Origin of the sequence: Pseudobacteroides cellulosolvens ATCC 35603 = DSM 2933 (assembly GCF_001262605.1) — a bacterium.
GTDB classification, from domain to species: Bacteria; Bacillota; Clostridia; order Acetivibrionales; family DSM-2933; genus Pseudobacteroides; species Pseudobacteroides cellulosolvens.
In genome coordinates, this window is sequence record NZ_LGTC01000001.1 from 2,865,001 (window position 1) to 2,980,343 (window position 115,343).

79 protein-coding genes, 4 tRNA genes and 1 other annotated feature (1 of these 84 running past the window's edge) are annotated in these 115,343 nt (G+C 36.0%); of the genes, 21 read left to right on the forward strand and 62 right to left on the reverse strand.

What is annotated here, in order from left to right; translation table 11 throughout:
• The 9 genes from Bccel_RS11575 to Bccel_RS11615 all read right to left on the reverse strand — a co-directional run.
• On the reverse strand, positions 1 to 388 hold the 5' portion of the coding sequence (locus Bccel_RS11575; RefSeq protein WP_476748357.1) for a SigB/SigF/SigG family RNA polymerase sigma factor. The gene continues 377 nt to the left of window position 1, outside the view; only the first 388 of its 765 coding nucleotides appear in the window; the start codon lies at positions 386 to 388; the stop codon falls past the left edge of the window.
• Position 389: 1 nt separating this feature from the next.
• Positions 390 to 776, reverse strand: a complete 387-nt coding sequence (locus Bccel_RS11580) for an ATP-binding protein (RefSeq protein WP_036945662.1) — start codon at positions 774 to 776, stop codon at positions 390 to 392.
• Positions 777 to 780: 4 nt separating this feature from the next.
• Positions 781 to 1,098, reverse strand: a complete 318-nt coding sequence (locus tag Bccel_RS11585) for an STAS domain-containing protein (RefSeq protein ID WP_036945663.1) — start codon at positions 1,096 to 1,098, stop codon at positions 781 to 783.
• 70 nt (positions 1,099 to 1,168) lie between these two features.
• Positions 1,169 to 2,035 carry a J domain-containing protein gene (locus tag Bccel_RS11590; protein ID WP_036945664.1) on the reverse strand — a complete coding sequence of 289 codons (867 nt, stop codon included), beginning with the start codon at positions 2,033 to 2,035 and terminating at the stop codon, positions 1,169 to 1,171.
• Positions 2,036 to 2,067: 32 nt separating this feature from the next.
• On the reverse strand, positions 2,068 to 3,561 hold the full coding sequence (lysS, locus tag Bccel_RS11595; RefSeq protein ID WP_036945665.1) for a lysine--tRNA ligase: 1,494 nt from the start codon (positions 3,559 to 3,561) through the stop codon (positions 2,068 to 2,070).
• A gap of 139 nt (positions 3,562 to 3,700) precedes the next feature.
• On the reverse strand, positions 3,701 to 4,177 hold the full coding sequence (greA, locus tag Bccel_RS11600; protein WP_036945667.1) for a transcription elongation factor GreA: 477 nt from the start codon (positions 4,175 to 4,177) through the stop codon (positions 3,701 to 3,703).
• A gap of 334 nt (positions 4,178 to 4,511) precedes the next feature.
• Complete coding sequence (locus Bccel_RS11605; protein WP_036945669.1) at positions 4,512 to 5,450, reverse strand: hypothetical protein; 939 nt, start codon at positions 5,448 to 5,450, stop codon at positions 4,512 to 4,514.
• A gap of 31 nt (positions 5,451 to 5,481) precedes the next feature.
• Positions 5,482 to 5,982 (reverse strand): spore maturation protein, encoded by a 501-nt coding sequence (locus Bccel_RS11610; protein ID WP_242853212.1) that lies wholly within the window; start codon positions 5,980 to 5,982, stop codon positions 5,482 to 5,484.
• A 57-nt stretch (positions 5,983 to 6,039) separates the two neighbouring features.
• Entirely contained in the window at positions 6,040 to 6,648 is a 609-nt protein-coding gene (locus tag Bccel_RS11615) for a nucleoside recognition domain-containing protein (protein WP_036945673.1), read from the reverse strand.
• Positions 6,649 to 7,107: 459 nt separating this feature from the next.
• On the opposite strand from Bccel_RS11615, the gene Bccel_RS11620 reads away from it, so the two are divergent.
• Entirely contained in the window at positions 7,108 to 7,347 is a 240-nt protein-coding gene (locus tag Bccel_RS11620; RefSeq protein WP_036945675.1) for an AbrB/MazE/SpoVT family DNA-binding domain-containing protein, read from the forward strand.
• Between the two features lie 81 nt (positions 7,348 to 7,428).
• On the opposite strand, the gene rsmI is transcribed toward Bccel_RS11620, so the two are convergent.
• Positions 7,429 to 8,277: a 16S rRNA (cytidine(1402)-2'-O)-methyltransferase gene (gene rsmI, locus Bccel_RS11625; RefSeq protein WP_036945676.1), complete on the reverse strand. Its 849-nt coding sequence runs from the start codon at positions 8,275 to 8,277 to the stop codon at positions 7,429 to 7,431.
• A gap of 4 nt (positions 8,278 to 8,281) precedes the next feature.
• On the reverse strand, positions 8,282 to 8,647 hold the full coding sequence (locus Bccel_RS11630; RefSeq protein ID WP_050753398.1) for a tRNA1(Val) (adenine(37)-N6)-methyltransferase: 366 nt from the start codon (positions 8,645 to 8,647) through the stop codon (positions 8,282 to 8,284).
• Positions 8,648 to 8,729: 82 nt separating this feature from the next.
• On the opposite strand from Bccel_RS11630, the gene Bccel_RS11635 reads away from it, so the two are divergent.
• Positions 8,730 to 10,127, forward strand: coding sequence for an IS1182 family transposase (locus Bccel_RS11635; RefSeq protein ID WP_036936122.1), 1,398 nt, complete (start codon positions 8,730 to 8,732; stop codon positions 10,125 to 10,127).
• 66 nt (positions 10,128 to 10,193) lie between these two features.
• Here Bccel_RS11635 and Bccel_RS11640 read toward each other — a convergent pair whose 3' ends face one another.
• From Bccel_RS11640 to glgA, 8 genes are all read right to left on the reverse strand, one after another.
• On the reverse strand, positions 10,194 to 10,631 hold the full coding sequence (locus Bccel_RS11640) for a tRNA1(Val) (adenine(37)-N6)-methyltransferase (RefSeq protein WP_081927127.1): 438 nt from the start codon (positions 10,629 to 10,631) through the stop codon (positions 10,194 to 10,196).
• A gap of 87 nt (positions 10,632 to 10,718) precedes the next feature.
• Positions 10,719 to 10,889, reverse strand: a complete 171-nt coding sequence (locus Bccel_RS11645; RefSeq protein WP_036944466.1) for a DUF362 domain-containing protein — start codon at positions 10,887 to 10,889, stop codon at positions 10,719 to 10,721.
• Positions 10,890 to 11,001: 112 nt separating this feature from the next.
• On the reverse strand, positions 11,002 to 11,871 hold the full coding sequence (locus tag Bccel_RS11650) for a PSP1 domain-containing protein (protein WP_036944468.1): 870 nt from the start codon (positions 11,869 to 11,871) through the stop codon (positions 11,002 to 11,004).
• A 5-nt stretch (positions 11,872 to 11,876) separates the two neighbouring features.
• On the reverse strand, positions 11,877 to 12,854 hold the full coding sequence (locus Bccel_RS11655; RefSeq protein WP_036944469.1) for a DNA polymerase III subunit: 978 nt from the start codon (positions 12,852 to 12,854) through the stop codon (positions 11,877 to 11,879).
• A 13-nt stretch (positions 12,855 to 12,867) separates the two neighbouring features.
• Positions 12,868 to 13,320 carry a YaaR family protein gene (locus Bccel_RS11660; RefSeq protein WP_036944470.1) on the reverse strand — a complete coding sequence of 151 codons (453 nt, stop codon included), beginning with the start codon at positions 13,318 to 13,320 and terminating at the stop codon, positions 12,868 to 12,870.
• A gap of 70 nt (positions 13,321 to 13,390) precedes the next feature.
• On the reverse strand, positions 13,391 to 14,017 hold the full coding sequence (gene tmk / locus Bccel_RS11665) for a dTMP kinase (protein WP_036944471.1): 627 nt from the start codon (positions 14,015 to 14,017) through the stop codon (positions 13,391 to 13,393).
• Positions 14,018 to 14,071: 54 nt separating this feature from the next.
• Positions 14,072 to 15,511, reverse strand: a complete 1,440-nt coding sequence (locus Bccel_RS11670; protein ID WP_242853171.1) for an aminotransferase class I/II-fold pyridoxal phosphate-dependent enzyme — start codon at positions 15,509 to 15,511, stop codon at positions 14,072 to 14,074.
• 21 nt (positions 15,512 to 15,532) lie between these two features.
• Positions 15,533 to 16,975 carry a glycogen synthase GlgA gene (gene glgA / locus Bccel_RS11675; protein ID WP_036944472.1) on the reverse strand — a complete coding sequence of 481 codons (1,443 nt, stop codon included), beginning with the start codon at positions 16,973 to 16,975 and terminating at the stop codon, positions 15,533 to 15,535.
• 375 nt (positions 16,976 to 17,350) lie between these two features.
• Between glgA and Bccel_RS11680 the strand changes: the two genes are divergently transcribed.
• Positions 17,351 to 18,586, forward strand: a complete 1,236-nt coding sequence (locus tag Bccel_RS11680; RefSeq protein ID WP_050753399.1) for an AAA family ATPase — start codon at positions 17,351 to 17,353, stop codon at positions 18,584 to 18,586.
• A gap of 117 nt (positions 18,587 to 18,703) precedes the next feature.
• Here the strand turns inward: Bccel_RS11680 and gmk are convergent, their stop codons facing one another.
• From gmk to Bccel_RS11720, 8 genes are all read right to left on the reverse strand, one after another.
• A complete protein-coding gene (gene gmk, locus Bccel_RS11685) occupies positions 18,704 to 19,255 on the reverse strand; it encodes a guanylate kinase (RefSeq protein WP_036944474.1) in 552 nt (183 codons plus the stop codon).
• A 261-nt stretch (positions 19,256 to 19,516) separates the two neighbouring features.
• Entirely contained in the window at positions 19,517 to 20,302 is a 786-nt protein-coding gene (locus Bccel_RS11690) for a YdcF family protein (RefSeq protein WP_036944475.1), read from the reverse strand.
• Between the two features lie 244 nt (positions 20,303 to 20,546).
• Positions 20,547 to 21,722 (reverse strand): serpin family protein, encoded by a 1,176-nt coding sequence (locus tag Bccel_RS11695; protein WP_036944476.1) that lies wholly within the window; start codon positions 21,720 to 21,722, stop codon positions 20,547 to 20,549.
• Positions 21,723 to 21,925: 203 nt separating this feature from the next.
• Entirely contained in the window at positions 21,926 to 22,579 is a 654-nt protein-coding gene (locus Bccel_RS11700; RefSeq protein ID WP_036944477.1) for an HAD family hydrolase, read from the reverse strand.
• A 115-nt stretch (positions 22,580 to 22,694) separates the two neighbouring features.
• Positions 22,695 to 23,321, reverse strand: coding sequence for a class I SAM-dependent methyltransferase (locus Bccel_RS11705; protein ID WP_050753400.1), 627 nt, complete (start codon positions 23,319 to 23,321; stop codon positions 22,695 to 22,697).
• 63 nt (positions 23,322 to 23,384) lie between these two features.
• Positions 23,385 to 23,624 (reverse strand): hypothetical protein, encoded by a 240-nt coding sequence (locus tag Bccel_RS11710; protein ID WP_036944478.1) that lies wholly within the window; start codon positions 23,622 to 23,624, stop codon positions 23,385 to 23,387.
• A 369-nt stretch (positions 23,625 to 23,993) separates the two neighbouring features.
• Positions 23,994 to 24,542, reverse strand: coding sequence for a GNAT family N-acetyltransferase (locus Bccel_RS11715; RefSeq protein ID WP_201781955.1), 549 nt, complete (start codon positions 24,540 to 24,542; stop codon positions 23,994 to 23,996).
• A gap of 165 nt (positions 24,543 to 24,707) precedes the next feature.
• Entirely contained in the window at positions 24,708 to 25,247 is a 540-nt protein-coding gene (locus Bccel_RS11720; protein ID WP_036944479.1) for a hypothetical protein, read from the reverse strand.
• Between the two features lie 508 nt (positions 25,248 to 25,755).
• Between Bccel_RS11720 and Bccel_RS11725 the strand changes: the two genes are divergently transcribed.
• The gene (locus tag Bccel_RS11725) at positions 25,756 to 26,475 is read left to right on the forward strand and encodes a YetF domain-containing protein (RefSeq protein ID WP_036944480.1); all 720 of its coding nucleotides are present in this window, start codon (positions 25,756 to 25,758) and stop codon (positions 26,473 to 26,475) included.
• 112 nt (positions 26,476 to 26,587) lie between these two features.
• Here the strand turns inward: Bccel_RS11725 and Bccel_RS11730 are convergent.
• The 10 genes from Bccel_RS11730 to Bccel_RS11775 all read right to left on the reverse strand — a co-directional run bounded on the left by Bccel_RS11730 (position 26,588) and on the right by Bccel_RS11775 (position 37,414).
• A tRNA-Arg gene (locus Bccel_RS11730) sits at positions 26,588 to 26,659 on the reverse strand.
• Positions 26,660 to 26,767: 108 nt separating this feature from the next.
• Positions 26,768 to 27,385, reverse strand: coding sequence for a hypothetical protein (locus tag Bccel_RS11735; protein WP_036944481.1), 618 nt, complete (start codon positions 27,383 to 27,385; stop codon positions 26,768 to 26,770).
• 186 nt (positions 27,386 to 27,571) lie between these two features.
• Positions 27,572 to 27,916: a hypothetical protein gene (locus Bccel_RS11740; RefSeq protein WP_036944483.1), complete on the reverse strand. Its 345-nt coding sequence runs from the start codon at positions 27,914 to 27,916 to the stop codon at positions 27,572 to 27,574.
• Between the two features lie 139 nt (positions 27,917 to 28,055).
• Positions 28,056 to 30,449, reverse strand: coding sequence for a stage II sporulation protein E (gene spoIIE / locus Bccel_RS11745; RefSeq protein ID WP_036944484.1), 2,394 nt, complete (start codon positions 30,447 to 30,449; stop codon positions 28,056 to 28,058).
• 349 nt (positions 30,450 to 30,798) lie between these two features.
• Positions 30,799 to 30,874: transfer RNA gene (locus Bccel_RS11750), tRNA-Val, on the reverse strand.
• Positions 30,875 to 30,877: 3 nt separating this feature from the next.
• Positions 30,878 to 30,949 (reverse strand) — tRNA-Glu (locus Bccel_RS11755).
• 5 nt (positions 30,950 to 30,954) lie between these two features.
• Positions 30,955 to 31,028 (reverse strand) — tRNA-Met (locus Bccel_RS11760).
• Between the two features lie 205 nt (positions 31,029 to 31,233).
• Positions 31,234 to 32,730: a S41 family peptidase gene (locus Bccel_RS11765; protein ID WP_036944485.1), complete on the reverse strand. Its 1,497-nt coding sequence runs from the start codon at positions 32,728 to 32,730 to the stop codon at positions 31,234 to 31,236.
• Between the two features lie 106 nt (positions 32,731 to 32,836).
• The gene (locus Bccel_RS11770) at positions 32,837 to 34,378 is read right to left on the reverse strand and encodes an S-layer homology domain-containing protein (RefSeq protein ID WP_036944487.1); all 1,542 of its coding nucleotides are present in this window, start codon (positions 34,376 to 34,378) and stop codon (positions 32,837 to 32,839) included.
• A gap of 39 nt (positions 34,379 to 34,417) precedes the next feature.
• Entirely contained in the window at positions 34,418 to 37,414 is a 2,997-nt protein-coding gene (locus Bccel_RS11775) for an S-layer homology domain-containing protein (protein WP_036944488.1), read from the reverse strand.
• A 209-nt stretch (positions 37,415 to 37,623) separates the two neighbouring features.
• On the opposite strand from Bccel_RS11775, the gene cooS reads away from it, so the two are divergent.
• Positions 37,624 to 39,756: an anaerobic carbon-monoxide dehydrogenase catalytic subunit gene (gene cooS, locus Bccel_RS11780; protein ID WP_036944489.1), complete on the forward strand. Its 2,133-nt coding sequence runs from the start codon at positions 37,624 to 37,626 to the stop codon at positions 39,754 to 39,756.
• A 156-nt stretch (positions 39,757 to 39,912) separates the two neighbouring features.
• On the opposite strand, the gene Bccel_RS11785 is transcribed toward cooS, so the two are convergent.
• Positions 39,913 to 41,703 (reverse strand): glycosyl hydrolase family 18 protein, encoded by a 1,791-nt coding sequence (locus Bccel_RS11785; protein ID WP_081927119.1) that lies wholly within the window; start codon positions 41,701 to 41,703, stop codon positions 39,913 to 39,915.
• Between the two features lie 209 nt (positions 41,704 to 41,912).
• Here Bccel_RS11785 and Bccel_RS11790 point away from each other — a divergent pair, with 209 nt between their 5' ends.
• Entirely contained in the window at positions 41,913 to 42,767 is an 855-nt protein-coding gene (locus Bccel_RS11790) for an AraC family transcriptional regulator (RefSeq protein WP_036944491.1), read from the forward strand.
• A gap of 134 nt (positions 42,768 to 42,901) precedes the next feature.
• Here Bccel_RS11790 and Bccel_RS11795 read toward each other — a convergent pair whose 3' ends face one another.
• Genes Bccel_RS11795 through Bccel_RS11805 form a run of 3 tightly spaced genes read right to left on the reverse strand, consistent with a single transcriptional unit; the run spans position 42,902 to position 45,516 of the window.
• A complete protein-coding gene (locus Bccel_RS11795) occupies positions 42,902 to 43,699 on the reverse strand; it encodes an ABC transporter permease (RefSeq protein ID WP_036944492.1) in 798 nt (265 codons plus the stop codon).
• A 6-nt stretch (positions 43,700 to 43,705) separates the two neighbouring features.
• Positions 43,706 to 44,500: an ABC transporter permease gene (locus Bccel_RS11800; RefSeq protein ID WP_036944493.1), complete on the reverse strand. Its 795-nt coding sequence runs from the start codon at positions 44,498 to 44,500 to the stop codon at positions 43,706 to 43,708.
• Entirely contained in the window at positions 44,497 to 45,516 is a 1,020-nt protein-coding gene (locus Bccel_RS11805) for an ABC transporter ATP-binding protein (RefSeq protein WP_322787010.1), read from the reverse strand. The genes Bccel_RS11800 and Bccel_RS11805 overlap by 4 nt, the downstream gene beginning before the upstream one ends.
• Positions 45,517 to 45,874: 358 nt before the next feature.
• Between Bccel_RS11805 and Bccel_RS11810 the strand changes: the two genes are divergently transcribed.
• The 4 genes from Bccel_RS11810 to Bccel_RS11825 all read left to right on the forward strand — a co-directional run bounded on the left by Bccel_RS11810 (position 45,875) and on the right by Bccel_RS11825 (position 51,304).
• Positions 45,875 to 47,365, forward strand: coding sequence for a spore germination protein (locus tag Bccel_RS11810; protein ID WP_050753402.1), 1,491 nt, complete (start codon positions 45,875 to 45,877; stop codon positions 47,363 to 47,365).
• Positions 47,352 to 48,434, forward strand: coding sequence for a GerAB/ArcD/ProY family transporter (locus Bccel_RS11815; protein WP_036944496.1), 1,083 nt, complete (start codon positions 47,352 to 47,354; stop codon positions 48,432 to 48,434). The genes Bccel_RS11810 and Bccel_RS11815 overlap by 14 nt, the downstream gene beginning before the upstream one ends.
• Positions 48,431 to 49,555, forward strand: a complete 1,125-nt coding sequence (locus Bccel_RS11820) for a Ger(x)C family spore germination protein (protein ID WP_050753403.1) — start codon at positions 48,431 to 48,433, stop codon at positions 49,553 to 49,555. Before Bccel_RS11815 ends, Bccel_RS11820 begins: the two co-directional genes overlap by 4 nt.
• A gap of 150 nt (positions 49,556 to 49,705) precedes the next feature.
• Positions 49,706 to 51,304, forward strand: coding sequence for an SGNH/GDSL hydrolase family protein (locus Bccel_RS11825; protein ID WP_081927123.1), 1,599 nt, complete (start codon positions 49,706 to 49,708; stop codon positions 51,302 to 51,304).
• Positions 51,305 to 51,395: 91 nt separating this feature from the next.
• On the opposite strand, the gene Bccel_RS11830 is transcribed toward Bccel_RS11825, so the two are convergent.
• Positions 51,396 to 52,322, reverse strand: coding sequence for a DUF2935 domain-containing protein (locus tag Bccel_RS11830; RefSeq protein ID WP_036944497.1), 927 nt, complete (start codon positions 52,320 to 52,322; stop codon positions 51,396 to 51,398).
• Between the two features lie 237 nt (positions 52,323 to 52,559).
• Between Bccel_RS11830 and Bccel_RS32080 the strand changes: the two genes are divergently transcribed.
• The 3 genes from Bccel_RS32080 to Bccel_RS11835 are packed head-to-tail and all read left to right on the forward strand — an operon-like array spanning position 52,560 to position 53,524.
• Positions 52,560 to 52,694 carry a hypothetical protein gene (locus tag Bccel_RS32080; RefSeq protein ID WP_276326165.1) on the forward strand — a complete coding sequence of 45 codons (135 nt, stop codon included), beginning with the start codon at positions 52,560 to 52,562 and terminating at the stop codon, positions 52,692 to 52,694.
• Between the two features lie 36 nt (positions 52,695 to 52,730).
• A complete protein-coding gene (locus Bccel_RS30735; RefSeq protein WP_162838931.1) occupies positions 52,731 to 52,886 on the forward strand; it encodes a hypothetical protein in 156 nt (51 codons plus the stop codon).
• A complete protein-coding gene (locus Bccel_RS11835) occupies positions 52,883 to 53,524 on the forward strand; it encodes an HDIG domain-containing metalloprotein (protein ID WP_036944499.1) in 642 nt (213 codons plus the stop codon). Before Bccel_RS30735 ends, Bccel_RS11835 begins: the two co-directional genes overlap by 4 nt.
• 82 nt (positions 53,525 to 53,606) lie before the next feature.
• On the opposite strand, the gene secA2 is transcribed toward Bccel_RS11835, so the two are convergent.
• The 3 genes from secA2 to xrtK all read right to left on the reverse strand — a co-directional run bounded on the left by secA2 (position 53,607) and on the right by xrtK (position 59,995).
• Positions 53,607 to 56,024: an accessory Sec system translocase SecA2 gene (gene secA2, locus Bccel_RS11840; protein ID WP_036944500.1), complete on the reverse strand. Its 2,418-nt coding sequence runs from the start codon at positions 56,022 to 56,024 to the stop codon at positions 53,607 to 53,609.
• A 565-nt stretch (positions 56,025 to 56,589) separates the two neighbouring features.
• Positions 56,590 to 59,427 carry an MSEP-CTERM sorting domain-containing protein gene (locus Bccel_RS11850; RefSeq protein WP_036944503.1) on the reverse strand — a complete coding sequence of 946 codons (2,838 nt, stop codon included), beginning with the start codon at positions 59,425 to 59,427 and terminating at the stop codon, positions 56,590 to 56,592.
• A complete protein-coding gene (gene xrtK, locus Bccel_RS11855; RefSeq protein WP_036944504.1) occupies positions 59,411 to 59,995 on the reverse strand; it encodes an exosortase K in 585 nt (194 codons plus the stop codon). The genes Bccel_RS11850 and xrtK overlap by 17 nt, the downstream gene beginning before the upstream one ends.
• Positions 59,996 to 60,248: 253 nt before the next feature.
• On the opposite strand from xrtK, the gene Bccel_RS11860 reads away from it, so the two are divergent.
• Positions 60,249 to 61,457: a dockerin type I domain-containing protein gene (locus Bccel_RS11860; protein WP_036944505.1), complete on the forward strand. Its 1,209-nt coding sequence runs from the start codon at positions 60,249 to 60,251 to the stop codon at positions 61,455 to 61,457.
• Between the two features lie 158 nt (positions 61,458 to 61,615).
• Here the strand turns inward: Bccel_RS11860 and Bccel_RS11865 are convergent, their stop codons facing one another.
• The 3 genes from Bccel_RS11865 to ahcY all read right to left on the reverse strand — a co-directional run bounded on the left by Bccel_RS11865 (position 61,616) and on the right by ahcY (position 64,578).
• Positions 61,616 to 62,629: an HAAS signaling domain-containing protein gene (locus Bccel_RS11865; RefSeq protein ID WP_050753405.1), complete on the reverse strand. Its 1,014-nt coding sequence runs from the start codon at positions 62,627 to 62,629 to the stop codon at positions 61,616 to 61,618.
• Between the two features lie 13 nt (positions 62,630 to 62,642).
• Positions 62,643 to 62,984, reverse strand: coding sequence for a PadR family transcriptional regulator (locus Bccel_RS11870; protein ID WP_036944507.1), 342 nt, complete (start codon positions 62,982 to 62,984; stop codon positions 62,643 to 62,645).
• A gap of 190 nt (positions 62,985 to 63,174) precedes the next feature.
• Entirely contained in the window at positions 63,175 to 64,578 is a 1,404-nt protein-coding gene (ahcY, locus tag Bccel_RS11875; protein WP_036944508.1) for an adenosylhomocysteinase, read from the reverse strand.
• Positions 64,579 to 64,942: 364 nt separating this feature from the next.
• Here ahcY and Bccel_RS11880 point away from each other — a divergent pair, with 364 nt between their 5' ends.
• Positions 64,943 to 65,617: a DUF2461 domain-containing protein gene (locus Bccel_RS11880; protein WP_036944509.1), complete on the forward strand. Its 675-nt coding sequence runs from the start codon at positions 64,943 to 64,945 to the stop codon at positions 65,615 to 65,617.
• Between the two features lie 119 nt (positions 65,618 to 65,736).
• Here Bccel_RS11880 and Bccel_RS11885 read toward each other — a convergent pair whose 3' ends face one another.
• From Bccel_RS11885 to Bccel_RS11900, 4 genes are all read right to left on the reverse strand, one after another.
• A complete protein-coding gene (locus Bccel_RS11885) occupies positions 65,737 to 67,014 on the reverse strand; it encodes an ArsB/NhaD family transporter (protein WP_409372131.1) in 1,278 nt (425 codons plus the stop codon).
• 151 nt (positions 67,015 to 67,165) lie between these two features.
• Positions 67,166 to 67,215 (reverse strand) — a sequence feature (sodium ion sensor (DUF1646 type); this cis-regulatory element may regulate processes involved in with the transportation of sodium ions).
• A 145-nt stretch (positions 67,216 to 67,360) separates the two neighbouring features.
• Entirely contained in the window at positions 67,361 to 77,956 is a 10,596-nt protein-coding gene (locus tag Bccel_RS11890) for a cellulose binding domain-containing protein (RefSeq protein WP_036944512.1), read from the reverse strand.
• On the reverse strand, positions 77,953 to 79,665 hold the full coding sequence (locus Bccel_RS11895) for a hypothetical protein (protein WP_036944513.1): 1,713 nt from the start codon (positions 79,663 to 79,665) through the stop codon (positions 77,953 to 77,955). The genes Bccel_RS11890 and Bccel_RS11895 overlap by 4 nt, the downstream gene beginning before the upstream one ends.
• A 552-nt stretch (positions 79,666 to 80,217) precedes the next feature.
• Complete coding sequence (locus Bccel_RS11900; protein WP_036944515.1) at positions 80,218 to 81,873, reverse strand: dockerin type I domain-containing protein; 1,656 nt, start codon at positions 81,871 to 81,873, stop codon at positions 80,218 to 80,220.
• A gap of 334 nt (positions 81,874 to 82,207) precedes the next feature.
• Between Bccel_RS11900 and Bccel_RS11905 the strand changes: the two genes are divergently transcribed.
• The 4 genes from Bccel_RS11905 to Bccel_RS11920 all read left to right on the forward strand — a co-directional run bounded on the left by Bccel_RS11905 (position 82,208) and on the right by Bccel_RS11920 (position 88,927).
• Positions 82,208 to 82,867: a response regulator transcription factor gene (locus tag Bccel_RS11905; protein ID WP_036944516.1), complete on the forward strand. Its 660-nt coding sequence runs from the start codon at positions 82,208 to 82,210 to the stop codon at positions 82,865 to 82,867.
• Positions 82,868 to 83,100: 233 nt separating this feature from the next.
• On the forward strand, positions 83,101 to 84,921 hold the full coding sequence (locus Bccel_RS11910) for a sensor histidine kinase (RefSeq protein ID WP_242853172.1): 1,821 nt from the start codon (positions 83,101 to 83,103) through the stop codon (positions 84,919 to 84,921).
• Positions 84,918 to 86,774: a sensor histidine kinase gene (locus Bccel_RS11915; RefSeq protein ID WP_036944519.1), complete on the forward strand. Its 1,857-nt coding sequence runs from the start codon at positions 84,918 to 84,920 to the stop codon at positions 86,772 to 86,774. The genes Bccel_RS11910 and Bccel_RS11915 overlap by 4 nt, the downstream gene beginning before the upstream one ends.
• A gap of 170 nt (positions 86,775 to 86,944) precedes the next feature.
• Positions 86,945 to 88,927 carry a discoidin domain-containing protein gene (locus Bccel_RS11920; RefSeq protein WP_036944520.1) on the forward strand — a complete coding sequence of 661 codons (1,983 nt, stop codon included), beginning with the start codon at positions 86,945 to 86,947 and terminating at the stop codon, positions 88,925 to 88,927.
• 40 nt (positions 88,928 to 88,967) lie between these two features.
• On the opposite strand, the gene Bccel_RS32555 is transcribed toward Bccel_RS11920, so the two are convergent.
• The 3 genes from Bccel_RS32555 to Bccel_RS11930 are packed head-to-tail and all read right to left on the reverse strand — an operon-like array spanning position 88,968 to position 90,308.
• Complete coding sequence (locus Bccel_RS32555) at positions 88,968 to 89,036, reverse strand: hypothetical protein (protein WP_409372132.1); 69 nt, start codon at positions 89,034 to 89,036, stop codon at positions 88,968 to 88,970.
• A gap of 8 nt (positions 89,037 to 89,044) precedes the next feature.
• The gene (locus Bccel_RS11925; protein ID WP_036944522.1) at positions 89,045 to 89,953 is read right to left on the reverse strand and encodes an ADP-ribosylglycohydrolase family protein; all 909 of its coding nucleotides are present in this window, start codon (positions 89,951 to 89,953) and stop codon (positions 89,045 to 89,047) included.
• 16 nt (positions 89,954 to 89,969) lie between these two features.
• Complete coding sequence (locus Bccel_RS11930; RefSeq protein ID WP_276326166.1) at positions 89,970 to 90,308, reverse strand: ATP-grasp domain-containing protein; 339 nt, start codon at positions 90,306 to 90,308, stop codon at positions 89,970 to 89,972.
• A gap of 86 nt (positions 90,309 to 90,394) precedes the next feature.
• On the opposite strand from Bccel_RS11930, the gene Bccel_RS11935 reads away from it, so the two are divergent.
• Complete coding sequence (locus Bccel_RS11935; protein ID WP_050753035.1) at positions 90,395 to 92,017, forward strand: IS1182 family transposase; 1,623 nt, start codon at positions 90,395 to 90,397, stop codon at positions 92,015 to 92,017.
• 91 nt (positions 92,018 to 92,108) lie between these two features.
• On the opposite strand, the gene Bccel_RS11940 is transcribed toward Bccel_RS11935, so the two are convergent.
• The 4 genes from Bccel_RS11940 to Bccel_RS31455 form a co-directional block, all read right to left on the reverse strand.
• Positions 92,109 to 92,633, reverse strand: a complete 525-nt coding sequence (locus tag Bccel_RS11940; RefSeq protein ID WP_036945511.1) for a hypothetical protein — start codon at positions 92,631 to 92,633, stop codon at positions 92,109 to 92,111.
• Positions 92,634 to 93,228: 595 nt separating this feature from the next.
• Complete coding sequence (locus Bccel_RS11945) at positions 93,229 to 95,559, reverse strand: vitamin B12-dependent ribonucleotide reductase (RefSeq protein ID WP_036945509.1); 2,331 nt, start codon at positions 95,557 to 95,559, stop codon at positions 93,229 to 93,231.
• A 272-nt stretch (positions 95,560 to 95,831) separates the two neighbouring features.
• Positions 95,832 to 97,061 (reverse strand): cellulase family glycosylhydrolase, encoded by a 1,230-nt coding sequence (locus Bccel_RS11950; protein ID WP_036945506.1) that lies wholly within the window; start codon positions 97,059 to 97,061, stop codon positions 95,832 to 95,834.
• A 58-nt stretch (positions 97,062 to 97,119) separates the two neighbouring features.
• On the reverse strand, positions 97,120 to 99,777 hold the full coding sequence (locus Bccel_RS31455; protein ID WP_242853208.1) for a cellulase family glycosylhydrolase: 2,658 nt from the start codon (positions 99,775 to 99,777) through the stop codon (positions 97,120 to 97,122).
• Between the two features lie 680 nt (positions 99,778 to 100,457).
• Here Bccel_RS31455 and Bccel_RS11960 point away from each other — a divergent pair.
• Positions 100,458 to 103,400: a CotH kinase family protein gene (locus tag Bccel_RS11960; protein WP_050753406.1), complete on the forward strand. Its 2,943-nt coding sequence runs from the start codon at positions 100,458 to 100,460 to the stop codon at positions 103,398 to 103,400.
• Positions 103,401 to 103,551: 151 nt separating this feature from the next.
• On the opposite strand, the gene Bccel_RS11965 is transcribed toward Bccel_RS11960, so the two are convergent.
• The 3 genes from Bccel_RS11965 to Bccel_RS11975 all read right to left on the reverse strand — a co-directional run bounded on the left by Bccel_RS11965 (position 103,552) and on the right by Bccel_RS11975 (position 115,328).
• Positions 103,552 to 111,708 (reverse strand): hemoblobin-interacting domain-containing protein, encoded by an 8,157-nt coding sequence (locus Bccel_RS11965; protein WP_050753407.1) that lies wholly within the window; start codon positions 111,706 to 111,708, stop codon positions 103,552 to 103,554.
• Positions 111,709 to 112,311: 603 nt separating this feature from the next.
• Positions 112,312 to 113,433, reverse strand: coding sequence for an aldo/keto reductase (locus Bccel_RS11970; protein WP_036945037.1), 1,122 nt, complete (start codon positions 113,431 to 113,433; stop codon positions 112,312 to 112,314).
• 128 nt (positions 113,434 to 113,561) lie between these two features.
• On the reverse strand, positions 113,562 to 115,328 hold the full coding sequence (locus tag Bccel_RS11975) for a WG repeat-containing protein (protein ID WP_036945039.1): 1,767 nt from the start codon (positions 115,326 to 115,328) through the stop codon (positions 113,562 to 113,564).
• Between the last annotated feature and the right edge of the window lie 15 nt (positions 115,329 to 115,343).

Here is a 115,343-nt window from a genome sequence, read left to right on the forward strand (position 1 = left end):
CCTGAGTTAACATATCTCTGGCCTGATTCACCTTTTGATATACCTCATATATTCTTCTCGGAATCCTAATAACCGAACCCTTGTCTCTGAAATACCTCTTTATTTCACCAATAATTGTAGGAGTCGCAAAACTCACAAATTTAACACCTTTGTCAGGACTGAAGCGTTCGACAGCCTTAATAAGTGCGATACATCCTACTTGATAAATATCCTCATAATCAACGCCTCTATTGACGAATTTTTTCGATATTATCTCAGCAAGGTATATAAACCGGTTTACGATGGCATTCCGGTTGGAAACACTGGGATTATCCCTATATATTAAAAATATCTCATCATTATCTGCCTGATTTAGAGAAATATCTATATTATCATTCATATCGATCATTTTAACTTTTCCCTTCGATCACTTTTGATATCGACAATATATAACTATCTGAGCATAACTCTACTTCATCCATTAATGCATTAATAATTGAAAGACCAAATTCATTATCGCTTCCACTAAATATACATTTAAGTGATTCATCTTCAGAATCAAAGATAACCGTAAGTTTATCCTTTGAAATCCTGAAAATTATCTTAACAAAATCCTCTGTTGCACTTCCAACAGTAATAAGCTTGTTGCAAACCTCTGCTATGGCAACCTTTATATCTTCAATAGAGTCAATATCAAAACCAATCCTATTTGATATGCCTGATGCTGTCAATCTTACAATACTAACATACTCAGCCTTTAAAGGAAGCTTCAGCTCTATCACATCAAAATTATCCATTTCTTCACTCCTCTATAATAAATACCTTATCAAGTCCTGTTATTATAAATAATTTTTTTAGATTATCCTTAAGATTAATAAGAATTATATTTTTGTTTTTTCCCTTAACTCTTTTAAGTGCTCCTACAAAAATACCCAGTCCAGTACTATCTATGTATCTTAGGTTATCACAGTGTATTTTTAAGTCAACATCAGTAGTATCAGCTGTATTGTACAGTTTCTCCTTAAACCCTTCAGACGAATATATGTCCAATTCACCTGCAAGGTATATGTCTACAGAACCTCCTGTATGTTCTTCCCTATAACCTAACTCCTCTGCCATATTCATTCCTCCCGGATAATTTTTTCAACCTTGATATCTTTATGCTGTCGTAAGAAGTATTCCTATATTATTACTTCAATATTAAATCCACAAGCTTGGCTGTATTTTCATCATTTTTTCCATCCATGCCAACGGAAAGTATAATTTTGAACTTTTCCAATCCTGTTCCTTTGAATATGCTTCTACTTTCAACTTCAATACCATATATATGCTCTTCATTTTCATTTTTCAATTTCTTCTTTAATAGATTATTATCATCAATCTTATTTCTATATTTCTTAACAATATCATCTAATTGCTGTACTCTGTTCGTCATGTTCATAAGCTTATCAAATCGTTCTCTGTCGAGAAGATAAGCATCCACATGTCCAGTCCCCGATAATGTAAACAATTTCATATCCATCGAAGACTCTATGGTAGGACTATTTTTGTCCCAAAAAATGATAGGGTCTATTTCTACTTTTTTGAGGCCAGCTATGTTACCCACTATTTGATTTTCCAACTTTTCAACGCTGGTGTTAGGATAAATCCCTACCAGCTTGACTTTCAAATCCGGCTCCACACGGGTTACTATAGATTTTACAGTAAAAAATAAGCCTACTAAAACTATAATACCTATAATCATGGGCACTTTATAGTAATGTATAAAATTACCCAACTTCTTTTCGTCAATATTTAATTTTTTCAACAGGCGATTAGGAGGTCTTTGGGCCTCCTCCAGTAGTTTGCCTTCCGCTAATGAATTAAGGTCATAACCCATAAGGACATTATATGCTTCATCAATCTCCCTGATCTGAGCTTTTATGCCTTCAACATCTTCAATGCTTTTATTACTCTTATACTTCTTCATTAGAAGGTTATATCTTTTTAATATATCGTCTTTGCTTGCATCCTTTTTTAATCCCAATATTTCATAAGGATCCTTTTGCTCACCCATCTGCTTATCCTCCAGCCTTACATTCAATAATACTAATCACGAGGCTTCATTGTAGGGAACAACAGTATATCTCTTATTGAGTAAGAATCGGTAAGAAGCATAATAAGCCTGTCTATACCTATACCAAGGCCACCTGTAGGAGGCATACCGTATTCCAAGGCTGTGAGGAAATCCTCGTCCATCATGTTTGCTTCCTCATCTCCTGCTTCCCTTTTTTTCATTTGATTTACGAATCTTTCTCTTTGGTCAAGGGGATCATTTAACTCTGAATATGCATTTGCCATCTCCCTGCTTGTTATGAACAGCTCAAACCTCTCTGTCAATTCAGGCCTGTCAGGCTTTCTTTTTGTGAGAGGTGAAACCTCCACAGGGTAGTCCATTATAAATGTTGGCTGTATAAGATGCTCTTCTACAAACTCTTCAAACATCAAATTCAATATCTCGCCTTTTGTTAAATCACCATTGAGATGAACCTTTTTCTCCTTAGCAATTTGTCTTGCTTCCTCATCGCTTTTAACCTCATCAAAATCTATACCGGTATGCTTTTTCACCGCTTCAACCATAGTCATTCTATTCCATGGTGGTGTCAAATCAACTTCCTGTCCCTGGTAATTAATCTTTGTAGTGCCAAGAACTTTTTCCGCTACAGAAGAAATGAGGTTTTCGGTCAATTCCATCATACCTTTATAGTCATTATATGCTTCATAAACCTCCATTAAAGTAAACTCAGGGTTATGTTTTATGGACATACCTTCGTTCCTGAACATTCTGCCCATCTCATATACCTTTTCAAGACCGCCTACTATAAGCCTTTTTAAATAGAGCTCCGGTGCAATTCTTAAATATAAGTCGATATCAAGAGTGTTGTGGTGTGTTATAAACGGTTTTGCAGCAGCCCCTCCTGGTATTGTGTTTAAAAGCGGTGTATCAACTTCTAAAAATCCTCTATTATCAAGAAACTCTCTAACTGCTTTAATGATCTTACTTCTTATTATAAAAGTGCTCCTAACCTCTGGATTTACTATTAAGTCAACGTACCTTTGTCTGTATCTCAAATCCATATCTTTAAGTCCATGCCATTTCTCAGGCAACGGCTGCAGTGATTTGGTCAGAAGCGTTATTTCCTTTACCTTTATGGAAACCTCACCTGAGTGAGTTCTGAATACTTCACCGCTCACTCCAACTATATCTCCAATATCATATTTCTTGAACTCACTATAGCAATCAGCACCGATTTCATCAACGCGAACATAAAGCTGAATTTTTCCGTCCCTGTCCTGGAGATTGCAGAAACCTGCCTTACCCATGCCTCTTTTTGACATGATCCTTCCGGCTATAGAAACAAGCTTGCCTTCCATTTCATCAAAATTATCCACTATATGTTTAGCTGAAGAATTAACATCAAATTTAACTATTTTAAAGGGGTCCTTATCGTTGTTCTGCAGCTCTGAAAGTTTAGCCCTTCTAACCTTAAGCAATTCGTTTAAATCCTGCAATTCATTATTTTGTTCAATATTTTCAGACATCTTTCTCCTCCTATAAAGCAACTCATTTGTATATTTGAAAAAATATTCGTAGGCACAAATTTTTCAACAAAATAACAGCTTACACGATATGTAAACTGTTATTTTATCTATTATATATAAATTTATGCATAATTACAAGTTATTTGTGAATCTCAAGAATTTTAAAGTTTATAACTCCGTCAGGTACGGCTACATCAACCGCTTCGCCAGTTTTCTTTCCTATCAGTGCACTACCTACAGGAGACTCATTTGATATTTTAAACTTGGATGGATCTGCTTCAGTAGATCCAACTATATAATACTCAACTTCTTCGTTGAATTCAACATCAAGAAGCCTGACCTTGGATCCCAAACTTACAACATCTGTACTAACTTCATCCTCGTCAATCACCTTGGCATGCTTCAACATCGTTTCTATCTGAACAATTCTACCTTCAATATGGGCTTGCTCGTTTTTAGCTTCATCATACTCAGAGTTTTCAGAAATATCCCCAAAAGAAAGTGCCTGCTTTATTCTTTCAGCAATTTCTCTTCTTTTAACACCTTTCAAATATTCCAATTCTTCCTCTAACTTTTTTAACCCTTCATAAGTCAAAACAACTTCTTTGCTGGTCATTTGAAGTTCTCCTTTTATTAAAATTTGTGTTGATAATATATGCAATTCTAACTAATTTATTCTTACGCACCTATATTAAGAAACAATAAGTCTCGTTCAGTGCCAATTCCAATACATTTGCGTCAACACTTGTCTTAAGGCTCTTAAATCAACAAAAAGTGACCGATTAGAATAAAATGACAAATTAAACGGCATGTACTAAAATAAATAAAAAGCCGTATAATACTTTTATTTTTCACCATTATAAAATACAAACCATCTTATTGTCAAGAATTACAGTCACATTATAAGCATTATTAATCCAGGCATTTATTAATGCAAAACACAATCTTTTTTACTCGAAACCCTCCAACTCATAACCATCATTATCAAATATCGCAGCTACTTTGGCAATAAAATCCAAATCACATCTGTATCCTTCGTCTATAATTGGATAACCCGCTTTATGCATAACAAGTATTTCTGCAATCTCGTTTACCTTATATAGCTTAAGTAAGCTGTCATCCAACATAAAGGCAACATTCAAAGGCAATTCCACTTTTATATCGTTAATAACCCAAACCTTCTTATAAAAATCTGCTGCCTTTCCGTAATTGAGCACTACAACTTTCTCTTTTATAAAACATTTGAATTCTTCTGCATCCCCTAAATTGATAATTATATCTGCCCGCTTCAGCGTATTGCTATAATCTCCCGATATCCCTATTGAAGTGCCTGTTTCATAAAAAATTTCTTCTACTTCCTTATTTATACACATATCTTTTGTAATTATCGTAACAAATTTTATAAAACTTGATAGCAATTTTACAATTTGTAATAATTCTGCTTTATCATTACCACTAATTATTGAAATTTCAATAGAATTTATGTCTAAATCTTTGATGTAACATATTTTATTTATTATATTTGCTAAAAGCACCCTGTATAGAATTTTTCCATTAAAACATTTTTTATAGAACCCTTCCGATTCAATGTCCTCTTGAATTTTAAAAGGCAGAATGCAGTGTTTCACACCTTTTGCACGGCAAATTTCCATTGCATCCCTTAGAACCATCTCTCTTTTTTTGTCGTTAAGCTCCCTATATTCTTCCATAGTGTATGGCATCCTTATTAAATTGATGATTAATTCACTAGTGATCTCTAACGTTTCAAACCAGTCGGTTTTGTCCATCTCCTTAAATCTTAATAATATTTGTTGAAAGAAATTTTTAATACAGCTTTTTTGTCCCGGTAAGTCATTATTTTTAAAAACTGCAATACAATAATTATCCATATGCACTCCTGTTTTATTATAATAATTTGGGCTATGTACCAAACATATACGCACATACCCATACTGAAACCAATACACTGATAAACTCAGCTATCAACGCTGCCACAAGAGTATGTCTTATGTTTTTTATTCCTACCGACCCGTAATACACGGTCAAAGTATAAAATATTGTTTCTGTTGATCCCATCATTGTAGAAACTACCCTCCCAACATATGAATCAGGTCCGAAATTCTTCATTATATCTGATACCAAGGCTAGAGAAGCACTTCCTGAAATCGGCCTTAAAAAAGCAAGAGGCAAAGCCTCTGATGGAATTCCCAGCAAAGATGCGAACGGCTTTGCAGCATAAATTATGATATCAAGGGCCCCTGATGCCCTAAAAACCCCTATTGCCACCATAAGTCCTATAAGGGAAGGAATAATCTTTACTATGGTACTTATACCTTCCTTGGCGTTCTCAACAAACACATCATAAACTTTTACATTTTTTATAGCACCCGCTATTAATATAACCGCAAATATCAGCGGCACAGTTAAATTTGAAATATCTTTAAGTATAACTAACCAACTCCCGAATAATTATTGCTTTTAATTTTTTGATTTTATTCTTCTTTTCTGATTCTTTGTCACCCTTCCCAATATCTTGACAGCAATAATTCCAGTTGCTGCGGCACAAGCTGACGCTACCCATATGGGAACAATAACCTCCGCTGGATTTGTTGATCCTGCCGAGGACCTAAGAGCAATGATTGTGGCAGGCACCAACTGAATAGCCGAAGCATTAAGTATAAGGAACATAATCATCGAATCAGATGCTGTATCTTTCACATTATTATGATTTTGAAGCTCTTTCATTGCTTTTAATCCAAGTGGTGTGGCAGCATTTCCAAGTCCAAAAAAATTAGCTGCCATATTCATTACTATTGCCCCAATAGCCGGACTTTTTTTAGGGATTTGCGGAAAAAGCACCCTTATAAGAGGAGAAACCAGATAAGCCAGCTTGTTTAATAAACCGCTTTTTTCTGCCACTCCCATTAATCCGGTCCACAGGCACAGAATACCAAGAAGCCCTATTGATAGTTCCACAGCGGATTTCGATGAATTAAATGCCGCCTGGGTCACAGTCTCAAGCCTGCCGTTTAATCCTCCAATTATAAAACCAATTAGCAGCATACCCATCCAAATATAATTGAGCATTACTCCACCTATATGTTTTCAGTTATCATTTTATTTATATGACAGGTTATCTACATATATGTTTTTAAGAATAGTGAAAATGTCTAAAAGTGGTTACGATGAAGCATCATTGTATTGCGTGCTTTACAATTATAACAAATATTTGCAGGTTTTTTTCTTGAAACAATGTCGAATTCTTTGTCGAATATTGTCGTTCCAAATTCTTTAAACTTACCAGTTAATTATTTCTTTTTTTAGAAGCTAATTGTACTTTGTTTTAATACAAAAAATATATTCCAGTTAACCAGCAAAATAATAAGTTGATATAGCTGCATTCTGAGTTTCTGGCATTAATTAACTAAATTTTTAGAAAACATTTTTTAGAATTTTTTTAAATTTATTGTTGACGTTAGCTGGAATTTATGCTACTATAAAAATGCAAAGTTTGTCGAATACTGTAATTTTAGAGGAGGAAAAAAAATGAAATCTACTGGAATTGTTAGAAAAGTTGACGAATTAGGAAGGGTTGTACTTCCAATCGAATTAAGAAGAACACTTGACATCGCAGAAAAGGATGCTTTAGAAATATACGTAGATGGTCAGACAATTATACTCAAGAAATACGAGCCAGCTTGCATATTCTGCGGAAATGCTAAAGATGTTTCAGTATACAAGGGAAAGAATATCTGCCCAGATTGCATGAGAGAACTTAAGAAATAATTTAACACATAAGAAAAGGGCTGTTTTATGACAGTCCTTTTTTGTTGTCCAGGAAACTATTATGTATACCATACATTGATTTTACTTTTTCATATAGCTGTTATATACATCTCTTTTGCTCAGCCCACGGTCGGCAGCTACCTTGGAAATAGACTCCTTTTTGGTCATACCCTCATCTAGGTATATTTTAATATGCTCCCCCAAAGTAATATTGCTCCATTTGCAAGTCCGCTCTTCTTCTATTTCCTCTTCGCTGGCTCCCTCTACCATAAGCACAAATTCACCTTTAGGTGCTTTCTCGGTATAAAAATCCAGTGCCTCCTTTAAACTGAACCTTAAGTACTCCTCAAACCTTTTGGTAAGTTCTCTTGCCAGTACAATCCTGCGGTCTCCAAGGATTTCATATAAATCTTTCAATGTATATATCAATTTGTGAGGAGCTTCATAGAATACTATAGTACGGATTTCACCTTTGAGCTGGCTCAGCCTGTCCTTCCTTACCTTCTTATTCATGGGCAGGAAACCTTCAAATACGAACCTCCCACACTGAAGACCTGATGCAGTTATCCCCGCTATAGCAGCCACCGGGCCAGGGATGGAGGTTATTTGGATGCCGTTCTCAATAGCAAGCTTAACCAGATCTTCACCAGGATCTGATATTGCAGGCGTTCCAGCATCAGAAACCAGAGCAATCTCCTTGCCTTCTAAAAGCTGCTCAATAAGATAATTGCCCTTACTTATTTTATTGTGTTCATAATAACTGACTAAAGGCTTTTTTATTTCAAGGTGGTTAAGAAGCTTTATAGTCTGTCGGGTATCTTCGGCAGCAATAATATCAACCTGCTTTAAAACTTTTATGGCCCTTAACGTTATATCTTCCAAATTGCCTATAGGAGTTGCAACCAGATACAGAATTCCTTTATCACTCAATTTACTATTCTCCTCTTTGATATATATCATCTATATCCTTTGAATACCTGCCATTCTCATCATAGACATAAAGGGGCTCCATCATTTTAAGTTCGGGATTGCCACCCCTAAAGCCTTTAACAAGAACAAGATTTGCACGTTTATAAGGAGACGGATGAACAAACCTTAAAAACTTCGGCTCTATTTTATACTGCCTCATTAGAAACAATATATCAACCAAGCGTTGAGGCCTGTGAACCATTGCAAACTGCCCCCCTGGAACGAGAAGTCTTGAGCTTACCCTTATTATGTCCTCCAAAGTACATAAAATCTCATGCCTTGCTATCGATTTTGTATCGGAAGGATTGACAAGCCCTCTTCCAACGCTCATATACAGGCTGTCCGAAAATCATGCATTATATTAACATATATGATATAATATAACAAATAATAATTTTGAGGTTTATAAAATTATGAATTATGTAAAAGGCATTAGTAGAAAACAGGTTGAGCTAAGTAGCCTAGAAGACCATATAGATGAAGAAAGTGAAGTTAGGGCAATTGATGCATTAATTGAATCAATGGATATTAAAGATCTGGGATTTAAAGAAGGGAATAATGAGAATTCTGGAAGATCAATGTATTCACCAATGGATTTAATTAAACTGTATGTATATGGATATTTCAATGGTATAAGAAGTTCTAGAAAGCTAGAAAAACAAGCAAAAATAAATTTGGAAGTTAAATGGTTATTGAAAGGAGTACAACCAAAACATTCAGTAATATCTGATTTTCGTAAAGAACATATTGACTGTTTTGATAATCTATTTAAAAACCTTATTAATATATGTAATGATTTTAACCTAATAGGAAAAGAATTAATTGCTATAGATGGGACTAAAATAAGAGCAGATGCGGCCAAGAGTAAATATTATACTTTAAAGAAACTTAAATTCATGGAAGAGTTGACAGAGGAAAAGTTAAAGGAATATTTAAAAGCATTGGAAGAAAATGATTGTAAAGAAGCAACAAAAGAAATTAGCGATAGAATTAAAGTCCTTGAAGAAAAGAAAGAGCTCTACAATGAACTTAAAGAAGTGCTTAACGATACCTCAGGAATAAGCTTAACTGATCCTGATGCAAAAAGAATGAAAACTGGTAATACAAAAGGAACAATAATTGGCTACAATGTACAAACAGCAGTAGATGAGAAAAACAAATTAATAATAGATTATGAAGTGAGAAATGATGCAGTTGATCAAGGGTTGTTATATGATGTAGCTAAAAATGCAAAGGAGAAATTGGGAGTTGACAGTATAGAAGTATTAGCAGATAAAGCATATTTTAAAAGTGAAGATATTATAAAGTGTGAAGAAAACGGAATTGTGCCATATGTTCCAAAACAAAAAGTAGTAACACCAAATATCGATTCTGGATATATAAAAGAAAAGTTTATATATGACAAGGATAATGACATGTACATTTGCCCGGCTGGGAAAAAATTATATATGCGTTCAAAAAGTGAAGATGTAAAGATGAAAATTTATTATAATTATGAAGAGTGCCAAAATTGCCCATATCGGGATAAATGCACAACATCAAAATATGGTCGTCACATTGAACGCAACCCAAAGGAAGAGATAGTTGAAAATGCTATAGAACGATTTAATGCTAATGGTGCTAAGTACAAAAAAAGACAAATGATTGTGGAACATCCATTTGGAACACTAAAAAGAGTTATGAATTTTGAATATTTCTTACTTCGTGGCAAAAAGCTTGTTTCAGGCGAAACAGGCCTAGCTTTCTTTTGTTATAATATGAAAAGGTTAATAAACATCAAAGGAACAAAGGAAATAGTCGCTTCAATTTAAGATGATTTAGGTGAATGTAGGGTAATTTAATAAGTGTTATTTTTCAAACTTTCCAGATTCCAATCATTATTCTATATTTAAAATTGCATAATGTTGTAAAATATCTAAAAATTTAATTTTCGGACAGCCTGTATAAGGCGGGTTGGTTACTACTATGTTAAATTTAGAACTGCCAAAATGCTCAACACTTTCCTTTATATCACCACATACAATCTCAACCCTCTCACCAAGAGAGTTAAGATTAACGCTTCTATTTGCCATTTCCGCCATATCAGGCTGTATTTCAAGGCCTATTACTGATTTAGCCTGAGTCTTGCCTGCCACCAAAATAGGTATTATGCCTGTTCCCGTTCCCAAATCAATAACTTCATCATTCTTTTTCACATCAAGGAAATTGCTTAATATAACTGCATCTATACCAAACTTAAATCCATCCTTCTTTTGAATAATCTTAAGACCTTTATATTGGAGGTCATCAATAGCCTCATTCTCATTTAAAATCATATCCACTTTATATCCATACCTTATCCAGACATTAATAAAGTCGGGCAAAGATACCGATGATCTCTGCCCGACCCTATTTAAAATTAATTATTGTTCCTTTGGTGCATTCACTGGACAAACATTTGCACAAGCACCGCATGAGATACATGCATCTGCGTCAATCACATATGCTTTATCCCCAGCAGTTATACAGGAAACAGGGCATTCTGATTCACAAGCTCCACAGCTAATACATGAGTCTTCAATAAAATATGCCATCAACAACACCTCCTTGATAATTTACATATACGCAAATACTAATACTATATATTATCGACTTTACTATTTTACCACCAATGCTCATTAAAGGAAACTCTTTTTTTTATTTTTTCTAATCTTCCAAACTCTTTAACTCTTCAATGTTAATGTCGGTATCATCCTCTTTTGCAACATCTTTTATTACCTTTACTTCATCGGACTTGTAGATCTGCAAGTCTGTTTCATTGCCTTTATCCAATTTTACCTTAACCAATTCCTTAAGAAGACTTATTTCCATAACAGTTCCCTGGCCGCCTGGGGTACTTACAATAGCACCGACCCTCGGAACCCTTGAAAGTATTTCTTCATAAGCATCCTGTTCGTACTTCAAACAGCACATCAGCCTTCCACATGTTCCTGATATCTTTGTAGGATTTAATGATAGGCATTGTTCCTTTGCCATTTTTATAGACACAGGCTGAAACTCACCCAAATAGGAATTACAGCATAAAACCCTTCCGCAAACGCCTATACCTCCAAGCATTTTAGCTTCATCCCTGACTCCTATCTGCCTTAGTTCAATCCTTGTTTTGAAAACAGATGCAAGGTCTTTTACCAGTTCTCTAAAATCCACCCTTCCGTCAGCAGTGAAATAGAACAATACCTTATTGTTATCAAATGTATATTCAACATCAATTAATTTCATATCTAAATTGTGGTCTTTTATTTTTTTCAAGCATATGTTAAATGCTTCTTCTTCCTTCTTTTTGTTATCATCTGCGTGTTTCTTGTCGTCTTCTGTTGCAATCCTTATTACCGGCTTTAATGGGGCTACTATCTCCTCCTCAGCCACTTCCCTGATAGGAATAACAACAAGTCCAAACTCCACACCTCTAGCTGTTTCCACAATAACATTTGTGTCAACTTCAATTTCCAAATCGCCGGGATCAAAGAAATAAATCTTCCCTGCACTTTTAAACCTAACCCCAACCACCTTTACCATTTATATTACTCCTCCTGAAGCTTCATAAGCATTACTTCCATTGAAAGTTGAAAATTAGCGTTCTGCTGTAAAATCCGCCTAGTATTTTCAATCAGCTCAATATTTTCGCCAAGCTTCTTTACAGTGAATTTATCAACATTATTTAATATGATACCCTTTTTATCAGAATTAATCAACATTTTTTCATCCCTGGTTTTTTTGTATATAATTAAGTCCCTGAAAAATGTTAGCATAATGTCCAATACAATTTCAACAACACTTTTATTATCTTCCATAAATTTTATGGCACTGAAGATTTCATCAGCTTTTTTATTCAAGCTTAAAATCATTTGAATGGTATCCTCTCGTAACCGGACAAATTCTTCTGATCCGGCAATATCCAAAGCATTGCCTGCTATACCGTCAGAGAAGGAAAGGACAAAATCAATATTATTAACAGGCTTGTCCATGGTTCTGTCGATAATAGCCTTTAATTCTCCATTGCTGTACTTATTAAAAGAGAGCCGTAAAACCCTTGAACGAATGGTTTCCATTAGTGCTTCATAGTTGGAAGCAGTCAAAATAATAACCGCATACGGCGGTGGTTCCTCAAGTGTCTTCAAGAGGCAATTTTGTGCCTGAACAGTCATTTTGTCCGCCTCAAAGATAAGATAAACCTTCCTTGCAGAATATAATGGCTTTATAATAACATCACTTTGTATATTTCTTATATCATCTACGCCAATGCTGCCTTCACCTGCATCAATTATTTTGAAATCGGGATTTGTATTGTTATCAAAGGTTTTACATGCGAAGCATTGGCCGCACCTTGTATCTTCTGATAGTTCCTGGCATAACAGCAAGCCTGAGAAAATCTTTGCAAAAGTCTTTTTGCCTATTCCCTTTGGTCCTGTAAAAACATAAGCGTGGGATATCTTACTGCTCTTTATAGAATTTTCAAGCGTTTCTTTAACCTCTGCCTGCCCAACAACACTGTTAAATATGGCTGCACACCCCTTACATTATTATATCTAAAATCAATCCCCGTATATCATCCAACCTCTGCAGAATCTGAATGTTATCCTTTTCACCATTAAGAAATTCTTTGGCAAGAAGGTCAAGCTCCTCATTAATTCTCTTAATAACAGCATAAACCTTATACCTTCCACGCCTGTCAAGAAAGCTCTTTTTGGAAAACTTGTGTGAATTGTTGACTATTTCATCAAGGAATTCAGAAATCATTGCCTTGTAAATTTTAAATTCCCTGATATCTATCTTCTTCGCCAGCTTATCGCCCTGTTCAGCAATTTTGTTAAACATATTCCTTACACGCTCATCAAAATTACTTACTTCAGCCTGTGCAAGCTTTGTATGAAAATTGCTGTTCCTTGTTTCGGAAATTTTCCTTTCCTCACGGCCACGGGTCTCAGTGATATTGGCAGTATTATCTCCCAAATTTCCAACCTTCATTTAGAATCACTCCACACATTCCTTTATAGTAAAGAAATAGATTTTCTAATATAGATTTTTTTGCAATTCCCTAAAAATCCATGAGCTCATTAAGGCAAACTTTAACATCACCGAATATTTCTTCAATACTTCTGCTGCTGTCTATGCAAGTAATTCTGTCCGAATATAGCATTGCCAATTTTTTATACCCGTTATACACCCTTTTATGAAAGTCCATTTTTTCTTTTTCAATTCTGTCCAGCCCTGTTGCATTGCTTCTCCTTCTCAAAGCATCAACAGGATCTATATCAAAAAACAAAGTAATATCGGGCACCAATCCATCAAGTGCTATTCTGTTGACATCTGTAATTACCTTAAGGTCAATACCTCTTCCAAATCCCTGATAAACATAGCTGGAATCAACAAACCTATCGCAAATGACAACTTTACCTTCCTTTATTGCAGGCCTTATAACTTCCGACACCAGTTGGGATCTGGCAGAAGCATATAAAAGCATCTCAGTGGTTATTCCCATTTCAGAATTCTGTGAATCCAGCAATATATCTCTTATTTTTTCGCTTATTTGGGTTCCACCAGGCTCCCTGGTCAGCACCACCGATTTATTCTTACTTTTCAAATACTCTTCGATCAATTTTATCTGGGTTGTCTTTCCAGACCCATCAGTACCTTCAACTGTAATAAAATATCCCCTGCCCATGGTTACCTCCGACCACATACTTTACTTAAGGAATGACTAATCTCTAATCACCAATCATAAATAATCAATAACCTCTATCTCATCATGCTTTCCAATACCGTTAACATTTCCTCCCTGCTTTAATAAAGCAGACAGGGAATCAACTATATCCTTGCTGATTCGCTCTCCAGGACAAACAACAGGTATACCTGGAGGATAAGGAGTAATGGTGCCTTTTGCAATCATACCTGCAGCATATTGAAGCTGAACCTTTTTTGACCGTGAATTAAATGCATCCCCTAGTGACACCACTTGCTCAGGTACTCCCATGCTGCAATTATACTTATATAAATTAATATCGGCTGTTTTCTCTTCTTTAACAACCCTGGTCCTGATGTCTGCAAGTGCAAGAAAAAGCCTTTCAAAATCCTCCCTTGCATCGGATACGGTAGCAATGCAAACAATGTTACCTGGATCTGACATCTCAACCTGTATATTATAATCAAATCTTAATATCCTTTCAACCTCAAATCCTGTAAGTCCTATTCTATTAACGTTTATAACCAGTCTGGTCCTATCAGTAAGGAAATTCCCCATGCTATTGACAGACAAAACTGAAAACTCATTAATTGCCTTCAATGAATTTATAAACCAATCAATATTTTTGATGAGACTTTCCAGAAGATCCTCTCCTTCATTTTCCATCAGTGCCCTTGAATAGTCCAAGGATGACATGACTACATATGAAGGACTGGTTGTTTGCAACATTCCAAGAATACTTTTAAGCCTTTCCACATCAATTTTCCCTGACTTTACATGGAGGTATGACCCTTGTGTAAATGCTGGAAGAGTTTTATGGGCACTTTGAATACATACATCTGCACCAAGCTCCATAGCACACTTAGGCAGTGCATTATTAAACTTTAGATGTGCACCATGGGCCTCATCAACGGCAAGAATCTTTCCATATGATGAGGCTATAGATGCAATAGACTCTAAATCCGAGCAAATTCCATAATAGTTTGGCCTTGTCAATAATATGCCTTTACAATCATGATTCTTTTCAAAAGCCTCACGGACTTTTTGAGGGGATATCACGGTAGGGATGCCAAAGCCTACATCAAAATCGGGATTAATATAATAAGGTTCCACACCCCATAGCATCATTCCGTTAATTACCGATTTATGGCAGTCACGTCCTACCAACAACTTCTCACCCGGCTTGCAAATTGACTTAATTATTGCATGTATTCCACAGGTAGAGCCATTAACAAGAAAAAAAGTATGTTCAGCACCAAAAGCCCTGGCTGCCAAGTCTTGTGCTTCCTTTATCACCCCATCGGGGTAATGCAGGTTATCAAGCCTTGGAATTTCTGTCAAATCCATTGCTGCAATCCGGTCAAAATACCCTTTTTTAAACCCTTTTCCCATCTTATGCCCCGGCATATGAAAAGGAAGCGGATTGGATGATATATACCTCTCAATCTCTTCTAAAACAGGTGTTTTATATTCCACACTCAGTCACCTTAAACATATTTATTCTTTCTCCATCGCTCTACGATACAATTCAACATATTCACTTGCTGACTTCTCCCACCTGAAGTCTTCTTTCATTACTCTCTTAACGAGCATCTCCCATATGGGCTTGTTTTGATAGATTTCAACAGCTCTTCTTATCGTATACAGCATATCATGTGCATTATAATTGGCAAATGTAAACCCGTTTCCTTCACCCGTAAACTCGTTATACGGCCTCACAGTATCATTAAGGCCTCCGGTTTCTCTTACGAGGGGTATTGTGCCGTACCTCATACTGAACATCTGGCTTAATCCACAGGGCTCAAATAGGGATGGCATCAGAAATATGTCAGAACTTGCATAAATCCTTTGTGCCAATACATCATCATATTTAATGTTTGCAGACACCTTCTCAGGATAAACCTCACTAGCCCACCTGAACATATTCTCATACTTATATTCGCCCGTTCCCAAGACAACTAGCTGCAAATCCATCTGGAGTATCTCCATAATTACACAGTCTATGAGATCAAACCCCTTCTGATCTACAAGCCTTGAAATTATTCCTACCATCGGAACATCTTTTACAGGAAGCTTTAATTCTTCCTGAAGCATTTTCTTATTTTCATATTTTCCATTTATACTTCTGGAACTGTAATTGACATATAATCTTTTATCTGTTGAAGGGTTGTTATGATCGTAATCTATTCCGTTCAATATACCGTATACATCTCCTGCACGTCTGTTTATTATTCCATTTAGCCCTTCTCCAAAGAAGTCGTGCTTTATCTCGTCTGCATATGTTTTACTTACTGTATTTACAATACTGGAATAAGCTATACCAGCCTTCATGAAATTGACCTGATCATTGTGTTCCAAACCGTTCAGGTGAAAATATTCCCAACTTAAACCAAGCACGCTGTCCATTATCTCCTTTGGAAATATTCCTTGATACTTGATATTATGTATGGTGAACAATGACTTCATATCCTTATAATACTTAAGTTCTTTATAATCAGACTCCAATAGCAGGCTTCCTATTCCTGTCTGCCAATCGTTAAAATGTACTACATCAGGTTGAAAACCTATATGAGGCAGCATTTCCAAAAGAGCTCTGTTAAAAAATGTAAACTGTTCTGCCTGGTCGAAATAGCCATAAAGTCCGTCTCTATTGAAATAAAAGTCATTCTCTATAAAATAATAATCAACATTATCCTTCACAAGCTTATAAACTCCACAGAGCTGTCTGCGCCAGACTATGTTAACATAAAAACTGCTAATAAGCTCCATCTTGTCGGTATATTTTTTATCAATGCATTTATACTTCGGCATAACTACTCTGATATCTGTGCCCATAGCTTTTATTGCTTTTGGCAGCGAACCTGCTACATCTGCAAGACCTCCGGTTTTTGCAAAAGGTACTACTTCGGAAGAAGCAAATAAAATTTTAAGATTTTCCATATTACCCTCCTGATGTATTTTTCCTGTGTTTCACCGCTTTGTATACAACACTTTTATTTTATCTTACATTTTGCAAACCAAAATATCAAGCTTTAAGGACTATATTAAAAGTGATAAATCTTTTAATACAATAATATATATCTTCGGACAACAAAATAAATTATATAACATAAATTTATTTTCCGAAAGTTTTAGGAGCCTATTTCCCAATAAGCAAACTTTAGTAATAATCAATATTTGCATTGAATAAAAATAATATGTATTTAATATTTTTTATGGTACAATTGACATTAATTATACCATAATATAAAATTAGTATAACATTAAGAAATCATCATGAGATATATTTCTATCTACAAGATAAAGAGAGGTATTATGGATAATATCAAATTTTTACCCGGACAAATTGTTGAGATAACTACAAATTCAGGTAATGTTTGTGACATCTATGAAAGCAAACTCCTGTCAATGGATCAGAACTACCTTGAAATTGCCCAACCTAATAAGAACGGAGTGTTTTCTCCCATACCAACTGGATATGATTTAAGTCTCAAAGCAAATACTCCATATGGGCTATTACAATTTAATTCAAGGGTTGTTGGTAAAAATCCCGAAAAACAGTCTCTCTTTATTAGCCTTCCCCAAGACTTGACAAGTGCCATTGATACAGCTATAGGCTCTGATACCGTGATGAAAAAGGCATGCAAGTTTGTGACTATAACGAGCGGAAAAGGCGGTGCAGGAAAATCTTGCTTTACCATCAACTATGCAATAGCACTTGCTAAGAGAAATAAAAAGGTAGTAATACTTGATGCAGATTTAGGAATGGCTAATATTGATGTTCTGCTTAAGTTATCACCAGTTTATAACCTCACGGATGTTATAAAGGGTACAAAAAACCTTGAGGAAATTATAATTGATGGTCCCGGTGATATAAAGGTGATACCTGGAGGTAACGGTCTTTTTGAGCTTTCCAGCTTAAATCCTCATCAAATTGAAAAAATTACCGCAGGTCTCTCGGCTCTTGAAAATAGCTTTGATTATGTTTTGATAGACACGAGTGCTGGTCTTTCAAGAATTTTAAACGATCTGGTTATGTGTACCCATGAAACAATACTTGTTACAACACCTGAGCCCCATGCTATATCAGATACCTTTTCCATTCTCAAGGTTCTGTTATCCAAACATCGCTGCTTAAATCTTAAGCTTATAGTAAACAAATGTGAAGATGCTAAAGAAGGCGAATCTGTTATAAAGAGAATTTCCGGCGTTGTAAGCAGATTTCCGAATTGCACATTCTCCCCGTTAGGATACATACCGGAAAGTATTTTTGTCAGCAAATCGGTTAAGCAGCAATCATCATTTTTGCTTTCATATCCGGACACAGATGTTTCAGAATCTTTAGAATCAATAGTTGATGTTGAGCTGGGTGTACCTCGTAAATTAAAGGTTGTAGTGAAAGACAAGGAACAGGAGCAGGAAGATGAAAATGTTCTTTCAAAAGTATTTGGAGTTGAGAAGCATAACCCTCTAAAACCTTTCCTTCCTATTCGCGAAGGCTCAGGATCAACATTCGTCAGCAAGCTAAAGGATTTGTTTAATAAAAACTGATTTTGGCTTTTTGTTAGCTAATTTATAAATAAATTATAAAGCACTGAATATTATTAATCATCCAGTGCTTTTATTATCTCTTTTAATCATATTAAAATTAATTGATTTTTATACTTTTCATATAGAACACTCATCATATTCTTTAATGATTATATCCTTAATTTTTTCAACAGTTTCTTCCAACTGATCATTTACCAAAACATACTTGTATGTATCCGCCATAGCCTCTTCATGCTCGAAACGGGCAAGCCGTACTTCAATCCGCTCCTCGCCTCTGCCTTTAAGCCTTTCAATAAGCTGCTCCTTGGATTTTGGCTTTAAGTAAATAGTAACTACATTATTAATTCTCTTAACAAGATTCTGTGTACCATCTACATCTATATCCTTAATGAGAATCTTGTTGCCCTTAAATTTTTCATTTACTATCTTTTTAGGAGTTCCATAATAAAATCCATGGACTATTTGATGCTCAACAAGTTCATCCTCTTCAATCATTCGCTCAAATTCTTCCTTGGAGACAAAAATATAAGGCTTTCCTGTCTCCTCCCCTGGTCTCTTTTCCCTTGTTGTCATTGTCGGCATAAGCTCAACATTATTCATATCCCCTAAAATCCTATTTATAATGGTATTTTTACCTACCCCGGAACTTCCTGATAATATAACCAACATCACTACACACCCTCACTTTAGCTTTAAATTAATAAAAAACACATCTTTAATACAACAAAAGCCTCAAAGGATAACTTTAAAGCTCTAATCTATTATATTTTAGAATGCCTAAAAACACAAGGTTTGATGCTTTTTAATTTTAAGTAAAGTATTTACGCATTTATTAATTTTTTATCCAGCAGTTGGCAATCCGTATACTATTCGACAAATTTTATCTCCGTTAATTTTCAAAACTATAATTTTTTCAGTCTGTCAAAACTATCATCCTAAAAACAAGCATTTTATAATTGCAAAATATTCTCTTACATGATGATTAGGAATAATATAAATTGGTGTTGCAGCTGCTAATCCGGTTAGATTCAGCCCTATCCTATCAGCAATTAATTTGGCTCTGAACACATGAAAATCATTACTTACTAAAGCAATTTTTCTATCGGAATTTTTATCAATATTATCAATAATTCCAGTAGCATATTTTATGTTTTCGTATGTAGTAGACGATTTCTCTTCTTTTATAAGTATTTTCCTATCTATTCCATTACTTAATAGATATTTTTCCATTACATATGCTTCTGTAAATTTCTCATCTGTTCCTTTTCCGCCACATAACACAATTTTTTTTACATCTTTGTTTTTATTTATGTATTCAATAGTTTTATCCAACCTATATTTTAGTTCCAAAGAGGGTCTGTCTTCAATAATACCTGCACCAAGAATATAGATATAATCCACATGTTTGGTATTATTAAAGATTGCCGCATAACTAATTGTTACTTCCATAACAACAATAAAAATTAATGCTGCCAATATTCCCATATTTACGATCTTATTAATGAAACTTCTGATGTAATTGTACATATTAATTCTTAATACACCATGGGCCAGTAGCATTACTCCAAAAATCAAAATGATTTTTAACCCGAAATAAAAACCCCAGCCTAATGAAAAACCAAATATTACATAAGAAATACCTAACAAGCCTGCAAAAACCAACAGATAATTGTAAAGTATTGTTTTTGAATACTTTTCTTTAGCTTTAGTTCCCATATTGAGACCCCTTTTTAATAATTCATTGGCTCTCCTCAAGCCTTTGTATTTCTACATTGTAATATTCACATGTTACTTACGTTAAACAATAATGTAACAAATATGTAAATTATAATTTTAAACATTAGATTGATGAAGCCCACCTTTTATAAAACTCAACTCTATCTTTATTCACTCTGCCATATGATGTACAGATCTCAACAGTATTATTCATACCTAAATAACCTCAAATTCAATTAATTTATTATTTCTCTAACTCCATCGATTCTGTATTTTCAACCCATATTGCAAAGTAAGGTTCTTTATCTTGCTTCTCACCAAGAATAATAAGAAATGGTTTATCGAAAACAAGTGTTTTTGGATTTTCAACATGTGATGAGGATTTGGCCATTTCTACAGCAGCTTCCGACTTAAGCAAAGCACCGCTTTTACTAAGCTTAAACATAATATCCTGTTTAGCTTCTCTAATGTAGTAATCCCTAAACCCACCATTTTTTAAATATTTATTTAAAAGTTGATTATATGAATGTTCAATATTAATATTAATATCCGGTATACTTAAATAATCACCAAGCCGAAACGCCTCTCTCTTACCTGTTTTTATTCTTTTTAGAGCATCTTGCATTGTATCTGATAACTTCTCTTTCGGTTTAACTTTAGCAATATATATATAATCATCTGATTTGCTTTTTAATGAAATGATAAAGTCATCATCACTTAAATAATCTATTATTTCAACTTGCTTAATAATATCTTTACGGTGCTTATAAGTAGATGTATTCTTAATGCCAAAGGATTTTACCTTCTGAGTACTATTTTTTGAATTGAATGTTAGATATGTATCCTCAAAATCCTTATCAAAAATTATTTTTTTATAAAGGTACGCATATGCTAAAACAGCTGTAGGATCATCTTCAACATCATCAAATTCTCTAGAAATATCAAACTTTTCTTTAAGTCCTTGATTTATTTTATTTATTATTCCATTTTTAACAAATCCCGCTTCTGCAACGTAATTCTTTTCTCCTATATTTCTTCTATCAAAGGAATTTGAATTAAGAGAATTCGCAATCAAAGGCTGGTTGTCAAGCTCAACAGCTCCCTTTAGCACATCTTGTTTTAATCTATCCCAGGCCATTTGAAAGGAAGAACAATACACAACATTTTTTCCTTCTACAATTTTTTCATCAATTGTCGCTGCTATATTAGTTTGACCCAATTTCTCAGAACTGACCCTTTCAATCTGTTCATTCCGGCTGCAAGAACATTGGATCATAATACAAATTACCATTAAAATCAAAATTATTGACCTTTTCATAACCCCTCCAAAGATTTCAGAAATATCATACGCAATAATTCGAAGTTTTGTACCATCTATCAAAGTTACAATACCCCTACATATATAACTAATTTTACTCACTATAACCCCCAGTTTTTGTCACTTAAAAATTATCACTTTTTCTATAAATGGCAAAGCACCTCCTTTATAGTAATATATTTATCGATCTCGCTATGTTCTTTCCATGCATCAATTTCTTCTCTACTCATTTTAATTGAACCAGTCATTATCCTTATTAACATATTCAACGAAATAGCAATAATATCAAAAAACAAATCTCCAAACTACATAATACTTATCATAAAATCATAGTTAATCTCGCAAATACTATTAACTATTGTAGAAGCACTAGATAAATCTTGTAAGCCGGAATTTAAATTAGCATATCCAATACATCTCATTCCTGCAGACAAAGCAGCTTTTACTCCGTTTGTAGAATCCTCAATAACTATACATTCTTGTGGATTAACTTTTAACATTTCTGCAGTTATTAAAAAAATATCAGGGTAAGGTTTTCCTCTTTGAACTTCTTCACAACTTAATATTACATTAAAACATTCTCTTATTTTTATCGTTTCTAATATAGTTTCAATAAAAAATCTTGGTGAAGAAGATGCTACTGCTAAAATAATATTGTTCTGCTTTAGTTCATTCAGTAATCCTTTAACTCCATCTATTGCTTCTATTTTTGTTTCTTTTAAAAATTCAATTTTAAATTCAGACTGCAACTTCAACAATTCTTCCACACTCGGAACTAAATTGTATTTCTCTTTTAAATCCTTCCACATTTCTGGGTTTGGAATTCCAACATAAGAATTTAAAATTTCATCGTTAACATTAAGATTACATTTTTTCAGAACCTTTTTATCCACCTCAAAATGAATAGGTTCACTATCTACTATAACACCATCCATATCAAAAATAACAGCTTTTAACATCTAATTCCCCCTAAAAAGCAAATTTCTTGATGGTCGCCGTTTTACTTAACTTTTTTTAATAAACCCATTATTTCAAAAGTTCTTTGGATAACAACCCACGTGTGTGTTTCTTACATTATTTGGATCTATATAATAGACACTTCCATCCAAATGAAGCTTGTTCTTCGCTTAGCTGCATATCGTCAAAATACTCAAAACCTATATTATCTGCAACTTCATTTAATCTCATTTTACTATGCAAATAGAAAGGCCTGTTATACTGAACTCCCTCTCTTTCGATTTTACTACGCTCTTCACATATCCCCAATCCTTCTATTACAACAATCATAACAAGTCCTTCATGTTTAATGACTTTTTTCATATTACAAAAAACCAGTTCTAATTCTTCATCTCTAATATGTATAATAGATGCTATCGCAACAATTCCATCAAAAACGCCAAGTGATTCGTCTAACTTCCTAAAATCCGCTACTTGAAATTTGCATTGAGGATTCCTCTCTCTGGCTATTCTAATAGGTTCATCTGAGAAATCAATACCAGTAACTCTTGCTCCCAACTTATACAAACGCATGCTTTCGTAGCCAGCACCACATCCCATGTCTAGCACTCTTGGGTTTGGATTTAATAAATCTATAAATCTTTTCAAAGTAGGCAACAAATCTTCATTTGCATACCATTCATCCGCAAACTGCTGTGCAATATCGTTATAAAATTTCTGAATTTCCGAATCAGTATTTTCCATGTCAGCTCCTTTTAAAATAAATCTTTCCTGTAAAAACCTGAAAAACTTCTTTGGCTATATTTATCATTCATTTAATTCATATTTATACAAAACACCGTCTGAAAACAAACCCCTGTCTTCACCTTTTATTCCATAGAAATCTCCATAATAGCTAATATCTATTTCTTTTGTTCTTCCATCTTTATAATGTAATACCCCATCATATGAACCTTTCCAAACTGCCGGTTCAATAATTTCTATCTTCTTAATATAATGTTTTTCGCCTTTTGACGGTATTTCAATATAATCTACTTCTGAAGTCAATTTCATACCTTTTACAGTTCTATCAACGTATTTAACAACAAATGGACTTATACAAATAACTAATATTGTTACAAAAATCGCTATTAAAGCTTTCTTTTTCCTTATGATAATTCCCCCTTGTAAGAACTAATTTCACTTTCATTATAGTCACCTTTGTTACATTAATTTGTGTTAATATGCATCTAATGTATGGTTCAACACACTTCTAAAATAATACGGATAAGGATACAGTGGCCTTAATTAATCCTTACCTTAACAAATACATTTCTTATCTACAATAATTCTTTAATCTTCTTAATTCTTTTTGCTTCATTCAATACTTTGGGACTCCAGTCATTATCATCTTTTGATATTATCAATACATTGATTCTATAGATTTCTGCTAATCCACTCTTCTGCCAGCATCGCATACTGGTAAGCATCATGCCAAATAGGTTCTCCATCTTCTCTTCTTCTAAAGAAAGCCTTCTTTTTATGATGGCCCTCTAGACGCATTGACAAACGTTCTAGTAATTTCCATGAGGCTGTATTTTCAGGATTACACATACCAATAATTCGATGTGCATTCAACTCTTCAAAACCAAATTGCAAAATCCTTTGAGATGCTTCAGTAGCATATCCTTTTCCATAGTATTTGGGATTAAAAATGTATCCTATCTCCCATGTTAAGAAATCCACTGGACCAGTTTGGTTAAAATATATATGTCCAATCATCTTATTACTATCCTTAAGGCATACCGCCCAAAAAATATTACTCTGAGAACGTTCTATAGCCTTCTTCTTACATTCTTCTTCATCACTTTCGTTTTCAGGCTCATATTTCAATACGTCTTTTTGCGACAGGTATTCATATAAATCTTCCCAGTCATCTACCCTAAAGTTTCTAATAATAAGTCTTTCTGTTTCCATTATTATCATTTTTCATTACCTCTCAAAGTTTCGACCATGTACGCAACTAAATAATTGATCAAAGTCTCAAAAGCCATGCCTGCTATATGAAGTGCATGGTTATGCATCCTTTTCTGCGTATGCCACAAAAAATCCGCTACATTCCTTAATAAATCCTTTTCTTTAATCCAATAATCACATATTTATATAATCTATTTTCCACTCGTTATTTTTAAGCCAGTTATAAAGCTTGTTTGCTTTTATATAGACATGCTTATTATTGCTAGAAACATCAACTACATCGTCAATATATTTAACATTAATTGAATTATTTTGAACTGTAACATAATATGCAGGAGAAACAATTATTGAACTTTTATTTGTATCCAAAACACAAAGCTGTGATGGTCCTATGTTTGCAGCAAATATTAAACCTTCCTGAGATTTTGGAATTTCACTTGTATACATTGTAGCATGCTCCAAATATGTCACTAACTTCGATGCAATTTCTATCTGCCTTTCATAGTTCTCAGGAACCCAAGCATGAGCAGGAGGGCTGTCATCAGCTATATTTATAGACTTTACTAAAGATGGATTTTTTAAAGTTTTTATTAACAAATTTATAGTCTCATTATCCAAACTTGTTTGTTTTTGATAAATGGAGTTAAAAGCAAAATACCCTCCTACTCCTAGTAATAGGATTAGTATAATATAAACACTTATTCTTTTAATCAAAATTATCCCCCCATAACAATACAGTGACATGAAACTTTGTATTTATTTCATGTATACTTTCTGCTATAATTTTCAGGCAAAATTTTTGTATATAATTATATTATAAATTATTTAAGTGGTAACTATCAATAAACTATGCAAAATCCCCCAAAAACTCCAAAAAATCGGCATACTTAATCAATAGTAGTACAAGTTTTACATCTCCTTGGATTGAAGTGATATGCTTATCGTTGGACATAGTATTCAGCCAACTACCCAAAATCCGAATTACCTTTGGGGCCTGTCGAGTTTGAGGACTGAAAAAAGAACTGGTATTTGGCGAGTATAGACAATAACCAGGCTGACAGTACAACAAAAAACATTATTGTACCTTTACACTCTATATAGGGATAAGGTTTTAATCAAAATCATAACAATATATGTTAATGACTAAGAATTATTCATGTGCAAATAATAAATATGCTTATTTTAAAAAAAAATTCACAACTTTTAGGGAGATGGTGGCATTATGTTTCAGGAAGTTCTATATACAAGTGCAAGAATTTTTGTTGCATACTTTTTACTATTATCACTTACTCGGATTATGGGTAGGAAGATGATTTCACAAATCACGTTTTTCGATTTTGTTGTGGGAGTAATCGTCGGATCTGTAGCCGCTAATATATCAGTAAGCCAACAAAACCCTGTTTTGTCTGGTGTTACTGTATTAGTCGTTCTTGCACTAATAACGGTGACAATAGATTCTTCAAATATAAAAAGCATTTTCACAAGAAAGTTAACTAATTCAGAACCTGTGACGGTAGTAGAGAACGGAAAGATTATAGCAGAAAATCTAAAAAGAACCCGTCTGCCGCTAGACAATCTTATGATGCTTTTAAGAGAAAAAAACACGTTTAACATAGCGGATGTGGAATTTGCAATATTTGAAACAGATGGGAAATTATCTGTTCTAAAGAAATCCCAAAAGCAGCCCATAACACCTTCCGATTTAAATATTTCAACTGCATATGCCGGGTTAACCAAAGATATTATTATAGATGGAAAAGTAATGGACGAAAATTTGAAGGATGCAAATTTAGATAGAGAATGGCTCATACAAAAACTCAGGTACAGTAACTTCAATAGTATAGAGGAGGTGTTCTATGCCGGTTTGGATACATCAGGCAATCTTTATATATCATCCAAAAATAGAACAAAAGAAAAAGAGGGACAGCACGGAATAGAATAACCAACTTTACAAATCAACTAAAATCTTAGTCAGGATACCCTAAATCTAAAGGAGAAGTTTTGGAAAATAGAAACACCAGCATCCGAAAGAACACTGATGTTTCTGAATATGATGCCCCGGATAGGAATCGAACCCATATCAGTGGAACCGGAATCCACTGTCTTATCCATTAGACTACCGGGACATTATCCGTATTTACCTTTATATTTCCAAAATCCACTTTAATTATATTACCATACATGTTTTTTTAGCACAAGTGGATTATATAAGAAACATTTACAACTAGTTTTATCTAAACCAATACCAAGCCCATCAACTTTTCCATAACAAAGTTCAGTGCCATACCTACAATATAATACCAGAAAAATACTATTGGAAATATAAGAGGTTTGAATCTCTGCCCAATCTCGAAAGCAGATTTTATTCCTCTGGTTATGATAGCACACAGCCATATTTGAATTATCAGATACACATACATAATTATTATCGATAATTCAATATTCTTTTCCGGATCAACTCCGTTTGATAGATATGTTAATACCAATGTGGGAATAAAAATGATACAATTTGCCAGTATCTGGACTTTCATTATTTTTATTTGCGAGCTTTTTTCTGAGTTTGTATCTTTATCGGATTTAAGTCTTTTAATAATATCAGAAACAGGAAAGGAGAAAAAGACTACATCACCTATTCCAAAAATAACGATAACAACTAATGAATAAAAAATGTTTTTGCTTAAATCCACAGAAGTCTTATCAACAAAGAAACTATGAAGCTTTTCACTGATAGAAAATATGTAATCGATTATACCTAAGGCAAATACACCGATAATTAGTGTAATAATTCTGTCAGTAAACTTCTTGTAAAACTTCTCCGGCAGCAAAATCAGGTTAAAAAAATTCTTGAACATAACATTTCTCCTTGAAATAATTCCAGTTAACCCCAGTTTAATATGATTACCATATAAAATTAATATTAACCTAACATTTGTAACGACTTTTGTAAAGCAAACCGCATAGGCCAATATATCATTACATATTATAATATAGCTTAACCGGAATAAAATCAATGGAAATGGAGAAAAGGTGCCGCTTATCTAAAAGAAATTAGCCACAGCATAAATAAGCAACACCAAGGTGCCCGCAAGAGCCAGATTTATTATCATATTCCTAAAAATTTTTGACTTTGACATATTTACTTCTTTGAAATTCAAATCAATTCCTGAAGCAATTTTATATTTATTCTCCTTTATGAAGTTATTAATAACACTCTCTGCCTCGTTTAAAAGATAACCATTATCCTTGTTATTCTTTATAATAGATGTTGGGTCATTAACCTTGCTCAATCCGGAATCACTCTTCAAAATCAATATGGCTTCTTCAATGAGGTTTGAGTGTATATCCTTTATTATTACAATTCTTTTTGTATTACCGAGTACCATTTTTTATCCCTCCAAGATATACTAAGATATATTTGAAGGTAGTTTATGATAATTTTTAATTATTTATACATTTTTGTATTATCAAAATGTAAACCAATTAATTAGCTTAATCATTTACTAAGTAATGCCTTAGAAATAACTAGCTTACCTTTTTCCACACTTTTGCAACAACAGCCAGCATATCGTCACAAGGCTTGCTGTCACACTTCTTATAAGCTTCGTTCAATATAGCATCAGCTATCTCTTGAGGATTCTTTGTACTGATCTCATTTATAAACTTTATAAAACTCTCATCATTATTTCCGTTTTCTTTTTTAAACGCATCCAGTACACCATCTGTAACATGAATAAGGAATTCCCCTGAGTCAATACTTCTTTTTAGTATTTCTGTCTCAATATTGCTTAGTATTCCTGCCGGTAAAGAAATCGATCTTACTACATCAACCTTATGTTCTCTCTTTATAAATGTAGATACTGCTCCCGTCTTTACAAACTCAACATCTCCATTGTATAAATCGATTACAGACATATCTATGGTAGAAAAGGCTTCGTCTTCTGATTTTAGAACAAGCACCGAATTTATAAGTTTAACGGACATATCCTTGTCAAAGCCCGATTCCATGAATTGTTCCAGCATACTTATGGTAGCCCTGCTGTGAACAGCAGCTTTATAGCCGCTTCCCATTCCGTCGCTTAAAGCTACAATATATTTTCCATTTCCAGTATTTAAGAAAGTATAATTATCACCAGAGACTAAACTGTTATATTTTGACAGTTTGGAAACACCTGTAGTAACACTGTATATTTCCTCTTCAATCAGTTTTACAGTACAGTGGCTATCCTTTATACCCCTTTGGCAATCGACTGTCTCCTTTGTCATTTTTCTTCCCAATACCTCTGTAGCAATTTTTTCAATTGTATTAACACACAGACGTTTTCCTCCACATCCTTTGTGTGTTATACAAACCTCATATTTGCCCCAGACTGTTTCAAGCACCTTTACATCCCTCACCCTGATACCTGCTCTGTCAAGACTCTGAAGCAAACTGTTCTCAAGGTCAATTTTGAAGTTTACCTCAGTGTCTATTTCACAGGCAAGCTTTGAAACAACCTTTGACAGTCCTTCTAATTGTTGGGAGACCAATTCCCTGCTCTCACAAATTCTGCTTTTCCATACCCTGTCCACTTTGAAGAGTTCATAAACGTTATTAACAGAAATAACAAAATCATTTATTCTCTCACATCTATCCATAAAATACTTGGGTATATCACTTCGTTCGATTCTTCCCTTATCTTCTAAAGTCTCAACAATCTTAAACATGACCTGATATGTATTATAGAAATTTCTATCCCAGCAGTGAAGACATAGGCAGCAATCCTTACAAACTCTATCCGCTACCCTGTCAAAAAGTATCGATATGTCCTGCTTGTCCGCCATAGACTTTGTATCTGAAATCTCACAAAATGTTTTTGACAGTTCTCTGAATGTTTTAGAAAAGCTATTTAGTCTGTCAACAGTCATATCTTTTATTCTACTTGTGTAATGTACACTTCTACTGCTTATATCAAAGCCCGCACCCACAAGATTTGTTACAAAATCTGTAACTTTATTTGGTATGATTATAAAAACCAGTACCGCTGCAATGATTTCCTTCATATAAGAAAAGGAATCACCTGGTATGTTCATATATAACATAAATATTCCGCTTCCTAATACAAATCCCAGACTTGAGCCTACCTTTCCCAGTTTTCTGAGCGTTCCTGTAATAAGTCCCGATATGGCATATGAACCAATTATAAAAGGAGCAGTTGGTGAATACAAACTTGCAAAAAGCCCCATAGTAACTCCCGCAGCCGCTCCAACGCCAGCACCGCATCTGTAGCCGCTTACTAAAATAATTACTATGCTCAATAAATTTTTAAGGACAACTCCCATAACCTGAATATCTGCAAGGCCAGCAATTCCTACAGCCGTTAATATTGTAACGCTTATAATCTCTTCATTATTTAAAGCTGCCTTTTTTTGAATTCCTGACAAAGCATTTCTATAAATATATACCAGAAGAAAAATTAACAACCCATGAAATAACGCCTTCAAAACATCAAAAAGCAAAAATCCCTGCATATAAACTATTACAAATTCAGGAACAAGGGTACTAAACAATGCAAAAACAGCAACTTTAGAAGTTGTATAGCTCTTATTAAAATTTACCATTGTGCTAAGCACACTAAAAAGAAACATGGCAGCTATTGTCACATATATTTGCTCTGGAGCTCCTCTGGTTATCATTCCTATAATAACAGATAATCCTATTAAATACCTGTTACACTCCATTCCGGCCGCTGAAGCAAATAGAGCCATTCCAAAAGGCAAAATACCACCTGCAATGGAAGCCCTGCCGATTAAAAATGATACCGGAAGCAAAATAAGGTTACTTGCTGTTAATAAGTTGATAAAACTTCCAAATTTGATCTTCCCATAGGTTTTTGCCGTATTATTGAACCTTTGATACGGTAAATATCCCAATTTCATCTTTTGTTACCTCCTACAATATTTTTGAACCACAGGGAAGATTATAAATTAAACATCCGGTAAAACATGTCACTTTTCGTTGTCTTACAGAAATTTATTTTTGACACATATCATCAAAACATCAAGTCAAAATACAAAACAATAGGTGTTATCTAACAAAATCATTAGTAATGTTTATGTTTGATTTAACATGGAAAAGTAGATTATTGAATTAATTTGTCACAAAAATATCATTTGTATTGTAATGAACACTCTATTTTCTATTCTATATTTAGATGTAGAAGACATCATAATTTCCAAGAAATAAAAACAAGAGATCCAAGGTACATAATACCTTGGATCTCTTGTTTGGTGGGCACTATAGGGCTCGAACCTATGACCCTCTGCTTGTAAGGCAGATGCTCTCCCAGCTGAGCTAAGCGCCCGTATGACCCATAGGGGACTCGAACCCCTGTTATCGCCGTGAAAGGGCGGTGTCTTAACCACTTGACCAATGGGCCGTAAGTAGCGGCGGTCGGATTTGAACCAACGACACTGCGGGTATGAACCGCATGCTCTGGCCAACTGAGCTACGCCGCCAAGCGTTTATTGCTGTTTATTACTTCATGACCAGCACGCTAGGATATTATAACAGGTATTTTATTAACATGTCAATAGATTATTTAAATTTATTTAAATTTATTTTTATTTATTTTTTTAAAACTATGATATTCCTTTTAAGCCCTGATGTTGTTAGAAATTGTGGTGCAAAACGCTCTAATTTCTCATGGTATTAAATATTATTTTAATTCTTTAATACCTCCAAAGCCTTTAAATACTGCTTGTCAGACTCTATGGCAAGTTTTTGGTATGTATTATTTAATGTCTTTTGTGTTATAAAGTCAAGAATACCGCTAGGATATAGACCGCTTTTCTTCTGAAACTTCTTTAGCTCATCACAGGTTTTATTATCAAGCTTTAGGCTGTTTAAATCATCTATCTTATAGCCGGAAATTTTCAAAATCCTTTTAGCATTCAAAACATCAATGCTTTCAGAATTCAACTGTGGTTTTATTTTCACCCTCAAATCGCTGATTGAACTTAAATCCACTCCATTTATAGTGCTGCTGCTTGTTACATTATAATCAGGCATAATACCTTTTAAATCAATCATTCTTCCTTTAGGAGTATAGTATAATCCTGTAGTTATTTTAATCCAGCCAATCATTTCATCATCAGTTGGTTCTATGCTGTATTTTCTTTCAAGGTCATCTCCAATAACCAGCTTAACCCCAAGCTGCTCTTCATATTTTTTATAAGCATCCAAGGATAAGATGGGATAAATACTCTGCACTTTTGCTTTGCCATAAGTTTTTGATCCTATAATAGTTCCTGCACCTGTGTCCTGCACCGCACCTGCCAGTATTTCAGATGCACTTGCACTGTTTTCATTAACAAGTACTGCAAGCTTATATTTTTTCTCTTTCAATGGAGACATGTATTCCAAATCGGTAATATTTTCCGATTTAAAATCAAGCTTTGTTATTAATCCCTCAGGAACAAAACTTTTTGCAATTTCAACTACCTCATTTACATCGCCTCCCGGATTATCCCTTAAATCCAGTATTATTTTCTTTATCTTTTTGTCATCCATTTCTTTCAATGCTTTTTTAATCTCATCAGCAGAATTGTTATTAAATATAGTCAGATTAATATATCCTACATCACCTCTGATACTTGTAGTAACAGGGTTAATTCTAATGTCATCTCTGGTTACAGTAACATTTATTGCATTTTTCTCTCCATCTCTAATGACTCTTATTACTACTTTTGTACCTTTTTTACCTGTAATCAATTCTACCGCTTCACTTGAACTTTTACCTTCCAAGTTTTGACCATCAACTTCCACCAACCGGTCTCCCACACTTATACCGGCCTTCTGTGCAGGTGAATCCTTATAAACCTCACGGACTATAAACCTGCCGTTAATTTCATCAAAACCCATTCCAACTCCGCTGTATTCTCCATCAATAGTGTTAAAAAATGATTCTGCTTCTTCCTTTGTATAGAACTCGGTATACTTGTCCATGGAACTGAAAATACCTTTCAGAACACCTTCCATCAGTTTATTTTGATCAATATCTCCCCTGTACTTGTCATCTACCATATCCATAATACTTTTTATGTAGTCTGCATTTACTTCTAACTTAGAGCTATCTGCCCATAAAAAAGCACAGTTTGTTAAAATAATAGCTGCTATAAGGCTTAGTGCAAATAATGTCCTGATCTTTTGTTTGTTCATTTCTATCATCCCGCTCTCATAAAATAATTTAGGTATAAACAAATAATTAAATTTATTAAAAATCAATTGATTTTAATTTTATCATACTTTATAATCAACTGGTCAATTAAAAACCTAAATATTTGTCTCTGTAATCCTTCCTGATTCCATCCCGCATATAAACTATAAACCTGTTAAGCAATGCTGCTGCTTTAGCATTTGTAAGCTTTGCATTTGGGTTTAAATACCCTTTTTCATCACCTCTGACAAGACCGATTTGCTCAGCCACCCTCACTGCGTTTTTAGCGTATGCCGGAATCATGTCATTATCCTTGAAGGTAGTGACAGCACCAAACTTTGGTGCCATAGCCTCAAGCCCCAAGCCTCTTACAAAAACCGCCACCGCTTCTGCAAGAGTCAGATAATCGTCAGGCTTGAAGTTACCAGCCCCTTTCCCATTTAAAAAGCCCCGTTTAAATGAGCTTTCTATTTGATTAAAATAGGAATGGTCCTCTGGAACATCATTAAAGGTTGCGATGACTTGTGTCTTTTTCGTAGAAGTCCTGGCAGTTGTTTTGGGTGTTAACGCTGGGTCAACAGGAACTTCCTTGCCTGCAAGTATAATGGCACTGGCAAATTCCGACCTTTTCATATACTGTTCCGGGTTAAATGTGCTTTCGTTGCCTGACAGGATCTCAAGGCTGTAAAGCGTGCTTACATCCTCCTCCGCCCAATGGCCTTTTAGCTGGCTTAGATCGGGAACCTTCAGCCTTGTCTGTACCGGAAAAGTCTCAATCTTTAGACTGTCCTTTGAGGTTATCATATTGTCGGATGGTACGCCTCCTGAAGTGAAAGAAGGCAGGTTTGAGCTGTACTCTAAGATACTGCTGTTACTTTGTGTTTGAACATATCCTCCAACAAAGCTTATTTCACTGGGTTTATTTTCAACATATCTGATCTGTTTAGTAGTTGTAGTGGAAAATGTTACATCTGCAGTTCCCCCCCATTTTTCAACCTTTGTCCCGTTCATTTTTTCACTTTGTATTATATAATTTATTTCTTCAACCTCGGTTGTCCCCCAGTATTGATCATATCCGTAGAACTTTCCTGTTACATCGACTGTTATAGTACCTTTGCCTTGAGAAGCTGTTCCTGATGAAGAGGTACCTATAGAATACACCTTTCTTCCTGATATATTGCCGGCATAATAATTGACAGCAGGCTTTAAATCCGTCAGGTTGGTCCTGGAAAAATCATATCCATTCAATGTATATGTATTGTTGCCGATTTTCACCGTTTCAATCGGCTTTCCGCTAATACTTGTCTCTTCAATGCTTTGACCGTTGTCCTTTTTGCTTATCTTTGTATTATAAATCAAAGTCCGCTTTAAGGTAGCACTTTTATCTACATTAGATAGATCATAAGTATATGTAGAAGTTATCGCTTCTCCCTTAAAGGACTTCCTTATAGTAAGATTTCCTTTTAAGACCACAGGCTGGCCGCTCAAAAAATTTACCTCCTGATATTCATATGTGGTTTTACCTGCAACCTCTCCCGATGATATTCCACCCTCATATCCGCTATATCCCTCAACAGCACTAGCTGCCACCGGTTTTATGATTATTGCAACAAATACAAAAATCAGTATCTTACAAAGGTTTGTTTTCATAATGTATCCGACTCCTTTTAAGAAAAAACTAAAATATTGCTAATCCTCTACAAAAACTATATATCCATCACCTGTTTCAGTTTTACCTTTTTTGTAAACTCTGAGATTATCATTAACTTGGATCTGGGATGGGTTGATTTCTTTTTTATCCTTTATGATTACTGTGTTTTTAAGGAGGCTCAGTGTTATATCCTTGCTATCTGCCCAAACATGATTTGTCATATCGTATACCTTTGAATTTTTTATAACTATTCCTGTTGGTTCTGTAAGATATTTGCCGTCAGAGCCCGTACTTCCACCTGACAACTCAAACACACTGCCCTTCGCAAAAGCACCGTCCGGCCCATAAGGGGCTGTACTGACCAGAAGTGCATTTATATTGTCAGATACTACATACACACTTCTTCCCAAATATGTGTCAACCCCATATCCGGTAAATTCTCTCTGTGGTATGAGACCTTCATCATCAAGTATTTTTGTATCATATGTAATCTTAAATGTTTTGGGCGTATTTACAAATTCCCAGTTCTGGCCTTTTAGCTGGGAAAAAGACTCAAGCTCAAAATTCTTATTATCAGCTAAAGCTTTTATCCTTCCCCTATATACTGTCAAGGCATTTGGGTCAATCCTGTCATTGAGCTGAATAACGCCTGCAAAATAATCTCCAGTGTCATTATCCCTGTTAGCCACTATATAAGCCGCATCATCTATCGTAATGCTGTTTCCGGTGACAAGCTTCCCATCCTTTACAATAATTGTTGATGGACCATAGTTCATGCTGTTACTGCTTTTATTGAGTTCAAACTGCCCTGCTGCTGTTTCTGTACGTGCAATTATGTCATCTGCAAGTGTTTCCAGACTGCCTTTATCTCTGAATGTAACCTGGACTGCTCTTTCCCCCCCGCCGTAGTCTCCTTCTGCCGCAATATAAGCTTCCTGGTTTCTTAGTATGTTGTTGACCATTTTATCATCAATGGCCTTATCCCCAGAATAGAGCTTATAATAATCACCCAAATTGATCTTGCTTATGCCTATATTCTGAGAACGCTCCCATTGGCCTTTCGACAGTCTTTCCATGTTTTGCAGCACTAAATCCTTCGTTGTCTCATTTAGCTGCACAAGGCTACCCTTGTATATATTCCTGATAATTTTTTGGCTGTCATTGATGGTAATTCCTTTAACAACTATATCCTTTTTGGTCTGATTCAATATAAGCTTTATCCTGTCTCCGTCTTTTAGTTGATCAACTCCGGCTACTGTGTTATTTACAACAACAGGTACAGCACCATCAACAGGCAGCACCTGCTGTGAACCATTGTCATACTCCACTAAAATGGCAGAAGGCTTTTGGGCTATTATCCTTGCATACCTTGAAATATAATTGTCAACACCGCTTATATCATAGACATTCATCTTTTCATCAAGCTTCATAAAAACCGAATCCCCAGGTTCTATATCATCAATACCAACCTTTTTGCTGTTCTTGTTCACATTAATATTATTTGGGTTTACATAGCTAAATGTCCTTAATGCACTTGTACCCGACGGATTTGTACCCTGACCGTTCTCTCCGTATAGGGTTATATAGCCTAACTGGGGATTATTTTCCTCCACAATCCCTTTTACTATCCTTAAATCTCCATCTAGTGTAAGGTTTACACTTTTAATACCCGTCACCATATCATCCCTTAATGTCAGAATATATATGGAGTCCGGCTTAACCGTTTCCATAGCAGCCGGTATACCTTCGTTATAAATTTTCACACTATTGCTGTACCTGTATGTGGAATCTACAAGTCCGCTGCTGCCATTTGCAATTGTTTTTTTGCCATCCTTACTCACATCAGGATATTCAAGGTCCATAAGCCTTGTTACGTTAATGGTTAGGTTTTGGGAATCTATGGAATTGACCTGTGCAGCCATATATTTGGTATCATTTACACTGGAAATAACATTCACAAACCTGACAGATTTATCTTCCCCAATGATATATTCTACCCTGTCTCCAGATTCCAAAAGATCACTTTTCCCAATTTTTCCATACTTATAAACTATAAAATCCTTCTCCGTCCCCGGCAAAGGCGTCCCAATCTGCTCATTTTTGTTCTTATCCACTGCATCGGTCAAAAACTGGGCATCCACCTTGTGAAGCTTGCCGTTAACATTTCTTATATTGAAGGTATTGGTTGTTATTCTTTCACCAAGGCTTGAATCAGTGGATTCTTTTATTCCTTCTATGGTCCCTAGTGTTTTATTTAGTTTCAAAATTGGAAGAATCAGCTTTTCCCCATTCTTAATTATCTGTGCAACCTGAGCCCTTGTAAGTGTACCTGTAGGGTCAAACCTTCCATTTCCGGTACCATTCATTATATTATTTTTTATCAGTCCTTCCAGATATGGAATCCTAATGGGGTCTGCTGCTGACCAGTCCATAAAGGAGTTGAAAATTTTATCCTGACCGTATACAGGTTCAATTTTCATCGTTTTTGCCAGCCAATCTCCAAATTCCTGTCTTTGGGCATAGTTTGCCCTGTAAAAGCTGGTTCCAGGTATAAGTTTTGTAGGATCGGTATTGAAAGCATCTGTACGGTCCTGATTTGATATTAGGCCTTCATCTGCGGCCAGCTGCAAATAACCGTCAGCCCACATACTAATGGCGTTTTTCTTTTTATCTGCCGGCTGCCTTGCATTATCCAGTTCTTCAGCTGTCTTTTGTGCATCGCCTTCCCTGCCTGCCACCCTGTATGCAGCTGCTATTGCCTGCTCCTTAGTTACTGGCTGGTTAAGGCCGAAGTTTCTGTTACCATACCCTTTCATGATGCCAAGGGCCCCTGTTTCATAAATAGCCTCTTTAGCCCAGGTATTGGAGTTTTTTATGTCTATGTAATCAATATTATTGAGAACTGCAGATGCATTATCTATACCGGAAAAAATGGCTTCAGGTACTTCTTTCTCATCAGCTGCCACTGAAAAGACGCCTGAAGTAATGATTATTAGCAGTAATGATATTGCCCTGATCAATTTTTTTTGTACCATGCTTATTACCTTCCTCTGTGGAATTTCATTATCACAATAATAATATCGGATGATTTAGCCAATTATTTTATTGTTCAAAGATTTTTATTAACTGTATAACTCTTCAAATTTAACGCAATTAATCATGCCTTAATGCATATTAATGTTTGATTAAACAAAAGATAACAAAAAAGAAAGGTGAAGTAATTTTAAAATCAAGGAGGCCCACAATGTTAGATAAAGACGTCAAAGATTCTTATAACAGGAGTGCAGGTACAATGCGTGGAGATCAAACCACTTTCGGTACCAAGCTCACCAATGAGGATTCAAACGATCCCAATACACACACAGACATTCATAACAGGATCAACATTGACTACAACGGTATTACAAAATCTCCTTCAATGGAAGAAGTCCACAACTGGCAAAGGGAGCATATCAAAACAAACGACCAGTCAAAAGAAGGCTACCCGATGAATGTTATAATAGATCCTGCAATGCGGGAAATGTATCAGGTAGTACATGATTCCGGACTGACAAATGTATTTGACAGGTTCAGCCAGCAGCAGCCCATACAATGCAAATTTTGCATAGAGGGTTTATCCTGCCAGCTATGTGCCAACGGTCCCTGCCGTATATCCGACAAGGTTCCGAGAGGTACCTGCGGAGTTGATGCTCATACAATGGTTGCAAGAAATTTTGTATACAGGCATGTCACCATAGGAACATCTGCAAACATATTCCACTGCCATCAGGCAGCCCGCACCTTGAAGGCTGCAGGAGAACACCCTGAAAGCGGTCTTAAAATAAGGGACCCTGAAAAACTGAAAAAATACGCAGACATGGCAGGCCTTAATGCAAATCAACCTATAGAAAAGCTTGCAGTAGAATTTGCCCAATGGGTGATAAATGATATCCACTCACCTTACCACATACATTCTAAGGCTGTTGAGGCCTTTGCTCCAACAAGACGCAAGGATTTATGGAGGAAACTGGGCTTATTCCCCGGCGGCGGCTACAGTGAAGTTGCTTACGCTCAGACTCGCTGTATGACCAACTTTACCTCCGAGCCTACAGAATTTCTTATGGACAGCGTAAGACTCGGAGTTGCAAATGAATACCAAGGACTCTTCCTTCTTGACATAATTCAGGAAATACTTATGGGTACTCAGGAAATTGTTAAGAAACAACAGAATATGGGACTCTTGAAGGAAAATATGATCAACGTAGTTACCAATGGACATATGCCTCTATTAGCCCATGTAGCAATTGACCTGGCTTCAACTGATGAATGCCAGCAAAGAGCCAAGTCTATAGGTGCAGACGGAATTCAGATACTGGGTCATGTATGTGAAGGCCAGCAGCTTATAAACTATGAAGGCATGCATAACCAAAAGGGCTATGGCGGACAGGAAGGCGAGTGGCTGTCCCAGGAATATCTATTGGCAACAGGTGCAGTTGATTTGTTCATGTTTGATTACAATTGTACAGTTCCAACAATGCCCCTCTACGCAAAGCGATTCGGAACCAAACTTCTAAGCACCCATCCGGTTATACAACTGCAGGGAACAGAAACACTGGACTTCATACCTGAAAAAATGAAGGAGCAGGCCGAAAAAGCGTTGGACATGGCCTTTGAAGCTTTCAAGAAAAGAAAGTCCGAAAATAGGAAAGTATACATTCCACCGCATAAATCCGACTGCATGGTTGGTTTTAGTACAGAATCCGTTAAAAAAGCACTTGGCGGAAGCTTTAAGCCATTGATTGACCAGATTGCAAACGGTAACATACGGGGTATTGCAACTATTGTAGGCTGTACTACAGCAAGATACGGCCAGGGCGGAAGCAATATTTTCAAAATTACAAAAGGCCTTATCGAAAACAACATTCTTGTACTGTCCGGAGGATGTACATCCTCTGTTATGGAGTACACAGGCCTGACAAATCCAAATGCTGCAGATGAATGCGGTGAAGGATTAAAGGCTGTTTGTAAACAACTTGGAATTCCACCTGTACTTTCCTATGGGGCTTGTGTAGATATAGGAAAAATGACCCATACTGCAAAAGAATTGGCTGATGCCCTTAATGTAGACACAAATAAACTTCCATTGGTTATAGGTGCACCTGAATACCTTGAGCAAAAGGCTGTTGCAGATGCCTGTACAGCAGTAGCTTTAGGTTGGCTGGTACACATAGCACCTGTTCCATCAATTACAGGAAGTGATGTTGTGGTAAAAACTCTCACAGAGACTACCGAAAGCCTTGGCCTCGGCAAGGTTGTTGTAGAATTGGATGCAGAAAAAACCATTAAAATATATGTTGACCATATTGAGAAAAAGCGAAAGGAATTAGGCTTAAATTAAACCAGGATTTGGACCTATAAAACCCGAGAGCCAAATTACATCAAAAAAGTCTTTTGGCTCCCGGCCTCATTAACCGCATTCTCTGCTTGTTTTCCTAAAGTCATGGCCTCTAAAGCTTAAAATGATCCTTTATGAAAAACTTTATCCATATTTTTATCACTTATAGTCATCCGAACTCATGTTAAAATGTCTGGCAATTATTATAACATCCGACATGTTTATAGAGTAATCCATATTAAAATCACAATCGGAATTATACTTCCCATCGCCGCTGACACTGCCAAAAACTTTGGCAATTTCTATAATATCAGACATGTTTATAACATTATCCTGCACCCCTTTTGTTCCAACATCACCGGCACACATGTCTAATGGTGACTCTTTTGTGCCTAATTTTACATTATTATTTACAAGAACACTTTTTATCTGCCTTGTAAGGTATCCGGGTTTAGTTAATGTCAATGTATAAGGTGTATCACTTGCAGGCACTCCTGAAACTTCATAATATCCATTAGCATCAGTGGTTGTTTTAATGCCGTTATATGATAATTCAATCTTAAAACCTGATAAAACTCTTGCTTCCGAATCCTTGGTAAAGTTAAAATCAGGCCTGACATATCCACTTATTTTATATGATGGTTTATCAGTTGGTATTACAGTGGGAGTCGGCTTAGGATCTTTTTTTGAAAAGCTGTTATATATTACCGAAACAAGAGACTTCTCTTCAGATGGATGGTCCCCGCAGATCTCCCAGAACATTATGCCTCCCAAATTGTTTTTCTTGGCATATTCACATTTATTTTTTAATGAAACTTCATCTTCATATGTATAAAATACTTTAGTTGATGGATTCCATAGATACGGCACCTGGGAGTTATTGTCCCAGTACTTTGTAAAACCCGAACCGGGAGCTTCCAAAACATCCTTTATGTAGTAATATGGATTGGTCCCACCTGGACTGCTGCTTTCATTCCAAATTCCCACAGGTGAGCCATTGGCATTTCCAAATAATCCATTGGAACCTCCATTTACATCCTTCCACCCGGTTGAATAGAAAGGCACACCCATATTCAGCTTTTGGGCTGGAACACCAAGCTTTATATACTCACTTACTGTCCAGTTGGTATTGTTTTTTTGCTTTGCTGCATCATATGAAGGATCATCAGGATTTTCATAAAGGGGTGAAAGATGGTTGGTCATATTGCTCCAGCTACCGTTATAATCGTATGTCATCAGGTTAATAAAATCCAAATATTGATGGTATTTATCTGGCTCGGTATTTGCTATGGCAGTACTACCTGCTGGAGCAGCAATGGTAAGCAAATATTTTTTTCCATCCTTTATCCCCGCCTCATCAAGCTTTGTACGCAGTCCTTTCAAAAGAAGGGTAAAATTCTGTTTATCTTCAGGTCGGCATTTATTTCCTGCCAATCCACCTGCAACAGGAAATTCCCAATCAATATCCACTCCGTCAAACTGGTATTTCCTTATGAATTCCACGCAGCTGTCGGAAAATACCTGCCTTGATGAATCGGTTAACGCCACATCGGAAAAGTACATGGATTGGGTCCATCCGCCCACCGAAATAAGAGTTTTAACCTTTGGATAAAGCTTCTTATATTTTATCAACTGGCCCAGATTCCCTTTTAAAGGAGTATCCCATTTGTCATCTCCAAATGGCTTGTCAATTGCGGCCCAAGGGTCACATAACGCTATTTTGCCATTCTCAATTTTAGCAAATGCATAATTAATATGAGTCAGCTTGTCCCATGGCATATCCGATACTTCGTAGAAGTTGTGACCTTCATATATACCCCATTCGGTAAAATAAGCAACAATGTTTTTTGGCCCCTCATCCTCTGCCATAACAATAGAAGTATTCAACATAACCATACTTACTATGATGCATAAAGCCTTGAGCAGTTTTCCATGCAGTATATTCATCATGATACCCCCTAAAATGATATTGTGTTAAATGCATATATTTCCATTATACCATTTTAGAACATTAAGTTTAACAATGATTTTGCCGCCTGGCTGCGATATGTTATGATAAAGCATATGGAACAATTTTCACCTGTCATCCGAAAGCATTATAAGACAGGAAAATAATACAGAAAAGCTTTAATATGTATATATACGAGAGGAGAAGTTTTATGGATTGGCTTGGTGCAATGAACAAAGCAGTAGAATACATTGAGGACAACATAAATGACAAGCTGGATATCGAGAAGGTATCTAAAATAGCCTTATCATCCCCATTTCACTTTCAACGGATGTATCATATAATGACTGGTGTCACTATAGCCGAATATATACGCAGGCGCAGGCTGACACTAGCTGCACAGGATATTATATCCGGAGAAAAGATCATTGATGTTGCTTTCAAGTATGGATACGAAACTCCCGAAGCTTTTACTAAAGCTTTTGGCAAACTGCATGGAATAAGTCCTTCTGCTGCAAAAGAACCTGGTGCAAAGCTCAAAGCATATCCACGATTATCCTTTCAGATTTCAATAAAAGGAGATAAAAAAATGGATTATACGATTATTGAAAAAGAAAGCTTTTCTGTAATGGGCAAAAAAACTAAAATCACCATGGTAGACGGCCAAAACTTCAGCCTGGTACCTAAATTCTGGGACGAATGCATGAAGGATGGCACATATCAATGGGCATGTTCAAACGCGGGCAAACTTGGTATTATGGGGATTTGTCTCGATTTTGTTAAAGACACTGAAGAATTCTATTACATGATAGGGGTCGAAAACAATTGCGAAGAACTTCCTAAGGGTTATGTATCAGCTACTATCCCTAAAGCTACATGGGCTGTATTTGAAGCGGTAGGTCCTCTGCCTGAAGCTGCACAGGATGTTACCAGAAAGATTTTTGCCGAATGGTTTCCATCTACAGGATATCAGCATGATTGTGCACCCGAGCTTGAGGTTTACCCTGAAGGAGATTATAATTCTCCCGATTATAGGTGTGAGATATGGATTCCTATTAAAAAGTAATTGCAAAACAAATTTACATGAAATTTTTACCACCTTGACATTGTCCTGAAAATTATGGTGTCTATATCACTTTATATAACAACGTTTAAAAAGACACCATATTTTTTATATGGAAGTAATTCTTTAATCATTCCTTAAGACCCAGTGCCGGAATACCTGTTAAGGCCAATCCTCCAGATGTTATATGCTATAATAAATAAACCTATCCCTATAAATGGCGTAGCAAAAACACCCATATCGACACTATCCGGCTTCAAAAAGAACCTTGACGGATAATAACCTATAAAAGCTACTGGAATGATACAGGTAAATATAAACCTGAAGAACCCGTTGAATATGGTAATGGGATATCTTGCATACTCACTCAACTTGAAAATAAGCACCAGAACTGAAACAGATTCTATAACCCAAAAAGAAACGGAAGCCGCCATCAACGCAAGTGATATCATTATAAGTGCCGAGCCGAATATAAATACTACAAACATGATTATGTTAAGCGGAGTCCAGTGCAAGCCAAGCTTGACTGATGAATAAATAAGCATTGTAAGTGCAAGAACAAGCTGCCCCAAGCCCTTTATGTCAAACACCTCTGAGACATAATAAAACAACGTGTTGATGGGCTTAAAATAATATTTAATAAAATTACCGTTTCTTAAGGATATCCTTATGACCCAAAGGTTGTCAAAAAACAGTTGCATGGGTGTTACGGCAAGGAGTGCAAAAGAATATAAAAATATCAATTCATTAAGATTCCATCCCTCAATATTATTTATGGAATAAAAAAGTACCCAGTATGTAAATAAGCCCGTTATATTAAGCAGAAGCATTGCAAACGTACTTATATAAAAATCACTTCGGAACTGCATTCTGGCTTTTATGTACTGGGATATCATCTTTATGTAAAGCCTTGAATAAAACTTTAAACGCTTCATTCCACATTAACCTCCATTAACTGTGATAACCTTAACAGCTTTGCGATAGAAAAGCCTGTTTATGGCAAAAAGTAAGAGTATCCAAAAAATCTGCACCAGAAAATTATTAATGTAATCACTTATACCAGACTTATTGGATATCAGTGTATTTAAAGGTATATTATAAATCGCCTGGAAAGGCAGAAAATTAACTATAGTCTTTAAAGTTTCCGGGAAAAAGCTTATTGGAATAACGGCACCGGACAGAAGCATAACTATGGAGTCCTTGGCAGAGCTCATTCCCCAGGTAGACTCATTGTAAAAACATATAAGCCCTACAAGGAAGTCAATGTTGAACATTATCAGGTATGAAAGTATTATGGAAACCGGAAAAATCAAAAGGTTTAACCCAACAGGCATATCCGGTTTAAACACAAACAGAATTACCAAAACAGTAGGAACTGTTATTGTGACAAACTTTAAAAGCACATACCCAAGACATTCAAAGAGCTTATACATCATGAGGTCTATGGGCTTTATAAAATGCATGACAATAGAACCTTCTATAACTTCCCTTGACATTCCCCATTCCACAAATGTAGTAAACAGCGAAAATATGGTGGAAGCCAGGGCTAAATAAACAAATACCTGGTTGAAGGTCATTCCATTCAGGCTTTTTGCACCCGAGCCATATATTGAACTCCACAAAAAGTATATGATAGTTATGTAAACCATGTTGCTTACTATAGAAAATAAAAAGTTAAATCTAAATACCGTGATAGTAAGAAAAACTTTTCTTGTTACTACAAAATATTTTTTCATTTAAGACCACCCTCATAAATTTCTCTTATGATCTTTTCCGTAGGCACTTCTTCAACCTTAATATCCTTTAATGGAAAGAGGGTCAGAAGGTAATTTAACATATCTACCAGCTTTATTTCATCAAGATTGATTGTTATATTGATCCAGCCATCCTCAGAAGCTTCTATTTCAGGAAGCTTTCTGCACTTAAAATTGCTTTTTATCTTGTTTGACAGCTCTTCCAAATCAAATTGCTCCGACATTTCAAGTCTTAGCACCCTGTAAGCACCAAACAAGCTGTTGACTTTCTGGATATCTCCGTCAAATATGGTTGAGCCCTTATCTACAATTATTATCCTTTTGCAAAGTATTTCAAGATCGCTGATGTCATGAGTAGTAAGAAGTATTGTGGTTTTATTGCGTGTGTTGAGCTCTTTTATAACTCCCCTTATCTTATTTTTTATAGATACATCAAGGCCAATTGTAGGTTCGTCAAGAAATATGATTTTGGGGTTATGTAAAAACGCAGCCACTATATCACACAGCATCCTTTGCCCTAATGAAAGAAACCTTACAGGTGTACTATGCAGTGAATCCAGTCCGACAAGATCATTAAACAACCCCATATTGGTATTATATGTCTTATCGTCTATCTCAAAAATCTCCTTTAATATCCGGAACGATTCAATTACAGGCAGCTCCCACCACAGCTGAGTCCTTTGTCCAAAAACCACCCCTATATTTTGGACATATTTCATCCTCTGCTTGTATGGCACAAAGTTATCAACCTTTATGCTTCCCGATGTAGGCTCTAGGACCCCCGTCATCATCTTGATGGTAGTAGATTTTCCAGCACCGTTAGGGCCAACAAAGCCTACCATTTCACCTTTATCTATGGACATTGATATATTATCAACTGCCTTAACTATTTTATAATCTCTAGAAAACAGGTCTCTAACCGCCCCACCAAAGCCTTGATGCCTGTTTAGGACTTTAAAGCTTTTGCATAAATTCTCTATTTGTATAATACTCAACACGACCACCCCGTTTTTAATATGCAGGTATTTTACACCAAAATATATAGCAATTCAACATTTTTAACATAATATATCAACAAAAATATTATCGGTAAAAAAGTTATTTTAAAATATATGTTACGAAAAAGATTTTTCATTAGCAAACGCAGTTGAATCGTCTGCATTTGCATTATAAAAATGAATTTTTCGTAACATATGAATCAAGGAAAATGTTTTGCAATTATTAAAAATGTAAAATGATTATTGCAAAACATATAGTTCCATTTATGATTTCTGTTTGGTAATGCAGGGATAGAAATCTATTTCCTGCAAACAATATATTATATGAACATTGTTAATTCATAATGAGGTGCTTATTGTGCATTGGAAAAAGAATAAAAGCGATAACGCTGAAACACCTAAAGAAACAAAGGGTATTGATGTAAAATTAATTATAGATAAACTTAAGGATTGCCCTGATATTGTACAAAAGAAAGTCTTTTTAGATAGTAAGTATGAAGCATATTTTATTTATATCGGAAACATGGTCAATAAGGATCTTCTACAAAGGGATTTTATGAGGCCTGTCCTTTCCATGGGTTTTAAGGAGCTGTCAAACAGAAGCATGGTTCTTAATTTGCCATGCTATGAAATAACCCTTTTAAATAACTCTGATGAAGTTGTTGAAAACATTATGTCAGGCAATTCTGTTTTTGTATCAGATTCCATAGGTTTTGCATTATCATATACTGCATCGGATATGGCTGAAAGAAGCATCGACGAGCCTGTTACCGAGAAAAATGTACGCGGTCCCCATGAGGGCTTTGTTGAACCCTTATCGACAAACCTATCCATATTGAGAAGAAAAATAAAAAATAACAAGCTAAAATTCAAAACTGTTACTTTAGGTATTCAGACAAACCAAAAAGTGGCTGTTACATATATTGAGGACATTGCAAATATTGATATGGTCAACAGCATTTACAACAAAATAAGCAATATAAAAATAGACGGATTATCTTCAATAGGCAATTTGGAACAGCTCATTATCCCTCATCCTTTCTCGCTGTTTCCACAATTTCTGGCTACCGAAAGACCTGACAGGGTCATGGCTGCCCTCCTCGAAGGAAGTGTTGTAATAATTATGGATGGAACACCTGTAACACTGGTAGCACCGGTAGATTTCATATCATTTTTCCAGGCACCGGATGATTACAGCACATCATGGATACATGGTTCATTCCTTAGGCTATTAAGGATTATCGGACTCATTTTAGCAGTGATTCTGCCATCACTATATATCGGGGTTACTACCTTTCATTATTATGTAGCACCTTTAAATCTGCTGATATTCCTAGCAGAATCCAGATCGAAAGTTCCCTTTCCGCCTATTGTTGAGGTACTAATTCTGGAGATACTGGTTGAAATGATCCGTGAAGCTGCAGTTCGGCTGCCCACATACATAGGTACCGTTATAGGGGTTTTTGCAAGTCTTGTTATCGGACAGGCAGCTGTTGAGGCAGGGATTGTAAGCAATGTGCTGATAGTTATAGTCGGTGCTTCTGCTGTTGCCTCCTATGTTATTCCTTCTTTTGATATGTCCATGTCGATACGTATACTGCGATTTATATTCACATTGGCTGCATCGTTTTTTGGTTTTATCGGTATTGTAATATGCACAGGATTTACACTCGTACATCTGGTAAGTATGCAATCACTTGGCCAGCCATATTTTCAGCCTTTTGCTCCGTTAGTTGTTAAAGACCTTAAGGACACTATCTTTAGATTACCATTAAAAGCAATGGGGAAAAGAACAACAATCACCAAGACAAAAAATCAAACAAGGGGTAGAAAAAATGGAAGGGAATAATACAATCAGGCCGCTTCAAGTTGGACTTCTAATTTTTATAACACAAACAGGTGTAGGTATTGTCACGCTTCCAGCAACGTTAGCAAAAGAAGCTGGACATGATGGGTGGATATCTATGCTGTTAACAGGTTTAATCGTAATTATACTTAGTTTTTTGATTATGTTATTAATGAGGAGGTATTCAGATAAAGCCATTTATGACATAAATAAACTGATTTATGGAAAATTTATCGGGTTTGCTTTTAATTGCTTATTGGTTATTTATCTTTTAACAGCAACAGTGGCCGGTGCAAGCCTTTTTAACAACATAATCAGAATTACCATTCTTCAGACAACTCCCCCTTGGGTATTAGCTCCTTTTATAACACTACCATCATTTTACCTGGTGTGGCAAGGGCTAAAAAGCATAAGCAGGTTTCTATACCTTTCTATGATCAACTACCTTATAATTCCAATATTAATAATCTTATTATATGACAACTTCAGGGTTTCATTTCTTCTCCCATTGGGAGAAGCCGGGATAACACCTATACTATATAGTATCAAGACATGTTTTTTTGCATTTATAGGATTTGAGTTGATTGCTTTTTTCTATCCATGGATAAGTGAAAAAAATAAAGTACTAAAATGGTATCTTATAGCCACCTTAGCAAGTACTTTGATTTTTGTAGTAGTTGTTGCTGCTTCCATTGCAGTATTTGGTGAAAATCTGGTAAAGCTTTTTTCCATACCATTCTTTAACTTATCCAGGATATATAATGCTCCGATACTTGAAAGAATTGATTTATACCTTATAGCTATTTGGTACATACCAATGGCGTGCTCAATTAGGTCTTATATATTTACAGCATTCGATGGGCTGCAAAAAGTTTTCAAGCTAAAAAAAAACAGGGTTTCATATTTTTTATTCTTTGCTGCCATTCTTATATTAAGCAGCATACCTAATGATATCAACCAGATTTTTATGATCATAGATATAATAAACAATGCAGGAATGGGAATCTCACTTTTCCTGGTATTATGTTTAGTTCTTTCATTCATTAGAAAAAAAGGAGTGCTAACCAGATGAAAGTTATAAAGTACATTCTTTTAATTTTCTTATGTATAAATTTATTACTGCAAACAGGATGTTGGGACCAGAAACTCTTTGAAGAGATAGGCTTTATTCTTCAGGTAGGTATAGAAGAATCTTCGGATCACAATATACTCTTCTCAATAACATATCCCATTGTAGAACGCGATACCGAAGAAAAAGTTGAATTCATGGCTGCATCCTCAGAAAAGCTTATAAGAGCCTCTAGGGAAAAAATAAGCAACATATCAGGGAAGCTTCTACAAGGCGGAAAGATTCAGCAAATTTATTTCTCAAAAGAAATTTCCACTAAAGGCATAAATGAATTTTTTGAACTTTTCCTCAGGGATCCTGAAAATCCTTTGTTAGCAAATGTTGTTATAGTAGACGGAAGTCCCAAGGAAATGCTGGAGTGGAGCCTTGAATTCAAAGATAAGCCAAGGCCTGCATTCTATGTTAACAACTTGCTTATGGATGCACGCCGAAGAGGTGTTGTACCTGAGACAAGAATATACAACTTCAGCATAATGTATCATTCAAAAACCATAGATCCAGTAACCCCCCTACTACGATATACCAAGAAAGATATAGTAATAGGAGGATGTGCTTTGTTCAGCAGTGATAAAATGGTTGGACAGTTGGACGTAGATCAAACAATAATCTTGAATGCTTTACTTGGTGAGGAGAAAAAGTTCAATTACACATACTACGGTCAAACCCCAAACAAAAGTGAAGAAAAAATTAAAATGGGATCCGTATTAACAATAAGAGACATTAAACGCAAAATAAAAACTTCTATTGAAAATGACGTACCTGTAATCAACATCAACTTGAATCTAACAGCCTTAATAGATGAATATACCGAGGAAGATAGCCTTGATAAACAAGAAATCAAAAAAACAATGGGGGATAATGTAGCCAGCAGCATTAAGACAGAAGTTCAAAAGCTTATAAAATATATACAAAATATAGGGTCTGATCCTATAGGCATCGGAGAGTTAATTCGCAGCAAATACAATAAATACTGGAAAAGTATCAAATGGAAGGAAGTTTATAAGGATGCAGTTTTTAATGTGGATGTCAAAGTGAATATTGAATCTTATGGAACCTTAAAATAAACAGTATATCGATTGCTTCTTGTTTACCAACTTACATTGAAGATTAATGAAATTTGTAGAAATATAAGGCAAAAAATGAGATAATAATATATAGATTAATCAATTAAACTCATTTATTTTATTATTTTAAATTATCTTAGAGGAGGTTTTATGATGAAAGTCAAATTATCAGTTTTACCGGCATTGATTTTAGCTTCTTTATCATTAATGCTGGTAGCTCTATGCCCAGTTCATGCATACGCAGCTGCAAGCTACAAAATAAGCGGATACATAGCACCGGATTTCAAGTTTAACGAATCGCAAGCCGCAGTACTAAAATCAGGCTTTACTGCAGAATTAGCCGGTACATCCTTCAAAGCTCAGACAGATATTGAAGGTTTCTTTTCAATTAGCGGAATACCCGAAACAACCAGCGGTACATTGGTAATAAAGAAGTCAGGCTATCTTGCTCGTAATATAAGCTTTACGAACATAAAATCCGATATATCAATCGGTCCAAAAGAAGGACCTGTTGATATATGGCCTGGTGATATAGACGCATCAGGAGTAATCAACATGTCTGACATTATATTAATGGCAGGCAGCTTCAATGCTGTTAAAGAAGACTCCAAATATAATGAATCCTGTGATTTCAACCTTAATGGAGCTATAAACATGGAAGATGTGTTGTTTGTTGCAAAGCGTTTCGGCAACACTTCCGAGAACTATCCTGCTGCTAAATTGGTTATGACTACTCCATCAGCAACTCCAACACCTTCATCACCATCAGGTACACCTGGAATCCGCTATGATGGAAGGTTTGACTTTACAAACCCTCAATCACCTAAATTTGCTTGGACAGGCAGCAGTATCGTTGCAAACTTCTCTGGTACTGAAGTAAGTGCAACCTTAAAATCTACCGGGGAAAACTGGTTCCAAGCTATAGTAGACGGCAAGGTCATGACTCCCTTTATGGTAAACAGCCAGTCTACAGTAAAGCTTGCCAGTGGTCTCACAAATGGGGAACATCAAATAGTCCTTTGGAAGAGAACAGAAGCCTCCCAGGGTGAAGTACAATTCCTAGGGTTTAACTTCGGAAGCGGTAAGCTTTTGGCACCACCGCCTGCTCCTGAAAGAAAGATTGAGTTTATCGGTGATTCAATCACATGTGCGTATGGTAATGAAGGAACAAGCAAAGATCAGCCTTTCACGCCAAAAAATGAAAACAGCTATTTATCTTACGCAGCAATCACTGCAAGAAGTTTAAATGCCAGTGCCAACTTTATAGCATGGTCCGGCATAGGCATTACGATGAACTACGGCGGTGCAGGCGGACAGCTTATTCAAGACCGCTACCTCATGACTCTTCCTCAAAGTGGAGTACAATGGGATTTCAAGAAATATATTCCACATGCTGTAGTAATCAACATAGGTACAAATGATTTTTCAACAGTCACACCTGATAAGACAAAATTTATAAATAATTATAAGGCTCTCATATCAAAGATACGTACAAATTATCCAGATGCACATATATTCTGCACCATAGGACCTATGATGTGGGGATCAGGCCTGGAGTCATGCAAATCATATGTTACCGATGTTGTTAACGACTTTAAATCCAAGGGTGACTTGAAAGTATATATGATGGAATACCCTCAACAATCAGAAACTAACGGTTATGGAGAGGATTGGCATCCAAGCTTGAAAACCCATCAGCTCATGGCTGATCAGCTAACTAAAGAGATTAAAACCAAACTTGGCTGGTAATAGTTCCCTGTGTATTTAAAAGTGAGGATGTAGCAAAATGCATTATAGACATCCATTTTGCTACATCCCCACTTTTTTCACGCTTATCTCTTTATACTTTAAACTCTTGTAATTCTTTTAGGTAGTGGTTTGCCTCTCTTAGTACATGGTCACTCAAAAGCGGCAGTATTATGGATCTGATTTTACATTCAAGAATTCCTTGTGTACCTTGCTCCTTAAAGTTTTTAATATTGGTTGTTGCTTCCATACTTCTTTTTGTGACTTCCGGCAGCAGTTCAATCCGGTCATAAGCGTCTCTTGCTGCCTGTGTAAGTTCATCGAACTCGCTTGCAAACCCATTAGCTTTATTTATAAGCTCTTCTTCGGTAGGATCAAGAAGTCCGCGAATAAACCTACCATGATCCCCCATTATATGGTTCCAAAAAATCTCACCTTTTGCAGCTGTCTGAGGCCCATCTATCAGGCTTTCACGCTTTTGGAGCTTCTCAAGGTGCTCTAGGTAATGTTCTGCCTCATGGATAACATGCTCAAGCATTGCAGGATACATGTTTGTAAACATTTTACACGCTAAAATATTATCAAGCATTTTTTTCTTTGTATCTATAGCTATCTTTAACTGTACAATTGTATTCTGGTTGAGCATACTTACTGCCTGCTCTATTGCAGGACTGTGTAAAAATGTATTACTGCTGTTAAATAATGCTGCTTCCATCTGGGTAATATTTGTGTTTATAGGTAAGCCTGTAAATTGTTGCGTCACAATCTCTGCTCTCATGGTATAGGGTGTGATAATATCCCCCATCCTTACAGCCTCAGGCCTCACATTACCATTAGCCAGTAATATTGTCTGAATCAAAAGGTTTTCAAATTTGCATTTAAGGTTCATTAACTGGGGCACCATCCCTGAATCCTTAAACGTAAGGGCAGCAGCACCAAATATCAAGTGTTCCTTAATAATCCTCAGAAAGAAAAGATTTGTTTCCAAGGATTGTTTTACAAATTCCATTCCTGTAATCATAATATACCTCCAACAAGATCTGTATAAATTCAATTTGTCAATGTGTTGGAAATAAAATTGCTAGCGATTTGTTTCCAATTTATTATATGTATTTACGTAAACATTGGAACCACTGCCATACGTTTCCGCAAATTTTATGTAAAAATCTATCATCCTTATCTTACTTATTTTTCAGCTAAAATTTGAAAAGAATATTTATAAAAAAATGAAGGAAACATATTTAATGAGGTGATTTATATGCCAAAAGACAGTCAGCCGGATAATAAAAAAGCAAGGGCTGAAAAATCCAATGGGCAGACTCCGATAACCGCTGAAAACCAGAATCAAAATAGGAATGCCAAGAAAAAATCCATTAAGAATAATGATGTATAAATTAAGCAAAAGCAAATAAAAAGGGGAGTGAATTAAATGGCCAAAGCCGGAATGCGAAGACCCGATCCGAGAGAACCACATGGAACTGAAAACACTCAAAAGATGCATATACCTAAAAATGATGTAGCACCTGTTCCGGAAATTCAAGGCAAAGCCAAGTATGGGAATAAAAAGGTAGATGAAAAGTCATGAAGCCACATGATATATTTCATCAAATTCATATACATCTATTAGGTGATGAACGGCCATCTTTATATTTTAATGAGATTTCAGAAACACAATTATTTGACCAATACCCTTTTAAGTTGTTGAACAACCTAAAGAAAGCCAACCAGTCGCCTAAACACCATCCTGAAGGTAATGTATGGAATCATACTATGATGGTTGTCGACGAGGCAGCTAGATTAAGAAGTGAAAGCAACAGTAAAAAAGCCTTTATGTGGGCAGCTTTACTTCATGATATAGGAAAACCCGATGCAACAAAATATAGGAATGGAAGAATAACATCCTACGATCATGACAAAATAGGTGCAGAGCTTGCAAGGAAATTCCTAATGGAATTTTCTGAGGATGACGCATTCATAAGAAAAGTAACCATGCTTGTAAGATGGCATATGCAAATCCTATTTGTAGTTAACAATATGCCTTTTGCTGATGTTGAAACAATGAAAAGACAGGCAGATATTACCGAAGTGGCCTTGCTTGGCCTATGCGACAGGTTAGGAAGACTGTATGTAGACCGCAGAAAAGAGGAAGCAAACATCAGGGCATTCCTGGAAAAATGCAGTACTGATATAAATAAAAATTCAAGAGTTTTGGTAAAAGTATAGGATAGCGGTAACAAACTTAAAAAAGGATAACGGACTGTAAGGCTTACAGCTCGTTATCCTTTTTTAAGTAAAGTATTATACATTATACCATTTCATTTGCCTTATTACTCTTTTTAATCCTGGTATAGATGATTCCAAAAAGCACTATGGGCCATAGAAGTAAAATCCCAGGAGTAAAGCCTATATTCCGGTTACTTGCTAAAAGCATCCCTAAATCATCTGAAAAAGGATTATCAGTTATTTGGTATGTCCACGTTGATGAAGGTGCCTTGATTCCCGCTTTATCCAAGTCAATATCACCACTGGAAAAATCATTCGATCTAAATGTATTTTGAGCTTCTTCATAAACTTCAAGCATTAGCTCATCAAAAGAAGCCTGTATGCTTCTTACAAACTCCTCTAAAGGGTTCAAACCGCTGATATTGACAAGGTGTATTCCCTCCCTGATATAATTTGTTTGGTAAATGTATTCTGCCCACAAGCGATCCATATGGAAAAGCATGATATATTTTTCTATTTTCATCAAAACATCTATACTCACATACTTTTGGGCATTATTGTACTCTTTGAGAGCCTCGAAAGTCCACTTGACAAATTCGGATGCTCCCCTTAAGACTGCTTGACGCCAATTATAAAATATCTTTCGCTGATTCTCAATAATATTTGAATATCTCCATAAGAGAAACCTCATATCTTCATTCTGGCCTTCTGCCGCCCTCTGTGCCTTTTCCACCAAACGCTTATGGAATGCATCATCTATTGGTCCCTTCTGACCTTTCAAATATATAGCCGCAGCATTTAGACTTTTGCTCCCATACTTTTTGATCAATTCGTCCTCAAGGCTTATAAAAAATCTGGATGACCCCGGATCTCCCTGCCTTCCTGAACGTCCTCTCAACTGACTATCAATTCTGCGGCTTTCATGTTTATTGGTGCCAATAACATACAATCCTCCTAAGGCCACGACCTTATCCCTCTCTGCTTCATCAGCACCACCAAGGCGTATATCGGTACCACGTCCTGCCATGTTTGTTGAAACTGTAACAGCACCTATGCATCCTGCCTGTGCAATAATCTCTGCCTCTTGCTCATGATTTTTTGCATTAAGGACATTACAATAGATTCCATCTTCTCTTAATGCATCAGAGAGCCTCTGCGACTCCTCAATGCTGGCCGTCCCTATAAGTATAGGTCGACCTGAAGCATGTACACTTTTTATTTCCGAAATAATAGCATGGAATTTTGCTGAATTGCCGGCAAATAAAATATCCTCATGATCTATCCTTTTGCAAGGCTTGTTGGGTGGAATAACTACAACATCAAGATCATAAAACTCTTTAAATTCCGCTGATGATGCAGCGGCAGTCGCCGTCATGCCACATATTTTAGCATAAGACTTTATAAAGTGCTGCATGGTGATTGTGCTTAATATTCTGCCTTCCTGAAAACTGCTTAACCCTTCCTTTGATTCAATTGCAGCCTGGAGACCGTCGGGCCATACCCTTTTATCTGCTATCCGCCCAGTAAACCCATCAACAAGCTTAAGCTTTCCATCCTTAACAATATAGTCTACATCCCGCCTTAACAGTGCTCTTGCATGAAGTGCACAGTTAATCTCAAGCAGCAGTTCATAATTCTCTTCAGAGTATAAATTGCCACACTCTAAAAGCTCCTCCAACTTGTCGGTTCCATTATCTGTAAGATAGACATTTCTAAAGCTCTCATCTGTATTATAATCTGCTCCAAGCACCAAAACATCAACTATTTTTGATATTTTATCCGATATGCTCTTTTTGACAGGTTCATTTTCAGCAATTACCAGAGGAATGCGGGCTTCATCAATCAATATAAAATCCGCTTCATCCACTATAGCCGTACCAAAGCCTTTCTGGGTAAGCTCATCATCCTCATAACAAAGTGAATCCCTCAAATAATCAAACCCAGCCTCTTTGGCAGTAACATATGTGATATCGGCGGCATAAGCTTTTTTCCTATCTTCCCTACTCATTCCTTCGTTAATAAACCCTGACCTAATGCCTAAAAAAGCAAATACCGGCCCCATCCAACCTGCATCCCTTTTTGCTAAATAATCATTTGCAGTAAATATATGAACACCTTTACCCGTTAATGCATTTAAATATGCAGGAAACACTGCTGCCAAAGTCTTGCCTTCCCCTGTCTGCATCTGTGCAAGTTTACCCTTATGCATGGCAATGCCTGCTAAAATCTGTACATCAAAAGGTTCAATGCCTAATTTCCTTTTAGCTGCTTCTTTTACCAAAGAAAATGATTGCACCAAAAGCTCATCCTCTGATATGCCTCTTTGTGCCAGTGATACAAGTCTTTTTGACATTTCCACAAGCTTACTGTCTTCTTCGTTTTCTAAATTAACTTCTTTTATCTTCTCAACCAATTGTTTAAAATGATTTATTTCAGCTTCAAGCTCTTTGTTATTCCATCTAGCTGGAAGCTGCTTTAAATGTTTAATTACCTTTATCATAAATGGCCCTCCCAATAGTCATATTTGATTTGGCTAAAAGTACTTTAGTTCTGCGATAAACATATTTAAGCACATGAAAAAAACGCCTCTGATAGGCAAAATGCCTATAACAGACAATAATAAGTTTATTATCGCAGCTTGTTAATAGATTAAAAGTGATAACTCACTCTGTTAGCACTTTTAATCCATATTCAAATTCCATTTAAATCAAATAAGACTATTTGGAACCTTGATCCTTTGAAAAAGAATGATTATTAGTATATTAAGCGTAAAGACTATTTCCAATATTAGAAATAAATACGGCGATGTGCCGGAAGATATAGATAGTAGTATAATACTTAAAGCAAGCAAAAAATCAAACGGTTTAAACCTTACCGTTTCACTAATTTCAGAAGGCAGTAAATGTTTTTTTGTAAATAACACATGGCTAGCACAATCTATTACCGAACACAACAAATGCACCGCCATTTTAATAAATACATATATGAATTTTGGTATTTGCATGATTTTGTGTAATAGTAATACAGCCATATGAAATACATCCTTTCATAATTGGTTAATATAATTATACCATTCCTTTTACTCTCCTTCTATACCTCACTACCAAAACAAATGCTGCTGCGATTATAGCAATTACCACAAGTGAAGGCTCTGACATCTGGGTTGGCTCGCCAACATCCAGGCTCTTTTTCGTTGAAAGAATCTGTTTCTGCTTTTCTAAGAGAACCTTTTCCTGTGCTTTGTTTTCCAGCACTATATATGAAGTCAATGGAGACATAAACCCGGATTTGATACTGGCTTTTACTATTTCCAGTGTTTTATCGGCGGTCTTTTCGGGATGCAGGAACATGCTGGCAGCTGCAGCTTTCAGCATAAATCCAGTTCCTAATGAATACGAACTGGCCTTATCCATATTGATCTCATAGTCACTCTTATTAAGCACTATGGACGTGGAATTATCGGCACTTAAGTATGCTTTTATATCATCAATGCCTGGCCATGGTATTACTTCATCAGGAACAATTGCACCTGCAGGCATATCAAGAGTAACTGCCTTTTTATCAAGTGCGTGACTGAAAAGCTTGCCATCAGGTGTCAGACTATAAAAGGACTTTACATCAGGCAGCAAATATTTTAAAGCATCATAATTTCCGGTTAATGAATATTGGCTTATATTATTTGAAACAAATATTACAGCCGGGTAATTATGTGACTTGGAGCTATAATTTTCAAAATAAATGCTCTTTAGTGCATTATCAAGATATAGTCCACCTTCAGCCTGAAGCTTATTATATCCTGACTGCCAATCTCCGTCTGCCGAAAGCTTTTTAAGATTGTAGTTCAGTGCAGAAATACTAATATTTTTGTAGTCCAAATTGTTCTTTTTGATATAATTTTGAACACATTCTACCAACTCCTGCCCTTTTCCCTTGCTATCTAGGGATCTATCAATTACAAAGTGATAAAAAGGAGATCTTGTAGCTTTTATAAGCTCTTTTTTAGCTTCATAAGGCACAATAGTAGCACCGTCAATAATATCTATTGCCGAGCCGCTGCCTTCATCCGATACACTTCCGCCCTCATTTGATGTACTTCCAAGTTTTATTTTCTGTCCTTCGATATTTAGCTCAATGGGTTTCTTATGAATAACCTCAAAGCCTGTACTTCTGCTTTCATTTATATTAAATGGGAATACCTTGAATTCTATCGTATTGTTATCAATATATGAAAGAATTCCCGGATCCCTTCTGATAGTCACTATTTGGTCATAAATCCAGTTTGCAGCCCTTTTATCCGCAATCATACCATATTTCTTATTGTTGTTTACATAAAGATAATAGTTTGTTATAAAGCAATCTTCTGGAAGATCAAATGTACTTCTAAACTGTGCATTAAAAGCTTCGGAAGAATTGGAATTTTTGAGCTCTAGATGAACCCAACTTCTATAGAATTTATCTTTTGCAGCAAACACCGTCTCCACATTATGCTTGTCGACAAAAACTGTTTGAACCCGGCCTGTATCATTCTGGAGCATCATACCTTCCGAGTTATTCTGGTGCTTTTTCCCTAAAAATATTCTTTCAATTGCTTTAATTTTGTCTTCCGACAATGTAAGGTTTTCAAGTACATACCAGTTATAATATGCAGAAATCAGAGGTGTTCTATAATTAGAGAATACATTTCCACTTCTATTAGTGGATGCCTTGTTTTCCCTTAAGAAGTCAAGCGACCGGGTAAGTGCCTTGGTATCAATCTTAATCTCGTTTTCAACTGATAAATTCTGTTGATAAATAAATTTCAAGGCTCTGTCTATCTGACCTTTATCATTATTAAAGGTAACTGTTATAAGAGCAGGAATTAATGAAGCACCGCAAATAAAAACTATCAAAAGGATGGTTTTATTAAAATGCTGTGCCAGAAATTTAAAGTCATCCCACAGTGACCTGACATGCACAAAAGCCTGTGCAACAGGTATGAGCAAAAGAATTCCAAGTCCGCATAACAATAATCCCAGCAATGAAAATGGCAGGTACGGTAGAAAAATCATAAAAAAGTAGGCAGAAAAAGTAAAAGTAATGCTTTTCATAATATACAATAAGGCTCTAATATACTTATTACTGCTAGATGGTAAAACAAGCAATACCCCTGTAAATATTGCAAGGATATAAAAATAACCATTTGAGAAATCCCCAAAAATGTTGAACTCATTATTTAGTGTAAGTCCAAATAAAGGCCCTAATGTTACAAGGGGAATAACAACTTTCTTCCATATTTCCGGCCTCTTAGACAGCAGATTATAAATCAGCTTTACAATTATAAACAAAAATACAACAGTTCCAATTACAAATGCCATTGCAGTAAAGTGATCGTAATCTGACCTAAAAGGAGCATGCAATAGAGGTACTAAAGCTGTAAAAAATACAAACCAGAAAGCAGGCACAACTAAAATCGGCAGGTTTTTTTTATTGAACAGCATGCCAAACTTAAACGGAGTAAGCCAAAATACACAAATTAGCATTGCCACTACCATAGAAGGCATGACAAGTGCGACAATAAGCATATTTGGTGAAATTCCAAATAGCATCCAGTCCGGGATACTGGAAGGAATTATTTTATTACTGAACATGGTATAAAGATATAGATACGGTATGTAAGTTAAAAACATAATAATTCCTGTTTTTAAATGTAAATCCTTCTTTGATAACAATCTGATAATTCCATATACAGTATAAGAAATATAGAATACTCCGAGCAATGCACCAAATAAAGTCCAAAGTTTTATGCTTTCCTCACTCAATTGAGAATTGATAATATTAAATATCCACCCCATTATAACAAATATCAGCAGTTGAGGCAGTGAAACGCTCACTAATAGCCAGTAAGGCTTAAGTATATTTTTCATTTTGATTCATCCCTTCTATAGAATTCCTGGTCGTTATAAATGTCATAAGCTTTGATACGGCTATATAGCACAATACAAGGAAAAAGAAATATACCAGCGATCCCACAATCTTATGGAAAAACTCCTTATCGAGTCCCATATATGTATCGTTATAACCCGAAAAATTAATTGCTGTCACTATTCTAAAGGTATTAACAATTATAGTAATTATGTATGAAAATATTAAAAATGACGATGCAGCTATTATTTTATTTAACGTGCTTCTAATTTGCTTAATAAATGAAAATACAAAAGTACAAAACGATATGACTAAAAAGTTAATCCCTGCACAGCCTGGACCAATTTCAACAGTAAGATCAGAGCTCAAATATCCTCTTTCAGGTACAAACTGGTAATGTGTACCTGTAAATACTTCCACAAGCTTTGTGACAGGAGCCAATATAAACTGCAGTGAAGAGCTATCTGCTGTTCTATAAAACAGCTTTATGATCAAAACTGCAATAAGGCAGCATAAATACAGAGCGTGTGTGGGGTATTGTTTTTTATGTAAAGCGTAAAAATTCACCATGTGAGTTTCCTCTAATATACATTGAATAAGTTTTTTATGTCTTATCCACTATTTTGTCATGACTATAAAAGCAAAGCAATCAGAATAACATAAAATTAATAAATTTGTAATAAAGTAGCTTTAATAAATAGTTATTTTAAACCATTCCAATGTAATAATCTGCATTTCGTAAACCATAATTGACTAAAATAATACTGTATTATATAATTTATGTAAACACTTCATTTTTTTAAATAAACAGGGGGAAAAATTCATGAAAAAGTATATCTTAGTACTAATAACCCTTTCATCTATAATGCTGGCACTAAGTATCACGAAGGCTGCTTATGCTTTAGATGCTTTAGATGATTCAAATGCAGCTTTGCCACAGCTTACAATTAGTAAGACCGAATGGGATACATCATGGGATAATAATAATTTTGAAATGTTTTACCTACATGTAACTGGTAATACTGATTCAAACACCATATCGGTACAAATAGGAGACCAAAAATTTAATTTATCTGTTAATGATTCAAAGCAATTCGACTATAAACTCACGCTAAATGCCCCAAACTTATTTTCTCCAGGTCCTGAATTCTTTAGTGTAACTTTAACTGCAGCAGATCCCAATAACCCAAGTTTGAAAACAAGCATAACCTTAGATAGTCCACCAATGTATTCCACTCTGCAATACTATCAGGGAAAGCTTACGAAAGCTGATTGGTCATCCTGTGTTAAAGATAATAAATATGGTGTTGTATATTTACATATTGCAGGTCAATATTCTGATATAAAACCTGATCTGAAAATAGATAAAATTACTGTTTCAACATATGGAGACGGTGCTTATAATGAACAAGAGTTAAAACGTGATGAAAACAACAACTTTGACCAAACCACATCTACTCAATTTACTTATGCACCTAACGATAGGCCTTTCACTGCATCTACTGAATTAAACCTGTACATGGGTCCTCTTAAGATAAAGTATCGTCTAAATAGTGACCAACTAAAGTATAATCCTTTGTCCGGTACTAATAAGATTATTGGATATATCTCAACAAATTCCAATCCTACTAAAGATTATCCTGCAAGCACATTGTGGGATTATAATGTAGATCTGGTTGGTTTGGATAATATAACGACAACAAATATGGATGGAAGCTTTATATTTGAAAAAGTCCCAAATGGCATATATACACTAAAGATATCTGGAAATACAAGTCTTGCAAAAATAATTCCCAATGTTGTTATTAATGACGGAGATGTTCATGTATCTACCTCAGATTCCCCTATTGTTGTTTACCAGGGTGATATCAACGGAGATAATGTTATCAACATGCAAGATGTGGTACAAATCGGGAAAATATTTAATAGCAAAAATGGGGATAAAACCTATAACATACAATATGATCCCAATTCAGATGGTGTCATTAATATGGTAGATGTTTTTGTCCTAGCAAAAATTTTAATATGGTAGGAGATTAGAATTTAAAGTTGCTTTTGTTCAATATTGAAAAGGACTGTTACAAAACAATATCCTGCCAATCTATATTGTGCCTACTTAAAAAGGTTAAGCACAATATAGATTGGTAGGATGCATTTTGTAACAGCCCTTTTTTGCTCATAATTAAGCAATTATTTTATAACATTATACCTTATCCCTTTATAAAGGGCAGTTATGATATCTATAACACCGGTTATAACAATAAGTGCAATAAATCCGGATTTTATTTTAGCCCAAGGATCGATAAAATCAAATGTCAATTTCATATGCTTCATAATTTCGCCTGGAAAATCAGGATTCCAAACACTAGCATCGGTAAATATATATAGTGTCAAGATGGTTGAAATACCACTTATTACAGCTACAGCAACCGAGAGTTTTTGATTCCATCTTCTGCTATAGAGTTTTAAAACTTCTTTAAGAACTAGTAATAAAAGTATGGAAATAAGTAATATTCTGAATCCTTGCATCGCTTGTTGGTTAAACACCGGTATCACTACCGTATTACTCTCAAAAGTGATATATGCAGAAAAAACCTTTGGAGTACTATAGAGCAGAATTAAAAATATTGTACTAAAGATAATTGAAATGACAGGTTCATGTATAGGTATTAATGCTTTTTTCTCCGGAATAACAGGTAATTGTGACAGACTCCACACGCTTTTTTCCATGAAATCCTTTTCTACTTTGCCCTTATCAGCAGTATTCATATAAGCTCTTTCTGCTATCATAAACGATATGGTGGTCCAGGCAAAGGCCTGCAATCCCCCTGAAAACAATGCACCCAAATAGTCCTTTACTATATCAAGCTCATTTTTTCCCTTTGTAAAAAAGCCTTCTGCCGCAATAGCTATAGTAACCCCTGCAAATACTGCGACAAGTACAATCTTTAATATGAGGATATATTTATCATAAAACTGTGGTCCTATAAGATAACGCTTAGAGCCCCTGTAATTATCTGCAAGTATTTCCGGATCTCCTAATTCTAAAAGTGCTTTTTGAGCCTTGCTCTCATATGATGCAGGTTCATCATTCTCTTCAATCATATCATCTATAAGTGTTCTAAGTTCCTTCTCAATATCTGCTCTCTGTTTCTCCGGTAAACTTCTGGTAACAGCATAAACATATCGATTTACCAAATCCATAAATTTTCCCTCCTCAATCCATTAAAAGGTTATCCATTTTCTTAACCATTTCAAACCATTGGCCGCATAGCTTATCATATATTTGCCTTCCATAATCGCTCAGCTGATAGTACTTTCTCGGTTTTGCCGCATCTACATCCCAATTGCTTTCCAGTAGATTTTGTTTTTCCAGCCTTCTAAGTAGTGGATATAGAGTACCTGCTTCTACAGGTATTCCCTTCTCTTCCAGAAGCACAACCAGTGAATACCCATATTGAGGAAGTTTCAATTGACTTAATACGCTAAGAATAATTGTACCTCGCCTAAGTTCCAGTAATAGGCTGTCAAATAAGTCATCTTGCTTATTTTCTTCCATAGGCTCACCTCCTATTTATATTATACTGTATGGTACACACTATTGTAAATAGTATAATAATATTTTTTTGCCAATAATATCACAGGATCATTATTGTAAAAAAGAACTGACACCATTAAAAAACGATGTCAGTTCTTGACAAGTTAAGACTATATATATGTTTTACATCAATAAGAAAAGTTATTACATGTTAATACTTATAGTGATCCGGCTTATATGGGCCTTCAACAGGAACCCCGATATAATCAGCCTGTTCTTTACTAAGCTTGGTTAGCTTTGCACCTATTTTTTCAAGGTGAAGTCTTGCAACCTCTTCATCAAGCTGTTTAGGCAAAATGTAAACTTTTTTCTCATATTTATCTCTGTTCTTCCACAGATCAATTTGAGCAAGAGTCTGATTTGAGAAGCTGTTTGACATTACAAAGGATGGGTGACCTGTAGCACACCCAAGATTTACAAGTCTTCCTTCAGCTAATATAAATATTTCATGCCCTTCCGGGAATATATACTTGTCAACCTGAGGCTTTATGTTAACTTTTTTTATGCCTTTATAATTATTAAGCTTATTCATTTGAATCTCATTGTCAAAATGACCTATATTACAGACAATAGCCTGGTCTTTCATTTTCTTCATATGATCTATGGTTATTATATCTCTGTTACCGGTTGTGGTTACATAGATATCAGCAATACCAAGAGTATCTTCAACGGTTTTAACTTCATAACCTGCCATAGCAGCCTGCAATGCACAAATCGGGTCTACTTCTGTTACAATTACCCTTGCCCCAAGACCTTGCAGAGATTGTGCAGAACCCTTTCCAACATCTCCATAACCGCAAACAACAGCAACTTTTCCAGCTACCATTACATCTGTAGCTCTTTTTATTCCATCAACCAATGACTCTCTGCAGCCATATAGGTTATCAAATTTTGACTTGGTGACAGAATCATTAACATTAATGGCTGGAACCAGAAGTTCTCCTCTTTCAACCATTTGATATAGCCTGTGAACGCCTGTAGTGGTTTCCTCGGAAACACCCTTCCACTCTTTAACTACATTGTGCCATCTTTGGTTGTCTCTTTTAAGACCTTCCTTAAGCAGGCTATTAATGATCATAAGCTCTTCATTATCTGTAACCTCATCTAAAATTGATGCATCATTTTCTGCCTTATACCCTCTGTGTATAAACAAAGTTGCATCTCCACCATCATCAACGATAAGTTGGGGACCAAGTCCACCAGGGAATGTAAGTGCCTGTTCTGTACACCACCAGTATTCTTCTAGGCTCTCACCCTTCCATGCAAACACCGGAACACCTGCTTTAGCTATTGCAGCTGCTGCATGATCCTGGGTTGAGAATATATTACAACTTGCCCATCTCACATTAGCTCCAAGGGCAACAAGAGTTTCAATAAGAACCGCTGTTTGTATAGTCATATGCAAAGAACCGGAAATTCTAACACCTTTTAATGGCTGCTCAGAAGCATATTTTTCTCTAATTGCCATAAGTCCAGGCATTTCCTTTTCCGCAATTTCAATTTCTTTTCTTCCCCATTCCCACAAATTTAAATCTGCTATTTTATAATCCGACATAATTACCTCCTTTAGATAGTACTAATAGTTTTCATTAGTTTTATTACAATAATTCATGAAATCACAAATATAATATTTCTCATACTTAATTCTATTACCACATATTAATTTTGTCAACGCACAATTGAATTTGGATGAATTTAATTTACTTTGCACTGATTATAATTTAATCTGATTATATTTCACTGTATATTTACAAACTACTTTTAGCTAAAGCCTGTTCCTTTTTATTACTTATTTCTTTGGCAAGCCAACAATGAGGTCTCGCATAGTAAACCCTGTATAACTCAAAAAGCATACTTGATATAACATTGACTATCTGTCAAAATAATAATATTAAAATAACATATTCGGAGGGCACAAAATGAGTTTTAAAGGTTTTTCAATCGATGGATTAAAATTTCTTTTAGAAAATAAATTTAACAATAGTAAAACTTGGTATGAAGATCATAAAGATGTCTACAAACAATATGTTTACAACCCATTCGTTCAGCTTATAACAGAACTCGCTCCTTCAATGACTGAAATTGACAGCAAGATCATAACCATTCCTTCCAAATTAATATCCAGGGTACGGAGAGATACCCGTTTTTCAAAGGATAAGACTCTGTATAGAGATAATGCATGGCTGGTTTTCCTGCGTGATAAATCCCAGATGTCTTCATCCCCTTGCTTTTGGTTTGAAATAAGCCAACGAGGTTCAAGCTACGGTGTAGGATATTATGGTGCCCAGGCAGCCTCAATGGCTAATATGCGTGAAATGATACTAAGCGGCCACCCCGCATTTTTAAATGCCTTGAAATGCTACGAATCCCAAGATACGTTTGTTATTGGCGGCGAAATGTACAAAAGAAGCAAATTCCCAGACCAGCCAGAAAACCTTAAGTCATGGCTTGACAGAAAAAACATATTCTTTGAATGTGCACAAAATGATTTTAAGCTAGCATTTTCACAAGAATTACCGGATGTTTTGAAGAACGGTTTCACAAGCCTAAAACCTATCTATGAATTTTTATGTGCTATAGAGCTAAGTCAATGATCAAAAAAATAACTTCCGCTTTTTACGCGAGTGTTGACTTAACTCATCAACACTCGCGTAAAAAGCGGAAGTAACTTTTCATTCATGGTATTAGTAATATATAAATTTTAACTTTGTAATCATATTAATAAATATCTGAAATAAATGTATCCAGTTGCTATCAGCAGTGTAAAAAGCATCAATGGGAAAGCAACTTTAAAATAACCACCGAATGTTATCTTGTGCCCGTGTTCATCTGCTATACCCGTTGCAACAACATTAGCACTTGCTCCAATAATAGTCCCATTACCTCCTAAACAAGCTCCAAGGGAAAGTGCCCACCAAATGGGCATAAGTTCCATACCTGACATTGCTCCCATATCCTTAATCATAGGTATCATGGTAGCTACAAAAGGTATATTATCAATGAAAGCTGATGCAATAGCAGATACCCACAGAATAGCAAGGCTCATTAGAACAAGATCCCCATTTGTAATGTCCAACACTCCCTGAGCCAGCATTTTAATAATACCTGCCTCTTTTATACCCCCTACCATAATAAATAAGCCTACAAAGAAGAATATGGTTTTCCATTCTACCTCGTGTAGAATTTTCTCAGGCTTAAGTCCTGATATCAAAAGCAAGGCTACAGCACCGGTGATTGCAATTGTAGCTGATTCAAAGTGCAGTACTCCATGAAGCAGGAATCCTATAATTGTCAGCCCTAGTACAATCAAACTTTTTATTAAAAGTTTGTGATTTTTTATGCATTTATACTCATCCATAGCCAAAATCTTGTCTTTTGCCTCTTGGGTTGTTTTTAATTTCTTTCTATATATCAAAACAAATAAATATGTGGTTACAAAAAGAAGAGGAATGGCAATTGGAGCATCATTTAAAATAAAATCCATAAAGCTTATCTTAACCGAACTTCCTATCATTATATTTGGCGGATCACCGATAAGTGTAGCTGTACCGCCAATATTTGAAGAAAAAATTTCTGCTATGATAAAAGGTACCGGATTTATGTGTAAATCCTTTGCAATGCTAAGCGTAACAGGAAGTATTAACAAAACTGTTGTGACGTTGTCCAATAGTGCCGATAAAATGCCTGTTATTATGGATAGAAGTACAATAATTTTTACAGGCTCACCCTTTGATATTTTTGCGACCTTAACCGCAAGATATTCAAATACACCGGTTCTCTTCATTATCATAATGATTATCATCATGCTGATTAATAGTCCTAGTGTATTGTAATCAATCTCCATGAATGCAGTTTCCTGGGTTATAATCCTAAAAAGAATCATCAAAACGGCACCGCTTAAAGCTATAACTGTCCTATCAAACTTATCCCATACAATTAGTGCATATGCAGCAATAAAAATTACTGCTGAAATAATTACCTGGCTATCCATTATCATACCCCTCTCAATTTGTTGTAATAAATCATTTTTAATCCAGCAATGCGATACTTCACTTGTTTTTCATATTATATATATTAATTTCTCCAATTATTATGGAGTCAGTATTTTTAAGCATGAAAAAGGATGGAAAACTTAAGTTATAAGCTCTCCACCCTAAAAGCCGAATTCTTGAAACGGATAAATCCGCCAACCGGAAATAATTTTACTATTTATAATTGCATTCATTATACCATAATTATATATGGTAGGCAATTATAAAATGTTGCTGATGAATCAGTAACTTTTTATATCATTTCCGAAAATATACGGCTGTTTTAATCTCATGAATATTAAGTTATTACTGCACTTCTTTTATACTGATTGTATCCATAAAGAGATCACTGTTATCCGGTATTGCATTTCCCAGGTAGAATAACAGCCTGCTGTCCGGATCTGTAACATTTGCAGTAAATGTATATGTATATGTCTGCCATGCTGTAGTCACTGCAATATTACTGCTGTTTATAGGATTTACAACACTATATACATTATTTGGAACAGTCCTTCTTATCAATACCATTCGTGGAATATTAAAAGCAGTTGTGGCTTTTGCCCTGAAAGTAAGTCTATATGTTTTGCCTGCTTCAATCCTGACCCCCATGGCATTAACATGCATAGCTCCTATTTCCGTACCCTTTGTTGTACAGTGGACCTTAAGCCCTGCCGGTTGGGTATCATAATTTACTGTATCCCTTGCAATGGTACCTGATGCACCTTTTTTGGCATCATAGTATATCGCCCAATCTGAAGTGTTGTCATTAAATGACGGATTTGACATTGATTCGGTAATTTCATTGACTATAGCCTCTTTGAAACTTACAGTATCAATATAAAATTGAGCACCGTCAGGTAAGGCATTTCCCATCTCAAAATTCAAGCGGGCAGCAGGATCAGATCCTGTAGCAGTAAGTACATAATGGTAGTTCTTCCAGGCAGTTGTAATAGCTATATTGTTTACTGTACTGGAATAGTTTGTATAAGGAGTATTGTTTTTTATTAACTTGAAGTATGGGATATTAAATGCATGTGATGCCTTTGCCCTGAATGTAAGATTATAGGTTTTTCCATCCTCAACATTAATACCATTTATCATTAATTGTATCTGGGAAGTACCTGTTCCCTTTGTCACACAGTTTACCTTGTAGCCTGCCGGCTGTGTGTCGAAGTTTACTGTATCCCTTGCTCCAGTGGCGACTGCACCGCTTGTTGTTGCCGACCAAACTATCCAGTTTGCCGCATCGTATGTCAATGATGTATTTGCAACTAGTTCTGCCGGTGCACTGACCTCAGTAAAGCTAAATGTATCAAGATACAAAGTTGCACCATTCGGTATTGCATTACCAATTAATAAGTTGATTCTAGCATTGGGTTCTGTCGTATTGATTTTGAAAGTATAGGAATAGGTCTTCCAGCCGGTTGTCACTTGTGCATTCTTAGCTACAGCATAGAATGTATAGGGAGATACATTTTTTATCAAAGCAATTCTGGGAATTGTAAATACTGATGTAGCTTTTGCTTTGAATGTAAGATTGTAATACTTCCCTTTCTCAATTGAAGTATTTGTATATACCTGTATGCTGTCATCCTTTGTCCCTTTGGTTATGCATTTTACAGCAAATCCTGCCGGGGCAGTATCGAAATTTACCGTATCCCTAGTCCATTCTACAGATGCACCTGCAGCAGAACTAGCAAAACAATTCCATCCCGAAGTATTGCTGTCAAAGCTCATATTGGCAAGCTGAGATGAGGGCTCAACCCCCTGTATAAGGTTACCCGACTGGTATACAGTTATTTTATTGCTGTCAACATAGTCTTTACTTACACCGTCAAATGAATAATCATTTGTCTGGGTGTAGAAAGTCCAGTCTTCTCGATTGAATCTGGCCTTTACTTCAACATTCTCACCCGGTTTAAGTATTGGAGTAGTTGTCTGGAATCCTATCTCAAGGTAATAATCCGCCTTATCCTTAGGTGAACCCATCTTAACAAAGGTTCCTGTGACATGTGGGCTTATAGGTGTCCAATCGCAGGTGAATTTCTGCGGCACATCCTTATCTACCGTATAATAGTAGCGAAGCTTTAATGTATTTAGGTCAACATTTTCTGTACCAGTATTGATTATCTTGAATGTAGGTGTAATATTATTGTTCTGTGCATCAATAATCTGGTTGTAGAACATAGTCTTAATTGATGAATATCCGTAACCGTATACATTGAAATCCCATAATGAATAAGGATTTGAATTTATACCTCTTAGTGTGGCTTTCATTCTTACATACCTTGCCTTAACCGATGAGAGCCTTATTTCATCAATTCCACCATCTCCGGATATTGTTGAATACACATCTCTCCATGCCATATCGTCATTTGATACTTGTATCTTGTAGTACTTGGCATGATAATCCTCTCTCCAGTTAAGCCGTACCTTTGCGATTTCATATTCCCTTCCGAGATCAACCCTGACCCACTGGTTATCACCATGCATAGAAGTCCATTTGGTGCTGGAGTCTCCATCAACGGCAAATTTTGTTGCATTAAGAGTGTCAAAAGTTGAGCTTGCAGTTATTGGTTTATTTAAAGCCAGGTCCATAGGAGCTCTTTCGGTCCTTACAACAATGCTTGCACTTGTTGCAAGAAGAGTTTTTGAGGAATTATACGCCTTAATCTGGTAGGTATAATCCTTGTCAGGAACAAGTCCTGTTCTTGTATAGTTCTTTATACCCCATAATGTACTTATCAAGGTTGTTCCTTCATAAACCTCATAGTAGGAAACTCCTGTAACATTTGGTGTATTCCATCCAATCGCTATCATATCATAAGCGACTTGAGTAGCAAATGGTGCAAAATTAGTTGATCCCGGCTTACTTGATACAACAGCTATAACCCTTGCCTGGGGAACAACTTCCCTCAGCTGGCTTGCACTCTGCCACTCAAGCTTTATGGCACCGCTTCCGTCAGCTGCATACTCAACAATTATGTCGGCAGGTTTTCCTGCTGTAAGCGTGCATTTTCCGCTTAAAGCACCCTTACCTTCAGCTATCAACTTGCCGTCAACCCAAAGGGTTGCCTTTCCGCTCGGTACTGTAAGGTAGAATGTATGCTCCTCAGAGTATCTTGCCTGGAGCTTGCCGGACCATCTCATTGAATAAGTAGAATTGTTAACCAATCCACCTGCCGGTCCTTTGGTTGTAAAATCGAAATCAACAACCGGATCCACAGTTGAAAGCCTTGATTCTGAAAAATACTTGCTATCAAAGTATTCTGCCATAAAACCATTATTGCTGTCAGGATAAGTTGATTCATTATACTTAACTGACTTGTAGGCAGTTTTGTATTTTTCACCCTCATAAATATATTCATACTTGATGTTAAGCTTAGTAGTGTTGTTAATATCACCTATGTCAGCCTGGTAGGTATTTCCGTTTTTAACCATATCATAAGTTTTTGAAGTTACAGCAGCAATATCGCTTAATGTTACCTTGACTGTTGTAGGTATGATATCTTTATTGTCAACCTTTATACCTGTAAGGTTTAGTTTTACTCTTCCTGTTGCACTATCCCTTGTAAATGAATATTCCAATTGACTTTCGACAGGGTTCTTGGTTTTATAACTTAACTCTTTTTTAGTTGAAGTAACAGTATCAACTCCAGAACCATAAGATAGACTATAAATCAGCCTTGAGTCCTCTACTAATTTACCTAGGTTAACTTCCCAACTATCTCCGTTTTTAACCATAGGCACCTTTACTTCAGCTTCATTACCCTTTTTATAAGTAATACTCATAGTATCAGGTTTAAATGGGTTTATAACATTAACTTTGAGTAATACATCATTATTATCCTTTTCAAACAGCTTAACCTGATACAAGCTATCTGTATTTTCGGGATTTTGATACTCTACCTTGTATTCATAGATCGGTGTTGTAAATGAAGCTCCGGTTATTACATAATTGAACTGGTATTTCACCATAGTTCCACTGTTTACCATCCCAACATCAATAGTCCATCCATCACCTACCTTTACAGGTGTTCTGGTTATGGACGTTCCATTAACTTCAAGTTTTGCAATCTGAATTGAGGAAACATTTGCACCCTTTACTTTTATATAAAGGTTCCTTCCTGACAGAATTACCTGTCTGGATAGATCTTCTGCTGCGTTTCCATTATCGACTACGTACACAACAATTTTCTTCTCTATGGTGGTGTTTGGATACATTACTTTGGCGTATGCATAGTATTCTCCAGGTTTTGTTGATGCAGGTACAGTAATCTTGACCTTACCCTGAGAATCAGCCGAAGTAACCAGATATGTTTGCGACGAAGTCAATACAGGTTTTCCATTGTTGTTAACATTGATATAAGTAGATTCTCCAGGTGCTAATATAACACTTATTGGAGCTGTATCAAAATTAGGAACAATTCCCGGTGGCACTACTGTAAATGGAACTGATGTTGGTGAATAAATAGAACCGTTCCTGGTTCTTAAATCACCTGATAAAGAACCGTCAGGTACAGATACGGTTAATTTATTTTCAGTCCTTGACACGATATTCAATGTTTTTACCATACCTGAAGGTGTAGTTATTTCTACAGTAGTCTGGGATGTAAAGCCTTCTCCGTATATATCAAATACATCACCAACCGAAACCCTTTTATTTGATACCGATGAAATATCCGATGCAATGTCTGATGATGTAACAGTAACAACAAAGCTTCCCACATTGCTGTAAGCACTTTCATAAACACTGTCCACAATACTTACTGCTTCAAACTCTATATTATAATCTTTATCTTCGGCAGTAGAAGGCACAGTAATCACAGCCTCAATTTCCTCATCCATTACCACCTGACTTTTATTAAGCTTTACTATAAAACCTGCCGGACTGGATTTAACCTTGATTCCGGCTGTTCCTTTAAATCCGGTCTTGGAGTCAAGTCTTGCATAGAATTTTCCTGTTGCACCCTTCTTGATTTTACCTGTATCTCTTGCCTTTACCCATTCAAAATCAGACTTGACTATCTTGATTTTTTCACTCCATGTCTGGGTATTTACAGTCCCTGACGCAAGTACAGGTCCTACAACTTTAAGGGTATATTCTCCAACTGCAATACCCTGCGGAATCTTGGCTGCAATTCTTCCAATGCCGCTTTCATCAGGAATTATTTCCAATGCCTGTTCCACATTTGCAGAATCAACAAGTTTAACTATACATCCCTTCAATAACTGAGTTCCGTATACATCTAAAACTCCTCCAGTCATCGAACTGAAAGTATCCTGATTTATGCTCTTTAAACTCAAAGCCGGCAATGTGAACTTGCAAGGAATTGTTATTTCTTTATAATTGCTTGGGTTACTTGAGTTATATACACTTAATGTCACTGACAACGGTGTGTTTGCATCTGCCATTGCCTTTGCCTGTGCTGCGTCTACATTTGCAAATAGAGATAAATTAAAGTTATATGCACCTGCAGCAGTAGGTGTTATGTAATCACCTGCATCTACACTATCATCTCCAAGCTTAACGCTTATTGCATCTCCCAACAGACTTTTTGAACCCAAATCAACATTGCTTTTTGTGACGCTCTTTACCTGAACCAGTATTTTAGACTTGTCCAAGGTATTATCCAGTGTATTTATTATAATCTTACCTTTGGTGCTTCCTTCTACTGGTATCTCAACTGGTGATGCCATGCCGCTTGTAACACTTGCAAGAATATTGCTTGTTGACCTTTGGAGCCATACATCAACCTTGTCCGACTCTGGTCCTAATGTAATATTATTGCTTATAGTCTCAAAACCAAGCTTGCCACCAAAGTCATATATAAATCCTTTGCTTTGATCAATGTATTTATACGGAACAATATAGACCGAAAGCATTGTAGGCTTGTATGATGCTTCCCCATTTGTAACCGATAGGTACTCTGTGAATTGCCCTATTCTTGCTTTTGTCATGTTACCGATATTGATTTTTCTTGTTCCCTTATATACTCCGCCAACATAGCAGTCTGCAAATATCATATAACCATCTGCCGATTTTGTAGTGCTCTTGAAGTTCACATCAAGATTATACATATATATCGGTGCAGTACCGTAACAGGTAGCAAATGCATCGGGTTTTGGTACTTTCTGCATTGTATTATTTATAATGTCAAATTTCTTGATAGTACCGTTTTCTTTATACTCTTCACCGCTTGTAAAATCCTCAGATCCGCCTTCTGTTTCAAAAAGATCTCCATCCTTGCTTAAAACAACTTTGCGATCCAATTCTGCCAACAAGCTGTATGTTCCGCTTCTCATTATAGTTGTATCTATTACAACAGTAAATTTGCCGTCACCGCCTATCGTTATGGACTTAATTCCATCCATATCCTGAAGGTTTTTACTTGTGGCAACAATTCTTTCACCAGGCATTACATTGTCCCCATCTGTTTTAGGAGCATTTTTCATAAGAAGTGTAACATTCTGTTCACCGGCTGCATACTGCTTAACCTGGCCTGTTACAGTGAGCTTGTTATTTCCTCCATCAAAGGATGCACTGTTTATAACAAGTTCGGGGTCACTTAATTTTGTAATAAATGCTACATCAACAGCTTCTTCGCATCTTACTTCAATTACCCAGTTACCCTTTCCCTGATCTGCTGTCCCAAGAAGAGGCAAGTCTATTCCAAGTAGTGTCGATACTCCAATTTTACCGGTATCAACCAGTTCATTGTTAACTTCTATTACCTCGTTCACTTCTTTTGTATCGGTACTTATGGCTGCATGAGTAAGAGGTATATTCGTGCCGTTTAAGGATATTGTTATGTTTGGAACACTTTTATCACATGATGCAGATAATACTATTTTTTCAAGCGTATCCTGATTGTTAAATTCTATCCTAGTACCAATCTTTTTACCATTACTGTCTTTTATATCAAATGATGCTTCCTTTATAAGTCCAAAGAAATTATCACTGTAATTTTGCACCTTAAGACTTCCGCCAATAGCTCCAAGGCCTGGTATAGTGATACTGCATGCTCCGCCGAATATGCTGTAATCCCTGTCGCCTATAGTTTCTGTGCCAAAGGTGGCCATAAGGTTATTTATTCCGATTCCGCCTATATTAATCTCGGGTATTGTTATTGATCCTCCGCCTATTGACACATCATCATTGGTTATTTTTACATCAGTAAGCTCTGCACTATATCCGCTGGCAACGGTAACTGATGCACTCTTAACGCTAATGTTGAATTTATTGGAGTTATACCCTGCGTAGAGGTCCACGAGAGTAATCTTGCATATATTCATGTTAAAAAGATTGTATACGCAAGCACCTGGTAATTTAGCACCTCCAACTTCAAATCCCCATGATGAACCGAAGATAGCCCTAATATAATCCACCTGTACAACAGGATCTGTAAATTCTTCTTTCATGTCCGCAGCTTTATAGAATTTTATGCCTGGAATATCTTTTGGCAATGTAAATGTGGGTTTAACAACCTCTACTTTTTTGTCATTAAAATAGAATGCTATTCCCTCTGCAGCAACCTTTAGTCCCATATTAAATTCAATCCGCCTATTGTACTCCAGCTTGTCCAAGTTTAGGCTTACCGAAGGATTGCTTAAATCCGCCACTGTCAAGGAAACATTTTCTGCACCGATAGTTGTGTCATTTTCCAACGGTAATACTTTTTTCACATTGCATATAAGCTTATCTGCAGATATGGTCATGGTATATTTACCTGTGTCTGGTGCCTTATAAACATCAACCGCTAGAGTAGTAATGGATACAAACTCCTTAAAAAGGGTAAGGCTTGGCACAGTGCATTTTATAGTTCCCAGACCGGTTATGGAGTTCATATCAAAGCTGGCTTTACTCTCCATTCCACCATCTCCAATATTAGGAAACTTCACCATAACATCTGTTGCTTTAACAGTCCATCCGGCAGATGAATTATAAGCAAGGGTTATTCCGTCTTTGGCTGCATCAATTATCATATTGTTATTAAACAAGCTGACACTTCCGCCAATACCGCCCTTGATGTCCTCAATGCCATTATCTGTTAGTGCAAATTCTTTAATTGTAAATATTACATTTCCGGCACCAGGTATGTTTAAAGTGGTACCCACATTTTCAAATTCAAATGTACATTTTCTTGGAGACTCAAGAACGTTATCCTTATAAACAGCACTTTGAAATTTAAATCCAACTTTACTACTTCCAGGAGTTGCACTTAAATTAATGCCTTTAATAATAAGACCGTTTTCAAGTTCTCCTTTGGCTTCTACCATGAAGTTTCCATCAGTATCTACCCAAAATTTTGTTTCTATTTGTGTTTTTGCATCATCAGGCAACTCCAGTGTCCCATCAAACATAAATGAAAAATTACCTTCTTTAACCCCACCGGTAAAAACAGTTTGCTTTCCCGTTTTTGAATTTACTGCTTTAATATTCAATCCTCCAAAAACTTCAACATCCTGTTTTAATGTTACCTTCAACTCACACGCCTTAATTAAATCTTTCAGACTTGAGGCTTCCTTATTTATTGTAAGGCTCTTAAATTCTACAGTGCATTTTTGATCCTGTGATGTCTTTAATCCTTCAAAAATACAATCATCTGCAAAAGTAAATCCTAAATTTTTTGCCGTTATGGTAGCTGCATCCATTGTAAGCTCTGAAAATGATAATTCGCCAAATTTAGGGATTGCAAACCTTACTTTTGCTCCATCAAAGGTATTTATCCTGATATCATAATCATCAGTAACCTTTTTCCTGTAAATATCATATTTAAATCCACCGCTTAAAGATATATCACTAATCTTATTATATCCAGTCATCTTTTTACTTGCCGAGAGATATCCATCAAGTAAAAATCTTGACGAAGCACTAACATATATATGACTGTCCTTGATATTTATAGATAGTGAGCAATCTTCCTGCTCCCCAAAAATCTTAAAAATTGCATCCGATGTGATGGACAATGATTGATCCTGGTTTACAATTGCCTGTACACTTGATATGTTCTGGCCCATATCGAATATATCAAATTTAGCCTGTTCAAAAACCACATCACTAAACATTGCATATGAAGAGTTTCCATATCCTCTTTTTAAATTAATATCAATAGAAGATTCAGGTTTTGTTGAAAATATCTTCTGGCATTTATGCCATCCATTATATTTATATACAGGACCTGTGAGAATTGCGTTAAAATGTGCCTGTTTTACCCTTCCACTCTCATCAAAAACAGGAGTATCCGCCGCATTCATTTGAATTCCATCAATCATTATATTTGATGGGTACTTTATTATTTTACTATTCACAGGATTTGATTCATCATACTGGATCTTAAAGCCGTTATACTCTATAATTTTTTTATTATAGCTTGAATCAAGATTTGCAGTAACCTTAAGCTTGGATAACTGTATCTTCCCTGCACCTGTATCCGATAATACAAGCAATATATCGTTCTTTGAACCAGGCATCAAATACTTTTTTTCAATAATAATTGATTGAATATTTGAAGCCAAACCATATGCTACTCTGCGTCCATTAACATATACGGCTAATTTGTCATCAATAGTTATGGTACTAGTCCCGTCACCGCTTATAACCAAGTTTGATACATTATCAGGAACATCAATAGATGTTGTAAACAAATACCTTTCAACCCTTGTACCTCCGCCTATAGCATCAAAATTTTCTGTAAATGGTACCCAGAAATTTGAAGTACTAAGGGATGGGATATCCAGGGTGTTTATGTCTGTATCATCAGTAATAGTGATGACTTTATCTTCTGCATCCTTAAACTTATCATGCACACTGACTTTCGACATGTACCACATTGGTTGAATTTCTTTTTTAACAAGTATGTTGTCAAACTCCGCAGAGCCGCTGGCTGTGGCCGTCCCACCGACCCAATAACCGATAAGTCCGCTGCTGCTGTAGTTCTCTGCAAAATCCACAAACACATCATCTATGTACAAAGCCATCTTACTATCTTTAACAGTTATTTTAATGTTGTACCACTTTTCCAGGTCAGTTGATACGGTAAAACTTTTGCTTTTCAACTTTGTTTTCTGACCTGATACCATATTTATGGAGAATAATTCTGCAAGCTTGTTTGTTCTGTCAAGGCTCCACAAATACATGTTTGTTCCGTCATTTCTAAAAAGCAATCCTGCTGTTCCAGCCTTTGGCTTAACCTTGCCTTCAAGAGTATAATCCTTGTAATCGAAGCTGTTTAACTTTTTATTAATGTTATATTCAGAACTGTTTGCAGATGCGTTAACTGATATTCCAGGAAAATTGAGACTTCCAAGTACTTTATTCCAGAAATTAAAAGAATACGCATGAAATTGCTCCTGGAAAACTATATTTTTATCGACCCTGTATATATCCCACATAGCATTACTGCCATTGGGTCTTGTAATGACAAATTCACCAGTTATGGTGCTAATTCCCAATACAGTACCTGTTCCTGAATTAGGACCAACCCAGTCAATCCAACATGTGCCTTGCATCCCTGCAGATGTTATTTTCCATTTGGAACCGTCCAAATTGGAAGATGTGGCCTCAGGAAGCAGCTTTACAGTAAAAGTTGATGAATCTCCTACAAGAATCCTTCCGTTATACTTTATCCTTACTGTATCATCTCCATTGGATATTATTTGAAATACACCTTTTTCTGTAATATGAGCATCATAATTATTTCCGCCATACCCAAGTGTCAACTTCTCATTATCCTTTGAAGCAGACATCCAGCAATCTTGTCTTCCGTTGCTTCTTGCAGCATGGTTGGCAAAGGAATAGCTTCCATCTCCATAACTTGCTTCAGTAGCAAATGAATTTACTGTAAATACATAAAAAATCGAAAGAAATAGAAGTGCAAAAATCAATAATAGTTTTCTCATTTTAATGGCACCCCATTTCTAATTGGATGGTCTTTGAAGTACTGACCACGGTTCCATTTTATTGTTACTCCATCTGTTGTTTCAAACTTGTATGAACCATTTTGAAGAGATATTACAGCATACTCAACCTCCGGATACCCTAAAGCATCACATTTTATTGACTCTACCAATGGCACTGACGCAATCTGTTTATCAACTGTATTTAACCCCTCATATAGGGTAAGCCAATGAAGAATCCACTGCTTGTAAGCACCTGGATTGTAATACTCTGTTCCCTCTTTCTTTAATTCATTTATTTCCGGAATAACATCCATCATTCTGAATCCATACCCATCTTGTCCCTGGGATTTTCTCATCAATTCATCGAATGCTTTTATATCTAGATTATTTAAATAGTTCGCAAGATATTTCTTCTCATTTTCTTCAATTTCAGAAGGATTGTTTCCAGCTTCCAAAGAAGCCTTTTCCAACTGTATATTTAATAGTCGATTATTTTTTGTAAAACTATAGGTTACTATATATTTATTAGTGGTACTATTTAGAGCATATTCTACATTCACAAGTCCTAAAGATTCAGGTGTAATTGTATAAGTTCCATAGGATCTCTGAAACCTGTATAGCCTGTAACGAGATGGATCGGAATTTGAGGATGTGATTTCAAACATTGAATCAAAGATGTTTTTTTCATTGATTAGGACTGTTGTATAAGCTAATGTGTCATGGTTTATTCTATCAATATTATCTGCAGGTTTTGTGCAATGCTCATTGAATTTTTTAGCATTTTCATTCATAGTTACCGAAAGCAGTGCCCTTTTTTTAGCAAAATTTATATAGTCTTTTGACCAATTCAATGAATTATAAGAACCTGATACGCCAAAAACACCTTTGATAAAGTGATTTAAGTTGGATGTAAAATAGTTTCTCCAATCAAGTGCACTTCTTAAATTGACAGCATAGCAGCTTTTTTGCAAAATCCAGTCTGTACCCGATTCATTATCGTATAAACTGGCTAGCTCAACATCATTATTTGGAGTATCAGTATATATCTTGTCTCCGTTACTATGGGAAGCTACAAATAACACTCCCCCCGTGGCTCTATTGTATTGTTCATCTCCCACTAAAGAAGTTATAGAACCTCCTCCAAAAACCTTTCGGAATGAAAGCATTTCCTTATCATTTATAAACTCCTTAATGGCTGTATAAGATATAGTGCTGTTTGCTGTTTCCTTTGTATCAATCATGTATCTGATTTCTTGTAGTTTAAATACAGCATTTACGCCATCTTTAAAAGGTTTTACTTTTATGACCACCGTATTTGAGTGAGTAGGCATTGAGTATCTTTCTGATAATAAACCACCATCAGTTTCAATGTCCTGCTGATCTACAAGATAACCCTGATCATAAAACTCCAGCTTGATGCTTTTCATGTCATATGAAAAAACTTGAACTCCCCTGATAAGTGAATTTGCATTTCCCTCAATATACACCTCATACTTTTCTGTAGAAGCAGTTGATGTAGAAAGCTTTTTATAGTTTGGACTCGGTATCGGTGATGCTTTTGCCACAAGTGTAATTTCATAGTTTTTGACTTTTCCATCGCCAATAATTGGATCTTTTAAAGTAACCGACTTTGTTTCAGCAAATACATTAGCTCCTATAAGCAACGCAAAAATTGCTCCAAGTAATGCGATCTTTAAAAAAATCTTCATTCTTTGTTTTCCCCCTTTTTAATGAATTTTAATTTCTGCATTCGTAAATATTAATTTCTATTTCTTCACACCCCTCCCTCACTTTGTATAAGGAGATTTCAAAAATTTCCTTGGTCAATTTTTTAATGTTGGAGAGTAGTAAATCAATATTTTTTAAATCTCCAGTTGACTAGTTATTTTTTTGGAATCACCTAATTTAAATGCTGTACATTACTCAAAATCATTTACGCACTATCAAATTACTACTCAACCACCCCCTGTTTTGTCTCCCCAAAACAGCAGTGCAACAATATTTCTAAAAATGTCATGTTAATTATACATTACATTTGTAAATCATTTTGTCATCACTTTATAGCACTTTGTCATATTTTAAAACCTAACTAAAGCCCCTCATAGTTCCATGTCAGTGGTATGAGGAGCCAGACATAAAAAATCCTCAATGGATATAAATCCAAAGAGGACTTTCATGTTATAATTAGAATTATTATTCAATATAGTTTTTCCTAAAGCTGACAACCCACCAAAATCGGAGTTATATTTTGAATCCGCTTCTTAATAAGCTGTCAATAACTCGGTATTGTCAATCCACATCATAAGGTATGGATTTTGTGCATCCTTCTCCTTCATGATAAGCATGAATGGGCTGTCAAACACATAGTTTTTAGGATTATATACCGATATAGGAGCCACTATATAAGCCTCCGATGCCAACGCAGCACCTGTCTCATCAAGCTTGAACTTTACACTCTGGTAAGCCGTACTGATAAAATAGCCACTTGCACTTGGATTTAGAATTGCCCTGCCTTCAAGCTGAGTGTAATTATGTCCTATATTGAAGTTTAAGACTGGAATCATCAAAGAATCCCTTGGATCCATACTAGAAGCTGCTGAAGTTGTTACACGATCCATTACAGATGTGTAGGTCTTATATAAAGTCTCTTCTTTTGGCACCTTTGCAAGTATTATTTCATCCTTTTCCGATTGCCCTAAAAGCTTGATTATAAAATCATCGTTATTTTTAAAGTTATACAACTTTATTTGTTTTTTCAGATCATCAAATTTCTTGGAAAAAGAGTTAATTCCAAATGCCTTTACGTCACTCTTCAAGCCATCTCCCTTGAAATTCAAAGGATCTTTCATAACATCAAATGTTTTGGCAAAACTCAGTGTCTTATATAAATAAGCATATGCAATCATATCGCTAGGTGCCAGTTTTAAATCCAAACTTGGAGGTTCAGGAAACCTTTCTTTAAGCTCTTTATTTATAGCATCAACAGTATTCTGACCGTAGCCGGCTTTGGTAAGGTAGCTATCTGGTGACAGTGAATTTACAATGGAAAATCCCCTATTTAATACGTCAACCGGTGTCAGGTCCCCGCTTAAAGAAAGTTTATCTCCAACCAGACCGCTTAACCCATCCCAAGCCATCTGGAATGTTGGACAAAATATAATATTCTTACCTGCTGTTATCTTCTCTTCTGAGTTGAAGCTTATCGTAGTAGCTTTAAGGTTTCTTGAATCAACCAATGGTGCAGATGTAGCTGATGCGGGAACTGACGCTACAGTTGTCACATATGGAGTCGGTGTGTTTGTTGGCGTGTTTGTTGGTGTGTTTGTTGGTGATGGAATCCATGACGGCTCTATATATTCTCCCCCATCAATTGCTGGCATTCCATAGTCTCCTGATGATTTGTTGAAATTCTTAGCCACTATTACCACATCGGTCATATTTACTGTTTTATCGGAATTAATATCTGCAGCATCATTAAATTGGATACCGTTTAAAGTAGAGTTAAATGCTTTTGCCATCATCACAATATCATTCATATTTATTGTATCGTCGCCATTTACATCACCTGCATACAGAATCAATGGGGCATCTGCTGTTCCAACGGTTGCGTTGCTTCTTATTTCCAAACCTTTTATATACCTCGTCAGATACCCTTTTTTTGATATTTTGATTGTCTTTGTAAATACTGGTGAATCATTATTTAGCTTATAATATCCATTTGCATTTGTGTAAACTGCAAGCCTATTCTCCACTTCAACCTTAAACCCTTCTCTTGAACCATCCGGATCTGCTGCCACATATCCGTCAATCGCAGGTACTACTTGTACTGCATGGTTAATTGCAACAATACCTGTTGAGCACGCCAAGGCTGCTGCCATAACAATAAGAAGCTTTTTAATATTGATACGCTTATTCATTTTAACCCCTCCATCAATAAAAATAATATAATCTTACATTGTGTTAGTATTATTCTATAATTTCTTTCCGTTTCTGTCAACCATGTTTTACAATTATGAGTTATATATTTTTAACACATATCATACCATTATTAAATATTATATCTCAAATTTTCATAGCACTTTGTCACAATTTTTCAGCACTTTGTCATAATTTTATTGTTATATCAAAAAAACATATGACAATCGTCAAATTTGAAATTAACATTAACATGACTTTTTGATATACTAATATTATCTAAATTCGACATGTTTTTTATTTGATTTGGGAGATGAAAGGTGCGATAAAAAAGGTATGATCAAGGTACTGGTTGCAGATGATGTTGCTATTCTTAGAAACAGTATAAAATTTATGTTAGAGGTAAATGAAGATATTGAAGTTGTTGGAACAGCTTCAAACGGAAGGGAAGCATTTGAAAAGTGCTCGGAGCTAATGCCCGATATAGTGCTTATGGATCTTAGGATGCCTGATGTCGACGGTGTTGAAGGGACAGAGCTTATTAAAGAAAAGTATCCCCAAATAAAAGTAATGATATTGACTACATTTAAAGAGGAAGAAGATATTCAAGCTGCAATCGGAGGCGGAGCTGACGGATACATACTTAAGGATATAGAACCTGAAGAGCTTGCAGCAGCTATCAAAAATGCCTATAAAGGGTTTTATACAGTTCATAAAGATGCTTTCGAATCCATAACAAGAAAAAGCAAAAAAAACAAGCAGGAAATCAATCCAGTTAAAGAGCTTGTTGACCAAGACGGCAAACCCCTTTTATCTTTACAGGATATTGAAATTATCAGGCATCTGGTCAATGGTAAAAGCTACAAGGAAATTTCAAAAGTAATGTATATTTCCGAAGGCCACATCAGAAACCAGATATCAAAGATCTTGAGAAAGCTGGATCTTTCAGATAGAATGCAACTTTCTCTTTTTGCTGTAAAAAACAAAATTATATGAATGTTACAAAATGCTGCTGAAATCATTACATTTGGCACTTGAAAATATATATAAAAAGACGTATAAATAAAATAAGGTATGAATGCAAAATTATTGATTTTGTTTATGTCTGGAAATTAAAGTGTATGCCGCACCGCAATTTCTCGTTATTGCAATAATTTAAAAATGATTATTGCAAAACATATAGTAAGGAATAGATTGATATGCCTAATCTAATAATAAATTATATACTCATGGTTATCACTTTTATTTACGCTTCTGCATTATTTTGCAACATACATTTTAAAGCAAAAAGCAGAAAAGCTAAATTAAACTTATTGTTTTTACCTTTATCAATAATCATCTTAACCACTGGATTTTTACTTGAGATTCCAACAAAATACACATTTAAATATTCATGGTTACAATGCATCTTTATATATACCGGTCTTTGTTTTATGGGTTATTCATGGTTAATCTTTTCTGTTTTTATTTCATCTAAAGAGAACAAAATGGCTTGTGACCTTATAGACATTAATAATTTTCATGAGAAATTACTCTGTAAAATAAAACATAATTTGCCTCATATTAAAAAACATACTCATGTGCTTAATGCTATTGCATTAATTCCACCTGTTTTGATTCTTATCCTAATCGTAACCAACCCGCTCCATGATTTACTATATATTCAGCCTCATGACTCTTATGAAATGAATTTTAATACCGAGTATGTATTCATCCTTCTTGTGGGTGGTGCTTATGTGCTGCTGGCTAATATTATACTTTTATATAAATTTTTAAGGAATACTGTTTTTTCTTTTAAGCTCAAAATTATTTTCCTCGTTGTTTTAGCTCTTATGCCAATTTCCTTCTATACCAGAATCTTTTATTTGAGCTACCTTGAAATAGTACCTGTTTGTTTACTTATAGGCTATCAAATCCTATTAAATACTGTATCCTTCAACTACAAACTCTTTGATATAGTCCCCAGGTCTATAGCATCAATTGTCCAAAATATGGAGCAATCCATTCTGGTAACAAACAAAAGGAATACTATCGCAAACTTTAACACTTCGTTTACAATTTCCTTTGGAAATATGACAAATATTAAAGAATATGATCCTCTAGAGATATTTGCCGAAAAGTTAAAGCAATCAATAGTTTTGGATGAGGAAAGCCATGATATACTAGATGCCATGTTTTGGGACATAGATAAAAACATATCAGGTAACATACACGTCCTTACTCCAGTTGATAAATGGTATTTTGTATTAATACAAAATGTTGTGAACGGTAGGGGTAAAAAAATCGGAAAGCTGATTTCCTTTAATGACATTACAACAATACAAGATTTAAATCATAAACTGAAGAAAAAAAATTGTGAACTGGAAAAAATAAATCTGGAATTAAAAAATACAAATGAAAAAATTCTTAAACATACACTTATGGCTGAAGAGCTAGCTATAACAAGAGAAAGAAACCGAATATTAAGCGAGCTTCATGATTCTATAGGTCAGGCTTATACCAGCAATCTTGCCCTTGCAAGATGCACAGAAACATTTTTAATAAAAAACCGCAGAAAAGAAGCTTTAGACTCACTGGAAGAAATGTCTTCCACAACAAAGCAGTTGCTTTTTAATATGGCCTCTTCTGTAAATGATAAGGAATCCATTTTGCAACAGCCTCTTGAGGAAATACTGAACAAGCTGTTTAAATCCTACCGTAAGTCAGGCATAGCTATTCAATTTAAACTTAACACAGACGTAGAGATACTAGAGTATGGAATACGTCATAACATTTATAGGATTTGCCAGGAATCCATCAATAACTCGTTAAAACACGGCAAGGCTAAAAACATATATATTTCAATTGAGCAATCAAACAATAAAATAATCCTTGAGGTTGCTGATGATGGAATAGGTTGTGACTTGGTACATAAGGGTATTGGACTAAAAGGGATAGAATACAGAATATCTGAAATTGGCGGTGAAGTATTTTTCATATCTGATAAATCCAAACAAAAAGTTTTTATTGTGAGAGCCAAAATACCTATAAGGAGGGAGTCAAATCTATGAAACTTATAGAGTATTTTAAAATCAAAGATTTATTCTTTCCAGGGCAGTGGAACTTTAAAATTCCCGAAGACCTATTGTACCCACAGCAAATTTCAGCCCTTTTACAGATTATAACTATTTTCATAGGCCTTTTTCTGATATCCTTTGTTTATCACAATGCCAAAAAGGACAATACTCTTAAAAGCTACATCTTCATGAATTTATCGATGATTGTTTGGACAATAGGACTTTCTTTTGAAAGTATCTCTAATTCAAGCACTCATTTAACTCGTTTTGCCCCTTTATGGTTTTCATATCTGGGAATTTGTGCAATGGGGCCTGGATGGCTAATATTCTGCTTGTTTCTAACTGAAAACAAATGGGTTGATAAACGCAAGAATATTTTACTGTTATTTGTTCCCCATGGCATTTTTTATATTTTACTTATTACCAACTATTTTCATCAATTTATGTATATTGTTCCGCATAATGAGCGCAGAAGCTTTGGACCGGGATATTACACACTATTTTTTACAATTGCAGTCTATATTGTTGCCGGATTAGTACTTGTTGCAAAAAAGCAATATACAGATAAACAGAGAATACGACATATAATATTTTTTCTTGTTTTAATGGTACTAATGTTATTAGTGAATACCATTTTACAATTAATATTTAACTTGCAGATTGAGACAAAACCCCTTCTATTTGTAATCTTTTCGTCTCTGTTCTTCTTCTATGGTTCCTTACGCTACAACTTTTTTAGCATTATCCCTGTGTCTTTTTCATCATTAATACACTCAATGGATGACGGTGTGCTTATACTGGACAGAGATTCCAATATAGTAGCTTTTAACAATTCACTCGAATGCCTTATATCAAATAAAGATGTTCTTAAGAAAGATACAAAAGTATCAGGGTTTGTAGAATATCTTAAAGAAATATCCCTTAAAACACCAGAAAGCTTACAATTACTTGATTCCATACTTTTTTCGGAATATAAGTTTGACAATAATATTTTAAATATAAATAAAACAATGATTAAATTTTTAAAAGTTGACGTACAACATATTTCAAATAGAAAAGGACAATTATTGTCAACGATTATAGTATTTTCAGATATAACAGAAATAAATAATTTGAATGGGGAACTGGAACACAAAAATACTGAAATATTATCCCTCAACAAAAAGCTTATGAAAGCTAATAAGGAACTCTTAAGGCAATCCCTCATTATAGAGGAAATAGCCATAACCAACGAGCGGAACAGGATACTAAAAGAGCTGTATAATTCTATCGAGGATACCTTCAAAGAGATTTTGCAGATAACAGAAATATGCAGAAAATCAATCATTAGCAACGATGGCAGTATTGAAGAAAATATCAAAAGAATGATTCAGACTACAAAGAATGGATTAAACGAGATAAGAGATTCAATATATTATGAGAAAAACAAATTGATTGAAAACCAAATCTTTATTAAGACCCTTGAAAAGCTATTAACAGGAAAAAGCCGTATGAATATCCAGATATATTTTGAGGGCGAAGAAATAGAAATCCCCCATCATATTCGATATGCGATTTATGTTACATGCCGCGAAGTTCTTGAGAATTCATGTGCTCAGCGTCAAGCAAAAACCGTGTACATAATTCTTCAATTGGGTGAATCAAGCTTAAATATGATTATAACAGATAACGGAAAAGGCATTGATGATTTTACATCTGATAAAGGATTAAAGGTTATTGAAAATCTATGCTATGAGTTGGGCGGAACAATAAATTACGGCTCATTAGATGAAGATCAAGGCTTTTCACTTCACATGGAATTACCTTTGGTATCTCTCACAGACGTCAATGAATTGGAGAATATATGATTATTTTGATCTTACTGGCAATTTATGGGTGATATCAGGGTATCAAGCTATAAGATTCAATAAAAATGTGACAAAGTGCAGCTCAATGTTATTACATTCGTCACTTGTAATGCCTCCAACCGTATGCTTCAATAGTAATATGATTTTTATTTAAGGTTTGGGAGGTAATTATGAAAAAATTTCTAAAATCAAAAGTCTTAACAGCTATTCTTGGTATGCTGCTTTTACTTCAATCTGTACCTAATACAGTATTTGCAGACACTTATATTACGCCATCAGAAGGCCAGAACATAGCATTAAATCGTCCTTCATCAGGTTCAGTTGCATATTATTCACGTGGAAGTTATATTTCACAATACGGAACTTGGCCAGTAGATTCTTACAACAATGATACATCTTGTCTTGTAAACGGATATAAGGGAGATAACGCGACTGTACCTTATAATAACAGTGGTATTCAGGGTGTAAGCTATAATGTTTGGTATCCCGTAGATTCTTCATCAGGGTATGCAGACATAGACCTTGGCAACAATTATTATATAAATAAAATTGTAGCATATATTCCCACTGATAGTGCAGGTGTATTAAGAGGAGTTGAGACATATTACAATAATCAATGGACGGGTATAGACTTAAATAGCTGTACTATTGAAAAAACCCCAAAATACAAGGCTTATTACTTTAATCCTAGAATTGCAAGCAAAATAAGGGTTTATGGAAATTGGCTTTTTGAAATTGAAGTTTATTATACCAAATCAATAAATCGCTCAATTACTTTTCAAAACGGTATACCGGATGGTATGGTTCCATATACATTTAATAGTTTTGTTAAAAAATTTGGAACTGATCCACTTGAACAAATCAAGCAAGAGGCTATAGCCGGTATAAAGAAAGGTCTTGACGATGCAAATGCAAGATATGATATTACATTTTCATATGTGCATTTTTTGCCTGAGACAGGGATTTTGCAGATATTAATTGATTTTGAAGTCCATTCTGTCGAATATGGTGTACTAAACCCTAGCATGGATTCTCACATCAATCTGGAAATAAACTATGCCCTTGTAAGTAGTAACGATAATTTTTACCTCCAATTAGAAAATTACAATATCAATATTTATGCATTGGTAAATGAACCTTATACCCTGGTTCCAGGACTTAAAGACTATATCAATTCCAAGATCAAATCTGAGATAAGAAGCAAAATCACTTCAAAATTAGAAGAAAAGAGAGGTGAAATTATAAAGCTTCCAGAAGGCGAGAAAATTAATACTCCCCTGGAAAGCCCACAAAGAGTAGATAATGCATGGTGGAAGGCTAGAATCACGAAAGAGCTTAACAGAGCGATTAACGATTATATGCCAACGAGTTATAACAAAAGTTTTACTGATTCTTATACCAAGCAATTCTTCGACAGTTTATCTATTTATTTAAATATGGATGCAAGTTGTGATTTTCTTGACCTAAATAAATTTATTGCTTCATTTAAAGTAGGAATAAACGGTTCTATTTATGCAAAGGACAAAGGTGGTTCTAACTGGTCTGCCTCAACTTCTGGTGATATAACCTTCTTTTTAAGATTCTATGACGATCCCAAAACAAAAAGAATCTTCTTAAGCTTGGAATATGTAAATGTTTCTTATCCAAGTAATGACAAGGTATCCAAACAACTTTGTGATATGGTTGACGAACTTGCCGCAAAAATTAATAAATACATATATGAAGTTTACTGCTATTCGGAAAATTATGCATTAAAAAAACCCGCAACTGCTAGCAAATACCTTTCATATGAATCACCGGCAAATGCAGTAAATGGAACAATAGACGATTTACATGACAAATGGTGTACAGGTTTTGGATATGGCTTTAACTCCTGGCTAACTGTGGACTTGGGTAAACAATGCAATATTTCACGCTGGAAGGTAGTACATGAAAAAGGCAGCGGAAATGGTTATAACTACACAACAAAAAATTTCAGATTCCAAGCAAGTAACGACGGCGTTAACTGGTATGACAAGGATGTGGTAACCAATAATACACAAGGAGTTACGGATAGATTGTTAAATCCTTTCTATGCCAGATACGTAAGGCTTTATATAGATGAAGGCGATTCAGATAATGTAGCTAGAATATATGAATTTCAGGTATTTTAAGTATTAGTTCTAATGGGAGCATCTCACAGTTATGCTCCCATTAGTCATATATATGAATATTTGATAATAGCCTACATATCTCACATTTGAAGTCAAACAAATTATGCAACGGCTCATCTAATAGAATAATGACTCTTCTATTGGCTCTGTTGTATTGAGCCAGAGTGACGGTATACCTTTAACTTCTGTATTTAATACAACAACACTACCAACAATTGCACAAGTTGTATCCCTGTCGCCTAATGCTGAAACGGTTTTCCATAAGGCTTCCTCATAGTTGTTTCTGAAATGAGCTATGCACCATATGGCGAATGGAATCGTATCCTGAGCTGTAATCCTTGAGCCATTGCCTAAAACTGAAACAGCAAAATCGATACTGGAATCTTTTGAAACCTGAAGTGCTTTACGAATACTATACTTGGTGTCGCTTTCAGGCATCTCATAGAATATCTTCTCAATAAACTCAGCAGCATTCATTTCTTTTAATAATAGTTTATGCTCAAGAATAATGCCAGCTGCTAAAGCTACAGCAATTGCTCCAGCAATACCTTCCTCATTGAAGTGGGTAACTTCGGCGGAAAATCTGGCTTGCTCCTTTATCTTTTTTATATCATCATAAAAGTAAGCTCCTATAGGAGCAGCTCTCATTGCAGCACCATTGCCCATGGAGCCCATTCCATCAAATGCTTTCCGGGAAGAAATCAGCCAACTCTCGCCAGAGCCAATAGACCGCAATATACTATGTGCTGTCCCGCCATATCCACGATGCCAATCCTTTGAATAGTTATCAGCAAAAAGCTTTGCAAGCTTATCCTGACGGATCTCACCATACTGCTCTAAAGTTTTATATATTGCTATCCCCATTACTGTATCATCAGTAAAATGCCAGAGTGGTGGCTTTAATTCACGTTTTGTAATTCTATCAAGAATTTGTTTTTCCTCACCGAAAAATGTTTCACCAAAGGCATCTCCAACAGATAACCCAATTAGCGAAGTTTTAGCAAATTCAATTCTACTTAGATTCATAATGTTTCACTCCACTTCAGTTTCTTTCTCTCATATAATTATTTATACTTTTTACAATCTCTCCAATATCATGATCGTAAAAACCACTGTCATTAAAACAATTACACTCAATTATGTAGAAATTATCCCTTTTTAGGGCAACATCCATAACAAACACATCATGAGGGTTATATACTTTACAACAATCCTCGGCAAATTGAATCATTTCATCTGGGATATCTTCACTATCAACAGACTTTTTCCCGTAAACACTATATCTGGATGATGAAACCACCTTTCCCTTAACAATTATATTTCTCCATTCCTTCTCAATTTGTTTTGGTTTACAAACTAGTATCAAAGGGGGCTGTTGCACTAAGAAATTAGTGTAGGAGCCCTTTTTACTTGCAAAAAACAATTGCCAGACTATTCAAAGTCCGGCAAAAGGTGTAAAATATTTTTATGCTAGTAAAAAATTTAACACATAAAGATTATACTACGCACGGTGGTTTCTATCAATTAAAATTGCCGTTAAATGTTGAATGTATGATTCCGAATGATGATTCTGTAAGGTTGCTGGGTCAAATTGTAGAGGAGATGAATTTATCAGAATTATATAAGACTTATTCCCGTTTAAGGAAAAAACAAGCAACCCCAACACAGATGCTGAAGATCATGCTATATGCTTATATGAATAGTAATTATTCTACAAGGAAAATCGAAAGAGCCTGCAAGCGGGACATTAATTATATGTACCTTCTTGAAGGCTCGCCTGCTCCGGATTATACAACAATTGCAAGATTCAGAAGTATTCATTTTGCACCTGTTTCAGAAAATCTTTTGGCACAGTTTACGCAGATGCTTGCTGAAAACAAAGAAATTTCAATGAAAAATCTATTTATTGATGGGACAAAGCTTGAAGCTGCATCAAATAAATATACTTTTGTCTGGAAAGGTTCTGTCACTAAGAATCAGAAAAAACTGATGGATAAGCTCCCAACTTTTTTAAAACAAACAGAAGAGAATTTTGGATTTAAGATTTTATATGGTGAAGAAATCAAGATGCACCATTTGAAAAAGCTCAGACGTAAACTTTGCAAAATAAAAAACGATGAAGATATTCAATTTGTCTCTGGTATAGGAAAAAGAAAATCTCCTCTCCAAAAAATATTTGAACAGCTGGATGAATACATATCAAGGCTCAAGAAATATAATAAGCATCTGCATCTTATGGGGGATAGAAATAGCTATTCAAAGACAGACCCTGATGCAACCTTCATGAGGATGAAAGAAGATGCTATGAAGAATGGGCAACTAAAACCCGGCTACAACATTCAGTTTGGGGTAGATGCTGAATATATAGTATGGATTAGTGCTGGACCACAGCCTACAGATACAACCACGCTAATACCATTTTTAGACAGCATAAAGAGTCGTTTGAAGTATACTTACAGAAATATAGTTGCAGACTCAGGCTATGAAAGTGAGGAAAACTACGTCTATCTCGATGAGAACGGTCAGCTTGCTTTTATCAAACCTTCCAATTATGAAATTAGTAAGACACGGAAATATAAAACTGATATCAGTAGGAAGGAAAATATGAGCTATGACAAAGAAAACGACTTTTATATATGTAGCAGCGGTAAAAAGCTTGTAGCCACAGGGATTAAATTCAGCAAAAGCAAGACTGGCTATAGAAGTGAGAAAACCTGTTATACATGTGAAGATTGCACTCAATGCCCTATTAAATCAAAATGCATTAAGGGAAACAGCAAAAAGCCATTGGAAGAACGAACCAAGCATCTTGAAGTTTCAAAACTATTTCAGCAAAAACGTGAGGCAGCGATAACCAGAATCCTTAGTGATGAGGGAAAAGAGCTCAGAATGAACCGAAGTATTCAGTCTGAAGGTGCTTTTGGAGAAATAAAACAAGATATGGGATTCAGACGTTTTTTGTGTAAAGGGAAAAAGAATATCTTGGCAGAATGTATTCTTCTTGGCTTAGCTCATAATGTAAACAAACTGCACAACAAAATTCAGTCAGAACGATGTTCTACTTATTTACATCCATTAAAAACAGCTTAGATAAAAATGTTTATAATAAAGAGCATAAATCAGTAAGCTTTATTTGCTATACTCTTTTTTCAAAAGAAAGAAAAAGAATATAATATTTTGGTTAAAATATTTCACTATCATTATAGAAATGGGGCGTTGTACTACGATTATAAATCGTAATTGCAACAGCCCCTTGACCATCAGCCCAAGCTGCTTTCTCTTTAAAATCAGTAAAGTTAGTCACATAACCACTAAAAGGCTTGGTATCATCATTGGGTCTTATGAAGAATTCCTCATTATCACTATGTCTCTCTTTAACAAATTCCGATATAGTCAAAACTTTACCATCACAGTTTAACATACTATTTTCCCATTCATCCAGGTATTTCTTCATCTGAAACCTTTGATTATCAAAGAATATGCCATTACAGTACTCTTCTACCTTTGATGCGTTCATAATAAGGGTCGTCGTTCCATAAAAGATATTAATAACATCGCAATTGTACTGAATATCCAACCCATCTGAGAAAGGTATAACATATACTTCCTGATATGATGCATTATCTGCCGTTACAGCCTTTTTTAGCTCTTCAAATGTTTTATCGTCAATTAGATTACTTTGAATAATCCAGTTTATTCGTTTCATTTTCCTTTACTCCTATATAAATTTAACTTTACCATTTTATAATACGGAGATAAGATTTTCATCAGTCATAACTTCATTGAATGCATTTTGTATAATTGTTTTATTAATCGTCCAAGCTGGTCGTGCATTACTTCCATATTTGGTATTTATTAAAATGCTATTCATTTTAACTCTCCTCATCAACAGCTATATATTTCTAGTCCCCCTTACAGATCAATATTAATAAAGAGTGGCTAAATCCTTAATATCCGACTTAACCACTCTCTTTTAATGCTTTTATTATAAATCCTTTATAAAATCTGATTCAGGTACAATCGTTTATCGCATTTATCAAATAGAGGATTAAGCCCATGTATACTAATAACTATACTTAGTTTCTCTGATAATTTAATTGAAATATTTTTTTGTGCGAGATTATAACTTTTTAGATGATACATATTAATCCTCCTTTTTTATAATTAAAATCAAATATTCTTTACTTATCCCTTGTGCATTCTAACACAACAACATTTTTTTAGGCATAATGTTTACCATAATAACACAGGTAACTTTATCCCGTCAAGGAATAATTTATATTGCAGCACTATAATGGGTCTCAACCGCATTTTGAAAATCCGCAGTTCCTGCAAACCATACATCCGCCTTCATGCTCAACCGCAAGTCCGCATTCAGGGCAAGCAGCACTTGTTTTACCAGCATCTAAACCAACGCTGCCGGACTCACCACCAACGCAAGCATGGCAAACTGCCTCAACCTTAGCCATAGGCCTTGGAATTATATCCTCTGGTGGTGCGGTAAGCTCATTATCACAATTGTCCTTACCGTTCTGTATCTTTGCAACCTTTTCTATAAGTCTTCCAATAGCATCAGGACATGAAAGAACCTTTATGCCGTTTTGCTTTATTGTGGATGGACACCTTATGCCCTTTAGCTGTTCAACAATTGACTTTGCGTCTATACCGGAGCGTAGTGCAATTGACACCAGCCTTGCTGTTGCTTCAGACTGTGATGGACAGCCGCCTGCACGTCCTGTGTTTGTGAACACTTCGCATATGCCATGCTCGTCATAATTTACAGTAATATAAAGGTTTCCACAGCCTATTCTGACCTTTTCAGTAAAACCTGTAGCTATTTCAGGTCTAGGTCTTGGGGCAATATGAGAATTTTCTGCTGTACTGTTATCTATTTTCTGTGTTTCATTAGCATTAGCTTTATTTACACCACCGATATTAAGTACTTGAGCATCCCTGCTTCCATCCCTGTACAGTGTTACTCCTTTGCAGCCTGTTCTATAAGCCATTTCAAAAACTTCCTTAACATCATCCTTTGTTGCTTCATGCCTTAAATTAACAGTTTTTGAAACAGCGTTATCTGTATACTTTTGGAATACTGCCTGCATTTTTACATGCCATTCCGGTGATATATCATGTGAAGTGACAAAGACACTCTGTATTGACTTGGGTATTTCAGGAAAATCCTTGATAGAACCTTTCCTTGCAATTCTTCTCATAAGATCTTCGGAATAAAATCCATCAATAGTTGCAATCTGTTTAAATAGCGGATTAACTTCCAAAAGTTCATCATTATCCATTACATTTCTTATATATGATATTGCAAACAACGGCTCTATTCCGCTGGAAACTCCCGCAATTATGCTTAAGGTTCCAGTCGGAGCTATTGTTGTAGTTGTTGCGTTTCTAAGACGTATTCCCTTTTCACGGTAAATACTTTTATCAAATAATGGGAAAACACCTTTCTTTTCTGCCAGTTCCATTGATGCTTTTTTCGATTCCTCCTGGATAAAACCCATTACTCTTTCAGCCAATGTACAAGCCTTCTGGGAATTGTATGGAATATTTAGCTTGCAAAGCAAATCAGCCCATCCCATAACTCCAAGCCCTATTTTTCTTGTACCCCTTGTCATTTCATCTATTTCAGGTAAAGGATATTTATTTACATCAATAACATTGTCCAAAAAGTGAACTGCTTTTCTTACAGTCCTTCCAAGTTTTTCAAAATCCACATCCGCCTTGTTTCCAGCTTTCTTAACCATAAGGCTCAGGTTAATGGAGCCAAGGTTGCAAGCTTCGTATGGTAAAAGCGGCTGCTCTCCGCAAGGATTTGTGCTCTCAATCTGCCCGATTTCAGGGGTCACGTTATCCTTATTTAATCTATCTATAAAAACTATTCCTGGTTCACCATTTGTCCATGACATATCTACCATAAGATCAAATACTGCCCTCGCATTTTGCTTTCCAACCGGCAAGCCGTTGTGAGGGTCAATCAAGTCATAATCTCTGCCTTCATCAACAGCCTTCATAAATTCTTCCGTAACAGCAACACTTATATTAAAGTTTGTTATATCTGCATTATCTCTTTTTGAAGTTATAAAATCAACAATATCAGGATGATCAACCCTTAATATGCCCATATTGGCACCTCGTCTGGTTCCACCCTGCTTTACCGCTTCAGTAGCTGCATTAAACACTTTCATGAAGCTTACAGGACCGCTTGCAACTCCGCCTGTTGTATTGACCGAAGCACCTTTTGGTCTTAGCCTGGAGAAGCTAAAGCCTGTACCTCCGCCGCTCTTATGTATTAGTGCCGCATTTTTAATGCTCTCAAAAATGCCTTCCATTGTATCTTCAATAGGTAAAACAAAACAAGCACTTAACTGCCCAAGAGGTCTTCCTGCATTCATCAGTGTTGGTGAATTTGGTAGAAACTCGAGATTTGCCATCAACTCATAAAATTCCTGTTCAATATTCTGCAGCTCGTCCGGTGAAGTATATTGCACATCAGCTTGTGCTACAGCTTTCGCTACACGCCTGAACATTGCATCAGGTTTTTCCATTACGCTGCCATTCTCATCTTTAACGAGATACCGTTTTTCAAGAACTTTGATGGCATTGTCAGTTAAATTCATAGTATTACCTCCTATTAATCACAATATTTTGTATATGATTTTAATACCAACGCATTATATTGTATCACTCCTATTATCCAAGTCAATATAATTTAGGAAAATTTTAATTATTAAATTTCTTGAAAAATTGTTTACTTTTTGTCGAAATTGGGTATCATAGTCTACTTACTGGTAAGAGCTAGGTATTAAAACTACCGTAATTTCCCAAGAGCACAAAAAAAGGACCATCTAAAGAGACAGTCCTGATCTATAAATCCTATACTAAACAAACATTAATAAGTCTTACCAAATTTAATACCTATCAAAACAACATCAGCCATATTAACTGAATTGTCTTTGTTCAAGTCACATTTAGGGTCAAACCCGCTTTCACCGCTTACTTTTCCAAAACTCTTTGCCAACATAATAACATCGGACATATTAACCGTACCATCTTGGTTAACATCTTCCACCCAGCCTGAAGAGGTTGGTTTTGTCGGTGTAGGACTTATCTTTGTTGGTGTCGGTGTTGAGGGACTCCCAGAAAATACTGAACAAACCTTGGAAGTCTTCTTAAGGCCGTTTGTGCCATTAATTATTGTGTTACCCCAATCGTTTAGGCTTGTTCCTGCCCAGTCCTTACACATATCAAGATATTCAACTCCGCCGCCGTTTCCCTTCCACGACCATGCCAGCCAGCCTACATTTTTCTGTTGGCAGTAGCTCATTATTGTAGCTTCATCAACATTTCCATCCGAATGATCCCATCCGAATTCTCCGATAATCAAGCAAAGATTCTGGTTAATTACTCCATCAATATTAGTTTTAATAGTCGTTGCATCCTTACCCGCTGTTCCGTACATATGTATTGCAAACATTGTATTCTTGAGAGGATCTGAATCAAACACGCCTTTACCGCCATCTTTGATGGATTGTCCATACTGACCCCAGCCGCCTGCGTCACACAATATAGTATGCTTTAAGCCTGCATTCCTTATTATGGGTATAGCAGCTTTATAGCCGGTAGCCCAGTTTGCACTGTTCCAATCACCCATCCACTCATTGGCAATGTTTATAATAACAGTATTTTCCTTACCAATCAATGCGTCCTTTATCTTTACAAAGTAGTTTGCTGCAGCAAGCAAAGCCGACTGCTCATTCTTACCTGTTGCATCATGTACTTCCATTATTGCTATTAATTTATTCTGCTCGCATAAAGATATTAAATTTTTCACAGAATCAGCAGAGTCTTCCGTCCATTGCACACCATTTGAAAGAACTATTCTCACAGTGTTGGCTCCAGCTTTAGCTATTGCAGGAATTGCTACTGCTGTATCATTTTTATACCAAGTATGAGCATGATTTACTCCCTTCATGATAAACTCATTACCGTTTGCATCCAAAAGCTTTGTTCCCGATACCGAAAAGCCTTTTACCGGGCTGGCTGCACTAGAGATAAATACCTGCATAGTGCTCACCAACAAAGCAACTATACAAAACAGTGAGATAAGTTTTCTCCTCATAAATTAGTCCTCCCATTTTTATTTTCCTATAGATAAATCGTACGATTTACAAAATCTATTAATAGGTTTGACCAAACTTCAGCCCTATCTTTATAACATCAGCCATGTTTATGGAGTTATCATTTGTCAGATCATATCTAGTATCATATCCAGGATCTCCATTAACTTTTCCAAATCTCTTGGCTATTTCTACAACATCAGCTATATTGACAGCCTTATCCCTGTTGACATCCTCTGGCATATAGCTAGGTATTGTAGGAGAAACACCTGAAAATACAGAACATATTTTTGATGTTTCCTTAAGTCCGTTAGGTCCTGTAACAACCGTCTTACCCCAATCAGTAAGTGAATTTCCAGCCCAATCTGTGGTCAGATCCAGGAACTCAACTCCTCCTCCGTTTCCCTTCCATGACCATGCCAGCCAACCTACATTCTTTTCTTTACAGTAGCTCATGATTGTAGCTTCATCAACATCCTTGCCGTCTGTATGTTTCCAGCCGAATTCTCCTATGCTAAGAGCCAAGCCTTGATTTATAACACCATCGATATTGCTTTTAACTGTTGCTGCATTAGGACCGGAATATTCATAGAAGTGGATGGAAAACATTGTATTCTTTAATGTATCAGCATCAAAAACATCCTGACCATAATCGTGTATGGATTGTGGATACTGCCCCCAGCCGGCACAGTCAACCATTATGGTATGAGTCAAACCTGCATTCCTGATAATCGGGATAGCTTTCTTATAGCCTTCAGCCCAATTAGCTCCTCCCCATGAACCAAACCATTCATTAGCTATATTGATTATGACTCTGTCTTCCTTACCTATAAGAGCACTCTTCATTTCAACAAAGTAGTTTGCTGCTTTAAGTAACGGATCTACTGTGTCAACTCCTAAAGCATCATGAACTTCAAGAACAGCTATCAATTTGTTCTCTTCACATAATGAAATTATATTTTTAAGAGATTCCAGACTATCCTTCTGCCAGTTATCCTTTGTTCCGTTAGAAAGAACTATTCTTACAGTGTTAGCACCAGCCTTAGCAATAGCAGGAATTGCAACTTGCGTATCACTCTTAAACCATGTATGTGCATGGTTTACACCTCTCATAACAAAAGGCTGTCCGTTTGCATCAAAAAGGTGTCCATCCACTATTTTAAACTTGCCTGATGCAGCAATTGGAGTAGGGTTAGGATTATATGATGAACCGGAACTTGCATCCCCAATGCTCAATTTTGTAAATATGGCTTTACCTGTAACCGGTGAGTTAGCGAATATTTTAAAATCCACTCCCATAACCTTGTCCAATTCAGTAATATCTGAATTATTAACCCAACCGCTTTTTTCTGTCTTCCAGATTGCTTCCTGAAGCTTAAAGGTTGCACTTTTGGATTTGCCTGCCGGTACTGCAAACGAAGGTGATTCGTGCCATACATAACCTGACCCTGTTTTTATACCGATACCAATAAGTATTTCCGCGTTACCTGGGTTGGTGACAGTTACATTAATTGCTTCATATTTAGTCCAGTCCTGGTTGACTGTTGAAGTAGCCCCTGCATCACGGTCGCTGTTGTTAAGATTTTCAAATTCAACAACCATATTATCACCATTATCCGTAACTGATTTTGTTCCATTCATGTAACCTGAAGGCTTGGACCAAGTATATCCGCCAAAACCTGACCCTATAGGTGTCGAGCTTGGTTCTGTACTTGAGGATGGAATTGGAGTTGCATTTCCAAATATTGAACAAATCTTGGATGTCTGCTTAAGACCGTTTGTACCGTTAATTATTGTGGTGCCCCAATCATTAAGGCTTGTTCCTGCCCAGTCCTTTACCATATCCAGGTATTCAACTCCGCCGCCGTTTCCCTTCCATGACCATGCTAGCCACCCTACATTTTTCTGCTGGCAGTAGCTCATGATTGTAGCTTCATCAACATCTCCATCTGAGTGATTCCATCCGAATTCACCTATTATGAGGCAGAGATTCTGGTTTATAACTCCGTCAATATTGGTTTTAATTGTATTCGCATCTTTACCTGCTGTTCCGTACATATGTATAGCAAACATAGTATTCTTAAGTGAATCGGAATCAAACACAGCCTTTCCGCCATCCTTAACCGACTGACCATACTGTCCCCATCCGCCTGCATCACATAATATTGTATGCTTCAAACCTGCATTTCTTATGATGGGTATGGCTGCTTTATAGCCTGTTGTCCAGTTTGCACTGTTCCAGTCACCCATCCACTCATTGGCAATATTGATTATTACCCTGTCTTCCTTACCGATCAAAGCATCTTTGATCTTTACAAAGTAATTTGCTGCCGCAAGTAATGCTGATTGCTCATTCATACCTGTAGCATCATGCACTTCCAATACTGCAATCATCCTGTTTTGCTCACACTGTTCTATAACGCTCTTTACAGAAGCAGCAGAATCTTCTGTCCATTGTACACCGTTGGAAAGAACTATTCTTACTGTGTTGGCACCAGCTTTAGCCATCGCCGGAATAGCAACTGCAGAATCGCTTTTATACCAGGTATGGGAATGATTTATTCCCCTCATTATAAACTGATTTCCATTTGCATCTAAAAGTTTTGTACCGGATACCGAAAACCCTTTTACCGGACTTGCCGCATTAGATGTAAACACATTGAACATGCTTATCAACAATGTAACAACACAAATCAGCGAAATAAGTTTTTTCCTCATAATTTATCCCCTATTTTTTTTATTCTCTCTGATACAAAATCACCAAATGATTTTGTAATCTTATTGTTGTCGTGAGAAATTGGCTGTGCTTAATCTTATAAATTGTATACAATATGATGTGCTAATTATCGATTTACAACAGTCCATTCCTCAGACATAAACATACAAATGTATTTTTTAGGTTAACGTTAAGCTAACCAACAAAAAAAGTAACCTTGCAAACTGCCCAATATTTAATTAGTTAACTTTTTATCCACCTCCTAAAAGCATTTTTATAAAATACAAGATAAAATCCCTAATTATAGTTTACTATAATTTTCCCTTTACTACATAGTATTTTTTTATGAATTTTTAAAATTTATAAAAAATTTATAGACCCATACCTTCTGTAAAAGTTATTCCTATTTTTATATTGCAGGCTAATGCTGTTTAAATATATAATAAATATAAGTATATTTCATTATTCGCTGCAAATTTCTTTTCAAAAAAAGCTGTGGTTTTTATGCTATATTCAATGCTATATTCAATGCTTCTTTTAAATAATTAACCTAAATATGTTGCGAAAAAGATTTTACATTAGCAAATGTAAGATTATTAACACTTTTAATATAAGTTGATTACAATTATCACATTTAAATAAACATTTTACAATTAGAGAAAAATTTAGGGGGGGTTAGAAAATGAAAAAGATGTTAACTGGTCTATTGACTGCTGCTTTAGTGACATCAGGTATGCCGCTGCCTGGTGCTGTTAATGTAAATGCAGCTGAACATGTGCTTTTTATTAACGAGATAATGGCAGGCAATACCAATACTATTAGAGATGGAGATGTGGATGATCCCGATTACGGCAGTTTGGGAGGTGCCTATTCAGATTGGATTGAGATTTACAACTCAGGTTCTAAGGCAATTGACCTGACCGGGTATACCTTATCCGATTCTTCAGAAACATGGATATTTCCACGAGGAATTGTTCCTGCAAAAGGATTCTTGGTTGTTTGGGCATCTGATAAGAATAAAGTTGCAAAAAACGGACAGCTGCACTCAAACTTTAAAATAAGTGCTTCGGGTGAAACCATAACCTTGAAAAACGCTGACGGAACGCTTATTGATACTGCTGCAGCGACCTCATTAAAAGATGATGAGTCTTATGGGCGAAAGACAGATGGCATAAGCGAATGGGCAGTATTCTCCAAATCAACGCCTCTCAGTGCCAATATATACTCAGCTGAGACAACAAACGTAAAGTCACCTGTGTTTTCCCATCAGGGTGGCTTTTATACCTCCGAATTTTTGCTCAAGCTTACTACCGATGAAGCAGGAGTAAAAATCTATTACACAAAGGATGGCTCTGATCCGGTACCAGGAGCTGAAGACACTTTTGAGTATAAGGAAGCTATAAATATAAAGAGCCGTGTTGGAGATCCAAATGTTTATTCAATGATAACAAATATATCAAATGATGAATGGAGTAAGTGGGAAGAACCTGCTGGTGAGCTTTTTAAGTGTACACCTATAAAGGCTGTTGCTGTCAGGGAAGACGGCTCAAAAAGCAAGATAATTACAAATTCATATTTTGTGGATAAAGATATGATGACCAGATATAAGATACCTGTCATATCTCTTGTTACCGACCCGGCAAATTTATTTGACGAAGAAAAAGGCCTGTATGTAAATGAAAATTTTGAAAATAAAGGTGACGAATGGGAGAGACCCGTACATGTTGAGTTCTTTGAAAGTGACGGAACCCTTGCATTTTCACAAAACAGCGGGTTAAGAATAAATGGAGGATACAGCAGAAAAGTTCCCCAAAAACCTTTCAGGCTTTATGCAGACCACGGTTATGACGATACCAACAAGTATAAATACGAAGTATTCCCAGGCCTTACAAAAAAAGCAACAGGAAAGAAGCTGGATAACTTCAGCCGCCTTGTTTTAAGAAATGGCGGTAATGATAACGGCTGGACGGGAGTTATGTTTAGAGACGCTTTGATGCAAGGACTTGTTTCACATCTTAATCTTGATACCCTTGCATACAGACCTTCCGTAGTTTTTCTTGATGGAGAGTACTGGGGATTATACAATATCAGAGAACGTTATGACAGCGAATATTTAAAGTCCCATTATAATCTAGATAAAGACAAGGCAGTAATTCTTGATGTATGGAACTACCCTTCTGTTCAGGAAGGTGAACCGGGAGATGAAAAAGCATATCAAAGGGATATAATTGAATACCTTAAGACCAATTCCATAACAGATAAGGCTACTTATGAAAATATTAAAACAAAGATGGATATAGATAACTTTATTAATTACAATGTAGCCGAAATTTACTACGGAAACGTTGATTGGCCCGGAAACAATCTATCGGTATGGAGATACAAGACAGATGATGGCAAATATCATCCCGAGGCTCCATACGGGCAGGATGGAAGGTGGAGGTGGCTTCTTAGAGATACTGATTTTGGTTTTGGATTATTTCAAATGAAAAGCTATGCATTTGATTCCCTGGCTTTTGCTACAGGTGATGTTCCTGAGGTGGGCACTTTTGAATACGCCAACGAACCATGGGCAGTATTCCTTCTAAAAACCTTGTTGAATAATTCAGAATTCAGAAATCAGTTTATAAATAGCTATGCAGATCAAATCAATACATCCTTTCAGCCTGCAAGGGTAAACGATGAAATTGATAAATTTAAAGCAGGGATTGAAGATGCAATCCAAGAGAACGGCGATAGGTGGAGAAGACTTAATGCAAAAACTACATACCCAAGCGAACTGACATGGGATATGAATATTCAAGCCGTCAGGAATTTTGCAAATAACAGGCCTTCCTATGTAAGATCACACATTATAAATAAATTTAAGGATATAGGCGTAACAGAAACAGCTGATATAAACTTGAAAACCAATACAGCCGAAGGATATGTAAGGATTAACTCTATTGACATTAAATCCACAACTCCTGGAGTTATTGATCCAGGGAACTGGACAGGCGTTTACTTCAAGGGCGTTCCTGTAACACTGAAAGCTATTCCTGAAACAGGCTACAAATTTGATCACTGGGAAGGGATAAACGGAGTGATAAATACTTCCGACACCATAACCTTTGATCCTGAGGGAAATACGGAAGTAAAAGCTGTATTCAAGCCTGAAAATGGAGGATACAAGTTATCGGGATATATAAGGCCTGATTTTGCATCAAACTTTGAAGATATAAAGGCAGGCTTCAAGGTAGAGGTTATAGGCAAGGAATTATCGGCATCCACTGATTCCAAAGGTTATTTTGAAATAAAAAATCTTTCTAAGAATACTGAGGGATATAAAATTAAAATAAGCAAACCAAATTATATATTAAGAGAAATTAATAATTTAATTATATCAGGTGATACTGTTATCTCCACGGAGTCCAGCCCAATAGGTATGTGGGGAGGAGATATCCTGCAGGATAATGCACTCAACATATCTGATGTTATAGAAATTGCCAAGGCATTTAATTCTGTAAAGGGAGACCAAATTTATAATCCCGCATCGGATGTAAATATGGACAATAGTATTAATATCATGGATATGGTGATAATTGCAAAACACTTTAATGCAACTCCGGATAGTTACGGAAATTAGGATGTAATCACAATTGGCTGATCTTGGATATATTTTCAGATCAGCCAATTATTTTGAAATACTTTATAAGATAAATCATATCCTCTAATAAGACATTGAATCTAAAATGTAAAATAATTATTGCAAAACATATAGTATAGTTACACAGAATTTAGATTAAGTTGGACTTTTGTAAAAGAAGCTTCACTAATACCGCAACTTCAGCTTTGGTTATTTTATCCTTTGGAGCAAGACTGTTAATGGATCTGCCCGATACAATACCAGTTTTTATACATGCAGCTATTTTATCAATTGCCCACAGATCAGCTTGGCTTGAATCTGAGAAAGGTGATAAGAGTTTTTTAGATTCACCAGAAATCAACTCTACTTTAAGACCAGTTATTTTCATTGCTCTTGAAATCATAGCCATAGCTTGTTCACGGGTTATCTTATCTAAAGGTCCAAAGCTGCCATTACCATAACCTGATATAATTCCATACTCATATGCAGTTTGAACGAATTCATAATGCCAGTCTGAGGTATTTATGTCTGTAAATGGATTTTTACCAATTCCAGGTTTTAACCCCAATCCTCTTACAATTATTGCTGCGAATTCAGCTCTGGTAATATCTTTATCCGGTTCATACAAGTCATTTCCTATGCCAGATACCACCATTCTTGAGCCCATATCATTAATTGCCGACTTTGCCCAATGGGATACCACATCCTTAAACTCCATAGGGTGCCAGACAACTGAATATGTACTGTTAGTAAGACTATTGATTTTTGCATAATACTTGCCATCAATAACAATAACCTTGGTTGGTACATGACGGAATTTTCCGTCTTGATCGGTAATAATACCTGTAGTTATCTTGCCTGGATCAACGCCATCAGGTATTACTACAGTTCTTTCAATATAATTATCAAACCTATCCAGTTCAACTTTCTTGTCTCCATGGCTTATTGCTACACTAAAGTCGATAGGCGGTGCCACGATAGAAAATCCGGTGCTTTTAGCTGAATTTTCTACAACTTTGACTATTTCCTTACTGGATTTTTCTATTCTTATTTTTACAGCTACATTTTTTAATTGGACATTTTCACCTAGTTTGTCAGCTATTTTATCTATTTTTATTTCCGTTGCAGGTATTGAGTATGAAGCTGTATCCGTTTTTATTTCTACTATGGCAGATTTTTCTTCTACGGTTTTTATCATATCACCATCCAACTGCCCCACAAACGTGTCGAGGTTTCCTTTTGCAGGAATGGTAATAGTTTTTTCAGCCTCTTTTAATTTATCCATAGCAACTTCCTTGTCAACTACAACTGTTACAACAACTTTATCATTAACCAGTTCAACATTTGCTTTTGCAGTATCTTCTTTTTTGTTACCATCTACCAAAATGCCAACTTTTATATTCTTAAGCTTGTCACTGGTTACCTGTTCATTATCAGGAAGAGAGTCTCCAGTTATGCTTATATCTGAAAGCTTATCCTGCACTTTAGGAGAAGGTGTAGGTGTTGGCGTTGGTGTAGGTGTTGGCGTTGGTGTAGATGTTGTTACTGGAGCAATATAAGGTGCAGGCAGGCTCACAGATATACTTGTAACCTCTGTTAGTGTGTCTGCATTAAACGCTATTTGTGCATTTGATATATATGAGGAGTTGTCTCCTTCCAAATCGCTGTAACTTACAATGCCATTTATAGCTTTTATGGTAACTGTTCCCTTAAGGGCCCAGCTTCCTGAGTCCTTTTTGGATGCGGTAACTTCAGTTGAGCTGTCTGTTAAAACAGTATTGCCATATACATCAGCTAAAGTAATAACTGGCTGTTGTGCAAATTTACTTTTATTAGAATTGGGTGATTTTATGTCTTGCGTTAAAATCATCTTTGCAAGAGTGCCATGTTTAATGGTTTGAGAAACACTTGAATCATTATAACCTGTTGCAATAATAACAACATTACTGGTTGAGGCTTTTGTTAATGCTGAATTACCTCCAGCCGGTTTGAGGGTGATTATTCCACTGCCTATCTCATAATCGGTATTAAATGAAAGCGTAATATTATTGTACTTAATAGCTGTTATGGCTCCTTCAAAATCTATATCAGGAGTAAATTCAATGACTAAGTCATGATCAACATCATTGTCTGTTGTATCTGCTGTAAGTACCTTGGAAGTATTCAGCGGAATATCAAAATCATTACTATCAACTGCCACAGTACTTGTAAAAGTAATACCTCCATTCCCAGGGATTACAAAGCGTGCTGTTAAATCTGTGAATGTCGCTACTCCAGCCACAGCAGCTTTTGTAGTCGTTCCTCCGATGGTCCATGTTCCTGTTCCATTTTTGGCAGAGGCTACTACATTGGCAGATGAGGACGGTCCATTGGCACATGTGTTGCCGTACTGGTCTTTTAGTATCACTATGGGTTGGGTTGTAAAGGCATCACCGCTGGCTGTTCCCAGCACAGGCTGCGTTGATATGACTATGCTTGCTACTGCTCCTGCAGTAATCGTCTGGAATACTATGGAGTCATCATATCCTGTGGCAATTATTACAACATTACCTGTTGCAGGCGTTGTTAACGCTGGGTTTCCTCCGCTTGGTTTTAATGTTAATTTACCGTTTTCAATAACATAATCTGTTGCGGCAGTTAAGGAAGTACCATTGAATTTTACTTCAGTGATGGCCCCCTCAAAGTCTATGTCAGAATTAAATGTGATTTCTATATCGTTATCCACGCTATTATTTGTTACATCATCTGCAATCTCTATAGCTGCTTTATTGGGAATAGTAAAACTATTGCTGTCTCCATCTATACTGCCTGAGGTAAATGTTATTGCTCCATTCCCAGGGATTACAAGGCTCGCTGTCAAATCTGTGAATGTGGTTACTCCAGCCACAGCGGCTTTTGTAGTCGTTCCTCCGATGGTCCATGTTCCTGTTCCATTTTTGGCAGAGGCTACTACATTGGCAGATGAGGAAGGTCCATTGGCACATGTGTTGCCGTACTGGTCTTTTAGTATCACTATGGGTTGGGTTGTAAAGGCATCACCGCTGGCTGTTCCCAGCACAGGCTGCGTTGATATAACTATGCTTGCTACTGCTCCTGCAGTAATCGTCTGAGAAACTATGGAGTCATCATATCCTGTGGCAATTATTACAACATTACCTGTTGCAGGCGTTGTTAACGCTGGGTTTCCTCCGCTTGGTTTTAATGTTAATTTACCGTTTTCAATAACATAATCTGTTGCGGCAGTTAAGGAAGTACCATTGAATTTTACTTCAGTGATGGCCCCCTCAAAGTCCATGTCAGAATTAAATGTGATTTGTATATCGTTATCCACGCTATTATTTGTTACATCATCTGCAATCTCTATAGCTGCTTTATTGGGAATAGTAAAACTATTGCTGTCTCCATCTATACTGCCTGAGGTAAATGTTATTGCTCCATTCCCAGGGCTTACAAGGCTCGCTGTCAAATCTGTGAATGTGGCTACTCCAGCCACAGCAGCTTTTGTAGTCGTTCCTCCGATGGTCCATGTTCCCGTTCCATTTTTGGCAGAAGCTACTACATTGGCAGATGAGGACGGTCCATTGGCACATGTGTTGCCGTACTTGTCCTTTAGTATTACTATAGGTTGGGTTGTAAAGGCATCACCGCTGGCTGTTCCCAGCACAGGCTGCATTGATATAATTATGCTTGCTACTGCTCCTGCAGTAATCGTCTGGGATACTATGGAGTCATCATATCCCGTGGCAATTATTACAACATTACCTGTTGCAGGCGTTGTTAACGCTGGGTTTCCTCCGCTTGGTTTTAATGTTAATTTACCGTTTTCAATAACATAATCTGTTGCGGCAGTTAAGGAAGTACCATTGAATTTTACTTCAGTGATGGCCCCCTCAAAGTCTATGTCAGAATTAAATGTGATTTGTATATCGTTATCCACGCTATTATTTGTTACATCATCTGCAATCTCTATAGCTGCTTTATTGGGAATAGTAAAAATATTGCTGTCTTCATCTACACTGCCTGAGGTAAATGTTATTGCTCCATTCCCAGGGCTTACAAGGCTCGCTGTCAAATCTGTGAATGTGGCTACTCCAGCCACAGCAGCTTTTGTAGTCGTTCCTCCGATGGTCCATGTTCCCGTTCCATTTTTGGCAGAGACTACTACATTGGCAGATGAGGACGGTCCATTGGCACATGTGTTGCCGTACTGGTCTTTTAGTATCACTATGGGTTGGGTTGTAAAGGCATCACCGCTGGCTGTTCCCAGCACAGGCTGCGTTGATATGACTATGCTTGCTACTGCTCCTGCAGTAATCGTCTGGAATACTATGGAGTCATCATATCCTGTGGCAATTATTACAACATTACCTGTTGCAGGCGTTGTTAACGCTGGGTTTCCTCCGCTTGGTTTTAATGTTAATTTACCGTTTTCAATAACATAATCTGTTGCGGCAGTTAAGGAAGTACCATTGAATTTTACTTCAGTGATGGCCCCCTCAAAGTCTATGTCAGAATTAAATGTGATTTCTATATCGTTATCCACGCTATTATTTGTTACATCATCTGCAATCTCTATAGCTGCTTTATTGGGAATAGTAAAACTATTGCTGTCTCCATCTATACTGCCTGAGGTAAATGTTATTGCTCCATTCCCAGGGATTACAAGGCTCGCTGTCAAATCTGTGAATGTGGTTACTCCAGCCACAGCGGCTTTTGTAGTCGTTCCTCCGATGGTCCATGTTCCTGTTCCATTTTTGGCAGAGGCTACTACATTGGCAGATGAGGAAGGTCCATTGGCACATGTGTTGCCGTACTGGTCTTTTAGTATCACTATGGGTTGGGTTGTAAAGGCATCACCGCTGGCTGTTCCCAGCACAGGCTGCGTTGATATAACTATGCTTGCTACTGCTCCTGCAGTAATCGTCTGAGAAACTATGGAGTCATCATATCCTGTGGCAATTATTACAACATTACCTGTTGCAGGCGTTGTTAACGCTGGGTTTCCTCCGCTTGGTTTTAATGTTAATTTACCGTTTTCAATAACATAATCTGTTGCGGCAGTTAAGGAAGTACCATTGAATTTTACTTCAGTGATGGCCCCCTCAAAGTCCATGTCAGAATTAAATGTGATTTGTATATCGTTATCCACGCTATTATTTGTTACATCATCTGCAATCTCTATAGCTGCTTTATTGGGAATAGTAAAACTATTGCTGTCTCCATCTATACTGCCTGAGGTAAATGTTATTGCTCCATTCCCAGGGCTTACAAGGCTCGCTGTCAAATCTGTGAATGTGGCTACTCCAGCCACAGCAGCTTTTGTAGTCGTTCCTCCGATGGTCCATGTTCCCGTTCCATTTTTGGCAGAAGCTACTACATTGGCAGATGAGGAAGGTCCATTGGCACATGTGTTGCCGTACTTGTCCTTTAGTATTACTATAGGTTGGGTTGTAAAGGCATCACCGCTGGCTGTTCCCAGCACAGGCTGCGTTGATATAATTATGCTTGCTACTGCTCCTGCAGTAATCGTCTGGGATACTATGGAGTCATCATATCCCGTGGCAATTATTACAACATTACCTGTTGCAGGCGTTGTTAACGCTGGGTTTCCTCCGCTTGGTTTTAATGTTAATTTACCGTTTTCAATAACATAATCTGTTGCGGCAGTTAAGGAAGTACCATTGAATTTTACTTCAGTGATGGCTCCCTCAAAGTCTATGTCAGAATTAAATGTGATTTGTATATCGTTATCCACGCTATTATTTGTTACATCATCTGCAATCTCTATAGCTGCTTTATTGGGAATAGTAAAACTATTGCTGTCTCCATCTATACTGCCTGAGGTAAATGTTATTGCTCCATTCCCAGGGATTACAAAGCTCGCTGTCAAATCTGTGAATGTGGCTACTCCAGTCACAGCAGCTTTTGTAGTCGTTCCTCCGATGGTCCATGTTCCTGTTCCATTTTTGGCAGAGGCTACTACATTGGCAGATGAGGAAGGTCCATTGGCACATGTATTGCCATACTGGTCCTTTAGTGTCACTATGGGTTGGGTTGTAAAGGCATCACCGCTGGCTGTTCCCAGCACAGGCTGCGTTGATATGACTATGCTTGTAACTGCATCTGCAACCGGTGTGATGCCAATTGTATTTGTATCCGGTGTAGCAACTGTTGCAATATTAAAAGATATTGTCTGAAGTGATGATTTATTAAGTACAAGATTTGGTACTGCAACCCCATTATTAAATGTTACAGATATAGTCTGTCCTGCTCCTGCTGAAGATTCATCCAGTACACTACCATTAAAACTTCCGTATGATAAATCGGGTGCAGCAACAACTCCTGATATTATAACATTCTTTGCACCGCTAAAATTTGTGTCTGTGTTCCCTAGAGAATTCTTTACCGTTAAAGTAATGTTATTTGCCGAGCCTACACCAGGTACCAAGCTACTTGCCGCGGCTGAGGCTGTCTGTGCTCCCAATGGAGAAACTTGAACTGTAGCCGAGCTGGATAATGTTTCTGGTGTTCCGCATAAATCTGTATAACTAACTTGGACTCTAACATATTTTCCAGCTTGTCCCACAGCCAATGTATAGGTACTGGTAGTTGCTGAAACTATATCTGTCCAACCTGAAGAGCCGTCATTTGAAACCTGCCATTTATAACCAAACGCACTCAATCCGTCCACATCGGAAATTGCTCCTATATTTGCGGTGAGGGTTTGTCCTTGGGCTGCAGTGCCTGAAATTGTTGGAAGCCCGGTAGGAGAATCATTAACTCTTGTTATACTGATAGCTCTGGTTGCAGAGGTTGAGCTGCCATTTTTATCCGTTGCTGTGAAGGTAACCGTACGACTGCTTGTACTTGGAGCATCACTGTTGTTGTTAAAAAGAATTGCCCTAGCAGTACTCTGAACCAAGGCATTGGTTGCTAATCCATTAAAGGAAAAGGTCCAAGCTGTCCCGTTGTTGACTGAAGATGCACTGGCAGTTCCAATGACGGTGGTATTGGACATAAGTGTGGTTACATCCAGCCATATCCCTCCGCTGTTACTGGTTGGAAGAGACAAAGTGTCTGCAGTAGTGTTGTTGGCCGTGATTTGCACTTTAAGTGTTCCATTATTCCAATCGGCATCACCATCATTGTCATTAATGCTTATAGCATTTGTCACAGCAGTTTGGGTTTGTTCTGTAAAAGCAGTTGTTCCACCTGCGGTCACTGTAGGTGCATTATTAGGCATGCCAAATACAAGATTTGCTATTCCAAAGACATTTGCATCCAAACTGAACTCAAGTTTAGTAATGTTTGCAAACCCGCTAAAATCAACATTGATATTGCTTAGGGTTGTGACATTTTCATAGGTTTTAGTTGTGATCAGCCCCTGTGCATTATAACCTGTAACTCTAAAGGTATCTGTATAATAGGGTTGCCCAGGGCCTATCTGATATGTACTAAACTTAACATCAACAGAAGTTGGTGTAAATTCAGAGTTATCCGTTTTTCTGATTTCAAGTTTATGAACTGATCCGCCAGAACCCCACCCACAGCCTGATACCCATAAGAAACCATCACCCCAGCTAGCAACAGGCATAGGATAATCTGGATCATAATCATATGCAGAAACAGTTAAGTCATTATATGTGCCGGTAACAGAAAGTACCTCCCCCTGATCAATATAAAAGTCTTGAAAAGTATATGTAGTAGCCAAAAGCCATGAATATTTTTTAATTTCTAAAATACCAGCATTATTCACTTTTCCAGTTGTCACTTCCAAATTCCAGTCTCCGCCCAGCTTATCTGATCCTGTAGCATCGTCGGATGCTGCAACAATTGCTCCAGTTGTATCAGCAAGTTTTTTTATAAACTCTTTTCCTTTTTCACCTTTTGCAATATCACAACCATAAAGAAATATCTTTCCTTTTCCATCAAGTTCATTCTTTATAAGCTGTAATTCGGGGTTATACTCATCCATATTTTCAATAGACAGCATGCCATTTCCGAAAATTAATTTCCCACTTGCACCATGTGAAATTATATGAATAATTTCAATGTTTTTTCGTTCGGAGACATATTTACTGATTTGTTTTAAACCATCCTGTTTCGAGTCAATAACAATAACCTCAGTAAATTGTTTAATTGATGTTTTAACAAGATCATAGTCCTTAACAGATGAATCAATAAATATTACTTTAGAGGAAATATCCTCTTTAGCAACTACTGTAAGCATTGTACCATTTAACGCCAGAATAATCCAACACACTGATATACCTAAAAATAGTACTTTTTTAAATAGTTTTAAATGCATTTTACTACCTCCTTCTAAGTCAATATAATATTTAAGAATTACTATCAAGTTTTAAATACAAAATACAAATCCAATTTGTTTCTCAATATACAAATACTTTGATATAGACTAAAAAGTGGTAAAGAGTAGTTGCATAAATAGATATACCTTACTATTTTGGATTGAGGTAATTACAAATATCTCACATTTTTAACCTCCAATAATAGAATACTATTAAGAATAGCAATATTTATTTTTATCGACAATAAATGTTATATTCTTAATTATTTTATAGTAGAATACCAATAGATAAATGACGAACTGTCATAGATAAACTTTCCAAATCAAAGAAATTAACTTTATATTCAAACACAATGCTCACTGCCAGAATGGTAACCCTTATTTAGTGACCTGATTGGGTCGGTGACACTACGCACACAGGTGATGTTTCCATGCTAACAGAGTAATATACAGCATTCTAACAAAAACTCCTCCTATGATCTTATTTCTTTATCACAGAAGGAGTTTTATTAAATTTATAACTTCAAATGTTATAATACTCCTATAATTTTATTTCTCTATCATAGAAGGAGTTTTTATTTAATTTATAATTTCAATGCTATACTACTTGTCCAACTTTTCAGAAGCTTCCTTCATTATATTGATGATTGGAAGATGCTGCGGGCATACAGCTTCACACTGTCCACAGGCTATGCAGCTACTTGCTCTGCCGCTTCTATCCACCAAATTATTATAGAAAAATTTGGGTCTGCTATCTTCGCCGTACAGGTACAATGCGTTTAAAGCACTGATTACATCAGGAATGCTTATTTTTACAGGGCATCCGTCACAGCAATATTTGCATGAGGTACATTGAATGGTTGGCAATTTTGCCATAGCCTTTGTCACTTCATCGAGAACCACCTTGTCTTTATCAGTTAATGGTTCAAAGTTTATAAAAGTCTCCAAATTTTCAATTATTTGCTCTTCGTTTGACATACCGCTTAATATTGTCAATATACCGTCTAAAGAACCTACAAAACGTAATGCCCAGGAAGCAATACTTCTATCCGGTTGCTGCTTTTTCATCACTGCTTCCAGCTCCGGTGTAGTACTTGCAAGAGTACCTCCCTTTACCGGCTCCATTATAATGGTCGGCATATTATATTTCCTAAGTATTTTATAAAGTTCACCGGAATGAACAATGGGATTATTCCAATCTGCATAGTTTAATTGGATCTGTACAAACTCAACTTCCGGATGTTCAGAAAGAATCTTCTCCAATAGTTTCGGTGAGCCATGAAAGGAAAACCCAAAATGCTTTATCTGCCCCTTCTTTTTCTTTTCCATAGCCCATTCAAAACACTTAAACTTCACATATGTATCATAATTGTTTCCTTCTTCCACACTGTGTAACAAATAGAAATCAAAATAGCTTACCCCTGCACGTTCAAGCTGCTCATTAAATATACGGTCACAATCCTCAACAACCTTAATTTCCCAGGCCGGAAGCTTTGTTGCAACATAAAATGAATCTCTCGGATAACGTTTTACAATAGCTTCCCTTACTGCAACTTCAGATTTGCCTCCATGGTACACATAAGCAGTGTCAAAGTAGTTGAATCCCTTCTCCATGTAAATATCTACCATATTACATACCCTTGCAATGTCTATCTCCCCATCTTTTTCCGGAAGACGCATCAGTCCAAATCCAAGTTTCGGCATCTTACTTAAATCAATACTCATTCCTTCTACCTCCAAATTATAATTTTTCCTCTTTCCATGTGCTTAGCCATGATCAAAAAATAACTTTGAATTGTTCACCGCCGTAAAAAGCAGGCTTTAAGTTAAAGGTTATATGAAAGGAATAGAAGTTAATTTTCAATTATTGTTACAATTTTTTCATTGCTATTCCATTCAACTTTACAACCCAACGTCTCAGCTATGAATCTTATGGGAAGTAAAGTCCTGGAATTTTCAATTATTGGTGCAGCATCAAGAGTAACAGACTTACCATTAACTGTGGCAGTGTTAATTCCTATTACCAATTCTATATTTTTATTGTCTTTAACTATGATTATTTTTTGTTCGTCTGGCAGCCAATCAATTTTGCCATTTAGAGTCTCCGAAATAAATCTTATAGGCAAAAAGGTTCTATTGTCTTTTATTATTGGGACAACATTTTTATCATTTTTATCTATTTGAGTAAGAAATGCAGATAGATTAGCATTAGGATTACCAATTTGCATATTTATGTATTTTTTATCAATTGCAGACGCTTTTGTTAGAGCTTTTGTATCTTCACCTACTGTTTCTATGAGCTTTGCATACCCCCATTTATCTCCTGATTTTACGCTAGCCATATTAATCGTTTCTCCCGCCCATATATCGTCATATACAGCAGGCAAAGCCACGCTCCCATCTAATTTTACCAAACCTCGTTTACTATTCTTTTCAACTACAGCATAGCCATTTTTAAATGGATATATATTATCGTAAATTAACGGTGCAACACTTTTACCATCTGAATCTACTATGCCCCAAAAACCACTTTTTCTTACAAATATTCTTCCTTCAGAGTATCCCCTGATTCCGTCGTACTCGAAAGGAATTATAATTTTTCCCTCTTTATCAACACTGCCCCACTTGCCGTTTTTCATAACACTAGCAAAACCATCGTCAACAAAAGCATTTTCATATTCAATGGGCGTAATTAACCTTCCTTGTATATCAATAATTCCCCATTTACCGTTTTTCTTAGCAGCAGCTATTCCTCCAGAATATTGAGCAACCCCAGTTTCTGATTCTCCCATTGGTGTATTCTCTTTCAACGAGTCGTACGTAATCGGAATAACCCATTCTCCTTTTCTATTTATAAGTCCCCACTTTCCATCCTTAGAAATTCCGCACGTTAAATCATTTCCTCTCATTTCCGACAATTCATCATGCTCATCAGGTCCTAATAATTGTTGGTTAATAAACGCGTGCCAAATATTATATTCTAAAGGTATTATAATATTATTTTTATTATCTATAATACCCATTCCTTGATCATAATTTCTAGCAACAGCATATCCTTCACTAAAAGGTGTTATTTGATCATATACTGCAGGAATAATAATTTCTCCAGTTACTTTATTTTTCACACCTACATGAGAATCTTTATCATCACTCCTAAAACCTATTGCATCTTTTCCTGCAAAAAGTTCCCATGTCCAATCAGATCGGTCCAATTTAGGTTTTATTAGTGTAAGGATTCCATCTTTTCCAACACTCCATTCTTTTGTAATTATTGGCATCTCACCTGAAGTTCCAATATTATATCCATCGGTATCTCCTTCTTCCCTGTAAACAGTTTTGGAGACAGCCAACACATCACCATCACTTATCCCAACCCAGGAATACTCCATTGGTACAACCAGTTCCCCATTCTCATTTATCAGGCCAAACTTTTCTCCTCCGTTTGCCAGTTCTGCAGCTTCAGCCCTTGAAACTGCAGCAAAACCATCCTTTTGGGGTACTGCACTTGTATATTGGGGTTCGGCTACCCAGTTCCACATGGCTCCATCTTGTGCAAATGCTGTTAGATTGATTAGCAAAATATCAGCTATAATTGCAAACATAATAATCTTTTTAATCATATTACTTCCCTCTGC

Bases quoted from the DNA above. Each gene is read 5' to 3' on its own strand.
- Bccel_RS11580 (WP_036945662.1), bottom strand. From the start codon at position 776: ATGGATAATTTTGATGTGATAGAGCTGAAGCTTCCTTTAAAGGCTGAG.
- Bccel_RS11585 (WP_036945663.1), bottom strand. From the start codon at position 1,098: ATGGCAGAGGAGTTAGGTTATAGGGAAGAACATACAGGAGGTTCTGTA.
- Bccel_RS11590 (WP_036945664.1), bottom strand. From the start codon at position 2,035: ATGGGTGAGCAAAAGGATCCTTATGAAATATTGGGATTAAAAAAGGAT.
- lysS (WP_036945665.1), bottom strand. From the start codon at position 3,561: ATGTCTGAAAATATTGAACAAAATAATGAATTGCAGGATTTAAACGAA.
- greA (WP_036945667.1), bottom strand. From the start codon at position 4,177: ATGACCAGCAAAGAAGTTGTTTTGACTTATGAAGGGTTAAAAAAGTTA.
- Bccel_RS11605 (WP_036945669.1), bottom strand. From the start codon at position 5,450: ATGGATAATTATTGTATTGCAGTTTTTAAAAATAATGACTTACCGGGA.
- Bccel_RS11615 (WP_036945673.1), bottom strand. From the start codon at position 6,648: ATGCTCAATTATATTTGGATGGGTATGCTGCTAATTGGTTTTATAATT.
- Bccel_RS11620 (WP_036945675.1), top strand. From the start codon at position 7,108: ATGAAATCTACTGGAATTGTTAGAAAAGTTGACGAATTAGGAAGGGTT.
- Bccel_RS11630 (WP_050753398.1), bottom strand. From the start codon at position 8,647: ATGAGCGTTGGAAGAGGGCTTGTCAATCCTTCCGATACAAAATCGATA.
- Bccel_RS11635 (WP_036936122.1), top strand. From the start codon at position 8,730: ATGAATTATGTAAAAGGCATTAGTAGAAAACAGGTTGAGCTAAGTAGC.
- Bccel_RS11640 (WP_081927127.1), bottom strand. From the start codon at position 10,631: ATGATTTTAAATGAGAATGAGGCTATTGATGACCTCCAATATAAAGGT.
- Bccel_RS11645 (WP_036944466.1), bottom strand. From the start codon at position 10,889: ATGGCATATTTTATTGAAGACTCATGTATTAGCTGTGGAGCTTGTGAA.
- Bccel_RS11650 (WP_036944468.1), bottom strand. From the start codon at position 11,871: ATGGTAAAGGTGGTTGGGGTTAGGTTTAAAAGTGCAGGGAAGATTTAT.
- Bccel_RS11660 (WP_036944470.1), bottom strand. From the start codon at position 13,320: ATGAAGGTTGGAAATTTGGGAGATAATACTGCCAATATCACTGAGACC.
- tmk (WP_036944471.1), bottom strand. From the start codon at position 14,017: ATGGGCAGGGGATATTTTATTACAGTTGAAGGTACTGATGGGTCTGGA.
- glgA (WP_036944472.1), bottom strand. From the start codon at position 16,975: ATGGAAAATCTTAAAATTTTATTTGCTTCTTCCGAAGTAGTACCTTTT.
- Bccel_RS11680 (WP_050753399.1), top strand. From the start codon at position 17,351: ATGGATAATATCAAATTTTTACCCGGACAAATTGTTGAGATAACTACA.
- gmk (WP_036944474.1), bottom strand. From the start codon at position 19,255: ATGTTGGTTATATTATCAGGAAGTTCCGGGGTAGGTAAAAATACCATT.
- Bccel_RS11690 (WP_036944475.1), bottom strand. From the start codon at position 20,302: ATGGGAACTAAAGCTAAAGAAAAGTATTCAAAAACAATACTTTACAAT.
- Bccel_RS11700 (WP_036944477.1), bottom strand. From the start codon at position 22,579: ATGTTAAAAGCTGTTATTTTTGATATGGATGGTGTTATAGTAGATAGT.
- Bccel_RS11705 (WP_050753400.1), bottom strand. From the start codon at position 23,321: ATGGAAAATACTGATTCGGAAATTCAGAAATTTTATAACGATATTGCA.
- Bccel_RS11715 (WP_201781955.1), bottom strand. From the start codon at position 24,542: ATGATAATAATGGAAACAGAAAGACTTATTATTAGAAACTTTAGGGTA.
- Bccel_RS11725 (WP_036944480.1), top strand. From the start codon at position 25,756: ATGTTTCAGGAAGTTCTATATACAAGTGCAAGAATTTTTGTTGCATAC.
- Bccel_RS11735 (WP_036944481.1), bottom strand. From the start codon at position 27,385: ATGTTCAAGAATTTTTTTAACCTGATTTTGCTGCCGGAGAAGTTTTAC.
- Bccel_RS11740 (WP_036944483.1), bottom strand. From the start codon at position 27,916: ATGGTACTCGGTAATACAAAAAGAATTGTAATAATAAAGGATATACAC.
- spoIIE (WP_036944484.1), bottom strand. From the start codon at position 30,449: ATGAAATTGGGATATTTACCGTATCAAAGGTTCAATAATACGGCAAAA.
- Bccel_RS11765 (WP_036944485.1), bottom strand. From the start codon at position 32,730: ATGAACAAACAAAAGATCAGGACATTATTTGCACTAAGCCTTATAGCA.
- Bccel_RS11770 (WP_036944487.1), bottom strand. From the start codon at position 34,378: ATGAAAACAAACCTTTGTAAGATACTGATTTTTGTATTTGTTGCAATA.
- Bccel_RS11775 (WP_036944488.1), bottom strand. From the start codon at position 37,414: ATGGTACAAAAAAAATTGATCAGGGCAATATCATTACTGCTAATAATC.
- cooS (WP_036944489.1), top strand. From the start codon at position 37,624: ATGTTAGATAAAGACGTCAAAGATTCTTATAACAGGAGTGCAGGTACA.
- Bccel_RS11785 (WP_081927119.1), bottom strand. From the start codon at position 41,703: ATGATGAATATACTGCATGGAAAACTGCTCAAGGCTTTATGCATCATA.
- Bccel_RS11790 (WP_036944491.1), top strand. From the start codon at position 41,913: ATGGATTGGCTTGGTGCAATGAACAAAGCAGTAGAATACATTGAGGAC.
- Bccel_RS11795 (WP_036944492.1), bottom strand. From the start codon at position 43,699: ATGAAGCGTTTAAAGTTTTATTCAAGGCTTTACATAAAGATGATATCC.
- Bccel_RS11800 (WP_036944493.1), bottom strand. From the start codon at position 44,500: ATGAAAAAATATTTTGTAGTAACAAGAAAAGTTTTTCTTACTATCACG.
- Bccel_RS11815 (WP_036944496.1), top strand. From the start codon at position 47,352: ATGGAAGGGAATAATACAATCAGGCCGCTTCAAGTTGGACTTCTAATT.
- Bccel_RS11820 (WP_050753403.1), top strand. From the start codon at position 48,431: ATGAAAGTTATAAAGTACATTCTTTTAATTTTCTTATGTATAAATTTA.
- Bccel_RS11825 (WP_081927123.1), top strand. From the start codon at position 49,706: ATGATGAAAGTCAAATTATCAGTTTTACCGGCATTGATTTTAGCTTCT.
- Bccel_RS11830 (WP_036944497.1), bottom strand. From the start codon at position 52,322: ATGATTACAGGAATGGAATTTGTAAAACAATCCTTGGAAACAAATCTT.
- Bccel_RS32080 (WP_276326165.1), top strand. From the start codon at position 52,560: ATGCCAAAAGACAGTCAGCCGGATAATAAAAAAGCAAGGGCTGAAAAA.
- Bccel_RS30735 (WP_162838931.1), top strand. From the start codon at position 52,731: ATGGCCAAAGCCGGAATGCGAAGACCCGATCCGAGAGAACCACATGGA.
- Bccel_RS11835 (WP_036944499.1), top strand. From the start codon at position 52,883: ATGAAGCCACATGATATATTTCATCAAATTCATATACATCTATTAGGT.
- secA2 (WP_036944500.1), bottom strand. From the start codon at position 56,024: ATGATAAAGGTAATTAAACATTTAAAGCAGCTTCCAGCTAGATGGAAT.
- Bccel_RS11850 (WP_036944503.1), bottom strand. From the start codon at position 59,427: ATGAAAAATATACTTAAGCCTTACTGGCTATTAGTGAGCGTTTCACTG.
- xrtK (WP_036944504.1), bottom strand. From the start codon at position 59,995: ATGGTGAATTTTTACGCTTTACATAAAAAACAATACCCCACACACGCT.
- Bccel_RS11860 (WP_036944505.1), top strand. From the start codon at position 60,249: ATGAAAAAGTATATCTTAGTACTAATAACCCTTTCATCTATAATGCTG.
- Bccel_RS11865 (WP_050753405.1), bottom strand. From the start codon at position 62,629: ATGGATTTGGTAAATCGATATGTTTATGCTGTTACCAGAAGTTTACCG.
- Bccel_RS11870 (WP_036944507.1), bottom strand. From the start codon at position 62,984: ATGGAAGAAAATAAGCAAGATGACTTATTTGACAGCCTATTACTGGAA.
- ahcY (WP_036944508.1), bottom strand. From the start codon at position 64,578: ATGTCGGATTATAAAATAGCAGATTTAAATTTGTGGGAATGGGGAAGA.
- Bccel_RS11880 (WP_036944509.1), top strand. From the start codon at position 64,943: ATGAGTTTTAAAGGTTTTTCAATCGATGGATTAAAATTTCTTTTAGAA.
- Bccel_RS11885 (WP_409372131.1), bottom strand. From the start codon at position 67,014: ATGGATAGCCAGGTAATTATTTCAGCAGTAATTTTTATTGCTGCATAT.
- Bccel_RS11890 (WP_036944512.1), bottom strand. From the start codon at position 77,956: ATGAGAAAACTATTATTGATTTTTGCACTTCTATTTCTTTCGATTTTT.
- Bccel_RS11895 (WP_036944513.1), bottom strand. From the start codon at position 79,665: ATGAAGATTTTTTTAAAGATCGCATTACTTGGAGCAATTTTTGCGTTG.
- Bccel_RS11900 (WP_036944515.1), bottom strand. From the start codon at position 81,873: ATGAATAAGCGTATCAATATTAAAAAGCTTCTTATTGTTATGGCAGCA.
- Bccel_RS11905 (WP_036944516.1), top strand. From the start codon at position 82,208: ATGATCAAGGTACTGGTTGCAGATGATGTTGCTATTCTTAGAAACAGT.
- Bccel_RS11910 (WP_242853172.1), top strand. From the start codon at position 83,101: ATGGTTATCACTTTTATTTACGCTTCTGCATTATTTTGCAACATACAT.
- Bccel_RS11915 (WP_036944519.1), top strand. From the start codon at position 84,918: ATGAAACTTATAGAGTATTTTAAAATCAAAGATTTATTCTTTCCAGGG.
- Bccel_RS11920 (WP_036944520.1), top strand. From the start codon at position 86,945: ATGAAAAAATTTCTAAAATCAAAAGTCTTAACAGCTATTCTTGGTATG.
- Bccel_RS11925 (WP_036944522.1), bottom strand. From the start codon at position 89,953: ATGAATCTAAGTAGAATTGAATTTGCTAAAACTTCGCTAATTGGGTTA.
- Bccel_RS11935 (WP_050753035.1), top strand. From the start codon at position 90,395: ATGCTAGTAAAAAATTTAACACATAAAGATTATACTACGCACGGTGGT.
- Bccel_RS11940 (WP_036945511.1), bottom strand. From the start codon at position 92,633: ATGAAACGAATAAACTGGATTATTCAAAGTAATCTAATTGACGATAAA.
- Bccel_RS11945 (WP_036945509.1), bottom strand. From the start codon at position 95,559: ATGAATTTAACTGACAATGCCATCAAAGTTCTTGAAAAACGGTATCTC.
- Bccel_RS11950 (WP_036945506.1), bottom strand. From the start codon at position 97,061: ATGAGGAGAAAACTTATCTCACTGTTTTGTATAGTTGCTTTGTTGGTG.
- Bccel_RS31455 (WP_242853208.1), bottom strand. From the start codon at position 99,777: ATGAGGAAAAAACTTATTTCGCTGATTTGTGTTGTTACATTGTTGATA.
- Bccel_RS11960 (WP_050753406.1), top strand. From the start codon at position 100,458: ATGAAAAAGATGTTAACTGGTCTATTGACTGCTGCTTTAGTGACATCA.
- Bccel_RS11965 (WP_050753407.1), bottom strand. From the start codon at position 111,708: ATGCATTTAAAACTATTTAAAAAAGTACTATTTTTAGGTATATCAGTG.
- Bccel_RS11970 (WP_036945037.1), bottom strand. From the start codon at position 113,433: ATGAGTATTGATTTAAGTAAGATGCCGAAACTTGGATTTGGACTGATG.
- Bccel_RS11975 (WP_036945039.1), bottom strand. From the start codon at position 115,328: ATGATTAAAAAGATTATTATGTTTGCAATTATAGCTGATATTTTGCTA.